The sequence below is a fragment of the Kineosporia babensis genome, from assembly GCF_021129305.1.
Lineage (GTDB): Bacteria > Actinomycetota > Actinomycetes > Actinomycetales > Kineosporiaceae > Kineosporia > Kineosporia babensis.
On sequence record NZ_JAJOMB010000025.1, the window covers coordinates 57672 to 156056 of the forward strand.

Consider the following 98385-nt stretch of genomic DNA (forward strand, 5'->3'; position numbering starts at 1 on the left):
GAACCACCGATGAACCGAGTGATTGGAGAGCGGTCATGTCCGCAACCGAAGTCAACCTGCTGAGCAACGACGAGTCCCTGGAATGGCGCAAGAGCTCCTTCAGCGCCGTCAACGGCAACTGCGTCGAGATCGCCTTCCGCACCGACGGCCAGGTCGCCGTCCGCGACACCAAGGCCAAGGGCCAGGGCCCCGTGCTCAGCTTCGGCAACGACGAATGGACCGCCTTCCTCGACGGCATCGCCGCCGGGGAAATGCACGGCGCCTGATCCTCACACCCGGTCAGGCAACCCCTGACCACACAACCCCATAGGTGACGAGTACCTGGTCTGCCCGCACGCCACGGATCCAACCGAGAACCAGCGGCCTGCGGAGGAGGCGAGACGGCCCGACCGACGCCCAGCATCGGCAGCCGTCCAGACCACGTACTCAACACCACACAGCCGATGAGCACAGGCGGGGGCGGCCCGCCGGCTCATCATCTCGCGCTGCCTGCACCTGCAGCGCTCGCCGTCGGGTGGGCCACCACGACCATAAGCAGGGACCCACCCGGCTGTCCGGCGAATGACCAAACCGTGACCTGACAGCTGAGGCTAAAGTTGCGAGCTGTGCTCGAACTCCGCCCAGCCACGGCCGCCGACCTCCCCGCCGTCCTCGACTTCTGGCAGGACGCCGCCGAGAACAACAGCCGCCCAGCAGACTCCACCACCGCCCTGCAGGCACTCCTCGAGCGCGACCCGCACGCCCTGGTCCTGGCCCTCGTCGACGAACAGATCGCCGGCACCCTGATCGCCGGCTTCGACGGCTGGCGCTACCACCTCTACCGCCTGGCCGTAGCCCCCGACCGACGCCGGCAGGGCATCGCCACCGCCCTCGTCGAACACGCCGAGGAACGCTTCAAGGCCCTCGGTGCCACCCGCGCCGACGCCATGGTCCTGGACGAGAACACCACCGCCCACAGCGCCTGGCAGGCCCGCGGCTACCGCCTCCAGGAAAACTGGTCCCGCTGGGTTAAACCCCTCTGACCCCACGATGGCCGCACCACATCAGCGCACTCGCGGCCACGACCAGCCCGGCCATCAGCCCGGCCACCCCGCTCCAGCCCCAGCCGGCGAAGAACATCCCGCCGACCCAGCCCAGCACGCTGGAGCCCAGGTAGTAGAACAAGTTGTACAGCGACGCCGCCTGGGCCCGGCCGGTACCGGCCCGGGCCCCGACCCACCCCGAGGCGATCGCGTGCGCACCGAAGAAACCACCGGTGAGCACCACCAGCCCGACCGCGATCGCCACCAGGTTGTCCACCAGCGTCAGGGCAACTCCGGCGAGCATCGTGGACCAGGACAGCGCCAGCACCCTGATCCGGCCCAGCCGCCCGGCCAGCCGACCCGCGTGCCGCGAGGAGAACGTCCCGGACAGGTACGCCAGGAACAACAGCGACGTCACCGCCGCGCTCAACCCGAAAGGCTGCGCCTCCAGCCGGAATCCCAGGTAGTTGTACACCGCGACGAACCCGCCCATCAGCAGGAACGCCTGCGCGTACAGCACCAGCATCCCCGGATCCCGCAGATGCGTCCCCACATTGCGCACCACATCGGCCGCCCGCACACCCCGGTCCCGCACGAACCCCCGCGCCGGGGGAGCGAGCACCACGAACGCCACCGACCCCAGGGCCGCCACCACCCAGGTCAGGGCCACACCCCAGCGCCAGCCCCACAACTCAGCCACCGGCCCGGCAATCATCCGCCCACTGATCCCGCCCAACGTGGTCCCCGAGACATAGGTAGCCGCCGCCACCGTCGCCTGCGCCGGGCTGACCTCGTCGTGCAGGTACGTGATCGCCAGACCCGGAATCCCACCCAACGCCAGACCCTGCAGCACCCGCAGCACCACCATGCCCTCGAACCCGGGAAACACGATCCACGCCAGACCCAGCACCGCCGAAGCCACCATCGCCGCCCGCATCGCCGTCAGACGCCCGATCCGGTCCGCCACCCATGACCACGGCAGCACCCCCAACGCCAGCCCCACCGTCCCGGCCGAGACCAGCAACGCCGACTGCGCCTCCGACACCCGCATCGACTGCGCCACCAGCGGCAACACACCCTGCGGCGCATACAAGGCCGCGAAACAGGCAACCCCCGCGCACAACAACGCCCCAACCAGCCGCCGGTACTCGCGCGAACCCACCTCGTACCCCGCCCCGGCACCACCCAGATCCCGCCCAGCCGCCCGGTCCACAGTCGTCATACCAGCAACGCTAAGTCCCGCCCGACATCAAGCACCAATGCATGAAACGAGGCAACGCATAGCATCAACGCATGGACCTGCGACCCATCCTCCCCACCCTCCCGCTCCTGACCGCCATCGCCGACACCGGCGGCATCTCAGCCGCCGCCGACGAACTCGGCGTACCCCAATCCACCGTCAGCCGCGGCATCGCCCGCCTTGAACACCACCTCGGCACCCCCCTCCTCGACCGTGACGGCAGGGGAGTACGCCTCAACCCCGCCGGCCAAGAACTCACCACCGCCACCCGCCGCGCCCTCGACCTCATCACCGAAGCCACCACCCACATCCGCGCCGACGCCACCCGCCGCGACAACACCGTCTCCATCGTCTTCCAGAACTCACTCGGACGAACCCTCATCCCCGCCCTCGTCAAAACCCTCGTCACCCAACGCCCCGGCACCCACGTCAACCTCCGCCAAGGAAGCCGCACCTACTGCATCGCCGAATTCACCTCCGGCGCCGCCGACGCCCTCCTCATCAGCCCACCCCTGGACCCCACCCCCAACACCCAAACAGCCAGCCTCTACACCGAACACCTCGTCCTCGCCGTACCCCACACCCACCACCTCGCCACCCACCCCACCGTCCACCTCCACGAACTCGAAGGAGAACCCCCCCTCGGCCTCGCCCCCGCCTACGGCCTCCGCAACATCACCGACACCCTCCTCAACCACGCCGGCGTCCGCGTCACCTACGCCTTCGAAGGAGAAGACGTCCAAACCGTCCGCGGACTCGTCGCCGCCGGCCTCGGCATCGCCATCCTCCCCCCAGAAGGCACCACCCCCGACCTCACCGAAATCCCCATCGACAACCCCCACGCCATCCGCGAACTCGCCGCCACCTGGCGCCCCCACCACACCCCCCGACGCCCCGCCCTCACCGCACTCGCCAACATCCTCCAGGCCGAACCCACCTGGCTCGGCCGCACCAACTTGCAGCCCCCACCCACTGGATGAACACTCCGAAGAGTCCGATACGCCCCAAAACGAGGAGCTGACCATGTACGTCGGCGGAGGCATCGCACTACTCGTGATCGGCGGAATCCTGGCCTTCGGAGTCCGCGACAGCATCGACGACCTCGACCTCACCATGATCGGCTACGTCTGCATGGCCGGCGGCGTCCTCGCCATCGTCCTGTCCCTCATCCTCAACAAACAACGCGCCAACACCTCCCACACCGAAGTCGTCGAACGCCGCAACAGCGGCGGCTCAGTGCCCCCACCCAGCGTCTGACCCATCACAACGACCTTCAGAACGCCGAGATCTCCCGCCGGCGCTCGCGGCGGGTCAGGGTGCTGATCACGGACGACTGGCCGTGGCGACGCACCGCGAGCCGCAGAATCAGTTCACTGACCGGGGTGAAGACCGCTTCCGGGAACTGCGGGGTGTCCAGGCCGAGACTGACGGCCAGGTCGTCGGAGTGCACGACGATCTCGAGCATGCGGGTCAGCAGGAACGCGTCCCGCCGCAAAGACCAGCCCTGCCAGGGCAATCCGACCAGATCGGTGGCGCTGCCGGTGGTGAGAATTTCTCTGACCACGGCTGCGTCCTGCTCGAGCCGCTCCAAGAGCTTATGGACGCCCGCCAGCGCCAGTTGGTCATCGGTGGTGCGCTCGTTCTCGGGGTCGTCCGGAGATGTCGAGGTGACCCAGGCCGCCCTGGCGTAGTGCTCGTCCGCGCCGCCTTCCAGAGCGGTCAGGTCGGTCGGCTGGGGGAGGAGCTTGTTCGCGAGCGTCACCTGCCGGCTCAGGTGGCAGGCGAGGGCTCCGACCGACATCTTCGGCAGCTTGCTGGGGGAGTGCCAGCGCTCGGCGCAGGCCGGGTCGGACAGGAGGGCAGTGGCGGGGCCCAGGGCCTCAAGGAACGCGCTGTCGTAACGATTCACGGTGTCCGTCATGGAGTTCGATCCTGCCGTTGGGTTCTTGGGCATCGCAATCAGGTCGTCTTCAGCCTGCGGGGCAAGGTAGTCACGCGTCTCTCCAGTCACTTTGATAACAGGCTTTTGCAAATTCCTTCTCTTGAAACTAAGAAATCGCAGCGACAGCCAACCCGAAAAGCAGACCGGGGCAGCAAAAGTTTGTCCAGAGCACACTTTGCTGCCCCGGTACCGCGCAGGATCCTGGGTGTCCCGACGTTTTTGGGGGAGCGTTGCACGGCTGAGGGCGGAGCTCAGACCAGCTCGGACTCTTCGAGGGTCTCCAGCGAACGGCGTAGGTGGTCGAACGACAGCGGAAGATGGCTCACCGGAACGCCGTCCCGTCCCAGGGGGAGCGAGGTGCGTGATCCGGCCGCCAGCTCGGCATTGAAGTTCTTGGCCTGACCCACGTAGCTGCGTTCCAAACCGCGAGGATGCAGTGGCAGTCCCGCCGGCCGGATCACGCCCTCGTCCGTCGGGGAAGCCCGCACCGAGACCCAAAGACTGTCCGGGGGAGTGCCCTCGAGGCGTGACACCAGTACCTGCCGCGTCTCGAGCCACTTCTCCAGAAGTCGTCCCAGCGCGGAGTCCATCGTCTCGCGCCCGGTGTACCCCGGGGGCGTCGGTAGGTCCGGCGGCAAGGGCAGCGCCGGGATGGTCACCTTGCTGTCCGCTCCGACCGTGACGTCGGCCAGCGTCATCTGGCACAGGTCCACCGGACGCAGCGGCGTCGTGATCATGACTCCGAGCATCGCCGCCATCCGTACGGCAGCCTTCGACGGCGGATCAACGGCGACCAGGTCGAACGCCACGTGCCGCAAGGCTCGAGCGTTCATCGGCGTGGGTGTGCGCAGCTGGACGGCCGGCTCGGTGTGGGTGATCGGGGTACTGCCGTTGGCCAAGGCCAGCGCTCGAAGGGCCGCAGCCCGGGCCCGCGATGCCGCCTGGCTCTTGGCCCCACCATCGGTCTTGGCGAGGACTCCGGTCGCAGCCCAGGGGAGGAACCAGGCCGCGAACTCCTCGCTGATGATCTCGGTGACATCGATGCGCTGACCTGTGGCGTCGATCTGGTCGGGGGAGGTCTCGCGGACCTGCTCCTCGGTCGGCACATCACCGTGGATACGCTGCAGGGCAGCAGCTGTGAGAGCCTGGCTGAGCGCCCACTCCCGTTGCCGGCGAGTGGACCGCGAAGCCCCGGCGCGCTCAAGGACGCCGAGATATGACTGAATAGCCGTCCGGGCCTGCATGCTTCGAATGATAACAGGCCTTGAGCTCAATCTATTGAATTCAGACTTCCTTTCTTGCTCTATAGGCCACGGGCCTGTCCGAGCTTTGTCCAACTCAGGGGAGCGGGTTGCCTGACCTGGGTGTTCAGCTCGATGGCGTTCCCTTCCGTGGGTGCTGCTGCATGAATGGTTCCGGTGTTGCTGCGCGTCAATGCTGCCCCCGGCGTACGCCCTGCTGTGAAAGTGTTGCCTGCTGAAGGTAGGCTCTCGGTCTCGCACGAGTCGGCTGGTTCGAGACCCTGTCGCTGAATTGTCCCGAGAGCCAGCTTGTTTCGATAACAGGCTTTGAGCGAACATTTTTCTCCTGCCCTTCAGCACAACCATCACGGACGTAGAGCCAGGACATCGAGGGCGCGGCCCAGATGTGGATCGAAACTGTGCGGATCGGCGGTCCTGATCTCGGTTTCTGGCCACCAGCGGACCTGGACGAATTCGCGTTCGTCGGGCTGCAGGTGCTGGCCTTCCTGGCCACGCAGGGCGAACCAGAGGCTGACATCGGTGTGCCGGCGTTCGGGTGCGTCCTTGGTCTCGGTCACTGTGACCAGGAACGGCTTGTCTCCCAGAACGGGATCCGGCTCGGCCGAAACGCCCAGTTCCTCGACGATCTCGCGGCGGACCGTGTCGTAGGGGTGCTCGTCGGGTTCGACGTGCCCGCCGGTCGGTAGCCAGAGCCCGGCCAGGCGGTGATCACACAGGAGCACGCTGCCGGCTGACCGGTCGACGAGCAGGAAGTAGGCGACCAGGTGCGGGGATGGGGTGCGGGGTTTGGCGCGGCGGAAGATGTCGGGCGTTGAGGCGAGCCAGGCCAATGCGGTGGCTCGGTGGGCGCGGCCGAGTTCGTCGAGCGGGGCCAAGGCTGCGACGAGGCTGATGATGGCGGAGTGCACGGCGGTCCGAGGCATGGGGAAAGCGTGCCAGGGGCCACCGACAGTCTTGCGAAAACGCCCTATCCTCAACGGGTGACGAGGGGATTTGAGCAGCTCAGTGAGCGGCAGCAGGTGTTGCTGGGGGAGCGGTGGGCCGGTGCCGAAGTGGTGCAGGATCACAGTTGGGGGCAGGTCGACACGACGGTTCTGGAGGTGCTGCACGCCGGCGAGCGGCTGGTGGTGAAGGCGGCTGCCAGGGCGGCGGGTCATCATTTGCTGCGCGAGATCCACGCGCATCGGCACTGGGTGGGGGTGTGGCGGGATCGAGGCAGGGCGCCGGAGTTGCTCTGGGCCGATGCGGATGCCCGGGTGCTGGTGACGCGTTACCTGCCGGGGCATCTGGTGCAGGGGACGGACAGCGAGTTTCAGCCCGAGACGCACCGGCAGGCGGGGGAGTTGCTGGCTGCCTTCCATGCCCAGTTCAGCGTTCCGGAACGGGATTTTGAGGTTCGGGCGCAGGCCAAGACGTTGTGGTGGCTGGATCAGCCGCACCGCATCGACCCAACGGTGGTGCAGCGTTTACGTGAGGTGGTCGCCTCCTGGCCCACACCGTCCGTTGCTTGTGTACCGACGCACGGGGACTGGCAGCCGCGCAACTGGCTGGTGCACGACGGTGAGGTGCGCGTGATCGATTTCGGGCGGGCCGAGCTGCGGCCGGCGTTCACCGATGTGACGCGGTTGATGGTGCAGCAGTGGCGCGGGCGTCCGGATCTGGAGGCGGCGTTCTACGAGGGGTACGGCGCCCCGCCTGCTGATCCGGATGTCCTGCAGCGTGATTTGGTGCGTGGGGCGATCTCGACGGCGGTGTGGGCGTATCGGGTGGGGGACGAGGGGTTCGAGGCTCAGGGGCTGCGGATGATTGCGGATGTTCTGGCGGTGGAGGAACGAATGTCGTAGGGCGCGTCTGGTCTTCGAGATGCGGTTGGTTATCTCTGGAGGAGGGCCCCCAGCACTCGAAATGTCATAATGTTCATTATCGGCGTTCGGCTGAGGGTGCTGAGAAGGGGTTCGTCAGTGGGCCCATGGGTGGTCCGGGTTGATGCGGTGCATGGTGTCGCGGAGCCAGGTGCGGGCCCGCTCGTCGAGCAGCGGCAGCGTGGTGTGGGCGTCCTGGCGGTCTTTCTCGCGGGCCTGGGCGGCCTTGAACATGAGGGTGACTTCGGGTTTTGCGTAGCGCAGGCCGTCGGGTGCGATCCAGGTGACGTCTTCGAGGTTCTCGGTGTGGGCCGGGTTGCGTTTGTTGGTCCAGCGGCGAGTGCCGGCGTCGGGTGTGAAGGGTACGTCGAGGATCCAGGGTGATTGGGCGTTGCGGCGGATCCAGAGTTGGCTGTCGGGTCTGACCTGGGTGAATCGCTGGTCGAAGGGTCGTAGCCAGCCTTCGTCGGCGTTCCAGGCGGTCCAGCGGTCGCCGAGGAAGTCCCGGAAGGCTGGGATGTCGCTGGCCAGGATGGAGATGTCCATGTCGTCGTGGGGTCGGCTGATGCCGGTGAACGCTTGGATGCTCCAGCCGCCGACGATCCACCAGGGCTGGTCGAATCCGTGCATGAACGCGCTGATCGTGCCTGGGTTGAGGGGTTCCCAGGTGCCGTACCAGCGCTGGAAATCGTCGGGTGGCAGCGGTTGGGCGTCGGTGGGTTGGGGTGCTGGGGGTCCGGTGGGGGTGTTGGTGGGCATAGCTGGGGAATGTACTCGCAGGGCTACTCCCCCAGGCAGTTTCGGTCACACTGCGTGGCGGGAGGTGTGTCGAAAAGCGTTGCGGCACAACATGTTTGGCCTAGATAACTGTGATTATCTGTTCGGGCCGGTGGAGCAGAGCGGCGTCGCGTTCTCCGCTGGATCTGGCATGTGCCCGGCGGGCCTGGGGCGAAGGACCCTGCGCTGATCACCAAAGCCCGGTGCCGCTGGGTGGCCTTCGTGTAGCGCCGGCCGCCCGCACCGCTGATCTACGTGGTGGCGGCAGCAGAGTCGCAGGGGTGACCAGCTCTCCCCCTCGTGATCCTCTGGCCATCGAGCAGCCCGGCGAAGAGCCCTCGGCTACCTCCTCACCATCGCAACCGCTCCCCCGCCGGCTGCGATGGTGAGGCGCGGGTGGCGAGCGCTGGGAGGGCGCTGCTCCCCTGCCCGTCCGTGGGTTCGCCTTGAGGTAGATCGGTTCGTGCCTCCTGGTGTTGATCTGGATCGGGGTCCGGGTGAAAAGCCCTGTGCTGCAGTCCTGGACTACGTGTAGGGCGGCTGTGTGGGGGTATCTGCAAGAATGGACAGGTGTTCGATTCCCAGCTGGAGCGCGTCGAGGCCGTACCGCAGACCCCTGATGCTTTCGAGGTCGGGAACGGTGATGCGTGGCCGCATTTTGTGCGGGCGTGGCTGATTGCTCAGCGGGCCCAGAACACTGTGCGTACCTACACCACGGCTGAGGTGCAGTGGCGTCAGTTCTGCGCCGGCCGGTCCCTGCATCCGCTGAATGCCCGTCGCGGTGACGTGGATGACTGGCGGGGGCAGATCAGTGCTACCGGTGGCTTTCACGGCCGTCCGGCCTCGGCCAACACTGTGCGCCTGAAGCTTGCGGCTGTGTCCTCGCTGTATGCCTACCTGGTCGGTGAGGACATCCTGGCTGCCTCGCCTGCCGCCCATATCAAGCGGCCTCGCGGTGGGGACTTCTCGGCCACTGCCGCGCTGGACACTGTTCAGGCGGCCCGTTTCCTGAGTGCGGCCGAGGGTCAGGGCGAGACCACGTACGTGGCCATGCGGGTCCTGCTGGGGCGTGGGCTGCGGGCCACTGAGCTGGTCAGTCTTGATATTGAGGACGTCCGTCAGCACTTTGGTCACGTGACCGTGACGGTCACGCACAAGGGCGGTAAGCGCCAGGAGTTGCCGCTCTCCCCCGGCACCGGGCATCTGCTTTCGCAGTACATCGGCGAGCGCGTGTCCGGGCCGCTGTTCGTCAATCCTCAGGGTGGGCGCATGACGTACTGGGAGTTGTACAACCTGACGGTGCGGGTTTCGCGGCGGGCGCGGGTGGGTCTGGATGTGACCCCGCATGTGTTGCGTGCCTCGCATGCCACGATCTATCTGGACCAGGCCGGCGCGCAGATCGATCGGCTGCAGGACGGCTTGGGTCACGCCAGCCTGAACAACACGAAGGCCTATGACCGGGGCGCGGGATCGCTGGGGCGTCTGGCGAGTGTGGCGACGGCGGTTGAGGATGCTTTCCTGCCCGGTTAGCCGTTAGAGGGTGCGTTCGCTGATGGCGGGCAGGGCGTAGGTGGCGACGGCGTTGGCGACTTCCTCGGCTACGGGGTCGGTGGGGCGGCGGGCGGAGATGTACCACCATTTGTCTGCCACGCCCATGAGCGGGCCCAGGCGTTGGGTCCAGGGGCCGTCCGGGCCGTAGTGGGTGCTGGTGTCGGGTTCGGCGGGCCAGGGGTTGCCCATGAAGTCCTTGCCGTTCTCGCGGAAGGCTTGCCACTGGGGGTGGGAGGTGACGAGGACGTTGATGGTGAACTGGAAGCTGGCGGAGTTGTTGCCCCAGTACTCCTGGGGTGCCAGGAGGGCGTAGTAGCCGGGGATCTCGAGGCGGAAGTCGCTGGCGCCGGTTCCGGGGGCGTAGTTCTCCTGCCCGATGGTCTGGAAGGCGGGGCGCTCGTGCCGGGTGTCGGTCTCGAGGGCGGGGGCGATGAACCCGAGGGCTTGCAGGCGGGGTCTGAGTTCGTCCCTGAGCATGCGCCGGTAGGCGTCGTGCGCTGTCTCCACGGGGCCATAGTTGCAGGTGGTGCGCGGGCGGTGATCAGCCGGTCATCGGTTGGGGGTTGCGGCGGTGTCCGGGCCGGGTGGGAGCAGGCGGTAGCCGGTGCCGCGGACGGTCTCGATCCGGGGTCCGCCGGTGGCGTGGAGTTTGGTGCGCAGGGTGGCGATGTGGACGTCCAGGGTGCGGGAGGCGCCGCCGCGGGTGACGTCCCACAGGGCCTGCAGCAGGTCGTGGCGGGCGACGACCTGGCCCCGGCCGTGCAGCAGTGCGGTCAGCAGGTGCTGTTCCTTGGCGGTCAGGGCGGTGGTGCCGGCCGGTCCGTGCAGCAGGCCGGTGGCGGGGTCAAGGCGCATCCGGTCCTCGTCCGCGTCGTGCGCGCTCATGGAGGTTCGGTCTTCTCCCTGGTCAGCCGGATGGGGTGGGGTCAACGTTGTCGGCTGGAAGGGGCGGGTGGGGCGCCTTCGACGCAAAAAGTCTGTAAAGGTTCCGGCGCGAGGCTTTTCCGGTGAGGGCTGTCCTACGTAGCGTGAGCGGTTGGCACCGGCGCCGGGCGTCCGCCGTGTGCCCGGTTGGTGGCCGGGACGCCGGGATCGGGGTGAACCGCCATGACCGGTACGTCCAGCGCACCGCCACCGGAGCAGGTGGTCAGTCACCGGCGGGCGGTGCTCAACACCGTCCGTGGTTCTCTCGGCAACCTGGTCGAGTGGTACGACGTGTACGTCTACACGGTGTTCGCGTCCTACTTCGAGGACAAGTTCTTCGGCGGGGACGAGCCGAACGCGGGCATCTACACGATGGCGATCTTCGCCGTCACGTTCCTGATGCGCCCGCTGGGGTCGGTGTTCTTCGGCCGCTACGCCGACCGGCACGGCCGCCGGCCTGCCCTGGTCTTCAGTGTCAGCCTGATGGCCGCCGCCTCGGCCGTCATCGCCGTGACCCCGGGCCGTGAGCAGATCGGTGCCGCCGCGGTGGTGGTCCTGGTGCTGTGCCGGCTGGTGCAGGGCTTCGCCACCGGCGGCGAGTACGGCACCTCCGCCACGTACATGTCCGAGGCGGCCACCCGCGAGCGCCGGGGGTTCTTCTCCAGTTTCCAGTATCTGACGCTGGTCGGCGGGCATCTGCTGGCTCAGAGTGTGCTGCTGGTCCTGCAGGTGCTGCTTTCGGAGGAGCAGATCGCGCAGTTCGGGTGGCGGATCGCGTTCGGGATCGGGGCGGCCGGGGCTGTGGTGGTGCTGTATCTGCGCCGGCAGATGGACGAGTCGCTGCCGGCTGCGGAGGCTGGTGCCCGGCGTTCGGGGTCGCTGGTGGAGCTGTTCACTGCCTATCCGCGGCAGTTGGCGGTGTGTTTCCTGGTGACGCTGGGCGGGACGGTGGCGTTCTACACGTACAGCGTGAACGGGCCTTCCACGGTCAAGGCCGCGTACGAGGGTCAGGGGATGACGGCGACGTGGATCAATTTCACGTCGCTGGCGGTGCTGATGCTGCTGCAGCCGGTCGGTGGGCTGATCAGTGATCATGTGGGCCGCAAGCCGTTGCTGGTGTTCTTCGGTGTGGGTGGCCTGGTCTGGACCTGGTTCGTGGTGCAGGTTCTGGGTGAGGTGCGCTCGCCGCTGGCCTCGTGGGGGATGCTGGTTCTCGGGTACGTGATCCTCACCGGGTACACGTCGATCAACGCGGTCGTGAAGGCCGAGCTGTTTCCTGCGCATGTGCGGGCGCTGGGTGTGGGCTTCGGGTATGCGCTGGCCAACTCCGGTTTCGGGGGGACCGCGCCGCTGTTGTTCGAGGCGGCGAAGAAGAACGACCTGGTGCCCCAGTTCGCGTTCTACGTGATGGCGTGTATCGCCGTGTCCCTGGTGGTGTACGTGTTCGTGCTGAAGAACCGGGCGCCGAACTTCCTGGACGAGGAGTCCCGGGGCGCCCCGAGCGGTTCGCGCTGAACGCGGCTGTGGGGCCGATCCGTCCCTGACACGGATCAGCCCCACAGCCTGCACAAACTTCTACCGCCCGGGAGGGGGTGGGCGCTGGCGAATCGGTGGAAAAGTACCCGTCCGCGGCAGTTTGACCCTCCGAAGAGGTGTCTCAGGCCGTGATCCGCCCGGCGTTCTCCTGGGCGAGGGCATCGGGGTCCAGCTGCCCGGCGGCCATCAGTTCGGCGTGGCGGGCGTCTGTGCACACCTGCTGCAGGCCGGCGGTGGGCTCGGGGCGCTCCGGGTCCTCGGTGCCGGCCTGCTGCTCGAAGGAGCTGTCGATCAGGTCGAGGGTCTCGGGTGCGGCGACCCTGAGGATCTTGCGCAGCGAGCGGCGCAGCTGGTCGAACTCTTCCTCGGTCAGGACGTCGGCGACCAGGCGGCGGGCCTCGCGGGCGTGGGCGGGGGCGGCCTGCACGACCTTGGCGTAGCCGGCGTCGGTCAGGACCGCCTCGACCGCGCGGGTGCTGTGGGTGCAGTTACGCCGCTCGACCCACCCGGCCCGTTCGAGCCGGGTGACCGCGTGCGACAGGCGTGAGGGGGAGCCGAGGGCGCAGGTGGCCAGGGACGACATCTTCATTGCCCGGCCCGGTGCGCCGGACAGGCCCGAGAGCACCGAGTACTCGAAGAAGTTCAGGCCCGAGTCCCGCTTGAGCTGGGTCTCGATGGCGCTGGGCAGGGCGGTGAGGGCACCGGTCAGGTGCATCCAGTTGTACAGCTGGGCCTGCGACAGCCACGGGGTGTCCTCACTCACACGCCCAGGATAGTGGATTGAACATTCAACTGCGACATGGCAGCATCGTCGTGGCAGTTGAACATTCAACTCCGCGGCTGATGGCCGTCCCCGACCCATGGGAGTACCACGATGACCCTGCTGCGTATCGACGCCAGCATCCTCGGCCCGAACTCCGCCAGCAGCGAACTGGCCGACCTGGTGCTGGCCGCCTGGAGCGCCGAGCGCCCCCAGGAGCAGGTCGTGACCCGTCACCTGGGCTCCGACCCGCTGCCCGCCGAGGCCTGGGCGAGCGCGATCGGCGCCGGTTACACGCCTGAGGACCAGCGCACCGACGCGCAGAAGAGCGCCGTGGCCCTGGCCCAGGAGCTGCGCTCGGAACTGCAGGCCGCCGACCACGTCGTGCTGGCCTTCCCCCTGTACAACTGGGGCGTCTCGCACCACGTCAAGAACTGGATCGACCTGGTCCAGGCCGGCGGCGACCCCAGCGAGCGCCTTCTGGAGGGCAAGCCCGTCGTGCTGCTGACCACCCGCGGCGGCAACTACTCCCCCGGCACCCCCAAGGAGGGCTGGGACCACTCCACGCCGTTCCTGCGCCGGGTCATCGCCGACGTGTGGGGCGCGAACCTGACCGTCGTGGAGCGCGAGTTCACCCTGGTCGGCGTGAACCCCGCCCTGGACCAGTTCCTCGAGCTCGGCGCCCAGCTGAAGAACGCGGCTCACGAGGCCGCCAGCGCCGCCGGCAAGAACCTCGCCACCGCCTGAACCTGCCGGACCCGAATTGCTCAATGGGGGACGATCGCCCTGGCGAGCGTCGAAGCGTCGCCAGGGCGATCGTCCCCCATTGGTGTCAAAGGCCCTGTGCTACGCCTTACCGCCCGCCAGGGCGTGGATGAGCCGGGGTATGCGCACGATGCCCACGTACCGGCCGGCGTTGTCCGTGCAGATCAGCGGAGCGGGCCAGTCGCCGGCGGGACGGGTGATGGCCCGCAGGGCGGCCTGCGACCAGTCCGTGTCCACGTTGATCAGCAACCCCGCGATGGGCACCGGCCCGGCCGAGCTGTCCAGCAGGCCCACGGGCCGTGAGTCCTGGTCGCACAGCACCACGACGTCCTCCTCGCTCAACGCCGGGCTGTCCGGGCGGGTCACGGGCGGGTGCTCCAGAAGACGGCGCAGCGTGCGCGGACCAGAACGCGCCGGCTGCTCGACCAGCGTGCGCCCGGCAGGCTCGCTGATGCCCTGCCAGGCCGGATTCGGGCGGCCCAGGTAGAAGCCCTGCGCCAGCGGGACCCCCAGCGAGGACAGCGCCCGCAGTTCCCCCTCACGCTCGATACCCTCGGCCAGCAGCCAGGCGTCCATCCGCCCGGCGAACGTGCCGACCATCTCCACCAGCGCACGCTTGGCCTCGGAATGATCCAGGTCGCTGACCAGCTCCCGGTCCAGCTTGATCATGGAGGGGCGCAGCATCAGCATCCGGCTCAGCCCGGCATACCCCGACCCGGCATCGTCCACGGCGATCAGCGCGCCACCCTCCCGCAGCCGCTGCAGCTCGGCCTGGATGCCGTCCAGGTCGTCGACGTCGTAGTGCTCGGTCAGCTCCACGACCACGCCCTCGAGCCGGCCCGCCTCGGCGAACACCCGGCGTACGGCCGCATCGGTCAGGACCTCAGGGCCCACGTTCACCGACAGGAACGTGTTCCGGGGAAGCTGCGCACGCGCCTGCAGCCCCAGCCGTAGTGCCGTGGCCTGCAGATCGGCGCCGACGCCCGCCTCGTGCGCGGCCGCGAACCAGGTCTCCGGGTTACGCACCTCATAGCCCGGGAAACGGATCAGCGACTCGTACCCGGCGACCGTTCCCCGCGCCACATCGACGATCGGCTGGAAGACCACCTGCACGCCCACCGCGTCGATCGCCCCGGACAGCATCGCCTCCCAGTCCAGCTTCTTGCGGTGCATCGCGTCAGGGGCCGTACCTGCCGACGCGGAGATCCCCGTGCCCGTCATGGCGCAGCGCGCTCAGAGGGTGACGATGGCGGAGCGCACCGCACGGGCCAGCTCCGGCGGGATCGTCCTGAGGCCGTGCGCGCTCGCCGCGTGCGCGGCGACCGAGGCCAGGATGTCGTCCTCGGTGTCGCAGACGAACGTGGCATCACAGTCGGGCACCACGTCACCACAAGCGAACGACTTCACCGCACAGACTCCTCACCCTTGCACGTACCGGACCCGTCCCTGGTCGTCACGGAACACCCAAAGTTAACCCCAGGCCCCAGCCGTTCCCCCGCCCGGACCGCCGCCGGAAAACGGCTGGGCCTGACCACCCGGGTCTTCCTACACTCGGGCGGCATGACGCCACCGCACGAGCCCGCCGACGTCGTCGAGGACATCAACGGGGTGCAGGTGCTGGTCTGCGACCCGCAGGGGCCGGTAATCGCGAGTGAGGCCGACGCCCTGGACCTGGTCGGCACCGCCGCCTGGCAGGGCATGAATCTCGTGGTCGTGCCCGTCGCCCGGCTCAGCGAGGACTTCTTCCGGCTGCGCACCGGGCTGGCCGGCGCGATCGTCCAGAAGTTCGTCAACTACCAGTTGCGCCTGGCCGTGACCGGCGACATCAGCGCCCACCTGGAAGCCAGCAGCGCCCTGCGCGACTTCGTCCGCGAAAGCAACCACGGCCCGCACCTGTGGTTCCTGCCCGACCTTGACGCCGTCCGCGAGCGCCTCAGACCCGCGGCGACGGGCAAGGCCTAGAGGCCGAGGCTGGAGGAGGCAGCGCCGTCCCACAGCGCACCGCGGCGCAGGTACCGGTCCACCGCGGCCGAACGCCAGTCCCCGTCGGCCATGATCACGTGCCGGGCCACCCCGTTCTTGGCCGACTGGGTGGCGAAACCGGCCCGCAGCGAGTGCGCGCCCCAGGTGCCGGGCAGACCGGCTGCCTCGGCCCGCTGCTGCACGATCGTGCGGATCACCTGCGGGGTGAACGCCTTCGCCCCGACCGTGCCCCAGCGGGTGACCGGCCGGAACACCGGCCCCTGGGTGATCCCGGCCAGCGCCAGCCAGCCCTGCAGCGCGATCACCGGGCAGGTGGCGCGGGCCGAGCCCCGGGGCACGGCCCGCGGGTGGCGCTCGGTCCCGGCCTGGTCGCGTTTGGTCCAGCGCGGCGTGATCACCAGGCCCTCGACCTCCTCGCTCAGGTCCGCGACCTCGATCCGGGCCAGTTCCGAGCGGCGCAGCGCGGTGGCCAGACCGACCAGGATCACCGCCTTGTCCCGCCGGGCCAGCAGTTCGGCCTTGCGCAGGTCCCGCTCCTCGCCCAGGTCGCGGCGGGCCCGGTTGAGTTCGTCGTCCATCACCGTGACGATCCGCTGCACGTCCCGCACCATCAGCGCGGACATCTGCCGGACCAGCCGCTCCTGATCCTGGCGGGCGTACCCCTGCAGGCGCAGCCGCAACTGCCCGTCCTGGCGCGCCGAGGGCGCACCCAGCTCGGCATGCCGCGCCCAGATCGCCGACAGATGCTGATGGATCGTCGGCAGGCTCGCCGGCACCGCACGATCACGCAGATGCGCCACGAACGCCCGCACCGTCGAGGCCGAGGCCGGCAGCGCGATCAGCGCGTTGTGCGCCGTCCACTGCTCGAACACCTCCCACGCCCGCCGGTACGCCTCCCGGGTGGCCGGGGCCAGCGAATCCTGCGCCGCCTGCGCATCGATCGCCGCCAGCCGCGCCACATACGCGTACGCCGGATCCAGGCCGCTCTCGCGCTCGCCGTCAACGGCCGCGAGTTCCGATCCCCCGTGCCACGTTTCGGGTTCCGGTTCGGGCGCAGCAGGGATGAGCATGCTCTGCATTCTGCCCGATCCGACCGGATCCGGCCTCTCCCGGGCAGGTCCGGCCCAAGCTTGTCGGCGCCGGCTGATAGACCTGGCAACTCCACACACCCTGGAGGGTCAGATGGCACGCACCACGCTGTATCTCGTCCGCCACGGCGAGCAGGAACCCGACGGTGAGAACCTCTCACCCCGCGGTCGTGAGCAGGCCCGCCAACTCGGGCACCGCCTGGCCGGCATCCCGTTCGACGCCATCCACTGCAGCAGCCTGCCGCGCGCCGCCCAGAGCGCCGCGATCGTCGCCGAGCACCTGCCGGGCGTGCCGGCCCACCCCTGTGAGTGGGCGAAGGACCGCACCCCGATCATCGAGACCTACCCTGAGCGCTACCAGGCGTTCTTCGAGCAGGTGCCACCCGAGGAACGTGATCCCGGCGCAGTCCGCCTCCGGGAAGCGGTGACCGCGCTGAGCCGGACCGCAGACCACGCCCGGCATCCGGCCGCTGATGAGCGCACCGACCTGGTCGTCACCCACAACTTCGTGATCGGGTGGTTCGTGCGCCATGTCCTCGAGGCGCCCGACTGGCGCTGGCTGGGCCTGAACCAGGCCAACGGCGGCCTGACCGTGCTGCAGTGGGAAACCGGCCGTCCCGCAGCCCTGCTCAGCTTCAACGACGTCGGCCACCTCTGAGACTGCTACGGGGTTTACGGGGCTGAGGTCAGGCGCGCCCGCACCCACTCCGGATCGGGGTTCACGTGCACGTCGGAGCCCCAGACGACCGTCGGCACCGTCTCGTTGCCGTCCGCCACCGCCCGCACCGCGGCCGCGCCTTCCGGGTCGTCCCAGATGTTCACCCACAACGCCTTCGACGCCTCAGCCCGCACCGTGGCGCGCAGCCGCAGGCAGAACGGGCAGCCCGGGCGCCAGTAGATGATCGGCCGCCCGTCCTGCTGCGACGCCTGGACCGCCTGCGCCGACGTCACCGACCGGGGAAACAGCAGCGCACCGGTCAGGGGCGCGATCACCAGCGCGAGCGCCACCAGGAACACGCCCACGACCAGGTTGACCACACTGGGATTGGCCACCGTGCTCACCACCGCGACCACGAGCAGGAACAACGACGCAGCCCAGTGAGTCCTCATGCCGCAAGCATCCCAGCCCGCCCAGGCCCAGGCGCAGTGAGGTCTAGGTGCGCGGCCGGTAGGAGCGCCACCAGGAGTCCACGAGCACGTCATGGACCAGGCCGTTGGACAGCACACACCCCTGCACCGGCCGGTCGTACCGCTGCTCGCGCCCCCGCCGGTCACTGACCCGGCCACCCGCCTCGATCACCAGCAGCGCCACGGCCGCGCAGTCCCAGGGAGCCTGCCCGCTGTACAGATCGGCATCCCAGAACCCCTCGGCCACCTTGCAGCCCGAGAACACCGACGGCCACGGAAACCGATGAACCTCCGCCGTGACCCGCCCGCTCCCCGAAGCGTCCACCAGGCTGCTGGCGCCGGTCCTGACCTGCAGCAGACCGTCCGCGTTCAGGTCACCCGGCGCAGGCACGCTCCCGCCGCCCTTCACCGTGAGCGCCTCGTCCACCGCACTGCGCCCGGACACCGAAAGCCGGGACACCACCCGCGGCCCCTCGCCGCCGGCCATGTCCCTGGCGCCACCCCGAAAGGCCCCGCCACCGGCCGTGGCCCAGTACATCTCGCCCGTGGACGGATTGTGCGCCACCGCCACCACCGGCTGCCCGTGCACGACCAGGGCGATCGAGACCATGAACACGGGAATGCCCAGGATCAGCTGCTGCGTGCCGTCCACCGGGTCGATCACCCACACCCGCCCGTCCACCCCGTCCACCCTGTCCAACGGAGTACCGGAGGGCGCAGAGCTCGCCTCCTCACCCAGCACCCCGTCACCCGGGCGGCGAGCGCGCACCTGCTCGATGAACGTCTCGTTCAGCTCCTGATCGGCCGCCGTCACCGGTGAGGCGTCGGCCTTGGCCGCCACCTCCAGCCCGGCCGCGACCAGCTCACGCACGCGCCGCCCGGCCTGCCCGGCGAAGTCCAGCGCGAACGCCAGATCCGCAGCCCACTCGCCCATCCGTCCCCCTGAAACAACCTGAACAACTGCTGCCTTGTCGGCGCGATGCCGTCCGCAGGCTCGCCCGAAATGTCCCACCGAAATTATGCTCAAGACGTGAACAAAAACAACAGCCTCACGGTCGGCCTGTTCACCCGCGAATACCCGCCCCACGTCTACGGCGGAGGCGGCGTCCACGTCGAGCACCTGGTCCGCCATCTGCGCCACCATCACACCGACGTCGACGTGCACTGCCTCGGCCAGCCCCGCCCCGACGCCACCGCCCACCCGATCAACGTAGCCACCGGGCAGCCGGTCCTGGACGTCCTCACCGCCAACGCCGGCATGGCCGCCGCCGTCAGCCACGTCGACCTGGTGCACTCCCACACCTGGTACACCAACCTCGCCGGCCACTGGGCCTCCCTGCTGCACGACGTCCCCCACGTCATGACCGCGCACTCCCTGGAACCGCTACGCCCCTGGAAGGCCGAACAGCTCGGCGGCGGCTACGAGCTCTCCCGCTGGGCCGAGCACACCGCCATCACCAGCGCCGACGCCGTGATCGCGGTCAGCCTCGCCATGCGCGACGACATCCTGAAGCACTACCCCAGCGTGCAGCCCGAGCGCATCCACGTGATCAGCAATGGCGTCGACACCACCCAGTACTACCCCGACCCCGCCACCGACGCCCTGACCCGCCACGGCATCGACCCCGAGCAGCCCTACGTCCTGTTCGTCGGCCGCATCACCCGCCAGAAAGGCCTACCCCACCTCCTGCGCGCAGCCCGCCGCACCCGCAGCGGCGCCCACTTCGTCATCGTCGCCGACGCCCCCGACACACCCCAGGCCGCCACCGAAATCGAGACCCTCGCCGCCGGCCAGCCCCATGTGCACCTGATCCGGGCGACCCTCCCGGTCCACGAGCTACGTCAGCTCCTGACCCACGCCACCGTCTTCTGCTGCCCCTCCGTCTACGAACCCCTGGGCATCGTCAACCTCGAAGCCATGGCCTGCGCCACTGCAGTCGTCGCCACCGCGGTCGGCGGCATCCCCGAAGCCGTCCACGACGGCGTCACCGGCACCCTCGTCCCGTCCACCGGCCCCGCCACGGACACCGAACACCACCTCGCCGAAGCCATCGACCAGCTCATCACCAACCCCGCCCTCGCGAGTGCCCTGGGCCACGCCGGCCGCGACCGCGTCACCCAGCACTTCACCTGGGACACCGTCGCCACCCAGACCGCCGACCTCTACGCCGCTCTTGCACCACCCGGCCACGGGGTAGGCGAGACTGGGAGCTCATCGGAAGAGGCCGAACGTGGAGCATGGGAGGAACGTCGTGGCAGCACGTGACCAGGTGAGCGGCGCCGGGCTACCGGACCCCGATTTCATCCACCGTCTTGAGTTCGCTGCCGAAGGGGACCTGGACGGCTGGGACCTCTCGGATCTCCCGCCTCTGGGTACCCCCGTGGTGCACCGGCACGTCGTCGAGGTGGACACCGGCACGGAGCAGGCCCTTCAGCGGCAGGCCGCCGCCCTGGGCATGACGATCGACGAGCTCATCCTGTCGCGGATCCGCAACAACGCCGCCTAGGCGCCCACGACCGCTGACCTCTGCGCTGAAGCGCCCAGCGCCAACCGTGTCCCCCGGAAGCCATGATGGACGGCGTGAGCATGCGGCCGGTCCTGGGCACCGCCATGTACCTGCACGAGGTCGGCAATGGCCGGCCGGTGCTGTTCCTGCACGGCAACCCGACCAGTTCCTACCTGTGGCGCCACGTGATCGCCGGGCGCCGTCCGGGCTGGCGCTGCCTGGCACCCGACCTGATCGGCATGGGCCGTTCCGCCCGGCCCGCGGGGCTCGGCTACACCTTCACCGAGCACGCTGAGCACCTGGACGCCCTGCTGGAGGACATCTCTCAAGAGCACGAACCAGAGGACGGGGTGGGCACCCGGGACACCGACCTCACCGAGGACGCGCTCGCGGGTGTGGTCGTGGTGGGCCACGACTGGGGTGTGGCGCTCGCGCTGGAACTTCTGCGGCGACGGCCCGAACAGATCAGCGCCGTCGCTGTCATGGAGGGCCACATCCAGCCGCTGCCGGGCTGGGAGGCCTTCGACCCCGGCGGTCGCGAGCTGTTCCAGCAGCTGCGCACACCGGGGGTGGGTGAGCGGATGGTGCTGGAGGAGAACATCTTCCTGGAGAGGCTGCTCCCGGCGGCCCTCCAGCGTTCCCCGGGCACCGACGTCCTCAAGCAGTACGCAAGCCCCTACCCCGATGCGGCCTCACGGCGTGCCCTGCTGAGCTGGCCCCGCCAGATCCCGATCGCCGGTCAGCCCGCCGAGACCCACGCCGCCCTGAACGCGGCCGCCCAGCACGCGAGCGTCTCACCGGTACCGAAGCTGCTGATCACCGCGCCGGGCACACCGATCGTCACCCCGCAGGTCATCGACTGGTGCACCAGGCATCTGCCCCACCTCACCGTCGCCGCCGTCCCCGGGCCGGCCGGGCACTTCCTGCCCGAGGACCAGCCAGACGCGGTCACCGACGTCCTGTGGCAGTGGCTCGAAACCCTGACCTAGGCCTTCGGGACCGGGTCCTGGTAGGCGCCGGCCGGGCCCGTGTACAGCTTGCCCTTGACCTTCGGCCACGCGTTGGCCTTGCAGCCGTGCAGGCCCAGCGTCTGCTGCTGCATCACCGGCGCCGTGCGGCCCTTACCGGGACACTTCACGTGACCGTGGCCCAGCCGGTGACCGGTCTCATGATTGATGACGTAGGCGCGGTAGCGCTCCAGGGAGGCGCCGTAGTGGGGTACGCCGTTCACCCAGCGGGCCACGTTCACCACGACCCGGTCACCGTTACGGCAGGAGGTGTACCGGTCGGGGTTGGCCCGGGTCGCGTCCCCGCACAACGTGTCCCGGGTCTGCGGGGTGGCCAGGTAGATCGTGAAGTCGTACCGAGCGGAGTTCGGCACTCGCTGCAGCCGCACCGTGCCCGTACCGGTCCAGCTGCGCTTGTCCGACAGCGTCGTCACGACCTGCTCGGCGAACTGGTTGGCGGTGATCCCGGTGATGCCTTTCTCCACCACCACCCGGTACTTCAGCAGCGGCCCCTTCTTCCCGGCGACCTTGCTGCGGCCCGTGGCCACCTTGAACGTGTTCTTCCCGGCCTTCGGGTACGTGATCTTCCTCGGCTTGGCCGCCGCCGAGGCCGACACCAGCTCCACAGTTCCCACGGCTGCCGTTCCGTCAGCATCAGACGAGCTCATCAGCCCATCGTCCACCGAAGAGCCGACTTCACCAGCCGGCATCAGCACCACGGCCCCGGCGAGCGCAGCACCCACCACCGCCGCACCGACAGAACGCGCAGAGATCTTCAGACGAGACACACCAGTGAGGCTAGGGGGCCCCATGATGTGCAGCTGCCGGTACCACCTGATGTGACCAAGATCTGCTCCGGCCCACAGCAATCCCCTGAGAGCTCCTACTTCAGCAGGCCGGCCTGATGCAGATGCTCGAAGACCAGCTGGTCCACCGGGGAGGAACGCCAGCGGTCGGCGTAGGTGAACCAGACCAGCTCCGCGATCTCGTTGTCGGGCTTCAGATCACCGGTGTAATCGGAGGTGTAGCAGGCCATCTGCACGATGCTGCCCGGCGCCATCCCGTGCGCCTGCGCCTGGAACGTGCCCAGGTGCTCGGCCGTGTCCAGGACGACGTCCACACTGAGCTCCTCGCGGACCTCCCGCACCAGCGTCTGCAGGTCGCTCTCACCAGGATCACGCTTGCCGCCGGGCAGGTAGTAGACGTCCTTACCGGCCGACAGGGTACTGAGGATCAGCCCGTTCTCGATCCGGATCCAGGCAATCTTGTCGACCACGATCACCATGCGGCGCTCCCACCATCTCGTCCAGCCAGCTCAGCGAGCTTTACCGGACAAAACGACCAGCACGCCCAGCCCAAAGATTACCCGCCCGATCTTGAACCGTCCCGAAACAGCACACATGAAGAGCAAGAAGCCCAGCGGGCACCGGTTACCGCGGTGACCGCTGTCCCGTCCGGCGCTCGCTGGTCAGAAGGGACAGGTCCTCGAGCAGGACATCGAACACCGCCTCCGCCGCACCGATCAGGCCGCCGTCCTCGCCCAGCGTCGTCACCTCGATCGGCGCCAGCTCCGGGAAGCTCGCCGGCGTGCTGCGAGCGGCCGCGGCCTCCCGCACCACATCGCCCGCCGCGTCGTACAGATCGGCCGCATGCTCGCTCAGCAGCACCAGGTCCGGATCGTGAATGCCCACCAGCACCCCGATCCCACGCCCCAGCGACACCGCCGCCCGCCGCACCGCTGCATCCCCTGCCGCAGTCCTCGCCTCCCGGAACACACTGTCGGCCACGGCGCTCGCGGTCGCCACCGACGCCTCGATCCCCGCCATCCGGGCCACCGCCAGCCGGTCCATCTCCGTCTCCCAGCATCCGCGAGCGCCACACCGGCAGGGAAGATCGTCCACGCCCAAAGGGGCGTGCCCGTACTCGCCGGCCAGCCCCCGACGTCCGGTGACCGGGCGCCCGTCGACCAGGAGAGCGCCCCCGACACCGACATCGGCGTGCAGCACCAGCACGACCTGCCCCGGTTCGGCCGCCACACGGCCGCGCGTCGCCTCGGCCACAGCCATCAGCGTGGCCACATTGCCCACCCGCACCCGCCGATCCGGCTGCAACCCCAGCCCGGCCAGCACATCCACCGGCTCACCGGCCCACCCGAGCCCCGGCGCCGACAGCACCTGCCCGCTCGTCCGCTCGACCAGCCCGTGAATCGCGACCCCGACCCCGGCCACCCGCGTGCCCAGCCGGACCAGCCGTTCTGTCAGCAGATCCCGGGCGCTCGCCAGCACCACATCGACGTCCTGCGACTCCAGGGCCCGCGTGTGCACCTCGTTCAGGCCGCCGGTGATCGGCGAGTGCGCCACGCGCACCGCATCCGTCGCGATCCCGAGCGTCACCACCACCGGCCCGTCCGCCGCCGGCCCCAGCAGTGCGCTCGGCCGGCCTCGCCCGCCCGTGACCAGCGTGGCTTTCTCCTGCACCAGGCCCAGCCGTTCCAGATCCGCGATCAGCGTGCCGGCCGTGGCCCGGGTGCAGCCCAGGTGCCGGGACAGATCGGCCCGGCTGAGTGCGGTCGGTGACAGGTGAACAGCTCTCAGTGTGCGCGAGAGATGCATCAGACGTAGATCGGCGGTGGAGGAAACAGTCGAAGGGCCCACGCCGGAAATTATGCTCAAGACGTGAACAAAAGCCCAGGCGTCCCGGGCAGCAGGCTCAGCTGAGTCCCGAGGTCGCGGAATCCCAGACGCTGAGCCACCCGCCGGGACGCTGCGGGACGAGCCCGCCATTGAGGAAGCAGCCGATGCTGCAGCGCATCCCGGGTCGCAGCCGACGCCACCGCCCGGGCCAGATGCCGGCCCCGGTACTCTGGCACCGTCAGCACGCATAAATGCGCCACCGCACCAGGCCAATGGCCATACCCCGCAGCAGCAATCACCCTCGAGGCATCCCGGACGACGAAGACGTCCGAGGTGACGTCCTCGAGCCCGGACTCCTCGGCGTCCTCGGTGCCCACCGACGTCAGCAGTTCGGCCAGCCCAGCATCCTGCACCGGCAGACTCTCGACACGGACCGGCCCTGCCATCGGGCGAAACTCCGTCTCGTCGAGGTAGGCCAGGGCCGCCGGGCCCAGCACCTGCCGGACCGCCAGCCTGCTGCGCAGCAGGCCCGGATCCACCGCGCCCGCGACGGACAGCCCAGCGAACGCACCGATCAGGTCCTCACCCGGGACCGTCACGATGCCTGCGCCGCCCAGCACGACAACGCCGACCCACCCCGGCGGACACAAACCCGAGTCTGCTCGCACACCCACACTGAGCCCGCCGTCCTGGGGAAACACGACCGGAACGCCAGCCAGGCCGACCCACGCCCGCCGAGCCCGGTCCATCAGCGCTGGAGAGGCCATGACAGCAGGATGACAACCGACCGGCCCACGAGGCGAACCCTTTGACGGACGCAGAGCCAGGGCTTCTACCTAGGGACGCTGTGGGGCACCTGGGCAGGCCGGCCCACCAGGGGCGGTAACCGGCTCAATAACGCGTCAGCGCTCGCCGGGGCCCTCCCCGGCCCCTTCGGCTCCATCCGGGCCTTCCTCCCAGTCAACTAGCTAGAAGTTTCCTTCTGGATAGCCAGCATGGCCTGTTCTGTTAAACGTAACGCGCAGCGCGTTTCAATAAATCGCCGCGCGCACGCGAAATCAAGCGAACGTGAAGAGGTGTAGTCCAAGGACGCCACGACCTGGCTCAACGCTGAGCTTTCCCCGCTGGGCCCCCAGCGGCTACCGGTAGCGCGAGACGTCGTTGATCGCGGTGATGATGAGATGAACGGGCCGCCCTGCAGAAGCGAGCGCGGTCGCGCGAAGGCCTTACACCGTGCGTCCGGGCAGAACGGTGATCCAGGCACCGGCCCCAGCGACGAGGGTCTGGCTGTTGGCCTTCAGGACCTCGACCAGATGATCCTCGCGCCAGTCGTCGGGGACGGTGATCGTGAAGCGCGCCCGTCCGTCGGCATCGGTGCGGAAGGTGCGCAGCTCGCTCGGCTCCCGCATTTCTTCGCCGTCCGCGGCATACCCGCTGGAACGGATCTTGATGCTGAACGCCTCATACCGGGCGCGGGCCCGCAACCCGCTGACGACGACCCGCACGCGTGAACCGTTGTGGGCCGTGGCGGTGTTCACGGCCAGGGCCGGCCGCGGCGGGGTGACCGTGAGCCAGTCGCGAGCGCCCTTGACCAGGTCGGCGCCCTTGGCCTTACGTACCTCGATCAGGTGATCGTGCCGCCAGTTCAGCGGCACGACGAACCGCGTCGAGAACTGGCCGTTCGTGTTCGTCCTGACCCGGGACAGCACGGTCCACGCCGGTGAGCGAGTCACCGTCGTCGACGACGGGCCGGTGCGGGTCCTGCGGCTGACCAGCTCATAGACCGCGCTCGAGCGCAGCTGTACGGCGTGCACCCCGATCGTGCGGCTGGCCGCAGCGGAATCTGCGCTCAGCCAGATCGCCGCAGGCGCGGCCATCGACGTCCCCTTGAGCCTCGGCGCCGCAGGTACAGCCTGGGCGGTTCCGAGACCAGACATGAGCACCGCCGAAAGCCCCGCCACCGCCACGCCCATACGGAGACCCATCGGCCCGCCCCTCCCCGGAAGAACCCCAGCACTGTGACGGCAGTCACAAGCCCTGAGGCATCTTCGCAGCGTCAGCAGTCGAGCACAATCGGCGAGCACGCCGATGGCTCAACGCGGTCAGTCGGGCATGGTGCCGCTGGTCCGCAGGGCGATCAGGTTCGCGTTCGTGGGTGGAGAAGTCCTGGACCCGGGTGAGGTCCTCGGGGCTGAATCCGCCGTTGTGCTCGGCGCGGGTCATGGCTCCGTAGAAACCGGCGACGACGTCGCGGTCACGGGCGGCGAGTTCGGCGACAGTGGGCACAGCAGTTGCCTTTCGGGCCGGGACGCTCGCGGCAGGTTCGGTCGGGGGCAGCCGGTCGTGCAGTGCGGTGACGGCCGTCCGGCCGAGCTGGGCCTGTCCGGCCTCGGAAGGGTGCAGGTGATCGCCGCTGTCGTAGCGGCCGTCGAGGGCGAGGCCCGCGGCCGGGTCACGCAGGGCCGCGTCGAACCTGCCGGGGCCCGATCGTCGCGATGATCGCGGTCGCGCCGGAGGTGTCGAGGACATCGTCGGCGAACCTGTTCAGCCCGGCGCGGCCGTTGGCGAGATTCGCGGGCCCGGCGTCGAGGCGTAGCCGCTTGCTGGCGATGCCACGATTAACGATCGAGATTAGGTACGGGCGCTCGCCCAGCTCGTTGCTGCCTGGGCCAGTTCGCGCAGGTGGACGGCGGGAGACGTCTGGGCTCGGTTGTTGAGGCGGCGAGCGCTCTGCTCGACGAACGCGGTCACGGCGTGCCGGGGCGCGGATGACCAGGCTGGGACGAGGCCGGCCCATTGCTCTGCCCGGTCTGGGGTGTGGCCTGCCCGGATGAGCCGGATCACCATGAGCGCGGTGTCGATCCATGCTGCGCCTCGGCACGGCGCTGACCAGTCGACCACACTGATCGAGTTGCCTTCGATCACATAGTTTTTCGGCGTCGCGTCCGTGTGGATCAAGATGTCGCCGTCGACCAGGTCGGGCGCGATGGCTGCAGCCCATCGGGCGGTTGCTGGCTGAATCATCGCGGCAGGTGCCCGGACGGTCGACATCATGGTGAGAGTTGAGGCCAGAACTGGCAGATCAGGCGATCCGGGGGTGACGTCGACGTGCCGCCCCAGGGCCCGGTCGAATCCGTTCACCACCCACCCGCCTGTAGCGATGTGCCAGCGGATCCGGGGCGCGATCGGGGGCACGAACTGGTTCAGTTGCGCCTCGCGCCGATGTGTCCACGCCGTCGGGGCGTCGACGCTTGCACCCTTGCAGAAGACGTCGCCGGATGCGGTGTGCAGGACCGCGGCCACGTCGGACGCGGACCCGTGATCGACAGGGGTGACATCCACGACCGGTCCGGTGCGCTGTTCGACGGCCGTACGAACGGCTGCCGGCACGTCGTTCCACTGTCGGCGGGGCAGGGTGGCCTCCTTGGGATCGCGGCGCTCGGCGACTCTGTGCGCCGCGATTTCACCGGTTACTGCTCGTGGCACCCAGCCTGGCAGACCGTCTCTCTGCACAGGACAGCAGCAAGTTTCTGCTGGGTAGGAGCTGTCCAACGGGACCCCAGTGACTACTCTGAGCAAGAAGTATCACTGTACGTTATGGGCCTTTCGGGGGTTCGCTCCTGATCGGATCCGACAAGGGGGAGCACATGTCGGGTGGGGTACGAATGCGCGGGGTGGCGGCGATCGTCGCGGTGGGGCTGCTGCCGGTGGTGATGGTGGCCTCGCCCGCGGCCGCGGCGCCGGTCGGTGATGCGCAGCTCGTCACGGGCGAGGTGTTCCTGACGAACGGATATGTGGAGGTCGGCTCTCGCGCCAACGGTTCGCTCGGTTCCACCGTCTCCGCCCCGGCTGGGTATCACCCACGGAACGACTCCGGCACCATTCTCGGGTTCCGGTCGGACCGGGACAAGGACGGCTGGGGTGTCGGGACGGATGACGGAGACTTCTTCACCCCCGGAAACCCCTACGAAGGATGGGGGTTCCAGGTCGGCGACAGCGGGACCCCTCAGTGGAACGACAACTCCACCGACAGCGTCGCTGGTTCGTATGCGACGCCCACGTTGACCGGCACCACCGCCGCCGCCACCTGGAGTTCGACAGCGCCGGTGGACGGGATCAGCGTCTCCCAGGTGATCACGGCGGCAGCGGACAAGCAGGCCCTCGACATCGACGTGACGCTCACGAACACCACCGGCTCTGCGATGACCAACGTGTACTACGCGCGGGGCGTGGACCCGGACAACTGTGCGACGGTCACCACGCCGTCATGCGACGGTGACGGTGACGGTGTCGCCGACACCCCCGGCAGCTACTACACCCGGAACACGATCGTCGCGCAGGTCGGTGCCGGAGACCCGGCATCGGTGGCCTCGGCCACCCAGACCGACGGTTCGTACCTCGACCTGCGCAGCGTCGACACCGATTCCCTGGCCGCCATCGAGAGCTCCGGCTGCACCAATACCTCGAACCTGGCTCAGTTCTATCCTGGCCCGGGCGGATCCGCGTGCACCACGGTCGGATCCACCAACTTCCGGGACGGTCTGATCTACCAGGTGATCAAGACCCCGACGCTGGCCGCCGGTGCCTCCCGCACGCTGCATCTGCAGTACACCCTCAGCGCCGCCGCGGCCACCGGCAGCACTCCACAGGCCATCACGTTCCCGCAGCCGGCGGACACCCCACTGTCCTCGGGCAGCGCGACCCTGACCGCGAGCGCCGACTCGTCCCTGGCGGTGACGTACACCAGCTCTACCCCCGCGATCTGCACGGTGTCCGGATCCACGCTCACCCTGGTCGCCCTGGGGACCTGCACGATCACCGCGAAACAGCCCGGCAACCTCACCTACGCGGCGGCCACCGACGTGACCAGGTCGTTCGCCGTCGTCGCGGATTCGTCCCCCGTGCGGCCCACTCCCCCGGACCTGTCCAGTACCGGGGTCGCGACCGCCGTGCAGCAGGCGAAGGTCACGATCCCGGAGGGCGGCAACGTGACTCTCCTGGACGCGGCGGGCGAGCCCACCACCACGGTCACCGTGAGCGGGGTCGGGGTCTACACCCTCAACCCCAGCACGGGAGTCATTACTTTCGCTCCGGAGCGTGGGTACAGCGGCACCACCGCCGGGGTCCGCTACCAGGTCGCCTCCGCGGGGAACTTGAAGGCCACGGCGCTCTACACCGCAACCGTGCGCAAGCCCGCTGCCCCGGCGCCGAAGGCGCTGACCAGTACCGGCCCGGCTGCCCAGCGTGCCACGATCGCCCACCGCGAGGGCGACGTCCTGGCCCTGCTGGACTCCGCCGGTACCCCGAGCGCCGGTCCCGTCACGATCGCCGGGGAAGGCACCTACGAGCTCGACCCGGCCACCGGCGTCATCACGTTCACCCCGGAGCGCGGGTTCACCGGCAAGGGGGTCGGGATCGGGTTCCAGGTCACCGATGCTTATGAGCAGACCGGGATGGCCGCCTACGTCCCCAGCGTCGGCGCCACCCCGACACCGCCGCCGACTCCCACCAAGCCGGGCCCGGGCACGAAGCCGTTGCCGAAGATCGACCGCAGTCACCTGGTCAAGATCCCCGCCGATCCGACGAAGGTCCGTGGGAAGCATCGCCGCACGAAGGCGTTCAACTCGGCCTCCACCGGGGCGGACGCCCATCCGATCACCAAGCTCGGTTCCCGGCAGCTGGCCAAGGGCCAGGGCGCCAGCCTCTCGGGCGACGGCCTGTTCAACTTCAACAGTGCCCGGCTGACGAAGAAGGGCCGGGCCCAGGTGAAGTCGGTGGTCAAGAACCTCAGGGGCGCCGAAGCGGTGAGGTGTGAGGGGTACACCGACTACGCGGGGCTGCGCAGTCACGAACTGCGGCTGTCCGCCAAGCGTGCCAAGGCGGTGTGCACGGCCCTGAAGATGTACGGGGCCGAGGTGCGCACGAAGATCAAGGGCTTCGGTCCCGAGCGGCCCGCCGTCATCGGCGGCACCCCCGAGGGGCGCCGGGCGAACCGCCGGGTCGTCATCCTCGTCACCCGCTGAGGGCGACAGCCAACTGAAAAACAGGGGGTGCCCACGAAAGTCGTGGGCACCCCCTGTTTTGTGGCCCTCAACGGCAGGCCTCGCCCTGAGGCCGGTACGCTGCCCAGCTCGGAGGCCGGGCTGGGCAGGGGGTTAGCTCAGGCCGGGGTGCGGGCGTCCTGCCAGGTGTGCTCGGAGCTGAGGTTCTGCTCGTGCAGCCAGGAGGCCAGATGCTCGACGTGGTGCTCGCCGAAGCGCTCGGGGTCACGAGTGGTGCGCAACTGGTGGGGCAGGCCACTGCTGCGCAGCAGGTGCAGGCTGCGCAGGGCGGGTGCTGCGCTGCGGGGTGCGGCGGTGATGGTGTCGTACTCCTCTGGGTGGGCTTTGATGTCGAAGCCCACCCAGTCGATCAGGCTCTCGGCCAGCAGTTGCCCGAACCGGCGAGGGTACGCGCCGCCCGTGTGGAGCCCGACTGCGAAACCCAGCTCCCGCACGTCTTTCATTGCCGCAGCCAGCCCCCTCTGGAGGAGGGGTTCCCCGCCGGAGAACACCACCCCGTCCACCAGTTTCTGTCGTTGACGCAAGTGCGCGCGCACCTCGGGCCAGGTGACGGCGGCGGGGGTTCGTGGGTTCAGGAGGGTGGGGTTGTGGCAGTAGCCGCAGCGCCACGGGCAGCCCTGGCAGAAGAGCGTGGTGACCAGCCGGCCGGGCCAGTCACAGGTGGACAGCCGTGACCATCCCCCGATCCGGATCACGCCCCTACCCCTGACCCTGTCGTCCCGGTCAGGGTGGGGATCTTGTTCTCCTGGAAGTGGACGCGCTCGCTGTGCTCGCCCTGCTTGCCGATGTTGAACGAGGTGACCGGACGGTGGTAGCCCATCACCCGCGTCCACACTTCGCAGTCACCGCCGCACGCCGGGCAGGTGGTGTGTTCCCCGGCGAGGTAGCCGTGGCCGGGGCAGATCGAGAACGTGGGGGTCACGGTCAGGTACGGCAGGGAGAAGGTCTCCAGGCTGCGGCGTACGAGGTTCTTGCAGGCCTGGGCGGTGGTGATCTGCTCGGACATGTACAGGTGCAGGACGGTGCCGCCGGTGTAGCGGGTCTGCAGCTCGTCCTGGCGGTGCAGGGCCTCGAAGGCGTCGTCGGTGAAGCCGGCGGGCAGCTGGGTGGAGTTCGTGTAGTACGGGTTGGTGTCCGTGCCGGCCTGCAGGATGGACGGGAAGCGGCGGCGGTCCTCCTTGGCGAAACGGTACGTGGTTCCCTCGGCGGGGGTGGCCTCCAGGTTGTACAGGTGGCCGGTGCGTTCCTGGAAGTCGATCATGCGCTCGCGGACGTGATCGAGGAGCCGTAGGGCGAGTGCGTGCCCGGCGGGGTGGGTGATGTCGTGCTCATCGCCGGTGAAGTTACGGATCATTTCGTTGACGCCGTTGACCCCGATGGTGGAGAAGTGGTTGTCCAGGGTGGCCAGGTAGCGCCGGGTGTAGGGGAACAGGCCGGCGTCGATGAGGTCCTGCACGGTGCGGCGTTTGATCTCCAGGCTCTCGCAGGCCACCTCGAGCAGGTCGTCGAGGGCGGACAGCAGGGCCGGTTCGTCGCCGGGATGGCGGTGGCCCAGGCGGGCGCAGTTGATGGTGACCACGCCGAGGGAACCGGTTTGTTCTGCGCTGCCGAACAGTCCGTTGCCGCGTTTGAGCAGTTCGGTGAGGTCGAGTTGCAGGCGGCAGCACATCGAGCGGATCATGCCGGGCTCGAGGTCGGAGTTGACGAAGTTCTGGAAGTACGGGAGCCCGTACCTGGCGGTCATCGCGAACAGGCGCCCGGCATTGGGACTGTCCCAGTCGAAGTCGTCGGTGATGTTGTAGGTGGGGATCGGGAAGGTGAACACCCGTCCGCTCGCGTCGCCGGTGGCCATCACCTCGATGAAGGCCTGGTTGACGAGGTCCATCTCGGTCTGCAGGTCCCCGTACGTGAAGGTGCAGGGGTGCCCGCCGATGCGGGGTGTGTCGTCCTTCAGGTCGGGTGGGCAGACCCAGTCGAAGGTCAGGTTGGTGAACGGGGTCTGGGTGCCCCAGCGGGAGGGCACGTTCAGGTTGTGGACCATTTCCTGGATGCACTGGCGCACCTGCGGGTAGGTCATGGCGTCCTGGCGGACGAACGGTGCCAGGTAGGTGTCGAAGGAGCTGAAGGCCTGGGCGCCGGCCCATTCGTTCTGCAGGGTGCCCAGGAAGTTCACGATCTGCCCGGTGGCGGCGGAGAAGTGCCGGGGCGGGCCGGAGTCGATCTGCCCGGCCACCCCGGCGAACCCTTCCTCCAGGAGGGTGCGCAGGGACCAGCCGGCGCAGTAGCCGGCCAGCATGTCGAGGTCGTGGATGTGCAGGTCACCGTCGCGGTGAGCGTGGGCGACGGCCGGCGGGTACACCTCCTGAAGCCAGTAGTTCGCGATGACCTTGCCGGCGGTGTTCAGGATCAGCCCGCCCAGTGAGTAGCCCTGGTTGGCGTTCGCGTTGACCCGCCAGTCGCTGCGGTTCAGGTACTCGCTCACGGTGTCCACGGCATGGATGTGTGTCATGTCGGCCCTCCCACGGGGCGTCCGTACAGCACGTGCGGCAGGGGTCGGACTCGCGCTCGTGCTGGTGCGTGATGTGGCACGGCGCTCACCGTTGCGGGGCAGTTCCGGGCTCGCACCGGATTCCCTGGCCGGTCGCGAGGCACGACACGGCCCGCCAACGCTACATCTGGGATTCGGCGCTTAACGCTGGCACAACATGTTGAAGGATGTTGGTCCTGGACGGTGGGGGCGGAAGTCGGGCCCGTTTCGGGACGGTTCGTGATCAGCGGTCCGGGTCGGGCCGCCCGGCACCCGTCCGCTCGGGTGACGTCAGAAGGGGCGCTTCACGGTTTTCCGTGAAGCGCCCCTTCTTTTTTGGTACCGGCGAGCGGTCAGTACCGCACAGCCCGCAGCGGCGGGATCTGGCGGGCTTCACCGAGGATCCGGGCGGCGGTGCGGTCGCTGACCACCCAGCCTTCCTTCTCCAGCTCGGCGCGCAGTTCGGCGCCGGTGATGTCGGGGTTGCGGTTGAGGATGCGCACCGCGATGTCGAGGCGCTCTTCCTTCTGCTTGGCCGTGGGACGGCCGCTGATCAGGATCGAGCCGGTCTCGGTGGCGTTCTCGGAAGAGCGCTGACGGTGGGCGTTCGGGTCCGGGAACGGCTGGTCGGCGTCGAGCAGGTGCGTGTCCGTGCTCTGGGGCAGCGGCGCAGTGGGCTGCCATCCGTGGGTGGCCGGGTTTCCAGCAGAGGACGGGGTGCCCGCCGCGGGCGCATAACTCGCCTGGGGCGCGGGGGCGGTGGGGATGCCGGCGGTGTCGGGGCCGTTCGTCCGGGCCTGGGCTGCGGCCCACAGGCTGGCGCCGGCGGGCTGGGGCTGGACCGGGCGGGTGGGCTCGGGTTCGGGCTGGCGCTCGCTGAAGGACGAGTCGGGCTCGGCGCTCATGGGGGCGGTGAACTGCTCGGTTGCCGCGGCGGGGACCGGGTTCGCACCGTTCTGGACGTGAGCGTCGAAGCTCTCCGCCGCGGGGACAGCAGGGGCAGCAGGCTGGATGCTCGGGTTGACCGGGACAGCGGAGCCGTTGGTGGCAACCGGAGGCAGCGAACCGTCCACGCCAGCCGCACCATGGGTTGCGGCGACCGTGTGGGCGGGGACAGGCACGCCGTTGGGGGTAGGCGAACCGTTCGACGCGGCAGCGGCATCAGCGAGCGCGACAGCGGCCGGAGCAACCGGGGCAGGCCCGTGCTCGCGGGGCTCCGCCACCTGCGGGACATGCGGGGCGCCGTTGTGCGGTGTGGGTACGTCGTCGGGCAGCACGATGACCTGGCGCTCGCCGCCGAAGGCCTCAGGGACGGCCGGGGTCTGGACGGGGACGGGGGGCTGGGCAGCTACGACGGTGTCGGTTTCTTCGGGGCGCAGGATCTCGTGGACGACCGAGCGCAGGATCTTCTCGGGGCTGCGTTCGGACTGCTGGTGGGGGTCGGTCCAGCCGACAGCGCCGAGAACAGCTTGCGGGGGAAGGCTTCCGGCGCGCATCTGACGGTTCACGACACGGCGCACGCGCTTGGCGTCGCGGCGGTCGTTGACGCGCCGGGGCAGGGCCAGGTTCAGGGCTTCACGAGCGGCCGCGGTGGTGCCCAGGCCGATGCGGGCCTGGTGGGCGTCGGCCACACCGGTACGGGCCATCAGCAGGCGGGTGCGGAAGGACTCGATCGGGGCGGAGATCCACAGCGACGGGGGGATGGAGGCGCTGGGGCCGAAGTTCGCGGCCTTCCACTGGCCCAGGACCTGCTTGCCGGTCAGCTCGACCAGCACGGCCCACACCGCGGGGGCGGTCACGTGCCAGGGCACCTCCCCCAGGTTGCGGGAGGCCAGGGCGTTCAGGAACAGCGTTGCCACGACCCCGCAGTGCGCGGTCAGCCGCCAGCCCGTCATCGGCCGGCCCACCTTGGCGCCGGCCACGTACTGCAGCGAGGCGCCCAGGATCAGCAGGTCGACCAGCAGCGGGAAACCGGCTGCCAGATACGGGCCGAACGTTGGCTCGGCGGCCTTGTACAGGCTCTGGTAGGAAAGAACGGCGCCGATGATGGCGACAGGGACCAGGACGACACGTGCCCAAGCGCTCAGTCGGCGTGCCTGCCGGGCCAGGACCGCGGGATCAGGAGCATCCGCAGGTCGCTGAGCCGGGTCCAGGTCGGGGCTGGAGGGGGTGACCACGGCGCCCATGCTGTCGTCCGGATATGTCCGCTGTCATCTTCCGAGGCCCGGCCGCTACCAGATGACGCCAGACATTGACGCACGGTTCACGAAGACGCCCCTCGCCACCCCACGTGACAGGACGTGCCAGGTTTTTCTGTCACCCGCCCCTCACGCAAGGTCCGCGCCGAAGCCGCCGCCATCGTCCTCTGCTACTGCTTTCTGGCACTCCTGACCGGTGTCGAAGTGCCGGTCCAGGTACTGCTCCGCCGCCAGATCGCTCAAGCGCACCAGGGAGAAGATCTCGGCGCCGTCCGCGGGCTCGTCGAACAGCCGGTACGACTGGGCCAGGCCGAGGTAGGTGTCGGGATGCTCGGTGATCGTGGCCGCGTACTCACGGGCCTCGGCCTGCGCCCGTTCGATCGCGTCGTCCGCCGAGAGTGCCCGCCACAAAGTGATCCGCTCCTCGTACGCCCGGGCATCGCAAGAAGCCTCGGAAGCGGGCGGCCAGCCGGACTGAAAGACACACCGGACCGCGTACCAGGCCCGCTCCCGCGGTGCATCGTCCGTCACCGGCCCAGCATCACACCTTCGAACCAGGGACGGTGCCCGCACCTGCGCTTCAAAGGTCGCCCTGGGCACCGGGCCGGGTCAGGACAGACAGGGGTGGGCGGCACGCCTGGCCGGATACGCCAGACTGCCGGGGTGAGCACGAAAAGCCCTGAACCCGACGCCGCTGAGTCCACGATCGACCTCACCGCCACCAGCACTGACAACGCTGAGGCGGCCGAGCCGCTGCGGGCCGCCAAGAAAGACGCAGAACCCACGTGCGGCCTGGACGGTTGTGACGAGCCGCTGCCGCCACGCCCACGCGACGAACTCGGCCGGCCCAAGGGCGGACGCCGGGCCCGGTACTGCTCAAAAGCACACGCGGACGCAGCGTCCCGTCAGCGCCGGGCCAACGACCTGGCCGCCGTCGCCGACCCCCTGGCCCTGGCCCGGGAGGCCACCGCTGGCGTCCTGCCCGTGGCCCGCCAGCTCAGCGACCAGCTGAACGCGCTGATGACCCGCTTCGAGCAGGCCGAGACCGGAGCCCTGGCCCGGGTCCAGGCCGCCGAGGCCGAGGCCGGCGAAGCCCACGCCGAAGCAGCCCGGGCAGCCGAGGGAGAACAGCAGGCCGAGCAGGCCCGCCGCGAAGCACTCGCCGAGGCCCGCAAGAACAAAGAAGCCAAGGACCAGGCCCTCAAACGTGCCGAGCAGGCCCACACCGAGACCGAGCGCATCCGCGACGAGGCCTGGAAACAGGTCGCTGACCACGAACGCGCCCGCGGCCAGGCCGAAGCCGAACTCGGCACGCTCCGCGAAGCCCTGGAACGACTGCGCCGCGAACACGCCGAACTCCTCGACACCGCCCAGGACCAGCGCACCCGGATCACCCAGCTCGACCTGCAACTGGCCACCACCACCCTTGAGCTGCGCCAGGCCGGCGAGCGCACCGCCGACCTGAATACCCGCCTGGCCCACGACGAGCAACGTCACCACGACACCGTGACCCAGCTGCAGGCCCGCCACGACGAACAGATCCAGCAACTACAGCAGGCCCGGGAAACAGCACTCGCCGAAGTGCGCGCCCTCAAGCTGAACACCCAGGACAAGCCACCCGCACCCCTGGCACCCCGTACCCCCAAACCCGCGCGCCGACGTCCCCGGGTAGCCGGCAACCGTCAGCCCGACCGGACACGTCCGCAATCACCGGAGTCCTGAAGCTGCCGGCGCAGGCCAGGAAATCCAGGTGCCCGGAATGAGCGATCTGCACTAGCGTCACCAGGTGCGCCGAACCGCTGAAGCAGAAGACCTTTCCGCCATCGTCCAGCAAGCTCTCGGCGCGGAGGTCACCATCACCTCCGTGGACCGATTGCGCGGCGGCACCAAGAAGGGCGTCTACCGGGTCCACCTCCAAGCGCCGGCGGCCCCAAACAGACAAGCCCCCGCGTCCGTCATCGTGTACAGCTGGGCAGCCGACGAGAACTACTGGGAAGACCCCACCGCCCACACCCCAGCACACGACCCCCACGACGTCTTCGCCCCCGCCACCGGCATGCAGCGCTACCTCGACGCCCAGCACACCCTGGAGCAGATCGGAGCCCGCGCCGCCCACATCTACCTGACCGACGCCACCCAGAACGTGGCCGTGGTCGAGGACCTGACCGGCGGGACACTCGAAACCCTCTACGCCACAGACCCCGCCACCGCAGACACAGCCACCCGCGACCTGGCCAAGATCCTGCAGCGTCTGCGCAAGCACCACTCACCGACGTACGGAACCCTGGAACAGTTCCGCTCCGGCATCACCCCACACGGCACGTCCTGCGAACAACTCGTCCTGGACCGCGCGCTCGCCGACCTGGACGAATCCGCCCGACGGGAGCCCCGCATCGCCGCCGTCCGCGAAGAACTCGCCGGGAAACTGAAAGAGCTCAGGGCCGCGGTCAGCCCCCGCGCCGAGTACTGCCTGATCCACGGCGAACTCGGCCCCGACCACGTCCTGGTCAGCGCCAACGCCGAGGCGGTCCTGATCGACGTGGAAGGCATGCTGTTCTTCGACGTGGAATGGGAGCACGTGTTCCTGGAGATCCGCTTCAACGAGCGCTACCCCCTCCTGCGCGAACTCGCCGGCGCGAACGACCTGGACGAGAACCGCCTGCGCCTGTACCGGCTGGCCATGCGCCTGTCCCTGGTCGCCGGACCCCTGCGCCTGCTGGACGGCGACTTCCCCCACCGCGAAGGCATGCAGAACATCGCCGAATGGAACACCCAAGCCGCCCTCGCCCTCCTGAACGCCTGAGCATGCGTACCTACGACGACCTGGTCACCGAAGCCGGCCAAGCCGACGTCACTGGCTGGGACTTCTCCTGGCTGAACGGCCGCGCCACCGAAGAACGCCCGCCCTGGGGGTACACCCGCCAACTCGCCCAGCGGCTGCCCCAAGCCGAGCACGCCGTCGACCTGGACACCGGCGGCGGGGAAGTCCTCGCCGGGATGCCGCGCCTGGCCCAGCAGATGAGCGCCACCGAAGCCTGGCCGCCCAACGCCGCCAAAGCCCGCACCCTGCTGCAACCCCGCGGCGTGAACCTCGTCGAATGCACCACCGACCGCATGCCCTTCGCCGACGCCACCTTCGACCTCGTCACCAGCCGCCACCCGATCACCCCGCACTGGCACGAGATCGCCCGTATCCTGCGCGACGGCGGCACCTACTTCGCCCAGCACGTCGGCCCCGCCTCAGCTTTCGAACTCATCGAGCACTTCCTCGGCCCCCTCTCCAGCGCCCGGCACGCCAGAGACCCAGAACAAGAAGCAAAGGACGCTCAAAAGGCCGGCTTCGAGATCACCGAAGTACGCACCGCCCGCTGCCGGATGGAATTTCACGACATCGGCGCCGTGGTCTGGACCCTACGACGCTGCCCATGGTGGGTCCCCGACTTCGACGTCGAACGCTACGACCAGCACTTGCGCACCCTCGACGAAAAACTCCGCACCGGCGAACCGTTCGTGGCCCACTCCACCCGTACCCTGATCGAAGCCCGCCGCCGCGCTCGCTGAACCAGCGCCTCAGACCGGGGGACCTTCGAACAGCGGCATAAGCAGCGGCTGCCACAGCACACTCAGCACGACGGTAGCCCCCGCCCAGACGATGGCAGGAGTGAGCGCCCGCACCCGCCAGGACAGTCGCCGGCAGGCCAGACCCATCACCACCATCGTGAGGCCGAGCAACCCGACCGGAACGAACACCGCCCAGACCTGAGTATCCTCCGGCCAGCACCCCTCGTACCGGCAGTCAGCAACCCGGGTGATCAACGAGGAGATCCGCGAACCCAGGTACCCGCTGACCGCCCCGGCAATCCCGCCGAAGACCTGCCCGACACCACCTCACACCGCGCGCGACTGCGCACGCTCCACAGGCAGACCCGCGCACAGCACCACCGCCGCGAAGATGACCACCGCATGCAGGGCAATACCCAGCGGCGAACCGGACACCGCAGCAGCGGAGACCTCCCCGCCGGTGTCGAAGGGCAGAACCACCGGATCCACGAACGCCAGATACCCCTGCGACCCACCCCACACCAGCATCGCCAGCGTCAGAACACCCCAGCCCAGAACCATGGCAAGACCGGTACCGCGCAACATGTGCTGCTCGCGGCGTTCGTCAGGGGACAGCTGCACTCGGAACACAGCGGAAAACTACAGCCCCTGACGAACAGGTCAGTGACCGACCGCAAGGTCGAACTCGTTGCCCTCCGGATCCTGCAGGCACACCCAGTGAATGCCGTACTCCCGGTGCTCAGACACCTGCGTGGCCCCGAGCGCCAGGATCCGCTCCAGCTCCTTCTGCCAGTCCGAACCCTCGGACAGACCCAGATCCAGGTGCAGACGATTCTTGGACTGCTTACCCTCCGGAACCGCGAGCAACATCAACGACGTCTCACCCGGACCACCCGGCAAGGTGGCGACGAACTGGTTGGCGCCGTCCCCGACCGGACGATCCAGCACCGCCGACCAGAACCCGGCCAGCTTCTGCGCATCCGAACAGTCGATGACCACCTGAGCAATGTTGACCGACATGACGAAACTCCCTCAGTAGAAACCGAACCCACCCGCAGAAAGCGGAACGGGGCAGACCTGCACTACTCAGCCCGGAACATGGGTGATGGGCCAGCAGACCTCGGTCCGCAACGCCGACGGATCCTGCGTGTCCGCCGGACTGATCAGATAGTTCTCCCGGATCGGCCCCTCGGCCGCGATCCCTAGATCATGCACGTGCTCACCCAGGGCTCCGTACGTCCGGTCGATATCGGCATACGGCCCGTGATGCACCGCAATCGCATACGGCTGCGCATCCAGCACCTGGGTGCGCACATCCCCAAGCCCAGCCCCCTGCGCCCGATCAGCAGAATCAACCGGCAGCAACGCCGTCACCGAACGCCCCTGCCCACTGAACCACGCACCCGAGTACAACGCGCCACCCGCACCCGAGGGCCACGTCTCCCATTGCCGGGCCGCCACGAACAACCGCGGAAACACCCCCTGACACCACCGCGCAATCTCCTCCTGCGAGACCTCATCGGTGAACGACAGCACGCTCTCACTCTCACCCGGCCGATACGACACACTCAGCCCCGCACCGTCGTCCGCCAGCATCGAACGCAATGACCCCACCGCCGTCGCCGTCTCGATCAGCTCCTGCTGCAACCGCTCCAGATGCAACCCGATCACCGCGTTGCGCTCGCTGCCCTCGGGCGCGGCCAGCACCTCGCGGATCTGCGGCACCGGCATCCGCACGTCCCGCAGCCGCCGGATCAGCTGGGCCTGCGGTACCTGCCCGGGCGTGTAGTAGCGGTACCCGGTGGCAGCATCGATCACGGCCGGAACCAGCAGATCCACATCGTGGTAGTGACGCAGCGTCTTGGCCGTCAGGTGCGTCAGCCGGGAGAACTCCCCGACCAGGAACAAGGTCTCGGACACGGATCCAGAATGAGGCTTCCCCTAGGGGGAAGGTCCAGCCGACACCACACCCGCCCCTCAGCTCAGTGCTGCCGGACCGCCAGATCCACCCCGAACCCGATCAGCACCACACCCGTCACCCCGTCCAGCGAGCGCTGCGCCGTACGCCGCCGGACCCGCAAACGCCGCAGCACCGCACCGATCCGCTCCACCCCCAGAATCAGCGCGGTGAACCACACCATGCCCTCGATGTCGTGCACCAGGGCCAGCAGCACACCCATCAGCAGGTGACTCGTGCCCTCGGGGATGAACTGCGGAATCATCGCCATGTAGAAAACCCCGATCTTCGGGTTCAGCAGGTTCGTCGTCATCCCGCGCCGGTACGACACCAGCAACCGCGGCCGCCCCTCAACCGCCGCACCGAGCTCGACCGACGCGCTCCGGCGCCACAGCGAGCGCAACAACCCGAACCCCATCCACACCAAGTAGCCCGCGCCGGCGAACCGCAGCACGGTGTACGCCGTCTCCGAGGCCGTCAGCAGCGCAGTAGCCCCCGCAGCAGCGGCAACACCCCAGATCAGCGCGCCGGTGTTGATCCCCAGGGCAGTAGCGAACGCGTGCGCCCGACCGTGGGCGGCGGCACTGCGCAGCACCAGAGCGGTATCCAGGCCAGGCATGATCGTCAGGAGCCCGGCGACCAGCGCGAACGAGGCCAGAGCCGAGAGTATGTCCACAGTCCAGGATCCTCCCCGGATCGGAGTCAGGCGGTGACCAGCCCCAGCACCATGCCCAGAATGGCAGTGTTGTAGACGAACGCCAGCAGGGTGTGGCAGAGCACGACACCCCGCATACGGGTGGTCTGGACGCTGACGTCGGACGTGGAGAAGGCAATGCCGACGGTGAACGCGAAATAGGCGTAGTCCAGGAGCGTCACCGGCCCCCGACCAGGGAAGTCCAGGTGCCGCTCGTCCTGCACCGTCTCCAGATTCATCCGGGCGTAGCGCTCGGTGTACACCAGCTGCAGCATCAGCCAGGCCACGACGACCATGATCATGCTCATCCAGCGCAACGCGGAGCCGTCCTCGTCGGCGCTGTGGCGCGACACCAGGATGTTCATCCCGCTGTCCAGCACGATGATGGACGTACCCACCAGGATCAGCCGGTTGAGCCGGCGCCCGGCGAACCGGGTGTGCCAGCGTGAGTCACCCTTGTACGACTTACGGATACGCCAGACCCGCAGGAGCGACCACAGCAGACCTACCACGACCCAGACACCACCGAAGACAATGGTGAAGGCCGTGCTGGCGGTCAGCTCGCCGTCCCGCGAGCCCTCACCGCTCAGGGCGACCGAGATCAGGGCCGGCCCGGTCGCCAGAAGGAAGAGGTAGTCCAGAATCCGGCTGTACCAAGGAGCCCGGGCGGGAGTCAGCCGCCCACCCTCTTCATCTCCGACTTCGCCGACCGCAGAACCCACAGATCCCTGAACCACGCCGTTTCCCAACCTTTTGCACCGCTGATGGGGTTGAGAATATCCGTTGATCGCCAACCGAAACCTAAGGCCTGTTATCAAACAAAGGACGTGGGGCGTCCGTTGGTAGGCACTGTTGCCTTAGCCGGTGTAGACGCCCGTCGGCTCCGAATGATAACCCTTCCAGCCGACATTCAGGGCCAGCTCGCTGCGCCATTCACCGGTAGCCAGGGCCCGGTCCGCAACCGCGGCGAACGTGTGAGCCGGCTTCCAGCCCAGGTCAGCCTGCGCCTTGGCACTGTCGTAGACCCGGTCCAGAACCGGAAACATGATCCAGCCCGCTTCGTCGTAGCGCGCCATCAGTTCAGGAAAGAGCGTACGGACGACGGTGGGCGCGTCGAGCGCGAGCTGTGCAGCTTGGTCACGGGTGAACGGGGTGGGCGCGCTGATCACGTAACGCCCGAAGCCCAGCGCCGGCGCCTTCTCCGCCGCCAGGAGGTGGGCCTCCACGACGTCCATCAATTCCACTCGGCGGTAGAGGAATTCGTTCACCTTGAGATTCGTGTCCGCGAACGACGTCCGGATGTCATCCCGATCGTCCGCCTCCGGGAAGAACCGCGACGTCTTCAGCACCACCACAGGCAGCCCACGATCTCGCGCCGCCAGCTCACACAGGTCCTCCGCCGCGACTTTCGTGGCACCGTAGATGTTGCGCACCTGGGGTACGACGCCCTCATCGATCCAGGCCACCGGCTCACCGACGGCCGGAGTCATCGCTCGCCCGAAGGTACTGGTGCTACTGGTGAAGACCACACTGCGGACCCCCGCCGCAGCCGCCGCTTCCAGAACATTCAGCGTCCCGGACACATTCACGTCGATGAAATCCTGCTGACTGTGCGAACCGACGTGCGGCTTGTGCAAAGTCGCTGCGTGCAGCACAAACTCCACGCCGGACACCGCCGAGCGCACCACCTCAGCGTCAGCGACCGAGCCGACCACCGTGGTGAACGGCCCCGGCAGCACATCAAACCCGACAACCTCATGCCCCCGAGCCCGCAGAGTGCGCACCTGCGCTTCCCCCAGATGCCCCGACGATCCAGTGACCAGATACCGGCTCATGCAACCCTCTCCAGAAGCGAACCCAACCCCCGGCCCAGAAAGTAGCCTTCCCTGTCCTGTGAATGCTTGAGAATATTGCGTTCAAGAAAATGTAAAGGCCTGTTATCAAGGCACTTGAAGTTCCCTCAGGGGGTCAGCAGCACGCGGCCGCGCAGGCCTCCGCTCTCGAAGGCGCGGTGGGCGGCGGTGGCCTGCTCGAAGGGGTAGACCGAGTCGATCACCGGGCGGATAAACTTCTCCTCCACGTGCCGGGCGGCCTCGGCGATGCAATGGTTGGGCGGCTGGGCGATGAACGTGCTCATCCGGGGGCCGCCGGCCAGGCTGATCACCCGGCCTGCGGCGACCGAGGCCAGGGCCCCAGGGGTGGCGGCCAGGGTGACCATGCGCCCGCCGGGGGCCAGACGTCGACGCCAGTTCATCAGGCCGGTACCGACGGTGTCGACGATGACGTCGACCAGCCGGATGTCTGCGGGCCTGGTGGTGGCGTAGTCGAAAACTTCGGAGGCGCCGAGCGACTGGGCCAGGTCGGTGTTGGCGGCGTTGGTGAGGGCGATCACGTGAGCGCCGAGCGCGTTGGCCAGCTGGACCACGGCCGAGCCGACCGCGCCGGTCGCCCCGCGCACCAGGACCCGCTCCCCCGCCAGGAGGCGAGCGGCCTCACGGAGGGTGCGCACGGCCATGGTGGCGGGCATGACGGTGGCGGCGGCGCCCAGGTCGGTCACGTCAGCAGGGGCGGCGGTGACGTGGGCTTGCTCGAAGAGGGCCGACTCGGCTGCCGAGCCCAGCCGGGCGCCGAACGCACGCCCGTCCCCCGTCACCGCCCAGACCCGCTGCCCGACGCTCACCGAACTGACGTCGGCACCGGTCGCCTCGACCTCGCCGACGGCGTCGATTCCGGTGCCCTTGGGGAACTTCCGGCCGGTCAGCAACCGCATCGAGCCGCTGCGCACGTGGACGTCGGCGGCGTTGACGCTGGTCGCGGCCACCCGGATGCGGACCTGGGTGGGGCCGGGCAGCGGGATCGGGACCTGCTCGACGGACAGCACTTCCGGCCCGCCGTACTGCGCGTACCGCACCGCGCGCATCGCCCATCCCCAGAGGTCGGCTCCTCGGACAAACCGAAGCCTAGTCCGATTCGCGAAATTCGCGGGTCGTGAGGCGCTCCTGATCCGCGAGGAGGGGTTCAGACCGTTCGCAGGGCCTCGCTCCAGCCGATGGTGGAGAAGCTCTCGCCCTGCACCCACAGGCGCACGATCTCCTGCGTGTAGCTCATCACCGGCGCCGTCGCGGCCAGTGCGGCCACCTCTTCCGGGCCCACCCAGCGCAGTTCGGAGCACAGGTGCGGCTCCATGATCTGCGGGTGGCCGGACCAGCGCCGGACCAGGAAGCCGAACCCGACCCGGGCCGGGCCCAGCGGCGGCCGGGCGTGGACCACCGCCACACAGGTGATGTCGTCACGGGCGACGAGGAGGCCGAGTTCCTCGCGCAGTTCCCGCTGAACCGTCGCGACGACGTCCTCTCCCTCCTCCACTCCCCCGCTGGGTAAGGCCCACATGCCGCTGGCCGGGGCCCGGCCCGAACGCTTGGTGAGCAGAATGTCGCCGTCGTCGTCCTCCAGCAGGACCAGGACGTCGAGAGGGCTGCGCAGTTGACCACTCATGCTGGTGTGACTAGGCCTCGTCGCCGGCCGGGGCGGCGGGCAGTTCGCAGGTCCAGTCGCCGTCCTCGTCCTTCTCCACGTCAACGAAACCGGCCGAGGCGTAGAGCTTGCGGGCGCCGGTGTTCTCCTCGTGCACCGACAGGCGCACGGCCGGGGCGTCGGGCAGTTCCTGCAGGTAGCCGATCAGGGTGAGCAGGGCAGCGCGGCCGACCCCGGTGTTCTGCTCGGTGGCGTCGATCAGCATGCCGCCGATCCAGTTGCAGCCGTCGTCCTCGTCGTAGGCATGCATGATGTGCCCCACCACGCCGTCGCCGGCGTACACGGCCAGCGAGTGCCACAGGCCCTCGCGCAGGCTGAGCAGGAGGTAGCGGGCGGCGGACTCGGCCACCCAGTCGCGCTGGTCGTCGCGGGGGACGATGTCGGCCACGGAGCGCCAGTTCTCGTCGTCCACGCCACGCAGGGTCACCTTGCGGCCGCTCTTGTCGGTCAGACCGGCGTCAATCGCTGCAATCACCCGCGTAACCCTCTCACGGCGCAACCCCGCACCTGTTCGTGGCCAGAAAGGGGCCGGGCAGGCCAGGGTGAAGCATGGACGGCGGGGACCGGTTCGAGGGGCATCGCGGGCATCTGCGGGCGGTTGCGTACCGGATGCTGGGCTCGCTGGACGAGGCCGACGACGTGGTGCAGGAGGCCTGGCTGCGGTACCGGCGCAGCGATCCGGCCGAGATCGAGAACCTGCGCGGCTGGCTGGTGACCGTGACCAGCCGGATCTGCCTGGATCAGCTGCGGGCCCGCAGCACCCGGCGGGAGGACTCCCTCGAGGACGAGCCGGGACGGCTGCCGGATCCGGTGATCACCGCGGCCGGCACCGATCCGGAGCACGAGGCGGTGCTGGCCGATGCGGTGGGCCTGGCCCTGCAGGTGGTGATCTCGGAACTGGCGCCGCCGGAGCGGGTGGCGTTCGTCCTGCACGACCTGTTCGCGGTGCCGTTCGCGGACATCGGCGATCTGCTCGGTCGTTCGCCCTCGGCGACCAAGCAACTGGCTCACCGCGCTCGACGGCGGGTGAGTGGAGCCGTCCCCAATTTCGCCGACCAGACCCCCTCCCGCCCGCCCGGCCGCTCCGCGCGGGAGGTGGTCGACGCGTTCTTTGCGGCTGCTCGTTCGGGGGACCTGGACCGGCTGGTGTCCGTGCTGGATCCGGACGTGGTGGTGCGGACCGACGGCGGCCTGGCCAACGCAGCGCTGACCAACGTGACCCGGGGCGCGCGGGCGGTGGCGATGCGGGCCCGCAGCTTCGCCAGTCCCCGGGCGGTGCTGCATCCGGTGCTGGTCAACGGCGATCCGGGGGTGATCGTCACGATGGCCGGGGTACCGGTGTCGGTGCTGGGCTTCACCGTGCGGGACGGCCAGGTGGTGGTGCTGCACGCCCTGGCCGATCCCGAACGTCTGGGCCGGCTGGATCTGGAGCAGTTCCTCTAAAGGACATCCTTGACCGTGCGCGGCTCGCGGCCCAGAAGAGACTTCAGCAGCGGGTCGGTACCGGCGAAGAAGCCCTGCTCAGCGGCCTGGTACATGCCGAGGGTGAAGCGCGCCACGAATTCCGGCTGCCCGGAGGCGATCTGGCGGGCTACCCACTGCTGCGGGTCGAGGACCTCGATGGTGATCGGCCGGCCGGCCACTTCCGAGGCAATGAGCGCGACCTCGGCGAAGGTCGGCGCTGCACCGGCCGTGAGGGTGACCGGCCCGTCGTAGGCACTCTCGGAGGTCAGGATGACCGCGGCGGCCTCGGCCGCGTCTTCACGGGCGGTCCACGACACCGGCCCGTCGGCGGGAACCGTGATCCGTCCGGTCTCCTTCCACGGGCCCGCCAGCCAGGTCAGGCTGTGCGCGTAGAAGCCGTTGCGCAGCGACGTCCACGGCAGCCCGGAGGCGGCCAGGATCTGCTCGGTGGCGTAGTGGTCACGCGCCGGCTTGAACAACGAGCCCGGCGCGGCGCCCTGGTGGCTGGTGTAGAGGATGCGCCCAACTCCTGCTCGCGCGGCCGCCTCGATGGCGTTGCGGTGCAGGGAGACCGCCTCGGCCGCCGGGTCGTTCGAGGAGACCAGGAGCAGCTGGTCGGCCCCCGCGAACGCGGCCGGCAGGGAGTCCACGGCGGCGTAGTCGCCGAAGCGGACCTCGACCCCGCGCTCGGCGAAACGCTCGGCCTTGGACACGTCACGGGTGACCACCGCGAGCTCCTGGGCGGGCACTCGCTGGAGCAGGTGGCCGACGGTCGCGCCGTTGAGGGCACCCGTGGCGCCGGTGACGATGATCATGACTGACTCCTTGTCGATAACGTTGATAGCGCAATAACGTTAACGTCGGAATCTCGGCGATAGCAAGTAGTCGTTAGCGTTGATATCGTGGCGCGGTGAGCGAAGCACCCGACCGGCGGACGGCGATCGTCGAGGTCGCCGCGCGCCTCCTGCGCGAGCACGGCCCCGCCGCCGTGACCACCCGCGCCGTCGCCCAGGAGGCCGGGGTTCAGGCCCCGGCGATCTACCGGCTCTTCGGCGACAAGGACGGCCTGCTGGAAGCGGTGGCCGAACACGTCATGGCCACCTTCGTGGCGCAGAAGGCCGCAACCGCGCTCGCGGCCGACCCGCTGGAGGATCTGCGGTCCGGCTGGCAGACCCAGATCGACTTCGGCCTGGCCAACCCGGCCGTCTTCCGCCTGCTCAGCGATCCCGGGCGGATCGTGCGCTCGCCCGCGGCCCGCCGGGGTCGCGAGGTCCTGCAGGCGCGCGTGCACCGGGTGGCCCTGATCGGGCGCCTGAGCGTGAGCGAGACCCGGGCCGTGGCCGTCATCCAGGCCTCAGGTGTCGGCACCATCCAGCTGCTGCTGGGCACCCCGCCCGGCGAACGCGATCCGGGCCTGGCCGACAGCATGTTCCAGGGCGTGCTCCAGCAGATCCTCACCGATGCTCCGGCCCCCACCGGCGATGCCACGACCGCCACACTGGTCGCCTTCCGGGCCCTCGCCCCCCGTCTGGACGCGTTGAGCCCGGCCGAGCAACGTCTCCTGGGCGAATGGCTGGACCGGGCTCTCGGTACCTGACGATCAGGACCATCCGGCCACCGGCGACTGAGTCACGGTGGCTTCGACGAAGCCGCCTCCGCAGGGCTGAGCCGCACCTCCTGACCTGCGAGATAGCTGCGGTTGCGCCCGCCCGCCTTGGCCCGGTACAGCTCCTCGTCCGCCACCTGCACGACACTCGCGGCGTCCAGCGAGCGGTCCCAGATCGCGATCCCGATCGAGCAGGTCTGGCCGAACGGGACCAAGGCGCGCAACCCGTCCACGATCGGCAGGCCGTCCTCGAGGTCGTCGCAGTGCAGGGCGACCGCGAACTCCTCACCGCCCCAGCGGGCGATCCGCCCGCCCGGGCCGAGGCCCAGGCTCCAGGCCCGGGCCGCCTCCTTCAGCAGGTCGTCGCCGGCCTGGTGGCCCTGGGTGTCGTTGTACTTCTTGAAGTGGTCGAGGTCGAGCAGGGCGATCAGCAGGACGCTCTGGTTCTGCTGGGCGGCGGCCATGCTGCGGGCCAGTTCGAAGTCCCAGGAACGTCGGTTGGCGACGCCGGTCAGCGCGTCGGAGCGGGCCATCAGGGCCAGGCGCTCGGACTGGCGGCGTACTTGCTGCAGCAGGTCCCAGATCCGGGCGACCACCATGACCAGCAGGACCAGGGAGCCGCCGGCCAGGAGCATGGCCGCCTGGTCCTGGCCCTGGACGGCCCGGATGACGAGCAGGGTCGCGGGCAGGCCGGCGGCCAGTGCCAGGATTCCTAGACGGGTCGTGGTGAGACCTGCCTCGTCCGGGGGCGGACCGCTGGTGTCCTCGTGGGCCGAGCTGGCGGCGCCGCAGGCCACCAGGAGGTAGAAGCAGGCCCAGAGCATGTTCATCCAGCGGGGGAAGTCCTGGGTGCCGCCGCTGAGCAGGATCACGTTCATGGCGAAGTCGGCGGTCAGGGAGCAGCTGCAGGCGGCGATCACCCAGAGGGCGGCTCGGCTGCGGGGTTTGGCGGCGATCAGCAGGCGGGCGACCAGGAAGACCAGGAGGACGTCCATCAGGGGGTAGAGGCTGCCGAACACCCGGTCGCTGACGGTCATGGTGGCGTCGGTGAGCAGGGGTAGAACGAGGAAGACCAGGGCCAGGACGGCTGCGGCGGTGGTGACGATGCCGGCGTCGAGCATGCCGCCCAGGGCAGGGCGGCGGTGGCGCTGACGGTCCAGGGCCAGTACCCCGCGGGCGCAGAAGAGGTAGGACGTGATGTAGAGGATGTCCACGGGCATGGCCCAGGCGTCGCTGTTGCGGAACTGCAGGAGCATCGACCAGATCTCGCCGCCGAACGCACTGGCCTGCATGGCGAGGAGCCAGAACCATGGACGTCGGGCGGCCGGGGGTAGCCGCCAGACGCTCAGCGCCAGGAATCCGGCCGAGGCGGCCACCGAGAGCGTGTAGACGATGACGGCCAGGTTGGTGGTCGGGTCCAGGAACGCCAGGAGGGCGATCAAGGTGAATGCGGGCAGGACCGGCAGGTAGCTGCGGGCCACGGGCTCAGACGCTCACGTTGCTGCCGGCCGAGTCGCCGGCCTTGCGCTGGGCCGGGATCCTGGGGACGGCCGCTGGTGGGGCGAGGACGGTGCGGTTACGGCCTTCGGACTTGGCCCGGTAGAGCGCTTCGTCGGCGCGCTGCAGCAGGCGCGGCGCTGATTCGCTGCCGTCCCAGCGGGCTGCGCCGACCGAGCAGGTCTGGCCCCGGGGAACGGCCTGTCTCAGCCGGTCCATCAGGTCCAGCGCGCCGGCCTCGTCGGGGCAGAGCATGAGCACGGCGAACTCCTCGCCGCCCCAGCGGGCCAGGACCCCGGCGCCGTCCACTTCCTTGAGCCAGGCCTGGGCCGCCTCGCGCAGCAGGTCGTCTCCCGCCTGGTGGCCCTGGGTGTCGTTGTACTTCTTGAAGTGGTCCAGGTCGAGCAGTCCGGCCATCAGCACCTTGGTCCTGCAGGCCCGGGCCGCGATCAGGTAGCGGTCCAGTTCCAGGTCCCAGGTGCGGCGGTTGGCCAGGCCGGTGAGGGGATCGGTGCGGGCCAGCACGGCCATCTGCTCGGAGGTGGCGTTCAGTTCGCGCAGCAGGTCCCAGATCCGGGCCACCAGCAGGGCGAGCATCAGGAGTGAGCCCAGGCCCAGGTGCAGGCCGTAGCCCGAGCGGTTGTCGGCGGCCAGGCTGACCTCGAGCACGGCCGGCAGACCGGCGGCGAAGGCGAGGAACGACAGCCGCCCGAGCGTCAGGCCGGAGGCCTGCGGGGGTGGGGGCGGAGCCTCGATGTCGCGCTGCGCATGGTAGGCCGCCAGAGCGTAGAACACGTAGGAGATCAGCCAGAACAGGTTCATCCAGCCCCGGGCCACGTCCGTGCCGGTCACCGCCTCGATGTTCTGCAGCGTGTCGGCCAGCACCACGCAGCTCAGACCGGCCGACAGGCACCAGATCGACAGCGTGCGGGTGCCGGTGGTGAACAGCAGCCGCACCACCAGCGACAACAGCACCACATCGGCCAGCGGGTAGGCCGAGCCCACCAGCTTACCCATCGCCGTCATGTCCGGGCTGGTCAGCACCGGAATCACCAGGAACACCAAGGACAGCACCAGAGCACTGGCCGAGACCACGATGGCATCCAGCAGACCACCGAACTGGGTCCGCGCCCCACGCTGACGGTCCACCAGCAACGTCCCCAAAGCCAACGGCACGTACCCGATCAGGTAGAACGCATCAGCCGGACTGGGCCAGACATCCGGCGCCGTCACCTGAAGGGTCTTCAGCCACACCTCGCCACAGGCCACCAACCCCAGCGCCGGCACGAACCACCGCCACGGACCCCGCCGGTACGACGGCAACGCCCGCATGGACAGCACCAGAAAGATGCCGGACATCAGCACCGAACCGAGGTAGGCGACCGAGGCACCCTGAGTATTGGGCTCGGGCAGCAAAGTCACCGCGATCGAGACGACCGCGAGCACAGCACAGGCACGCAGCACAAAGATCTGCGACACCCGCGCATGAGGCCGTTGACTCGACACGTAAATCCATCGACTCCCCGGCGCCGGACTGCATGCCGCACCGCCCGACCACCCTCCCGGACGATCTGACGTGACGGAAAGCGACAACGGGCATAACGTGCCATCTTGATCCGAACTTTTCCGGCCCTTGCGGCATCGAACCTCCACATCACCGGTTCGTTCACCAGGAGCGCCATGATGGCCACACAACCCAGCACCCTCGGCCGCCGTACCTTCATCGGCCTGGCCGCCGCCTTGGCGTACGGCTCGACTCAGACGCCGAAGGCCCAGGCCGCTGCCGCCCCCGACTGGGCCGGGCTACGCAAGAGCCTGGACGGCATCCTGCTCCTGCCCGGCGACAACGGCTACACCGAGGCCGCGCTCCCCTACAACATCGCCCTCGGCACCCGCACCCCCGCCGCGATCGCCCAGATCACCGGCCGCAACGACGTCAAACGCTGCATCACCCGGATCGCCGGGCAAGGCATCCCGATCGCCGCCCGCTCCGGCGGCCACAGCTACGCCGGCTACTCCACCCCCAACGGCGGACTGGTCATCGACGTCACCCGGGCCAACAAGATCACCATCAGCAACGACGGCACCGCCCAGATCGGCGCCGGCGCCCGCCTGGCCGACGTGTACAAGGCGCTCGCCGCCCGGGGCCGGGTTCTGCCGGGTGGTTCCTGCCCGACCGTCGGGATCGCCGGGCTCACCCTGGGCGGGGGCATCGGTGTGCTCTCGCGCCCCTACGGCCTGACCTGTGACCACCTGAAGTCGGCCCACGTCGTGACCGGCACCGGGGAACTGCTGAAGGTCGACGCCCAGCGCAACTCCGACCTGTTCTGGGCACTGCGCGGCGGCGGTGGCGGCCAGGGCGTCGTGGTGACCGACCTGACCTTCACCACCAGCGCCGCACCCACCGTCACCGTCTTCTCCCTGACCTTCCCCACCGCAGCCACCACCCGGGCGCTGAGTGCCTGGAGCCAGTGGATCGAGACTGCGCCCAAGGCGATCACCTCGGTATGCCACATCAACACCGGCACAGCCACCGACCCGGCCCCGCGCAACCGGATCGTGGGCACCTTCGTGGGCACCCCGTCCAAGCTTCCGCCCCACCTGAGCACCCTGATCGCCGCCGTCGGTACCGATCCCAGCGCCCGCAGCACCCAGAGCTACACCTACCTCGACGCCATGAAGTACTTCGCCGGCGGCAGGACCGGCCGGGAGAAGTTCCGCGCGGCCTCCCGCATCCTGAACGCCCCCCTGAGCACCGCCCAGGCTCAGCGGATCACCGACCTCATGGCCAGCCGGCGCGGCCTGGTGCTGCTGTTCGACTCCCTGGGCGGTGAGGTGGCCGACTTCGCCCCGGCCGACACCGCTTTCGTGCATCGCAAGGCCCTGGCCTCGGTGCAGATCTACACCTCCGACGCAGCCGGCGACCCGGCGGTGCTGGACCTGCAGACGGCGCTGGCCCCGGTAGCCGGCAAGGGCTCGTACGTGAACTACCTCAACGCCGGGCAGCAGGACTGGGCCAGCGCGTACTGGGGCAAGAACCGCACCCGGCTGACGAAGGTGGTCAAGAAGTACGACCCCAAGGGCGTGCTGGACTTCGCCCAGAGCGCCCGCCGGGCCTGACTACTGGGCCTACTCGGCGCCGACCTGAACCAGCACCTTGCCCACGGCAGCATGCTCGACCGCGTCATGGGCGGCGGCGATCTCGTCCAGCCCGAACCGCAGCAACGGCAGACCGTGCTCCTCACCGATCGGCAGCGCACCGTCCGCCACCGCCGCGGCCACGTCCTCAGCGGCCGCCAGCAACGCCGCATCGCCCACGGTGTAGAGCAGAACGAACTGCAGGCGCACGTTCGGCCCCATGCCCGCACCGATGTTCAGCGTGATGTCCTGCCCGCCGTCGTTCGCGTACAGCGCCACCACACCCCGCGGCTTCACCACGGCCAGGTCGATGCCCAGGTTCTGCGCCGGCGAGACCTCGACCACCACGTCCACGCCCTCGGGACAGACCTCACGAACCCGCGCCGCCACGTCCTCTGCCCGATAGTTGATGACGTGCTCGGCACCCGCGGCCCCCGCCAGCGCCGCCTTCTCCGGCCCGCTCACCGTGGTCAGCACCGTGGCTCCGGCCCAGCGCGCCAGCTGAATCGCCGCATGCCCGACCGCCCCGGCCCCACCCGCGACCAGCACCGCCTTGCCTTTCAGCGCGCCGGGCGCCAGCCGCGAAGGCCCGTCCTCGGCCACCGTCAGCGCCCGGTGCGCCGTCATCGCCGGTACCCCCAGCGACGCGCCCACCTCCAGCGAAACCTCGTCCGGGAGCTTCACCAGCCGACGCTCAGGCTGAACCGTGTACTCCTGCGCGGTGCCTGTCGCACCGTAGTCCGGCGCGGCCAGATAGATCCACACCCGGTCACCCGGAACCAGGCTGGTCACGCCCGGGCCCACCGCGTCCACGACGCCGGCGCCGTCCTGGTTCGGCACCGACTCACCGGCCCCACGTTCGCGGGTGCTGGCGCCCTTACGGCTTTTCCAGTCGGTCGGGTTGACCCCGGAGACGACCACGCGCACCCGTACCTCGCCCGGCCCGGGCCGCGGGATCTCGCGCTCGGTCAGGGACAGCACCCCGGCGTCGCCGGTCTCGGTGTAGACGATCGCGCGCACTGAACTTCCTCTCGTCGGTTCACGGACGCCGTTGCCAACCCGGCTACCTGGCCGTCTCTTCCCGACGCTGATACCGGAATCCCGCCAGCAACAAGGCACCCGCGACCAGGCCGAACAAGCCGTACCCCAGGAGCGAGACGCCGTCGGTGAAACCGGTGAAGTCACCGACGACGAACGAGAACGGCGCCCCCACAGTGATGGCGGCGGCCGCCAGCGCGAGCCGGTGCTGCTCACTCCAGCCTGGTTTTCGGCTCAGCCAGACGCCGACGAGGAAAGACCCAACGGCCAGGACGATCCCCGTTGTGGCGCCCAGCCAGGTCGGGGGCAGCACGTTGAAGAGCAGCAGAACCAGGGACGCGGTCAGCCAGGTGAGAACGGGCGAGGGCAGTTTGGTCGGTCGATCAGCACTGCCGGTGGTGTGGTCTGCCTGGCGTGACCCAGGCGACTGGCCCGTTTCAACGCCTCGCTCGGCTTTGCCGAGTTCACCCCCGCCTTCTTCGCCGGCAGTTCCAAATTTTCTGTCAGAAAATCGCGAAAGCCTGTTATCACCGGGATAGGCAAGGGCCACGAAGGCGAGAGCAAGCATCACCGTGAAACCCTGCTGCGGCAGCGTCGGCCAGTAGTCCTCGGTGGTGCGCGAGTCCGCCCCGATCAGCGCGAACCCACCGCCCAGCCAGGCCACCGTGCTCCAGTACCCGACCTGCCCCATCCACGGCGCATGGTCTCCCCCGCGCTCGGACAGGGCCTCCACGATCGCGATCGGCAGCGCGATGCTGTAGATGGCGTGGGTGACGATGAAGGCCATCCCCCAGTAGATGTTCCAGTCGATCCCCGGCACCACCGGCCCGCTCAGGTCGTACCCCGCGTAGTCCGGATCGAACATCGACGCATCGACCGCCCCGGCCAGGACCGCGCCGAAAGCCGCACCCAGCAACAGGATGCTCGGCCACCCCCGCCCGGACCCGCGGACGAACTCGCGCACCAGCAGCGCGGCCGCCCCGTACAGCGGCATCAGCCACGGAAGATTGACCAGGTCGTGCAGGGTGATACTGCCCAGCAGGTACTCGCCGCAGAACGGCGCCAGCAGAGCGAGACCGAAAACCGGCACAGCCCTGAACTTTTGCTCTCCCATGAGCAGCAACGCTAGAAGATCACCACCGCGGCCGGCATCGCTCCTGAGCATGAGATCCCGGGCGGCGCGAGGGAGCCTGCGACAATGGCCGGATGGATACCGGTTGGCTGACCTGGCTGCGTCGCGCTCCCGTGAGCGATCAGCTCCGGGCCGCCCAGATGCGCGAAGACCTGGTCGAGGCCGCCGACCGGGCCGCCTTCGGGCGCCCGTGCGAGGGTGAACTGGCCACTCTGGCAACGCTGCTGAGCGAGAACGAGGTGGTTCAGCAGCTCATCGAAGGCCGCCGCGGGAAGCAGGCCGGGCTGCTGGCCCTGACCACCCGGCGAGTGCTGTTCACCGCCGAGGGCACCGGCCCCCAGCAGGCACTGGTGATCGACCGGGCCGAGGTCCGGGCCGCTTCCGGTCAGGTGCACCGGGGCCTGGGCACTCTCACGCTGACCACCTCGGCGGGCGAACTGGTCGTGGATCAGATCCTGGGCACCCAGGCCGAGACCTTCGCCGAGAACACGCTGCGCTCCCCCGACACCGCACCGCCGACCGATCCCCTGGCCGAGCTCGCTCTGCTGAAGGCCCGGCACCAGGCCGGAACGATCGGCGACGCCGAGTTCGAGGCGCGCAAGCGTCAGCTGTTCGACGCCATCTGATCAACGGCGGGGCAGCACCAGCCCGGCGTCGTAGGCGGCGACCACGGCGTGCACCCGGTCCCGCAGCCCCAGCTTGCGCAGCACCGCCGACACGTGCGTCTTCACCGTGGCCTCGGTAATCCACAGCCGCGCCGCGATTTCGGCGTTGGACAGCGCGAGCGCCACCAGGCGCAGGATCTCCACCTCGCGTTCGGTGAGGGTGGCCAGGTCGGGCGGCGGACCGTCCGGGGACAGCGCGTTGAACCGCATGATCAGGCGGCGGGTGACCGAGGGGGCGAGCAGGGCGTCCCCGCGCACGACCACGCGGATGGCCTCGGCGAGGTCGGCCGGGCGCACGTCCTTCAGCAGGAAGCCACTGGCCCCGGCGCGCAGCGCGGCGTGCACCGCATCGTCCACGTCGTACGTGGTCAGCACCAGCACTCGCGTGCCTACCCCGGAGGCGACGATGCGGCGGGTGGCCTCCAGGCCGTCCATCACCGGCATCCGTACGTCCATCAGAACGATGTCGGGGGTGAGTTCCTGCGTCAGGCGCACGGCTTCGGCGCCGTCGGCGGCCTCCCCCACCACCTCCAGGTCCTCGCGCGCGTCCAGGATCATCCCGAACCCGCTGCGGACCAGCTCTTGGTCGTCGGCCACCAGCACCCGGATGCTGCTCACAGCCGCACCGCCGATTTCACCGGCAGCCGGGCAACCACCCGGAATCCGTCGTCCGGGGTTGGTCCTGCCTCCAACACTCCCCCGACCAAAGTTGCCCGCTCCCGCATACCCACGATCCCGCGTCCTACCCCACCAATTCCTTGTGGCCGAGGCTTTTCATCGCCCCGGCACATATTCTCCACCACGACCTGCAGCTCCCTTTCCCCCTGCAGCAGCCGCACCTGAGCCCCGGCCCCGCGGCCGTGCCGCAGAACATTCGTCAGCGACTCCTGCACGATCCGGAACGCGGTCAGCTGTACGCCCAACGGCAGCCCGGACATGTCCCCGTCGACCACCAGATCAACGTCAAGGCCCGCGGCTTCGATCGGTGCAACGATGTCCGGGCGCAGCCGGGCCAACGTGGGCTGAGGCGTAGTAACGGGGGACGGGGGTGTCGCCTTCACGGTCAGCTCCGGGTTCACGGCCGGGTCGGCCGCCAAGAGCCGGCGCAGTTCGCTCAGCGCATCCCGGCCGGTCGCCTCGATCGAGCGCAGGGCCTCGCGAGCGCGGTCGGGCCGGGCCTCGAACACGTCGTCGGCGGCCGCGGCCTGCACCACGATCACCGAGACGCTGTGCGCGATCACGTCGTGGATGTCACGGGCCAGGCGGGCCTGGTCCTCCACCGCGACCCGGGCAGCGGCCTGCTCGATCATCAGCCGGTGGCTGCGCAGCGCGAACGAGAACGCCCAGACGGCCACCACGACCACCATGGCGAACTCGATGTCCCCGGCCGGGTGCAGGTCCTGGCGTTTGGCCAGCCAGGTCAGGCCCAGCACACCGGCGAGCGCAGGCAGCGACCAGAACACCCGGCGGCGGGCGGTGATCGCCCACAACGCGATCAGCGCGGCGTAGGGGAACAGGCCGTGCGAGGCGTAGAACTGCGTGACGGCACCGGTCGCCAGGCTGACCGCCATCACGTGGACCGGGAACCGGCGGCGCCAGTACAGCACAATGCCCGAGGCCAGCGCCGCCGCGACGGTCGTCCAGCGCACGGCCGGGGACTCAGGCTGGGTGGCCCACTGCGCCACCGACCACATGAACAGCGCCATCCCCACCGCGAGGACGACGTCGAAGCAGCGCAGGAGCCGCCGCGGAACCCGTTTCAGCACAGATCTACGGTAGGCACGCCGACGGCCGGGGACATCCGTCGTGAGACGGAGATCCCCGGCCGTCGAAAACCAGTGCTCTACCTGCGGCGGGACCGGTTTCGCAGCCGGTCGACGCTGACCAGTCCGGAGCCGACCAGGATCAGGCCGAAGCCCAGCCCGATCAGCGGGACCAGGAAGTACGGCGTTCCGGTGAAGGCCAGGCCGTCGTTGCCGCCGCCGGAACCCGTCCCCGAACCGCTGCCGGATCCGTCGCCTTCGCCGGAGGAGTTGCCTCCCTCACCGCCGGTGCCAGTTCCGTTGTCGCCACCGGTGTCGTTGCCGCCCTCGCCGCCGGTCCCCGTGCCATCACCGTCGCCGCCGTTGTTGTTACCCCCCTCGCCGCCGGTGCCGGTGCCGTCGCCCGGCACGACGGTGACTTCCACGGTCTGGGTGGTGGACTGCCCGATCACGTCGGTGATGTCCATGGTGAACTCGTCCGAGCCCACCTCGTCCGGCGCGGTGTACAGGCAGGCCTGGCCCTTCGGCCCGACCACGACCGTGCCGCGACTGGGCGCGCTGCAGGCATCCACCACCAGGTCGGTGTAGTCCGGTCCCCGTGGCGCGATCACCGACGTGGTACCGGCCGGAACCTCGACCGGGAAAGCGACCGCCGAGGGCAGCGGGATGAACGTGAACGACTGCACGAAGGTCGTCGTGCCTGCCGCGTTCGTCACCGCGATGGTCACCAGACCGGCCGCGTGAGCCGGCGAGGTCACGGTCAGCGTCTCCGAGTAGGCAGCCCGGATCGTCGACGGCACCGCCTGCTGCAGCACAGATCCGCCGACATCCGGTCCCAGGGTCAGGTTCGTCCCCGGTATCCCGTCGAACGTCACCGTGGTCTGCTCGTCGAACCGGGCCCCGGTGATGGTCAGCGGTGTACCCCCGGCGACCGGCCCCACGTTCGGGCTCAGCGAGTCCACCCGCGGCAGCTCCGACAACGGCACGTAGGTGTAGGTGAGTTCGTCCGTGCTGGTGCCGTTCGCCGTGGTGACCCGGATGGTGACGGTGCCGTCCCCGTTCTCCGGCACTGTCACCGTGATCTCGGTGTCGCTGACAACCGTGTACAAGGCCGACTGTCCGCCGAAGGTCACTGCGCTGGCGCCGGTGAAGCCCAGGCCGTTCAGCGTCACCGTGTTGCCGCCCGCCGCCGGTCCGCGCCGGGGGTTGACCGAACTCAGCGCCGGTGCCGCGCCCGGTTCGACATACCGGAAACGGGTACTGGTGGTCGCAGCGCTGGTCCCAAGAGGGCCGGTCACCGTGACGTCTACCGTCCCGGCGGCGTGCGCCGGGCTGGTCACCGTCAGGGAGGTGTCGCTGTTGACCGTCGGGGTCGCAGTCGTACCCCCGAAGGAGACCGAGGTGGCGCCGGTCAGCCCGGTACCGGTGATGGTCACCTGAGTGCCACCGGCTATCGGGCCAACGGACGGGTCGATAGCGCTTACGTCCGGAGCCGCCAGGTACGTGAAGGTGGACGCCGGGGAGAGCCCGCCCGGTGTGGTCACCCGCACCGGCCGGTCACCGATCAGGCCCGCCGGGGTGACCGCCCGGATCGACGTGTCGCTGTCCACCGTGAACGAGGCCATGTCGTTCCCACCCACGGTGACCCGCGTAGCCCCGGTGAATCCGGTACCCGTGATCACGATCGCCGTACCGCCGGTGACAGCCCCCTGAGCCGGGCTGATCCCGCTGATCGCCGGGACCACCTGATAGCGGAAACGCGTGTTCGGTGTGACCGCCGAGGTTCCGCCCGGTCCGGTAACCGTGATGTCGACCAGACCCGCAGAGCCCGCCGGCACCGTGAGAGTGATCGTCCCGTCCGTGTTCACCACGAACGGCACCGACACCGTCCCGAAGCGAACGGTCGTAGCGTCCGCGAAGCCCGTACCGCTGATCGTCATGACGGTCCCGCCGGCGACCGGACCCGCCGTCGGGCTGATCCCACCTACCGAAGGCGCTGCCACGTAGGCGAAGTCGTTCGCCGTCCCGGCCCCCGAGGAGGTGCCGTTGGCCGTGGTCACCAGCACATTCACCACCTGGGCCGTGGCCGACGACGGCGAGATGACCGTCAGCCGGGTCGGGCTGATCACATTGACGCTGGTCCCCGGGGCGGAACCGAAGTCCACGGTGGTCGCTCCGGCCACGAAACCGGTGCCGTTCACCGTCACCGTCGTGGTCCCGCTCAGCGGCCCGGAGGCCGGAGTCACCCCGGTCACCGTCGGCGCCGGCAGGTACTGGAACGCGTTCGCCGACACCGCCTGAGACGTCCCGATGTCGTTGGTGACCCGGACGTTCACGGAACCCGTGCCACCAGGCGAGGTGGTCGTGATCTCGGTGTCACTGACGATCGAGAACGACGCTGTGTCCGGGCCGAACTTCACCCCGGTCGCGGTGGAGAACCCGGAACCCCGCACCACCACAGCCGTTCCACCGCTTTCTCGTCCCTGCGGCGGAGTGACGGACGTGACCGCCGGAAGGTCGGCGTAGGTGAAATTCACCCCCGGCGCGCTGCCCGAGCCATTGTTCAGCACCATCGCCACCGTGCCCGCGTTTCCGGCCGGGGTGGTGGCCACGACCTGTGTCGCACTGACGAACCGCACCGTCGCTGCCACGCCGTCGAACGTCACCGTCGTACCAGCAGTGAACCCGGTACCCGTAATCGTCACCTCGGTACCGCCGGCGAGCGCACCCCGGGTCGGGCTGATCCCTGTCACGGTCGGCGGACCGGCGTAGGTGAACTGCGCGTTCGTGTTGGTGGCCGAGGTGCCGTACGGGCCCTCGACGGTCACGTCGAACGTGCCCGGCATGCTCATACCAGGACTGGTCGCCGTTATCTGGGTGGCCGAGTCCACGGTGAAGCTCGTCGCGGGCACGGTGCCGAAGTTGACCTGCGTCGCCCCGGTGAATCCGCTACCCGTCAGCGTCACGCTGGTACCCCCACCCAGAACTCCGTCGTCCGGGGTAACTCCCCCGACAGACGGTGCCGCGACGTAGGTGAACGTGGCCGGGGCCGAGACCCCGCCCGCCGTGGTGTTCACCAGGACGCTCACGGGCCCGGCCGCGTGCGGCGGAGTCCGAACGGTGATCGAGGTCGGGCTACCCGTCGTGTTCAGGGCGGTCCCCGCCACGCCGTCGAACGTCACGCTGGTCACGTCGTAGAACTGCCCACCGGTGATGGTGACCAGGTCGCCGCCGGCGGTCTTCCCCGTGGTGGGAGCCAACGCGCTGATGGTCGGTGTTCCCACGTACCGGAAGTCGTCTCGCGTACCGGTCGTGGAGGAGACTCCCCCGTCGGTCGTCACCGAGACGTTGACGACGCCCGCAGCACCAGCCGGAGACGTCACCCGCACCTCAGTCGGGCTGATGAACTGGAAGCCGGTGGTGGCGGTGGTAGCACCGAACTTGACGACAGAGCCCGAGGTGAACCCGGTACCGCTGATCGTCACGGCGGTGCCCCCGGCGCTGGAACCCGAGTCGGGTGACACACCGGTCACCTCGGGCAGGTCCAGGTAGGTGAACTCAGCAGAGGACGATGCGGCTGAGTTCGCGTACACGCCCACCACGGTCACGGGGACGGTTCCGGCGCTCCCGGCCGGGGACGTCACCGTCATGGTGGTCGCGTTGACCACCTGCGGGTTGGCGCCCAGCACGTTGCCGAAGCGAACGCCTGTTGCATTAGTGAAATTCGTCCCGGTGATGGTGACGGGCGTACCCCCGGCGACCGGCCCGTCATCGGGAGAGACATTGCTGACGGTCGGCGCTCCGACGTACGTGTACTGGTTGGCCGCCGCGGCCGCAGATGTGCCCCCTACCAGGGTGGTCACCCGCACGTTCACCACGCCGCTGCCCGCCGGAACGGTGGCGGTGATCAGGGTGTCGCTCTGCCGCGTGAACGAAGTAGCTGCTGTGGCACCGAAATTGACGTTGAGGACGCCGATGAATCCGGTACCGGTAATGCTCACGGTCTGCCCGCCGGCCGCGTCACCGGCGGTCGGCGAGAGACCGGAGACCACCGGCGTGCCCACGTAGGTGAAGTCGTCCGCCGCTGTGTTCGGTGACGTACCCCCGGCTGTGGTGACCCGGACATCCACCGTGCCCAGTCCGGCCGGGGACGAGGTGACCGTGATGCTGGTCGGGCTGTTGTACGTCACGTCGGCCTGGCTGACCTGGGTAAGTCCGAAGGCCACTGTGCTGGTGGGGGTGAAACCCGCGCCGGTGATAGCCACCGTGGTCCCGCCAGTAGGCAGACCCGCGGCCGGGCTGATCCCCGTAACGGCCGGAGCCCCCAGGTAGGTGAAGACCGTTCCACTAGCGCTGGTTCCGCCGAGCGCCGTGGTCACGGTGACCGCCGCTGCCCCGGCACTGTTGGCCGGAGTGATGGCGGTGATCGTCGTGTCATTGACCACTACGTAACTCGTAGCGTTGGTGCCGCCGAACTTGACCGCAGACGCCCCGGTCGCGGTATTGAAGCCGCTGCCGGTGATCGTCACCGCGGTACCGCCCCCGAGCGGGCCGGTATTCGGCGTCACAGACGAGACCACCGGCTGCCCGATGAAGGTGAAGTCGTTGATCACCGGGACCGGAGTCGACGTTCCTCCCGGGGCGACCACGGTGACCGCCACGGTCCCCGGGGTACCGGTCGGCGCGAGCACGGTGAGGCTGCCGTCGTTGCTCACCGCCAGCGAAGTCCCGGACACCGAACCGAATTTCACGTCGGTCGCTCCGGTGAAACCGGTTCCGGTGAGAGTGACCGTGCGAGTGCCTCCCGTTGTCGCCAGCTGGTTCGGGTTCACGGTCAGGACGGTGGGAGCAGCCGCGTAGGTGTAGTTCTCGCTGTTGGAGATGTTCACGCCACCGGCCGAGACCGTCACCGGGACAGTGCCGATCACGCCAGGCGGCGCATTCAGCGTGATCTGGGTGTCCGAGTTCTTGGTGAACGAGGTGGTGCTGGTCAGCCCGAAGCTCACCGAGACGGCCTGGTTGAAGCCGGTGCCGGTCAGGACGACCTGATTGCCCCCGCCGGCCGGACCGCGGTTCGGGGACACAGCGGTCAGGGTCGGCGCTCCCAGATAGGTGAACTTCGTCGCAGCTGTTACCGCGCTCGATCCGCCGTTCGCGGTGGTGACGACGACATTCACGTCACCGGTGTCATGCAGCGGCACCACGGGGATCGTGATCGTGGTATCGGTCAACTGCGAGAACACCGCCGGAGTACCACCGAACGAGACGCCGGTGGTCCCACTGAACCCGGTCCCGGTGATGGTCACACTCGTAGCCGACGCCGCTGACCCGCTGGTCGGACTCAGCGACGTGATGGCCGGAGCCGCGACATACGTGAAGTCGTTCAGCGTGCCTAGGGCAGAGCTGGTTCCACCGATACCCACAACCGTGACGTCGGCCGCGCCGACCGTGCCGGCCGGGGACCGCACGGTCAGGGTCGAGTCGGTACTGATCGCGATGTTCGTGCCGGGCACCCCGTCGAAGAGCACCTGGGTTGCACCGGTGAAGCCGCTACCCGCCACTGTCACCGTGGTTCCGCCCGCCACCGGCCCCGTGCTGGGTGTCAGCAAGGTGACCGTGGGGGCATCCACGTATTGGTAGGGCTGGGTGCCCGAGGTTCCGTAGGCCACGCTGTTGACGCTCACCAGACGGAGCTGGGCACCCACGACAGCCGGTGCCGTCGCACGGATCTCGGTGTCCGAGACGACCGTGAACGTGGCCGGAGTGAGCAACCCGAAGTTGACGACGTTGACGTTCGTGAAGCCGGTACCGGTCAGCGTCACGGTGTTCCCGCCCGCAGTAGGACCGGAAGCCGGGGAGATCGACGTCAGAGTGGGCTGACCGACGTAGGTGTAGGTCGAGGCGGCCGTCGCCGCGCTGGTACCGCCGTTGGGCGTGGTGACGCTGACGTTGACCGGGCCGACCGCGTGCGCCGGCACTCCGACAATGGTGATCGTCGTGTCCGAGAGCACCAGCGGGATCACGCTGGTCTGGTCGAACTTGACCGACGTGGCGCCGGTGAAACCGGTACCGGTGATCGTTGCCCCCAGCCCGCCTGCGGCAGCGCCCTGGCTCGGGCTGATCCCGGTGATCACCGGGGCCGCGGTGTAGGTGAAGCGGTTGGCCCCGGAGGTGTTGACGGTCCCGCCCGGCGTCACCACGGTCACTACCGCTGGCCCAGCCGAACCGGCCGGGGTAACCGCCGTAATGCTCGTGCCCGGCCCGTTAACCGTGTAGCTCGCGGCGTCGGTACCGCCGAAACGCACCGCGGTGGCGCCGGTCAGATTGGTACCGGTGATGACGACGCTCGTACCCCCGGCGACCGGCCCCGCTGTCGGCGAAATACCGCTGACGGTGGGTGCAGCCGCGTACACGAAGTCGTCAGCCGAAGTGTTGGCAGACGTACCGGCGGGCGTCACTACCCTCACGTCCGCTGTTCCCGCAGTACCAGCCGGGGAAGTGGCCGTGATCTGGGTCGGGCTCACCACCGTCACGAAGCTGGCGCTGTTCGCCCCGAAGTTCACGGCCGTGGCTCCGGTGAAACCGGTACCGGTGATGGTCACGCTCGTCCCACCGCCGAGCGGCCCAGTAGCCGGGCTGACGCTGGACACGGTCGGCAGAGCGATGTACGTGAACTGGTCGGCCGCGCTGGCAGGACTGGTGCCGGCGGGGTTGGTGACGGTGACGTCGATCGTTCCCGCGCTGCCGGCCGGTGAGACCGCGGTGATGCTCGTGGTCGAGTTGACCGTGTAGCTCGTCGCGTTAGTGCCGCCGAACTTCACCGCGGCAGCACCGGACAGCCCGGCGAAACCGGTACCAGTGATGGTGACCGACGTACCCCCGGACACCGACCCGCTGGACGGGTTGACGTTCGTGACGGTGGGCGTACTGACGTAGGTGAAGTCGTCTGCTGTCGTGTTGGCCGACGTCCCACCGGGTGTGGTGACCGTGACGTCCACCGTGCCCGCGCTACCCGCAGGAGCAACCACCGTCAGGCTGGTCGCGGTATTCGCAGTGATAGAGGTGCCGTTGGTGTTGCCGAACTTGACCACCGACGCGTTGCTCAGCGCCGTACCGGTGATGGTGACGGTGGTACCCCCGCCGATCTGCCCTACCGAAGGGCTGATCGCCGTCACGGTCGGCACGGCCACGTAGGTGTACTGGTCCGCGCTGACCACATCGGACTGACCGCCGGTGGTCGTGACCCGAACGTCCACCTGGCCGGCCGTCTTCGCCGGGGCTACTGCGGTGATCTGGGTGGCGCTGTCGACGGAGAAACTGGTGGCCGCCGTGCCGCCGAACGTAACCGCGCTGGCGCCGCTCAGATTCGTCCCGGTGATCGTCACCGTCGTACCACCTGCGGTCGGCCCGCGGATCGGCGTGACCGCAGTGATCACCGGCTTGGGGACGTACTTGTAGTCGTCGCTGGCGGTGTTGGCCGAGGTGCCGGTCGGGTTGACCACCCGCACGTCGACCGTGCCGGTGCCCGCCGGAGCGACCGCCGTGATCTTGTTCAGGGCGTCGATCGTGTAGCTGGTGGCCGGGGTCGAGCCGAAGTTGACCGCGGTGGTGCCGAGGAACCCGGAGCCGTTGATCGTGACGCTGGTCGCGCCCGCCTCAGACCCCTGAGTCGGCGAAATGCTGGTGATCGCGGGCGTGGGCGGGACGCTCGTGCCGCACTCGCTGGTACCGATGTCCAGGTTGACCGCGGCCAGACCAGCCACGTTGATGACCACCCGGACCGCGATCACCTTCATCGAGTACTGCCCGGCACCCTGGTTGGCGGTGCTCTGGTAGTTGAGGATGATCGAGCCGGCCGTCACCGGAGCGCCGAGCACGTTGAGGGTGAGTGGGATGGTGTAGTTCGGCGTGATGGTGCCGCTGGGGATCGCTGCCCCCAGGTTCAGCCCACCGCCGAGCTGCAGACCGGTGACCGTGGACGTACCGGTGACACCGCTGCCGGTGGCCACACATTCCGAGTGCGTCGGGCCCAGCCTCACCAGGCCGCTCGCGACATTCAGGTTGGCCAGGTCGGCCGTGGCATTGGCCTTGTCATACAACGGATCGGCGGTGGCCGTGGTCTGGACCAGACCGGCCGAGGCCACACTGTTGACGGCCGCCCCCAGGCCGGTCAGGTCAGCCAGTTGAGCGCTCGGCGTGCCCGGGTACTGCGACTGGGCCACGCTCGCGATGTTGACGGTCGCGGCAGCCAGCAATGTCACGCTGCCGTTCAGCACGTTGGCGTTGGAGATCACCGTGCTACTGCTGGGGAAGGCCTCACCGGGCTGCGCACCCAGCGGCACCACAGCACCGGCGATCAGCAGGCCGGCCAGCCCGCGCGCCGTAGCACCGCGGAAAACCCGCTTCAGGCAAGGAGTTCGCGTAGCGACCGGGACGATCAGCCCACCGCAGAGAGCGTCATGGACATTCGTGCTGCCCTCGGCAGCGAGGTAGCCACCTCTGGTGCGCCCCTCGTCCTGCATCTGCGCACCGGCCGGGACAGCAACTTGCTCGGCGGCCGACGGAAGGGGAGCGTCTGAGGCGCCCACACCGTCCTGTGATTTTCTCGAAAGCGACCCCCGCAAGCTCTTCCAAGCTGCGACCAACTTCGCCGAAGGCCTGTTATCGCCGAGCCCCTGACCCCACACGCGCATGCGCCGAACTCCCCCAGAATCTCCACGTCGCCCGACGTGGCAGGGGTGACTCTAGGTAGATTCGTAATTACAGAGAGGTAATTAGGGTCGGTGTGTCGCGGGCCGGACGGATAGCCCTGGGACAGAAGGGGCGAAGTCCGACGCCCACTACCGCCGAGGGAACGGCTGGAGCATGTCGAAGCGGGCGAGGTCGCCGCCGCAGCGCTGCACCAGCGCAACCAGCCGGTCCCACTCCCCGGCCTCGAGCGTCCCGCCTGCCTCGGACAGCTCGTCCGCCATCACCTCGAGCGCCAGCAGCCATTCGTTGTGGTCGAGCCAGTCGAGGACGTCGGCCCGGGCTTCGGCGGGCAACCTCTCCCCCAGATCCTGTACGTAACTGCGGATCTCCGGGGCCGGGCTCTGACGCCTCATGGGACCAGTGGCCCCGTCGCCGGGCCGTTGTCGGGAAACGCGGTGCGCACCTTGCCGGTGTACGGCTCGTAGGCGATCCGCAGCCGCACGCCGTCCCGGACCTCCCAGGCCCGCCACACCGCTGGTTTACCCTTGCTGGTCAGTACCCCGCCGTTACCTTTCTCCACATGCCAGACAGTAGAGGGAGACGTGACGATGTCGCCTACGTTGTGCATGATCTGATCATCGCTCCAGGACAGGGGGTAGGACGTCTTGCCCGGCGCAGCCGGCCACCGGTGACTGCCGCCGCCGGCGTCGCCACCCAGAATGTGCTGGCGCGATTCACTGCTCAGCACATCGGAGTAGCAGCTCTGCAGCCCGAGCGGATCGGCCCAGAGATACGGATTGGGGACGTAGGCCCGGGCGTTCGGGGCAGCGGCCAGTCCCAGTGGGTCGGCTGAGAGGTACGCCCCGATCTGCGGGTCGTAGTAGCGATGGACGTTGTAGTCCAGTCCGGTCTCTTCGTCATGTTCCTGCCCAGGGAACTGCAGGGGGCAGTCTGCCGCTATGCCCTCGGGCCGGGCTCCCCAGACGCCGGCCTCCCGGCGCCAGCTGATCACGCCGTCCTCGTCCAGCAGTTCGGCCGGCGCCCCGGACAGATCCGTCACGATGGACCGGAAGCGCGCGTCGTACCAAGCCTGCTCGTCGATCGGACCGTGCGGCCCGGAGCGCTCCAGTTGGCTGAGGGGGCGCATCGTTCCCGGTTCCCAGTCCCACGTTCTGGTGGTTCTCACCCGTCCGTCGGTCTGGTCCTGCTCCCCCAGCAGAAAACCGTCCCAGCTGTACCGGACGGCCTGCAGCAACGTTTCGCCCCGGAACTGCTCCTTGCCCACCCGCCGGCCCAGCGCGTCGTACCGGTAACGCCACACGTCTCCGTCCGGGACCGACACCGCGACCAAACGGTCCAGCGCATCCCAGCGGTAGCGCCAGACCCGCGTCCCTCCGGACAACAACCTCTGCTGCCGGGAGATCACCCGTCCCTGACGGTCGTACTCATACCGCCAGGGGCCGGCCCGCCGGACCCGGCTGCCTTCGCGTTCCCAGGGGCCACCTGCCTCAGGGGTACTGACCAGCGCGCCGTCTGCGCTGTACGCAAACGCCCGCGAACCGCCGACACCACAGATCCGCTGCAGCGCGTCCAGATCGAAACTCGTTCTACCCCGCAGGAAGTCGTCGATCCGGGACAGACCGTTCGAGGACGTCCATCCGTAGCGACGCTCCTGCACCACCCGCTGCCCACCGACGATCCGCTGTCCGAACAACCGTCCTTCGGCGTCCCAGGCCTGATCGACCTGGGCCCCTGGCACGAGCCGGCTGACCTCCCGCCCCAGAGCGTCGTGGGCGAAGCGCTGCGTTCGTCCGGCACTGGTCAGAAGGCTGACTCGACCCGCCTGGTCGTACTCCCACGTGCTCACCGCACCGCTCGGGCTCCGGCGGCGCAGCAACTGCCCGGCCGCATCGTAGGTATAGCCGACCGCCCACCCGTCGATGCTTTCGGACGTCACCCGTCCGTTCGCGTCCCGGGTGTACTCCACGGCAGTAAAGGGGTCGGCGGCCCGCATCAGCCGGTTGAGGCGGTCGAACTCGAACACGGTGGTGACGTCGTCGCTCGAGCGCGAGGCCAGGTTGCCGAGCTCGTCGTAGCCGAACCCGGTGACCTGACCGGCGCCGTTCACCCGTTCCGTCAGCTGCCCGGCCGCGTCGTACCGGTAGCTCAGTACGCGCCCGTCGTAATCACGTTCGCGCACCAGACGCCCAGCCGGGTCGTACTCGTAGGTCCAGGTCAGCCCCTGAGCGTCGGTAACCGAGGTCAGCCGCAGTTCGGTGTCGTAGGTAAAGGCGACCTGCGCACCGAGAGCGTCGGTGCGCAGGGAGGGCAGATCGAAGGACGTGTACTCGATGCGGGTGCGTTGCCCGTCGGCCCCGGTGTACTCGGCGAAGTTGCCCTCCGCGTCGTACAGCCACTGCTCCCGATGTCCGTCTGCGGACGTCCGGCTCGCCAGCCGTCCCTCGATCGTCCAGGTGAACGCTGTGGCGCGGCCCAGGGCATCGGCGACCGTGACCGGTCGCCCACCGGCGTCCCGTTCGATCGTCGTGGTACTGCCCGCCGGATCGATCGCCGAGATCAGCAGGCCCGCCGCATCCGTCTCGAACGTGGTCACCCGGCCCACCGCGTCGGTGTTGCTGAGCATCGCTCCGCGCGAGTCGTACGTGAACCGCCGGACGGCGCCGGACGGATCCGCCGCAGCAACCAGATTGCCGGAGCTGTCGTACTGCCGACGCCAGCTCAGGCCGTCGGGCTGCAGCATCGCGAGCGGGCGGTGATCGGCGTCGTAGGTGAAGACGGTCTGCGCGCCGTCGGGCCGGGTGATCACCGTGAGGTCGTCGTTCTCGTCATGCCGGTACTGCGTGGTTCGGCCCAGCGGGTCGGTCTCGCTGGTCTTACGGTGGTAGCGGTCCCAGGTGTAGCCGGTGGCCTGCCCGAGCGGGTCGAGAACCCGTTCCACCTGGCCGTTCTCGTTGTAGTGGTACGCGGTTGCGGCGCCCAGCGAGTTGATCTCGACGGTGACCTGGTTGTCCGGGTCGTAGCGGATCTCGCCGTCCAGGCAGTGCGCCGATCCGGCGGTGCGCACGACTCGTCCCTTGGCGTCGTAGGTGTAGCGGTACCAGGTGCCGTTGCGGTCGGTCCAGCTGGTGATCCGATGCCCTTGGTCGTAGCCGAACTTCAGGGGCAGGCCGGAGGAATTGTAGACGTCGGTGAGTCGCCCCTGGTCGTCGTAGCGGTACCGGACCAGGGTGGCGTTCTCCAGTGCCGGGAGGCGGAACGCGGTGATCCGGCCCGCTTCGCAGTCGATCTCGACCCGGTAGCCGCCGGTGTGGGCCAGCTCTGCGAGCCAGCCGGTCTCGGGGTCGTAGCCGATGTCGATCCGGTTGCCGTTGCGATCGCTCACCGCGGCCAGGGGCAGGACCGCGGCGCCACTGTCCCCGGGTGGCGCGAACCAGAACGTGCGTCCGGTCTGCGGCTCGCGCACCAGGTAGTGCCCGTCGGCCCGGCGTTCCAGGCGCAGCCGGGGTCCTTCGTCCGGCAGCGCGCTCTCACCCGGGGCGATGGCCGGGTAGGAGAGCAGGACGGCCTCGGTGTAGGCGAAGCAGACGCCCCGCTCGTCGACCTCCAGTCGCTGATCCAGGAAGCTGCTCCAGGACGGGCCGAACCAGCGCCCGGCCCCGTAGGCCGAGGAGTAGGTGCGCTGCAGCACCAGGGGCAGCAGCGCCGGGAGCTCGAAATCGGTCGCCTGCATCACCATCTCGCCGGTGACCAGGTCGATCGGGTCGCGGCCGGTGAACCGGTCGGCGAACGCCTTGCTGAAGGCCTTCGGGTTGGACAGAGCACCCCGGATGCCACCGGCCTTGTTCAGCCCGTGCGGCACCGCGCTCACCACGTTGCGCAGCCCGGTCGCCGCGGTCCGGGCCATCGCTGCGCGCGCCCCGGCGGCCAGCACCTTGAACCCGCCCGGGGTGGTCAGGGCCTTGGCCATCGGCCCCAGGGCCCGGCCGACCTTGGTCAGGCTGACCACGCCGCGCCCGCCGGGGATCAGGCCCACCGCGTCCAGGGCCAATTGCCCCAGGCCGACCTCCCCTTTCGCGTACTTGACCGCACTGTCGGCGAACGCCACCGCTCCGGCCACCAGTGCGGCCGCCATCAGAGCCCAGCCGATCGGGCCCGAGATGAACAGGGCCACCACACCCGCGACCAGGGCGACCGCTCGGCACAGCGACACGAAGTCGTCCCACGAGCGGAACGGTGCCGAGACCGTGTCCCAGGCCTTCTCCAGCCAGGAGCGGTTCTTGATGCCGCTGTCGTCCAGAGCCGCGTCGATGCCTCGCACGCAGCGGTCCTCGGCGTCCGAGCGCAGGGCGGCGGCCTGGTCGGCGAGCGCCCGGGCGCGGTCGAGATCGTCGTCGGCCTGGCGGGCGCGGCGAGCGGTGAGGCGGATCTGCTCGCGGACCGACTCGTCGAGGTCGGTGGTGGAGGCCTCGATCGCCGACGGGCTCAGGGACAGGCCGCTGGCGGCCAGGTTCTGGTGTGACGGGGGCAGCAGAAGCCGTAGATCCCGCAGCGCCGAGCGGTAGCGGGCGTCGGCGTCCGTGCCGTCGGCCAGGGCGCGTCCGGCCTGCGTCTTCGCCCCGGCCAGGTCGTCGGCGAAGGTGTTCAGGGCCTGGCCGCAGCTTCGGTAGGCGATGGCCAGCTTGGACAGGTCCTCGGGCAGCTCGGACAGTGCCTCGATGTAGCCGGGGGCGTAGTCCCCTTCCATCTGAAGCTCGCTGCTGGAGGACGAGACCGATCGCAGTGTGCCGGTCTGCACGTCGATGCTCTCGGCCTGCCCGAGCAGCCGGCGGCCCAGCGAACGCGTGCGCTCGACGTCTCCCGGGGCTGGATCGCTGCGGTCCAGGACAGCCCAGTTACTCACGTGTTTCCCCCCACAGGAAAGGCTGCAGTCAGGTGGCGTCGTTCCAGGCCAGGGTCGAGCTGATCGCGTCGAACAGGTCCAGCCAGGACTCCTGCAGTTCGGTCTGGTGGCTGCTGAGCGTCAGGTTCAGGACGCCTCCGGCCGGGGCCGGGATCAGGGTCTGCATGAGCACGCAGTCGGCCTGGCGCTCGCCGAACGGGATGCTCTCCACCCCGCTGACCCGGGCAGCGGGTCCCGCCGCGAGTTCGACCGTTTCCACCCGCCGCCACTGCGAGCCGTCTTCCCGGGCGGTGATCTGCGCAGCGATGGCGGGCACCGTGTTGGCGGCCGGGTCGGGCGAGCCCTCGGTGTGAAAGACGGTCAGCATCGCGGTGAGCACGTCCTGTCCCCGTGGCTCGGTCATCGCCGCGCAGAGCACCGCCCCGTGCCGTTCGGCCTGTTCCGCCGCTTCCCGCAGGGCCTTGAGCAGGGCGGGCCGGTACCTCGCCAGCCGCTGGTCCTCGGCGATCCGCCGGTCGACCAGGCGGGCCAGGTCGCCGGTCCGGGTGGCCCGCCAGACGTCGAACTCGTACCAGCTCGGCGGCACTCGCACGGTGAAGGCCGGTGTGGTGCTCACGAGGTGGCCGGCGCTTCGACCTCGATGGCCTCGGCCAGGCCGCGGTCCAGTCCGCCGGCCCCTTCGGCCAGGCCGGTCAGCAGCCCGGCGGCGCGCTCCAGGGACTCGTCGAGCCGCTTACGCAGGTCGGACGAGGAGTCCACGAAGTTGCCGAGCGCCTGCTGGATCCGTGGTGATCCGGTCGCGGCCCCCTCACCGGCGAAGATGGCGTCCAGGCCGTTGAAGGTGGAGCGCACATCCGCCACCCGTCGGGCCGTGTCACCGGCCGCCTGCACGTTCGCACGGAACATCTCAGCCATACGGCAGATCCCCCTCCCCTGGGTCCGGCGCAGACCGCTCATGCTGGCACCGATCGGGAGGCTGGTCGGGGTGTTACCGGCAAAGAGAGACTTTCGGGCAATCGGCGATGCCCGTCCCAGCGCTCACTCGGTGCGTGAGCCGTTGCGCACCTGACGAGCGGCTGCGGCCAGGCCACGCAGCGGGCGCAGCAGCGCCCCGGCGTTCAGCCGCGCAGCTGTGGCCGGTTTCTCCAGGGCAGGGCCGGCGGGTTGCGGGTAGGGCTCGTAGTCCACGGCGTCGAACCCGATGATCCACCCCACCAGCGAGCGCCCGTCCGAGGCCAGCGGATAGGCCGCTGCCACGTCCGGCACGCTGCAGACCAGTCCACTGCCCGGCACCCGCACCCGCGCGATGTCGTCCATCAGTTCCATCGAGCACGTCACCCCGTCGATGCTCGCGACCGTCCCGGCCAGCACCCCGGAGGCGCACACCTCGTGGTGGTCCTCGCGGTAGCGCACCCGCCGGGCCCAGCCGAGGTCGAGCACCTCGAGCAGTTCCTCCGAACCGCTCTCTTCCTCCAGCCCGACCGGCCAGCGCACCTGCGCCCCGACACCGAAAGAATCGCCGCAGCACTCCAGCTGCCAACGGCTCATCCACACATACGCCCGCATCAGGCCATCTTTGCCGACGAACGGGGGCCGATCCCAACCGGGTGGGTCGAGCACCCCACTTACCGAACGGCGCTCAGGAAACATTCGGCCCAGGCTTCCCTTTGGGGCGGCTACTCACCGTGGCGGCGTTGACACGGCCGAAGCGGCGGACCTACTTTCCTTTCGCAGGAGTGCACCGCCCGTTCCGGGCCGGGCGCACCAGGTCATGGTCGATCAGCAGCCGGGGGCGGCCGATGTCGGACTCGTACTCCGCAGCAGGGCTTCTCACGGCTGCCGGCGACACGCTGCCGGTCTTCGAGCGCCTGGATCTGCTGCTGGCCCAGTCGGTCGAGCAGGCCCGCAACCGTTTTGGGGCGGAGGTGGCCCGCGACGCGTTTCGTGGGCTCTACCTGAACGGCGAGGAGATGGCCGCGGCCCTGGAACGGCCGGCCGGCACCCCTCTGCGCCCTTCGCATGCCTTTCCGCTGCCGACCTGGGACCAGCTGGCCCGCAACGGTTCTGGGTGGGCCTGGCTGCGCGGGAGGCAAGGGCTGAGCGAGGCCGAGCTGGATGTCGTGCTGATCGCCCTGGCCCCTGAGGTGGATCTGCGGTACGAGCGGCTGTACGGGTACCTGCAGGACGATGTGAATCGCCGTCGGCCCAGCGTGGACCTGGCCCTCGACCTGATCTGCCGGACGCCGGCGGAGAAGCTGCAGGCCCGCGACATCTTCAGCAGCGCGGCGCCGTTGCGCGAACGGCTGCTGCTGCGCCTGGAAGCCGGCGACGCGCCGCTGCTGGCCCGTCCCCTGCGGCTGGACCCCCAGGTGGTGCACCTGCTCCTGAACGGCCGCCCCGGCCTGGACGAGGAACTGGCCCCTTACTGCCGGTACACCCTTCCCGATCGGCTGCCCGAAGAGGCGCTGAAAGTCCTGGATTCCCGGACCGCTCAGCGACGGCACCTGGTGGTCCGCTGCACCGATGCGGCAGCGGTGGCCGGCCACCTGGGCAAGACCCTACTGACCCTGGAGGCCGACCGCCTTCCCACCGATGACGACATCGCCGTAGCCCGGGCCTTCCGGGAGGCGGAACTGGGCGCAAGCGTCCTGCACATCGAGTCTCCGGCCGCGCTCGGTGCTGGTTCACGCGGCGAGGCGGCACTGGTCCGTGGGTTGTCCGAGCGCTCGGGCGTCACGGTCCTCACCGGTTCCCCGGGCTGGTCTCCTCCCGGGCCGCTCGGTGTGCTCGAGGTGGCCGGCCCCGGTCCCGATCGGGCCGCCCGGCGCGCGGCCTGGGCCGGCGGACTGGAACAGGCCGGGCATCCCCAGGCGGCGCGACTGAGCCGGGAACTGGCCGACCGCTTCTCCTTCGGCCCGGACCGGATCGCCGCCGCCGTGGCCGATGCGGTGATCGCGGCCGGGCCCGAGGCCGTTCCCGACGACCGCCTGGTGTTCGCCCGGGCCCGGCGGCAGACCGGTCAGCGTCTGGCCGGTCTGGCCCGGCACATCGAACCCGGCCGCACCCGGACCGATCTCGTGCTGCCGGCCAGCACCACGCAGCAGCTGGAACAGCTCACCTCGTGGGTCCGGCTGCGGGTGGACGTGTTCGAGAGCTGGGGGTACGGCCGTCGTCTCGGGCGCGGGCGCGGGGTGAGTGCGCTGTTCACCGGCCCGCCGGGCACCGGCAAGACCACCGCGGCCGAGGTACTGGCCGCCGAACTCGGCGTCGACCTGTACGCGGTGGACCTGTCGGCGGTGGTCAGCAAGTACATCGGGGAGACCGAGAAGAACCTGGAGCAAATCTTCACGGCCGCCGCCGAGGCCGATGCCGTGCTGCTGTTCGACGAGGCCGACGCCCTCTTCGGCAAGCGCGCCCAGGTGCAGGACGCGCACGACCGGTACGCCAACATCGAGACGTCGTACCTGCTGCAGCGGATGGAGCACTACGACGGCATCGCGATCCTGGCCACCAACCTGCGCGAGCACCTGGACGAGGCGTTCACCCGGCGGCTGCGGTTCGTGATCGACTTCCCGTTCCCGGACGAGCACCTGCGGGCCGGGATCTGGAAGGTCAGCTTCCCGGACGAGGTCCCGATCGACCCGGCCCTCGACCTGCCGGCCCTGGGCATCTACCGGCTGTCCGGGGCCGAGATCGCCTCGGCCGCCCTGCACGCCTCCTTCCTGGCCGCCGCCCGCGGTACCCCGGTGGACACCGCGGCCGTGTCGTCGGCGATCTGGTACGAGTTCCACAAGGCCGGGCGGATCGGCCCGGCCAACCTGCCCGCGGCGGAAGGCCGGTGACGGCATGTTCGACGACCTGGACGCCTCCCTGGCCGCCCTGCTGTCCGACCCGGCCGCCCCGCCCGAATTGCGTTCTGCCAGCTTGGCCTTCGAGACGCCCGGCCGCGACTACCGCCCGGGCCAGCCCACCCTGAACCTGTTCCTGCACGACGTCAGCGAGAACCGGGCGCTGCGGGATCCGGCCCGCCTGCCGGCCGGCGCCGGCGAAGCCTGGAGTCTGCGGATGCCGGACCTGCGGATGGAGTGCACCTACCTGCTCACCGCCTGGTCACCCGGCAACGGCGCCCAGCAGGCGGCCCAGGAACACCGGCTGATCGGCCTGGCCCTGCGGTGGCTGGGCCGGTTCGCGGTGCTGGAGGAGAAGTTCCTGCGCGGATCCCTGGCCGAGCCGGCCCAGCCCTACCCGCTGCCGATCGTGCTGGCCGGGGCCCAGGAAGGCCGCTCCAACGCCGAGTTCTGGAACGCGCTGGGCATCGCCCCGCGCGTAGCACTCTCCCTGAGCGTGACCGTCGGGGTCAGCCCGTTCGACGAGATCGAGGTGCTGCCCGCGGTGCAGCACGTGCACCTGCGCCCGACTTCCCTGACGCATCCGGAACTTTCCGGGCAGGTGCTCGACGCCGACCTGACCCCCGTAGCAGATGCGGCGGTGACCCTGACGCCGGGCGGCGAGACTGCATCAACGGGCAAGGACGGTGGATTCACCCTGCCGGGAGTGGCTTTCGGCGAGTACACACTGAAGGTGCAGGCTGGCACCGCACCGGCCGCGCAGTTCACGATCTCGTACCGGCGCCGGCACCAGACCGTCACCGCCGTGCTCAGCCCCACCTGATCAACCCCGTCCGAAACAGCCGAGGGAGGACGCATGGTCGACTACGCAACCGTCGCGCCGGGCATTCACCTGGAAGAGATCACCCCGGCCGGGCCGATCGCCGGGGCGGGCACCGGCGCCGCCGCGCTGATCGGGGTCCCGGCCCGGCCGCCGACCGGTACCAGCACCGATCCGGTGCCGCTGACCAGCTGGAACGCCTACAAGGACCAGTTCGGCGAGTACAGCTCGGGGGCGCTGCTGCCCTACGCGGTCCGCGGATTCTTCGACAACGGCGGGGCCCTGGCCTACGTCGTGCCGGTCAAGAAGCTGGACGCGGAAGGCATGGACGCGGCGGTGGACGCGCTGAGCCGGGTACCGGAGGTGAGCATCGTCTGCGCGCCCGGCCTGACCGACCCGGCCCTGGCCAAGGACCGGGTGATCGCGCACTGCGAGAAGATGGGCGACCGGTTCGCCGTCCTCGACGCCGCCCAGGACAGCAACCCGCTCAAGGCCGACGGCCCCCTGCAGACCCAGCGGTCAGGCCTGGTCTCGGCCAGCGGTTTCGCCGCCCTGTACTACCCCTGGATCCGGGTCACGGACCCGTCCGCCGCCGGGGCCAAGCCCCTGCCGGTCCCGCCCTCGGGGCACATCGCGGGCATCATGGCCCGCTGCGACGCGACGGTCGGGGTGCATCGCGCCCCGGCGAACGAGTACCTGCGCGGCGCGATCGGCCTGGACCACGTGCTCAACGACGTGGAGCAGGGCGCCCTGAACGCCAAGAACATCAACGCCCTGCGGATCTTCCCGGGCAACAGCGTCCCGGTGGTCTGGGGTGCCCGCACCCTCTCCGAGCAGACGCCGTGGCGCTACGTCAACGTCCGCCGCCTGGTCTCCTACGTCGAGGACTCGCTGCGACAAGGCCTGCGCTGGGCCGTTTTCCAGCCCAACACCCCCGGCCTGTGGAAGAGCCTGGAACGTTCGGTGGCCGAGTTCCTCACCCGGGTGTGGGAGTCCGGTGGGCTGTTCGGGCGTACCGCCGCCGAGGCCTTCTACGTAACCGTGGACGAGAGCGTCAACCCGCCCGGCGCCCGCGAGCGCGGTGAGGTGTACATCGAGATCGGCCTGGCCGTCACCCGCCCGGCCGAGCACGTGGTGCTGCGCATCGGCCTGTGGGACGGCGGCCAGAACCAGTAGATCCGGGTCAGGACTGGAGGTCAGGATGGCTCAGACCGGAGTACGGGTCGACCCGTACCGTAGTTTCAACTTCCTCGTCGAGCTGGACGGGATCGCGCATGCCTCGTTCAGCGAGTGCTCCGGGCTGGGCTCGAGCACCGAGGTGATCGAGAGCCGGGAGGGTGGGGACAACACCGTCACCCGCAAACTGCCGGGCAAGACGTCGTTCACCGACATCTCGCTGAAGTGGGGATCCACCAGTTCCACCGAGCTGTGGCAGTGGCGGCAGGCGATCGTGGACGGTGACGTACAGCGCAAGAACGGCTCGATCGTGGTGTACGACCTGAGCAACCGGGCCGAGGTGGCGCGGTGGAACTTCCACCGGGCCTGGCCGACCCGCTGGGAGGGCTCGGCGCTGAACGCGCGGGGCGCCGATCTCCTGGTGGAGACGCTGGTGCTGGCGCACGAGGGCCTGGTCCGGGCATGAGTGCCCAGCCGCTGGTCACCGAGGTTCCGTTCGAGCTGCCCAAGGGGTACGTGGACGGCACCGGGACGCTGCACCGGTCGGGGACGATGCGGCTGGCCACGGCGGCCGACGAGATCTACCCGCTGCGCGATCCGCGGGTGCAGAACTGGCCGGCCTACCTGGTGGTGCTGCTGCTGGCCCGGGTGGTGACCCGGCTGGGCACGCTGTCCGAGGTGAATCCGGGGGTGGTGGAGGGGTTGTTCTCGGCGGACCTGGCGCATCTGCAGGACCTGTACAACCGGATCAACGGCCTGAGCCCGCGGTCGGTGAGCACCTCCTGCCCCGGGTGCGGGTGTGTGCACGAGGTGGAGGTGCCGCTGCTGGGGGGATGACCGGCTACCCCCTGGAACGGGTCCACCAGGAGGCAGCCTTTCTCGGACGGCACGTCCACTGGACCCTCACCGAGGTGCTGATGCTCGACCACGCCGAACGAGCCCGGTGGGTGCGGGAGGTCGCTGAACAGATGGAGCGGGGAGGGGAGGGTCCGTGAATACCGATGAGGGACGTCCGCCGACCCTGGGCGAGCAGCTCACCTCCGAGGGGGAGCGGCTTCGGTCCCGGCACCTGCCCGCGTTCGCCTGGGCCACCGCGTTCGCTCCGGTCCACGAGCGGATGGCCGGGCTGAGTGTCTCCTGGGCGGAGCGCTTCGCGCGGACCGAGAGCGGCGCCGCTCCCCCACCGGTGCCCCATCGGCCCGGACGGCTCCCCGATCAGGTGAGCACCCCGTCCGTTGCTCTTACCCCCGCCCCTGACGCGCACCTAGCCCCAGAAGTACGGCCCTTACCCACGGACGTCCGCCATCGTTTGCGTGAGGTGGCCGGACCAGGGGCCGAGAAGATGGAGGTGCGCACCGGCCCGTCCGCCGATGCCCTGACCCGCACCCACCACGCGGACGCGGTCACCGTCGGCACCACCGTGCATGTGCGCGACGGGCAGTTCCGGCCCACCACCCGCAGCGGATTTGCCCTGCTCGCCCACGAAGCCCACCACGTCACCGCGCTCCTGCAGCCCCACCGGACCAGCGCCCACGCGGAAGAGACCCAGGCCCGGCGCATCGAGCATCAGGCGGCCACCCATCCTCTGGGACCCAGCGCCATCGTCCCCACCCGCCGGCAGCCGCAGCCCCGGCCGAATCGTTCTACCCCCACGACAACAGCCCTCACGAGAACAGCCCCCGCGACAACCGGCCCCACGACGGCGGCCCCCGAGCCCAGGACCCAGCAAATCAAAGCCGCCGACGTGGACCGCGAACTGCCTACCCCGGCGGCCGGCCCGGACCTGGAGGCCCTGCGCCGGGGTCTGGTCGAGGACGTGATGCGGCGTCTGCGCACCGATTTCGAACGGGGGGCCTGAGCCATGGCCCGTTCGAACACCGGGGAACTGGTCAAGGCCGTGCTGATCGACACCACCACCGGCAGCGCGCACCCGGTCGCCTACAACCCCGAGGAACTGCGCCTGGACCAGGGCAATCAGTTCGCCGAGATCGCCATCCCGGGTCTGGACGCCTCTCCCCTGCAGTACGTCCGCGGCCGTAACCGCACGCTCAGCATGGACCTGCTGTTCGACACCTACGAGAGCGGCACCGACGTCCGCACCCGCACCGGCCCGATCGTGCGCCTGCTGAACAAGAACCCCGCCACCCTGGCCCCGCCGGTGCTGCTGTTCTCGTTCGGCCGCCTGCAGCTGCGCTGCGTCCTGACCGACGCGGCCGAACGGTTCACCATGTTCGACCGGGACGGCACTCCGGTGCGCTGCTCGATGTCGGTGAAACTGCAGGAGTACGTGGACCTTCCGATCACCGTGGAGCAAGGGCTCACCGGCCTGGCCGGACTGGCCGGGGGTGTGGTCTCGGCGATCGGCCGGGCCACGGTGCGGCCGGGCACCGCGGCCGTGCACGTGGTGGCCGCCGGCGACACCCTCAGCGCCATCGCCGGCGCGTACCTGGGTGATCCGGGCCGCTGGCGGGAGATCGCCCGGGCCAACGACATCGTCGACCCGTTGGGCCTGGTGCCCGGCGCGCACCTGGCGATTCCGGAGGCCGGCTCGTGATCGCGCCGCGTTTCGAGGTGCGGTTCTCCGGGGTCACCCTGGCGGCCGATCTGAGCGAGCAGGTCGAGAGCCTGGTGGTGGAGACCGATCTGGACCTGGCCGGTTCCTTCCACCTGAACCTGCGGCTGCCCTCGCCGGCCCTGCTCGACTCGGCGCTGCTGGACCTGGGCCAGAGCGTCGAGATCCACCTGGGTTACGGCCCGGACCTGGTGCCGGCCTTCCTGGGCGAGATCACCTCGATCGAGCCGTCCTTCCCCGCCGACGGCGCCCCGACGGTCGCGGTCAGCGGCTACGACCGGTCCTACCGGCTGCGCGCCACCGAGCCCGAACCCCGCTCGTACACGGCCACCAACGACAGCGTGATCGCGGCCCGGATCGCCGCCGAGCACGGCCTGGTCCCGGTCGTCGACCCGGCGCCCTTCGTGGCCGAGCGACTGCAGGTCGAGAGCGACATGGCGTTCCTGAAGAGCTGCGCGGCGCAGTACTTCTTCGACGTCTACGTGGAGTGGGACCGGCTGCACTTCCACTTCCCCCGCCCGCCGGGCGCGGCGCACGTCCTGGAGTGGGGCCGCAACCTCTCCAGTTTCAGCCCGCGGATCTCGGCCGCCGGCCTGGCCGGGGTCCAGCAGGTGCGGGCCTACAACCAGGAACTGGCCCAGGCCCTCACGGTGACGGTGCTGGCGCTGGACCTGAACCCGGAGAACCTGCTGGAGCGGCTCGGCGGGCAGGCCCGGCAGCTGCTGATGGGCCTGGTCCGCAAGGGCATCCGCCAGGAACCGGTGAGCAATCCGGTGCAGGCCCTGGCGGTGGCCCGGGCCATGCTGTCGAACCTGCTGGAGGGCATGTACGAGGGCAGCGGCACCTGCATCGGCACCCCGGGCCTGCGCGCCGGGCAGTACGTGCGGATCACCGGGATCGGCGAGCGGTTCGGCGGGACGTACCGGCTGCGCAAGGTCACCCACCGGATCGACGCCGGGGGCTTCCACACCGACTTCTCGATCACCGCCCGCGGCCACTCCAGCCTGCTCGGCCTGCTGCGCCGCACCATGCACCAGGCCCCGGCCCCCGATCAGGAGGAACGCTTCTACGGGGTGCTGCTGGCCGAGGTCACCTCGAACACCGAGACGCAGGCGCTGCCCCCGGCCGCCCACACCGGCCGGATCCAGGTGCGCTTCCCGGGCCTGACCGGGGACTCGATCACCCGCTGGGCCCGGTGCGCCCGCCCGATGGCCGGTTCCGGGGCCGGGTTCTTCGCCCTGCCCCAGCCGGGTGAGCAGGTCCTGGTCGCTTTCGAGCACGGCCGGCTCACCGAGCCCTACGTTCTGGGCGCGCTGTGGAACGCCCAGAGCCGGCCTCCGGCCACGAACGCCGACGGCACCAACGCCACCACCGTGCTGCGCAGCCGCACCGGCCACGCCCTGACCTTCGACGACGGCCCGCAGGGACTGCTGTCCCTGAACGCGGCCGGTGACCTGCAGATCACGGCGAGCGGCTCGATCACCATCGGGACCGGCCAGACCAGCATCACACTCACCGAGCAGGGGGTTGACGTCCAATGAGCTCCGGCCCCACCGTTCTGACCACCGAAAGCACCGTGGAATGCGCCCATTCCGGCCAGCTGCAGCTTCCCCGCGGCACCCGGCTCACCGTCCAGGGCGAACCGGTCCTGCTGGCCCCGGCCGCACCGGTCCCGGTCACCGGCTGCACGACGGTCGAGAACAGCGTCCCGACCACCAAGTGCCTGAACGTGCTGAGCTTCACCACCGGCACCTCGGCCCGCCTCACGGTGCGCGGTGTCTCGGTGCTGCTGGACACGCTGGCCGGGAACACCGACGGCCAGCCACCCGCCAACGGCCCACTCCCTGCTCCCGAAGCCGGGCAGGACCGGCTGAGGGCCGCGGTGAAGCCGTGAACGGGCCGGAGGCCCTGGGCCGCGGGCTGGCCCAGCCGCTGCACGTGGGGGTGGCCGGGCTGGCCGAGGCCACGGGGGTGGCCAAGGTCGAGGAGTCGATCCGGGTCATCCTCGGCACCCAGCCCGGAGAACGCCTGATGCGCCCGCAGTTCGGCGCCAACCTGCGCTCGCTGGTGTTCGCGCCGAACAACTCCGCCACCGCCGGGCTGGCCGCCCACTACGTCCGCGAGGCGCTGAACCGGTGGGAGCCGCGGATCGAGGTCCTCGACGTGGTGGCCGAGAACGACCAGACCGCAGCCGCTCTGGTGATCAACGTGCACTACCGGCTGCGGGCCACCGCCCAGGAACAGGTGCTGACGTACCCGCTGGCGCTGGATGATCCCCGATGACGCCGGAGTCCGAACGGGGGCGCCTGGTCCCGCCCGATCTCGACGACCGCACCTGGCAGGACCTGGTCGACCAGATGCGGGCCCTGATCCCGAAGTACGCGCCGCAGTGGACCGACCACAACCCCAGCGATCTGGGGATCACCCTGATCGAGCTGTTCGCCTGGCTCGGTGAGGGCATCATCTACCGGCTGAACCAGACCCCGGAGAAGAACTACCTGGCCTTCCTGAACCTGCTCGGGATCACCCGCGACCCGCCCAGCCCGGCCCGCACCTACCTGACGTTCACCGGTTCCACCTCCGGCGTCGTCACCGTCCCGGCCGGCACCCAGGCCCAGACCACCGATCCGGCCGGCGGGCGGCCGATCGTCTTCGAGACCGACGAGGACCTCACGGTCGTGCCGACCAGCCTGGTCAGCGCCCTGCTGGCCGCAGGATCGGCGACCGGGACGTACCAGGACGTCAGCGCCGACCTGGTCGGGCCACCGGCCGGTGGACTGCGTGTGGACGTCCCCGCTGGGCAGGGCGTCTCGCTCCTGCTGGGTTTCGATCGGGCCACCGGCGAAGAACTCGGGCTGGACCTGCTGCTGTACCAGAACGCCCGCACCACCGGCGGGAAGATCACCTGCGCGTTCTCGCACGCCGACGACGAACCTGGACGCTGGCCCGCCGGCGAAGTGGCCGACGGCACCGAAGGGTTGACGCACGACGGCACCCTGCGACTGCGGCCACCGGCAGCATGGGCCCAGCAACGCGCCGGCGGCCCTCAGACCTCCCGCCCGTGGACCACGCTGACCCCGGCGCCCGGGCAGACCGGTTCCGCAACTCCCCTGTTCTGGGTGCGTCTGACGGTGGAGGCACCGGACGCAGTGATCGGCATCGACCGCCTGCTGTTCAACGCCGTCTCGGCCCGCACCGCGCTGAGCGTGCGCGACCCGGAAGTGCTCGGCGTCAGCGACGGCACCGGTTTCCAGGTGTTCTCCCTGGCCGGACGCCCGGTCTACCGCCGCCCCGGACTCGGCCGGCCTTACCGCGATCTTCTCGTGCAGGTGGAAGGTGAGGCCGAGGACGACTGGCAGGACTGGGAACTGGTGGAGGATCTGGCCGCGGGCCCGGCCCGGGCCTACCGCCTGGACCCGGTCACCGGGGAGATCCGGTTCGGCAACCACGACGAGCAGAAGCAGCAGGGCAACGGCTCGGTCCCGGCCGCAGGCCGGCGGATCAGGGCCCGGCACTACCGCCACGTGGACAGCGGCGCAGGCGGGAACGTCGGGCCCGGGCAGGTCGTGGTGCTGCGAGACACCCCGGCGAAGGTGCTGCCTGCGGGCATCGCCACCGTCACCAACCTCGCCGCCGCCCGGGACGGCACCGACGAGGAGCCGATCGCCGAGACCATGCGCCGGGCCCCCGAGGAACTGCGCATCCGCGACCGGGCCGTCACGGTGGACGACTACGAGTTCTTGGCCCGGGAAGCAGCCGGCGACCTCCGCGTCGTCCGTTGCCTGGGACCCCGCGCCCACACCGTCGCCGATGCCGCCCCCGGAACCCAGCCCGGCACCCCCTGGCAGTTCGGCGGCCTGAACCGCGCCCCGGGCGCGGTCACGGTGATCATCGCGCCCGACCGCGACCTGTCGGTGACCCGGCCCGAGCCGACCCCCGACCAGATCCGGGTCGTCCAGGGCTATCTCGACGCCCGCCGCGACCTGACCGCCGCGCTGTCGGTCACCGCGCCGCGCTACCTGCCGATCATCGTCAAGGTCGAGATCCAGGTCTGGAAGCAGGCCCTGGACGCCGGCGCCTCCCTCGAGCGGGTGGAGGCCGAGACCCGTTCCCGTCTGCAGGCTTTTCTGCACCCCACCCGAGGTGGACGCGAGGGCACCGGCTGGGCGGTCGGCGAGCCGGTGTTCACCTCGGACGTGTTCCAGGCCCTGATGCCCGCCCGCGACCTCGGCTACATCAGCACCCTGCAGGTCCGGCCCGCCCTGCCGCTCTACCACGAGGGCCCGCCCGACACCCTGCGCCGGCCCTTCCCGCTCTCGGACTTCGCCGCCTCGGTCCGCCTGACCGACTACGAACTGGTCTGCGCCGCCCTCGACAGCGAGCAAGCAGTGCGCGTGAGCCCGGTGCCGCGATGAACCACCCCGAGGTCAGCAGCTACCTGGCCCATCTGCCACCGGCCCTGTGGCGCGAGGAGCAGGCCGGGGCCCTGGGGCTGGGCTCGATGCTGCGGATCTTCGAGAAGATCGCCACCGGCATCGACGACGACGTGCCGCTGCCCGCGCTCACCGACCAGATCGCCGGCCTGCACCGGATCTTCGACCCATGGACGACGCCGCCGCAGTTCCTGCCCTGGCTCGCCTCCTGGGTCGCCCTCACCTTCCCGACCCTGCAGAACGAACCAGTATGGGACGAGTACCAGCGCCGCAAGGTCACCGCCGGCATCGCGCAGGTGTACCGACTGCGCGGACGCAAGGCCGGGCTCAACCGCTACCTGGACCTGTACGCCGTCGGCACCACCCGCCCCCGCATCTGCGTCGACGACGGCGCCCGCCTGTTCGCTGTCACCCCGCGCCCGCAGGCCCTGGCCACGGTCGAGGCCCTGGGCGTGCAGCCGCCCCTGGTCGGCACGGGAAAGATCCAGCGCAACGGGATCACCCGCCCCTGGTGCGTCACCGCCGACAGCAGCGGCCACCTGTTCGTCGGCGACGCCGGGGTACCCAGCATCCAGGTCGCGCCGGCCCCGGACATCCCCACGCCCAGCAGTTGGTGGCGCCTCGACCCGTCCGGACGCTACCCGCTCACCGGTACGCCGCCCCTGCCCGCGCCGCTCAACACCGGCAACCTGCTCACCGACATCGACCCGATCGCCGCCGTCACTGTTCTGGAGACGGCGTACGCCATCACCCGCAGCGGCCGATTGCTGGCGCTACCTGAGCCTTTCACCGGGACGGCCACCGTCCTGACCACGCTGACCAACCCCACCGCGCCGGTCTGGATCGTCGCCATGACCCTCGACCCGGCCACCGGCCAGCTCCTGGTCCTCGACCGCGGCGGACGTCACCCCCAGATGGCCCGCCCCAGCCTGATCACGGTCACCCCCGAGCCACTGACCAGCACCCGCACCGCTCTGCCGGGCCTGACCGAACCGCTCTCACTGATCGCCCGCCCCGACGGCACCCTGCTGATCGGTGACGGCGGCCCGCAGGAACCGGACCCGGGCGTGCCCAGCCAGCTCACCGGGAACCTGTTCACCGTCCAGCGCCGCACCACCCCCTGGACCGTGACCGCGCAACTGCCGGCCGACCCCGCGACCAACCCCCTCGTCTCCCCCACCGGCCTGGCCGAACTGGACGGTCAGCTCTACGTTCTCGACGCGGGCCTGAAACCCTTCGAGCCCTCCCCCTCCGACCCGTTCGTCTGCCCGGTCGCCGAGCACGCCGCGATCTACCACTACTCCGAGGGCACGCTGACCCGGATCACCGAGCCGGGGCAGTTCGTCTTCCCCACCGGCTTGGGCGTCGGCCAGAACCGTCTGCTGGTTGCCGATCCCGGACGTCTGGCGGTCAACTTCCAGCCGTATCTGGCCCGGGTGCTGCCCTCCCGCTTCGACGTCGGCGTGCACTTCACCGCAGCCCGGGTCCCGCAAGACCCGGTGGCCCGCAAGCACACCCTGCAGCAGGCGGTCGGGGCGATCAGCACGATCGTCAACGACCAGAAACCCGCCCACACCATGTGGAGCCTGACCACCTCGAGCGAGTGACGGTACGACGGAGGAAATGATGAGCAGCGGCCTGACCCGGACCCAGTACTGGAACGTCGGCCAGAGCACCCCGACGCCTCGGCCGGGCTCGACCGCGCGCGCCGAGTCCCAGCTCGACCTCGAGGAATACCTGCTGGCCGCCGACCGGGCCCGCAACACCGGCCTGGTCACCCCCGGCGTCGTCAGCGGGCTCGAGGTCACGGCCACCGTCGGTAGCAGCGGGCTGACCGTCAACCCCGGCACCGCAGTGGACGCCGCCGGCCGGGTTGTCGTGCTGGCGGCCGGTGGGCGGGCGATCGTAGACCCCAATGCCGGGCCCGGCGTCCAGCTGATCCCGACGGTGCCCGTGCCGGAAGGCGGGCTGACCTTCGACACCACAGCTCTGACCGGCGACTGGAACCTCACCCTGACCTGGCGCGAGGTGGAGGACGTGCTGGCCGGCATCCTGGTGCTGCGCCACGCCCCCTGGCTGCGCCTACGTGACCCCAGCGCCTTCGTCGACAACACGCAGGAAATCGTTCTGGCCTCCGTCACTTTCAACTCCGGAACGGTCGAAACCCTCACCGTCGGACTTCGACGCACCGCCGGTGCCCGCGCCGGGAGGCTCGAGCTGACCCGGCCCGCGGAGCTGGGTTCCAGCGTGCAGGACGTCCTGGCCGCCGAGCTCACCGCGAGCGAGGACGGCGGCGTCGACCTCCGTCTGCTGACCGGTTCCGGCACGCTGCGCACCGCCCTGTCCATCGCGGGCGAGACCGCAGACATCCGGCTGGAGGGGTTCCTCCAGGCCGCCGGCGGGCTCGCGGTGAGCGGTGACCTCAGTTCGTCCGAGAACCTGCTGGTGGCCGGGCGTACCGAGCTGGCCGGGCCGGTGGTGATGAACCAGACCGTGGATCTGGGCGGCGCGCTGACCGGGGTGGACGCGGCGTTCGACGCCATCCAGGCCCGCAAGGGGGTGATCGTCGGGGCCGGTGGGGACGCGGTGCTGCAGACCCGTCACGTGTTCGGCAAGCACTTCACCAACGACGACCCGGACGACCTGTACCTGAACTGGAGCACCGGCCGCACGGTGCACGTCGGCGGGGGCGCCGCGGCCGACCTCAACGTCACCGGCAACTCCTTCGTCGGCGGCCGGGTCGGCGTGCACACCAGCAGCCCGGCCTTCGACATGCAGGTCGTCGGCACGATCTGCGCCAACACCTTCTGCAACCCCTCCGACGCCCGGCTGAAGACCGACGTGGTGGAGATGTCCGGCGTCGCCGACCGGCTCAGCCAGGTGCGCCCGGTGACGTTCACACCCACCACGGCACCACCCGAGTCCGATCCACGCCGCCAGGCCGGGGTTCTGGCGCAGGAACTGGCCGGGCCCTTTCCGGAACTGGTCCTGCCGATGGGGGACGATGCCGGTCACCTTGCAGTCGACTACGCCGGGCTCGCGGGGGTGCTGGTCGGGGCGGTGAACGAACTGCGCGCCGCCAACCAGGCCCTGGAACAGCGCCTGGCCGAACTGGAACAGCGCACCCCCGAGAGCGAGCCCGCCGATGGCGCCCGCTGACGGCGTCGAGCCGGATCTGCTGGACGAGTTCGACCTGGACCTGGTCTGGGGCGAACTGACCCCAGCCGCCGCCCCCGACCTGCATCTGCCCACCACCCGGCAGGTCCCCGGCGAGACCTGCGACACCCACCAGGCCACCTGCCCACAGACCGGATGCCCCGCCACCTGCGCCAACACGTGCGCCAACACCTGTGCGAACACCTGCGGCGCGACCTGCCCGAACACCTGCCGGGCCACCTGCCGCGAGTCCTGCCGCCGCACCTGCCACGAACTGTGCGGGCCGACGAACGCCCAGACCCACTGCTTCACCTGCCGCTCCGGCTGTCAGGAGCCGTGATGAACCCAGCCCTGGAGATCGCCCGGCGCTGCGCCGACCGCACCACCCTGGACCAGGCCGTCAAGTCCGCCGCCCAGCAGTCCCAGTACGCCGAGTACCAGCAGTGGCAGCCGATCTCCCTGGCCCAGGGCCACACCGGCATCGCCCTGCTGTGCGCCGAGATGGACCAGCAGCGCCCCGACGAAGGCTGGGACCGGGCGGGCCACGAGCACCTTCAGACCGCGCTCGCCGGCGCCGCACCCCACGACGTCTCGCTGATCTCCGGCCTGGCCGGAGCCGGGCTAGCGGCCATCCGGCTCTCGGGTGGACGCGAGCGCTACCGAAGACTGCTGGCCCAGATCGACTCGACGCTGACCGCACCGGTGCGCGCCACCGTCCATCGTTTGCAGGCAGGCCCCGGCACTGCGGCTCATGACCTGGATCTCGTCTCCGGACTGACCGGGCTGGCCGCCTACCTGCTCACCCGGGCGCAGACCGAACCGAACTGCCCAGACGCACGGGCGAGCCTGGATCTGGCGCTGGGCACCCTGGCTCGTCTGCTCGCCGACCGCAGCGATCCCCGGGCCTGGCACACTCCCGCGCAGCGTTCGGCCGGGCCGCTGCTGGAGAGCTACCCGAACGGTCATCACAACTGCGGCCTGGCGCACGGAGTCCCCGGACCGCTGGCGATCCTGTCGCTGGCCTGGACCGCCGGGATTCAGGTGCCTCGGGCCCGGGAAGCGCTTCAGGCCGCTGCTTCTTGGCTCGTGGCCCACCACAGCGGCACTCCGGAAGCGCCCGACTGGCCTGATGCCGTGCCCTTGGGTTCGTCAACGGCAACTCAGCGTTGTGGTCCTGGCCGGGCCGCCTGGTGTTACGGCGCACCCGGGGTGGCCCGCAGCCTCTACTTGGCTTCTGTGGCCTGCGACGAGACGTTGTGGCGGGAAACTGCTTTGAGGACGATTCGGGCCGTCGCCAACCGTCCGGTCGCCGACTGGCAGCTGATCACCCCGGGCTTCTGTCACGGCACCGCCGGGCTGGCGCAGATCCTGGCCCGATTCGCCGCCGACACCGCAAACCCGCAGATCACCGCCGCGGCCCGGGTTGCTCGCGAGGAACTCACGCTGGGCTTTGAGGCGGATTCAGTGCTGGGAGTGCGAGCCGTCGAGCCCGGGCAGGTGCGGGTGGATCATCCCGGGCTGCTGGACGGTGCACCCGGAGTCGCCCTGGCCCTGCTTGGCGTCCCCGCTACTGCTGATCCGGCCTGGGACCGGGCTTTTCTGCTGGCATGAGGGTCAGATACCGGCCGCTGTCCCGGGTGATGGTCCGGGCTCCGCTGCTGCCCGCCACCGTGTTCCCGGCCACCGGTGGGTCAGCTCGCCGCTGGCTGCGCGAGAGCACTTTCCGCTTCGCCGTAGCGGCTGCCTCCCCGGACCTGTCGGCCGTGGAGAACCCCGATGCCCGGGCCCGGGCTGCGCTCCAGCGCTACCTGATCCGAGCGTCCACCCGGCCCACCCCGTTCGGAACGTTCGCGGCGATCGGTCTGGCCCCGTGGTCGTCCCGCACCGACCTGCAGGTGACCCAGCGGGAACGACCCAGCCGTACGCGTCCCGACTTGGCCTGGCTCACCGGCCTCGCCCAGAAACTGGCCGACGAACCGTTGCTGCAGAACGAATTACGGTTGTACGCCAACACCTGCGTGCTGCAGCGGGCCGATCGCTGCTACCTGAGCGACCCGGGAACCGGGGGTGCCGCCGGCCGGCCTGATGTCTCGGTCCGTGCCACCGCCGCGGTTCGGCAGGCCCTGACCCTGGCGCGCACGCCGATCCGCCGGGCCGACCTGATTCGCCTGCTGTCCGAGTCCTTTACGCAAGTCACCGCCGACCGGGTCGAGCGTCTGGTCCAGGATCTCGTCGAGCAACGTTTCCTCCTGCCCGAGATCGTGCCCGGGCTGGCCGGCGACCCGCTGGACGCGATCCGCGCCGCCCTGCGGTCTCTTTCCCCGGACTGGGAAGCCCGGCTTTCTGGCCTGGCCACTGCCTGTCGCGCGGTCGATCCAGCTATCCCTGCTTCCTTGGCCGATCTGCGCCGGCTCCTGCCCACCCTGCAGGCCGGTCCGGCCGACGTCCAGGTCGACTCGGCCCTGCCCTTGAGCGGAGGCATCACCCGTCGCCTGGCCGACGACGCCACCCAGGCCGCCGAACTGCTCCTACGGCTTGACCCCGACCAGCACGACGACCCCCTGTCCGGCTACCGCAGCGCCTTCCACACCCGCTACGGCAGGCGCTGCGTGCCCCTTCTGGAACTCCTCGATCCCCGGACCGGGCTGGGTGCTCCCGGCGGCAGCCACAACCATCGCAGCACGCACACCCAGGTCCTGACCGATCTGGCCGCCGCCGCGATCCGCACCGGCCGCACCGAGGTCGAACTGACCGACGACCTGCTGGACCAACTCGCGCCCGAACCTGCGAGCGAGCGTCTTCCGGTCTCTCTGGAACTCAGCTTGTTCGTAGCGGCGGCGGATCGGGAGGCGCTCGACCGCGGCGACTATCTGCTGAGCATCGGCCCGAATCTCGGTGGGCAGGCGGCCGGGCGGGGGCTCGGCCGGTTCGCCGACCTGCTCGGTTCTGAGGCGGTGGATCTCCTGACCGAGGCTGCCTGCGCCGAGCAGGCTCTTCAGCCCGACGCGGTCGTGGCCGAGCTGGTCTACCGGCCGGTGAGGGAGCGCTCCGCCAACGTCGCGGTACGTCCGGTGGTGCGGGAGTACGAGATCCCGGTGGGAGTGCCTGCCTCCCTGCCGCCCGAGCGGGTGCTGCACGTTGACGAGTTGTCGGTCGCCCTGGTCGGCGGACGTTTTCAGCTGTGGTCGCAACGGCTGCAGCGGCCGGTGGTGCCGGCCTGGAATCACATGCTCAACCCGTCGGCCGCTTCACCGCTCGGCCGGGCCCTGATGGACCTGGCCGAGGACAGCGCTGCTCCGCTCAACCCGTTCAGCTGGGGTGCGGCCTCCGCGCTGCCCTTCCTGCCCCGGGTGCGGCGTGGGCGGATCGTGCTTGCCCCGGCTCGATGGCGGCTGGATGCCAGCGTTGCTCGCTCCCCACAACGGTTTGCGGCCTGGCGTCGTGAGTGGCAGGTACCCCGGCTGGTGCAACTCAGCAGCGGCGACAACCGGCTCCTGCTCGACCTGGACGAACCCGAACACCTCCAACACCTCTCCGGCACATCTCTTTATCTGCAGGAAGCCCTTCCGTCTCCGGACCAGGCCTGGCTGCCCGGCCCGGACGGCCCTCACCTGGTCGAACTCGTCGTGCCCATGGTCCGCACCACTGCGGTTGCCCGCCCTGGACTGCCGGTACGTCCTTCCTGGAACGAGGAAGACCGCCGGCGGCCACCCGGTTCGGACTGGCTGTACCTGACCCTGTCCGGCCCTGGGCACACCGAGAACGATGTGCTCACCGGCCCGCTGCTCGACCTGCTGCAGCAACTGCCCACCGACGGCTGGTTCTTCGTCCGCTACAGCGACCCCGACCGCCATCTACGCCTGCGCCTGCACGGAAACCCTCAGCTGTTGATGAATCTGGCGCTACCCCAGCTGACTACCTGTGCCGCCAGCCTGATCGCCTCGGGTCGGCGCACCCGTTTCGGCTTGGAGACGTACGAACGCGAACTCGAGCGCTACGGCGGACCCGACACCACCACCTTGTGCGAGCGCATCGCCTGTGCCGACAGCCTCGCCGTTACCGCGTTACTCCCCCACACCGGGCCCCGGTCGGAACACTTGACCGAGATCGCGCTGCTCAGTTGCGCCGATCTGCTGGGATCCCTGCTGGACGACGAACTTCCGGCGGTGCCCTCGGCCGGCCCTGCCGGTGGCGACGAGTTCCGAAAGCGCAAGGGCGAATTGAGGACGCTCGTGGCTTGCTTGCGCTCCGGCGCCTGGGATCCGATCGGTGCGGCATGGGAGACGCTGGGGCCGTCCGTAGCTGAGGTTCTCGCACAACGGCGCTCGGCCATTGCCTCATGGACGGCACAGCTACGAGCGCATTGCGCGGACGGCACCAGCAGCACTGGTCTGAACGATCTCGCTGACAGCATTCTTCATCTGCACGCCAACCGGCTGGGCCTGGACCGGGCCGGGGAGCAACGGGTGCGCGGCCTGCTGGACCGAACCCTGCGTTCTCTCAGGGCCTTTCCGGCCCAAGTTCATAGTGCCGCAGGAGGTCCCGGATGACCAAGTTCCGCGCAGGTCCGGTCCACGCGCCCACTGCCGACAAGCGTCCGCCTGGCCCCGCACCGTCACCGTCTCGCCGTCCGCCCGGTCTGCTGGGGTTGCAGGCGAGCGTGGGTAATCAGGCCGTGGCGCAGCAGATCCCCGCTTGGTCGCAGAACCCACCGGTTGATCCGCTCGATCTGGTCCGGCGGGCCGGCTCAGGTATCGGATCATCTGGGGACGAGGCCGAGCACGAGGCCGAGACCATGGCCGGGCTGGCGGCCGAGCACAACGTCCCCGGTCCTTCGGCGGGCTCCGCCAAATCGGGACAAGCGCTGCCGGCCGGGGTTCGTCGTTCACTGGAACCGCTCTTCGGACGATCCCTCCCACCGGTCAGGGTCCATCACGACCAGCGGGCAGCCCAGGCCGCGGCCTCGATCGGGGCACGGGCCTTCACCATCGGCCGGGACATGGTCTTCGCGGCCGGCCAGTACTCCCCGGGCACCCGCTCCGGCCGGGCCCTCCTGGCCCACGAACTCACCCACGTGATGCAGCAGTCGCGGGGTGCGGCGTCGGGTGTCGTGCGGCGGGCTCCCTGGGGGCCGCACCTGATTCCGCCGAGTCCGCCGATGCATCGCCTGACCGGGCTCAAGCCGTTCCGGTGGATGGGGGCCGAGGCCCGGGCGCGGTTCTGGTACCAGGCGCACGGAGGGAGCTCCAAGTTCTCCAGCGGCTGGTCGGCCTTCACCGAACTTCGGGCCCGCGGGGAGATGGGACGTCAGATCCAGCAGTTCATCACGCATTTCCGCACCGGCAAAGGACGCACCCGGCGCCGGATCAGCGCGGACCCGCACGGCGTGCCCGCCGTTCCCGGGCAAGGACTACTGCCTGAAGTCCGTTCCAGTGTGCTGGATCTGGTCGAGGCCGGGGCAGCTGCCGGGGTCGACGTGGCCGCCCATCTGGAGCCCGACATCGTCGACTTCGCCAACCGGGAGATCTACGACGTCACCACGGTCAAGCAGGCGCCGATGAAACGGCACAAGGTGGCCGGGTACGTGAAACTCGCGCAGCTGATCACCGAGGACTACGGGTGGCGGGCCGGTACCCGGATCGCGGCCCTGGCCCCACCGATCAACACCCCGGTGGGGTCCGGGGAGATCGTCACCTTCGGCGAGAGCGATTTCTCCCGGTGGCCGGGCGTGATCGCCTACCAGGCCTACGGCAAGAAGCCGGACGAGAAGTCCAAGAAGAAGAAAAAGAAGGAGCCGAAGAAGAAGGCCGCGAGGAAACAGCCGGCCAAGAAGGCCCCCGGTAAGAAAGCGCCCGTCAAGAAGTCACCGGTCAAGAAGCAGCCGGCGAAGAAGTCACCCGCCAAGAAAACGCCCGAGAAGCGGCCTGGCACGACGTCTGCCGCTGCGGGTGGTGCGGGCAACTACGGGCTCTCGATCGGCCTGTTCAGTTCGGGCAGCGGATCGGGCAACGCCGGGCTGGGGATCTCGATCAACTCGCACGGCACAACTTACGGGACGGTCAGCGCGGGTGTGGTTTACAACTCCACCGGGCAGGCAGTCGGGTCAGTGGGCGCGGGGGCCGCGGCCAACAGTGCCGGGATGGGCGCTGGAACGGCTGGGGCTGGGCTCTCTCAGGACAGCAGTTCGGCCTCCGCGCTCAGCGCCGGGGTAGGAATGTCCAAGGGCAGTACCGGTGGCGGGGTGCTGACCGCAGGGGCTGGGGAGAGCAAGGACGACACCGGAGCCGGAGCCCTGACGGCTGGAAAGGGCAGCAGCGAGGGCAACCTGGCGGCCGGGGCGCTGTCTGCGGGGTCCGGCCATTCCAAGGACAACATGACGGCTGGGGTACACGGTAAAGGGGCGCAGTCCGGCCAAGTCGGGGTCCAAAGCGGAGGCGGGCAGGGCGGAAAGGGCCAAGGCGGAGGGAGCCAGGGCGGAGCCCAAGGCGGCGGTCAGGTGGGCGGCCAGGGTGGAGGTGGCCAGGGCGGCGTCCTGGGAGACCGGGCTGGCGGCGAAGGCGGTCAGGGCGGAGCCCAAATCGGCGGTCAGGCAGGCGACCAAGGTGGAGGGAGCCAGACCGGCGTCCAGGGCGGTGACGGGCTGGCGGGCATCCAGAAGGACGGCGGTCGGTCGGACGGTGCCAGTGACGGGGCGCAGCCCGGCGTCCAGGGCCAGGGTGGGCAAACTGGAGGAGCCCAGGGGGACCGAGCCAATGCTGGGGCCCCGGGCCAGCACGGGTTGGGTGTCCCCGGCCTGACCCCGGCCGAAGCCGACCGCGCCATCGAGAAGGCCGGCGAACTGGACCGGTTGCTCGCCCAGGCCACCCCTGCGCAGCGCAAGCTGTTCGCCGCTGTCGTCCAGCCCGCGAACGGTGGCGACCTGCAGATCTCCGGCGCCGCCTGGGTCCGCCTGATGCTGACCGCCACCCAGGGCGTCACCGACCAAGACCTCGATTACCTGGCCACGTTGCACTGGCGCCCCGGACAGGTCACGGCGGAACAACTGCGCGCCCAGGTTCAGGCGGTCCTGAAGAAGCGCCAGGCGCCCACCGACGCAACTGGCGCCCAAAAGCAGCCGGTGCGCACACCGTCCGTACCTGAAGCGAAAGACCCCGAAGGCAAGACCGAAACCGAAGCCGAGCGCAACCAGCGTCTCGAAGCTCTCTACCAGCGCGCTCGTAAGGCGGCGGGCAAAGGGGGACCCAGCCACGTCCGCTACGAAGCTCCTAAGGAGGGCACCACGATCAGCGGCACGGTCTACTTCACTACCCCGGGAAAGCGCCGGGGTAGCACGATCTGCTGGACCGCCGACGTCACCGGCGAACTGATCAGCGAACCCGGCCGCCGGGGCCTGACCATCACCAATGCCAGCGAACTGGTCAGCTCCGAGGGGCAAGTGGTGTACGAGGCATGGTGGACGAAGCCCGATCTCGGGACGGTGTACTTCGAGAACTAGTAACGGCGACCGGCCTACGGACGATGGGTGAATGGTCCGTCTTGTCGCTTTACGGAGGATTCAAGGATGTCGTTCCACCGTTCCACCCGAGTGGCTTCTGCGGCCGTTCTGGGTCTGGCGCTCCTGTCGGTCCCGGTCACGGCGTACGCCGCCCCCTCCGTTGCCCAGCAGTGCCCACCGACTTGGCTCGGCACCACCAACAACGTGGACCCGCAGATCAGCGCGAACGGGCGCTACGTCGTCTTCACCGGCTACGGCCCGGACGGCGAGATCGGTGACCGCACCATCTTCCTGCGCGACCGCAAGACCGGCACCACCACCGTCGCCTCCGACCCGGACCAGGTACGCAACAACATCCTGCCCAGCATCAGCGCCGACGGTACCCGGATCAGCTATCTCTCCAAGGACACCGAGGACTTCGACAACGAGGCGGAGATCTGGGTCTACGACCGCACCACCGGCGAGCGCACCTTCGAGGGTCCGTCCTTCACCCAGGACCCGGCCGTGCTGGACGCCGACGGCAGCACGCTGTCGTTCGTCCAGCTCGAGAACGGCAGCACCAACCGCCAGCTGGTGTACGCGCGCGACGTTGATGCGGACGTCGATCAGCTGGTCAGCGCCACCGCCGACGGCAGCGCCGCGAACGGCACCTCCTACGGGCCGGACATCAGCGCAGACGGCAAGCACGTGCTGTTCTCGTCCACGGCCGACGACCTGGAGGCAGAGGCCGGCGGCACCGGGTTCTACGTGCGCAACCTCGAGACCGGCGAGGTCACGGCCGTTCCGCGGCGCAGTGCCGACAGCCCCTACCAGAACCGGCCGCAGTTCAGCCCCGACGGGCGCTTCGTGCTGTACGACGACCCGGCCGGCGCCTGGCGCTACGACCTGCGCACCGGCCGCACCGTCTCCGCACAGAAGCGCGGCCCGGCCCACACCGCTTCGGACATCTCCAAGGCCGGCCGCCAGGTGCTGCTGCGCGACGACGCCGGTCTGCTGGTCCGCACGGTCGCGACCGGGGCGCAGCACCGGGTGGACACCCTGCCCGACGGTTCGCCGAACCCCGACGGTGGCGCCTTCAACGGCGCCATCACCCCCAACGGCCGCTACGTGACCTTCATGTCCGGCGCGACCGGCCTCGACGCCGGTGAGACGGCCGAGTCCAACCTCAACATCTACGTCCGCGACACCCTCACCGGCCGCACCGACCTGGTCAGCACCACCGACGCCGGAGGCACCTGCTAGGGGCTGGTCGCCCGGCGTTGCCGAGCCGTTCTCGGCAACGCCGGTCAGGCCGCCCGGTCCAGGAGCGCCGGGCCGAACCAGCGCTCCAGAGCCTGCGTCAGCCCGTCTTCCTGATCGTCCCCGGCCCAGGCCACGTAGCCGTCGGGCCGGATCAGGAGCCCTTCCATGCCTTCGCCGCCTCTGGCCCAGGTGCCGGCCGGCAGATCCACGCGGTCGCTCCACGGTTGTGCGGCGGCCGGGTCTGCGCTCACCAGCAGTCCCCGGCCCGAGCGCAGGAGTTCGGTCAGTCGCACCCGCTGCCCTTGGTGAACCAGTTCCCACTGCGGCGGTACTCGCCGGCCCAGCAACGGATGCTGCCCGGGCCCCATGTCGTACCGCACGCCGAGGCCGCTGAGCATCTGGGCCAGGTGTTCGGTGGCCTCCGGCAGCGCAGCCAGCGTGGTCATCACCTCGCGCAGGGGCTGCATCTGCGGGCCGGACAGGCGTAACTCGATCGCGGCCGTGGCGTTGCGGGCCAACTGCCGGCCAACGGGAAGACGCTCGCTCTCGTAGGTTTCGAGCAGGGCGGCCGGTGCCTCCCGCCTCACCACCGCACCGATCTTCCAGCCCAGGTTGACCGCGTCCTGGATCCCGACGCTCAAACCCTGCGCCATGGCCGGAGGCTGCACGTGGGCGGCGTCACCGGCCAGGAACACCCGGCCCTGGGCATAGTGCTCCGCCACCCGGGAGGCGTCGCTGAAACACCCCAACCAGCGGCAGTTCCCGTGGTGGATCGATTCCCCGGTGAGCCGTTGCCAGGCATCCGCCAGGTCGGGGAAGGCAATGGTGTCGCGATCCTGCGGACCCATCCCGTGTTCGTGCACCACCACCCGGGTGACGTCGTTCTCCAGGTCCATCGCCATGATCATGCTGCCGTCGGGCAGGTTCTCACCGATGCGCCGGCGCCGCGTGCTGATGCCGGTGACATCGGCGGTGAGGAACCCCCGGGACGGGGTGCGCCCCGCAAATCCCACTCCCGCACGGCGCCGCACGATGCTGCGCGCCCCATCGCAGCCGACCAGGTAGGCGGTCTGCACCTCCTGCGGGCCGGCCGGGCTCTGGAACCGCACCAGCACATCATTCTCGCGCTGCTCGAAGTCGGTGACCTCGCAGCCCCGGCGCAGCTCGGCCCCCAGTTCCGTGGCCCACTCCTGCAGCATGCGCTCGGTGCGGTACTGCGGTACCCCGCGTGCCGCGTAGTGATCCTCAGGCAGGTCTTCCAGGTTCAGCGGGACGCCCCCGAAATGCGCATCCGCCCTCTCCGACGTACCCAGGCGCTCCAAGAGCCCCCGCTGGTCGAAGGTCTCGGCCGTGCGGCGGGTGAAACTGGCGCCGCGCGACTGGCGGGCCGGAGCCGCGAGCCGGTCCAGCACGAGCACGCTCACCCCCTGCAGGCGCAACTCCCCGGCCAGCATGAGCCCGACCGGGCCGGCCCCCACGACGATCACATCAGTGGCCATGCGCGCTGTCCCCGTTCATCTCGCCAGAACTGCCTTCCCCCGCCATAACCGGGGCGTTCGCGGGACCGAACCAGCGCCGCAGCGCCTGGGTCAGGTCGAAGCCGCTGCCCGGGTCGGTCCAGGCCACGTACCCGTCGGGCCGCAGCAGCACCGCAGTCAGCCCGGCGCCGCCCTTGCTCCAGCGGCCCCTCACCACGTCCACCCGGTCCGCCCATCCCGGCAGCCCGGCGTCCTGCTCCGACGTGGTCACCAGAACCCCCCGGCCGGGGTGCAGCAGGTAAGCCGCCGGAACCGGCCCCTGGTCGCCGACGACCTCCCACTCCGGTGACAGCCGCGCCCCCAGCAACGCGTGCGAGCCGGGCCCCACCTCGTACCGCACCCCCAGCCCACTGACGATCTTGGACAGGTGCTCGGCCGCCTCGCCGTGCTGAGCAACTTCGGCCAGGACCGTCCGCGCCGGATCCAGACTCTCGTCGCTGAGGTACACCAGCGACGCCGCCCGGGCGTTGCGCACCAGCTGCGCGCCGATCGGCTGCCGCTCGCTGTCGTACGACTGCAGGAGCTCGTCCGGAGCCCGGTCTTCGGCCACGGCCGCCAGTTTCCAGCCCAGGTTGACCGCGTCCTGGATCCCCGCGCTCAGACCCCAGGCGGCCAGCGGCGGCATCTCGTGCGCGGCATCCCCGGCCAGCAGCACCCGGCCGCGCCGATAGCTCCGCGCCAGTTCGTAGCGGTTGGTGCTCTGCCACGTCCAGCTCACCTCAGCGCCGTGCAGCGACTCACCGGTGAGGCGTTCCCACCGCTCGCCGATCTGCTCGAACGTCAGGTCCGGGCCCTCGATCGGCAGGCTCTGATCGTGCAGGACGATCCGGTACCGGCCCCGCCCGATCGGAGTGCAGACCACCATGTTGCCGCCGGGCAGCCGCTCGCCGACCGGCCGGGGGCGCAACTGCACACCGGCCAGTTCGACGGTGCACATGGCTCGGGTGGGCGGCACGATGAGCGTCTCGAACCCGCCCAGGGCCCGCACCGTGCTGCCCGCTCCGTCGCAGCCGACGAGGTAGTCGCCGCTCACCCGGATCATGCCCTGCTCTGTGGCGAATCCGGCGACCACCTGAGCGCCCTCGTCCTCCAGGGCCACCAGCTCGTGGCCGCGCAGCACCGGCACGCCCAGCCGGTCCAGCCACTCGCGCAGCATCTGCTCGGTGCGCGCCTGCGAGAGCCCCAGCACCCCACTCTGGTCCTCCTCCAGCGCCCCGAGATCGAACCGGACCCCGCCGAAGTGCCCGATCGCCCCCTGCCGGAACTCCCCGAGGCCCTCCAGAAGGCCACGCTGAGCGAAGGATTCGAGCGTCCGGCGGTTGAAGCCCAGGGCCCGCGACTCACCGCTCGCCTGCGGCAGCCGATCGTGGACGACCACATCGGCCCCGCCCAGCTTCAGCTCCCCGGCCAGCATGAGCCCGACCGGTCCCGCACCGACCACCATCAGACGCGATGGCATCGCACCTCCCAGATCTCCCGGTGAACCGAACGATCCGCCTGCGATGCACCCGTTCTCGCGACGGACCCGGCCAGAGTAGTCCGGACCGGGCCGCGATCAGACCGGTTCGAGTGCGGACACGTTCAAGTGCGAACGATCCAAACAGTCCCCGGAAACGCAATTTCGAAGATGACCGGACGACGGTCGGGACCACAAGGTGGGGGTGGCCACG

At 69.6% G+C, this 98385-nt stretch carries 89 protein-coding genes and 1 riboswitch; of the genes, 40 read left to right on the forward strand and 49 right to left on the reverse strand.

Going from position 1 to position 98385, the window contains the following annotated elements; all coding sequences use genetic code 11:
- The first annotated feature begins 35 nt into the window (after positions 1–35).
- On the forward strand, positions 36–266 hold the full coding sequence (locus tag LR394_RS33735) for a DUF397 domain-containing protein (RefSeq protein ID WP_231448688.1): 231 nt from the start codon (positions 36–38) through the stop codon (positions 264–266).
- Between the two features lie 339 nt (positions 267–605).
- The gene (locus tag LR394_RS33740) at positions 606–1022 is read left to right on the forward strand and encodes a GNAT family N-acetyltransferase (RefSeq protein WP_231448689.1); all 417 of its coding nucleotides are present in this window, start codon (positions 606–608) and stop codon (positions 1020–1022) included.
- Here the strand turns inward: LR394_RS33740 and LR394_RS33745 are convergent.
- Positions 1009–2244, reverse strand: coding sequence for an MFS transporter (locus LR394_RS33745; protein ID WP_231448690.1), 1236 nt, complete (start codon positions 2242–2244; stop codon positions 1009–1011). The genes LR394_RS33740 and LR394_RS33745 overlap by 14 nt on opposite strands.
- Before the next feature lie 71 nt (positions 2245–2315).
- On the opposite strand from LR394_RS33745, the gene LR394_RS33750 reads away from it, so the two are divergent.
- Positions 2316–3242 carry a LysR family transcriptional regulator gene (locus LR394_RS33750; protein ID WP_231448691.1) on the forward strand — a complete coding sequence of 309 codons (927 nt, stop codon included), beginning with the start codon at positions 2316–2318 and terminating at the stop codon, positions 3240–3242.
- Between the two features lie 43 nt (positions 3243–3285).
- Complete coding sequence (locus LR394_RS33755) at positions 3286–3519, forward strand: DUF6458 family protein (protein ID WP_231448692.1); 234 nt, start codon at positions 3286–3288, stop codon at positions 3517–3519.
- Positions 3520–3535: 16 nt separating this feature from the next.
- On the opposite strand, the gene LR394_RS33760 is transcribed toward LR394_RS33755, so the two are convergent.
- From LR394_RS33760 to LR394_RS33770, 3 genes are all read right to left on the reverse strand, one after another.
- Positions 3536–4183 (reverse strand): maleylpyruvate isomerase N-terminal domain-containing protein, encoded by a 648-nt coding sequence (locus LR394_RS33760; protein ID WP_231448693.1) that lies wholly within the window; start codon positions 4181–4183, stop codon positions 3536–3538.
- Between the two features lie 272 nt (positions 4184–4455).
- Positions 4456–5448: a site-specific integrase gene (locus LR394_RS33765; protein WP_231448694.1), complete on the reverse strand. Its 993-nt coding sequence runs from the start codon at positions 5446–5448 to the stop codon at positions 4456–4458.
- A gap of 362 nt (positions 5449–5810) precedes the next feature.
- The gene (locus LR394_RS33770) at positions 5811–6389 is read right to left on the reverse strand and encodes an NUDIX hydrolase (protein ID WP_231448695.1); all 579 of its coding nucleotides are present in this window, start codon (positions 6387–6389) and stop codon (positions 5811–5813) included.
- Between the two features lie 57 nt (positions 6390–6446).
- Here LR394_RS33770 and LR394_RS33775 point away from each other — a divergent pair, with 57 nt between their 5' ends.
- Positions 6447–7310: an aminoglycoside phosphotransferase family protein gene (locus LR394_RS33775; protein ID WP_231448696.1), complete on the forward strand. Its 864-nt coding sequence runs from the start codon at positions 6447–6449 to the stop codon at positions 7308–7310.
- A gap of 114 nt (positions 7311–7424) precedes the next feature.
- Here LR394_RS33775 and LR394_RS33780 read toward each other — a convergent pair whose 3' ends face one another.
- Positions 7425–8087 (reverse strand): nucleotidyltransferase domain-containing protein, encoded by a 663-nt coding sequence (locus tag LR394_RS33780; protein WP_231448697.1) that lies wholly within the window; start codon positions 8085–8087, stop codon positions 7425–7427.
- Between the two features lie 588 nt (positions 8088–8675).
- Here LR394_RS33780 and LR394_RS43385 point away from each other — a divergent pair.
- Positions 8676–9635 (forward strand): tyrosine-type recombinase/integrase, encoded by a 960-nt coding sequence (locus LR394_RS43385; RefSeq protein ID WP_231448698.1) that lies wholly within the window; start codon positions 8676–8678, stop codon positions 9633–9635.
- 3 nt (positions 9636–9638) lie between these two features.
- Here LR394_RS43385 and LR394_RS33790 read toward each other — a convergent pair whose 3' ends face one another.
- The gene (locus LR394_RS33790; RefSeq protein ID WP_231448699.1) at positions 9639–10163 is read right to left on the reverse strand and encodes a DUF4304 domain-containing protein; all 525 of its coding nucleotides are present in this window, start codon (positions 10161–10163) and stop codon (positions 9639–9641) included.
- 42 nt (positions 10164–10205) lie between these two features.
- Positions 10206–10541 carry a winged helix-turn-helix domain-containing protein gene (locus LR394_RS33795; protein WP_231448700.1) on the reverse strand — a complete coding sequence of 112 codons (336 nt, stop codon included), beginning with the start codon at positions 10539–10541 and terminating at the stop codon, positions 10206–10208.
- A 222-nt stretch (positions 10542–10763) separates the two neighbouring features.
- Between LR394_RS33795 and LR394_RS33800 the strand changes: the two genes are divergently transcribed.
- Positions 10764–12095, forward strand: coding sequence for an MFS transporter (locus tag LR394_RS33800; protein WP_231448701.1), 1332 nt, complete (start codon positions 10764–10766; stop codon positions 12093–12095).
- 142 nt (positions 12096–12237) lie between these two features.
- On the opposite strand, the gene LR394_RS33805 is transcribed toward LR394_RS33800, so the two are convergent.
- On the reverse strand, positions 12238–12879 hold the full coding sequence (locus tag LR394_RS33805; RefSeq protein WP_231448702.1) for a MarR family winged helix-turn-helix transcriptional regulator: 642 nt from the start codon (positions 12877–12879) through the stop codon (positions 12238–12240).
- 111 nt (positions 12880–12990) lie between these two features.
- Between LR394_RS33805 and LR394_RS33810 the strand changes: the two genes are divergently transcribed.
- Positions 12991–13623 (forward strand): FMN-dependent NADH-azoreductase, encoded by a 633-nt coding sequence (locus LR394_RS33810; RefSeq protein WP_231448703.1) that lies wholly within the window; start codon positions 12991–12993, stop codon positions 13621–13623.
- 99 nt (positions 13624–13722) lie between these two features.
- On the opposite strand, the gene LR394_RS33815 is transcribed toward LR394_RS33810, so the two are convergent.
- Together LR394_RS33815 and LR394_RS33820 are read right to left on the reverse strand one after the other, a co-directional pair.
- A complete protein-coding gene (locus tag LR394_RS33815; RefSeq protein WP_231448704.1) occupies positions 13723–14814 on the reverse strand; it encodes an EAL domain-containing protein in 1092 nt (363 codons plus the stop codon).
- Between the two features lie 60 nt (positions 14815–14874).
- Positions 14875–15048 (reverse strand): DUF1059 domain-containing protein, encoded by a 174-nt coding sequence (locus LR394_RS33820; RefSeq protein WP_231448705.1) that lies wholly within the window; start codon positions 15046–15048, stop codon positions 14875–14877.
- Positions 15049–15201: 153 nt separating this feature from the next.
- Between LR394_RS33820 and LR394_RS33825 the strand changes: the two genes are divergently transcribed.
- On the forward strand, positions 15202–15603 hold the full coding sequence (locus LR394_RS33825; RefSeq protein ID WP_231448706.1) for a DUF4180 domain-containing protein: 402 nt from the start codon (positions 15202–15204) through the stop codon (positions 15601–15603).
- Here the strand turns inward: LR394_RS33825 and LR394_RS33830 are convergent.
- Positions 15600–16694: a site-specific integrase gene (locus tag LR394_RS33830; RefSeq protein WP_231448707.1), complete on the reverse strand. Its 1095-nt coding sequence runs from the start codon at positions 16692–16694 to the stop codon at positions 15600–15602. The two genes, LR394_RS33825 and LR394_RS33830, sit on opposite strands and share 4 nt — an antisense overlap.
- A 112-nt stretch (positions 16695–16806) precedes the next feature.
- On the opposite strand from LR394_RS33830, the gene LR394_RS33835 reads away from it, so the two are divergent.
- Positions 16807–17370 (forward strand): histidine phosphatase family protein, encoded by a 564-nt coding sequence (locus tag LR394_RS33835; RefSeq protein ID WP_231448708.1) that lies wholly within the window; start codon positions 16807–16809, stop codon positions 17368–17370.
- 14 nt (positions 17371–17384) lie between these two features.
- Here LR394_RS33835 and LR394_RS33840 read toward each other — a convergent pair whose 3' ends face one another.
- On the reverse strand, positions 17385–17822 hold the full coding sequence (locus LR394_RS33840) for a glutaredoxin family protein (protein ID WP_231448709.1): 438 nt from the start codon (positions 17820–17822) through the stop codon (positions 17385–17387).
- A gap of 43 nt (positions 17823–17865) precedes the next feature.
- Positions 17866–18774: an inositol monophosphatase family protein gene (locus LR394_RS33845; protein WP_231448710.1), complete on the reverse strand. Its 909-nt coding sequence runs from the start codon at positions 18772–18774 to the stop codon at positions 17866–17868.
- A gap of 96 nt (positions 18775–18870) precedes the next feature.
- Here LR394_RS33845 and glgA point away from each other — a divergent pair, with 96 nt between their 5' ends.
- The 3 genes from glgA to LR394_RS33860 all read left to right on the forward strand — a co-directional run bounded on the left by glgA (position 18871) and on the right by LR394_RS33860 (position 21336).
- On the forward strand, positions 18871–20106 hold the full coding sequence (glgA, locus tag LR394_RS33850; RefSeq protein WP_231448711.1) for a glycogen synthase: 1236 nt from the start codon (positions 18871–18873) through the stop codon (positions 20104–20106).
- A complete protein-coding gene (locus tag LR394_RS33855; protein ID WP_231448712.1) occupies positions 20093–20347 on the forward strand; it encodes a hypothetical protein in 255 nt (84 codons plus the stop codon). Before glgA ends, LR394_RS33855 begins: the two co-directional genes overlap by 14 nt.
- A gap of 80 nt (positions 20348–20427) precedes the next feature.
- Positions 20428–21336, forward strand: coding sequence for an alpha/beta fold hydrolase (locus LR394_RS33860; RefSeq protein ID WP_231448775.1), 909 nt, complete (start codon positions 20428–20430; stop codon positions 21334–21336).
- Here LR394_RS33860 and LR394_RS33865 read toward each other — a convergent pair.
- From LR394_RS33865 to LR394_RS33895, 7 genes are all read right to left on the reverse strand, one after another.
- Positions 21333–22142, reverse strand: coding sequence for a DUF3152 domain-containing protein (locus tag LR394_RS33865; protein ID WP_231448713.1), 810 nt, complete (start codon positions 22140–22142; stop codon positions 21333–21335). The genes LR394_RS33860 and LR394_RS33865 overlap by 4 nt on opposite strands.
- 95 nt (positions 22143–22237) lie before the next feature.
- On the reverse strand, positions 22238–22636 hold the full coding sequence (locus tag LR394_RS33870) for an NUDIX hydrolase (RefSeq protein WP_407937183.1): 399 nt from the start codon (positions 22634–22636) through the stop codon (positions 22238–22240).
- 148 nt (positions 22637–22784) lie between these two features.
- Positions 22785–24008, reverse strand: a complete 1224-nt coding sequence (locus LR394_RS33875) for an ROK family transcriptional regulator (protein ID WP_231448715.1) — start codon at positions 24006–24008, stop codon at positions 22785–22787.
- Between the two features lie 14 nt (positions 24009–24022).
- On the reverse strand, positions 24023–24754 hold the full coding sequence (locus LR394_RS33880) for a GNAT family N-acetyltransferase (RefSeq protein WP_231448716.1): 732 nt from the start codon (positions 24752–24754) through the stop codon (positions 24023–24025).
- Between the two features lie 459 nt (positions 24755–25213).
- Positions 25214–25864 (reverse strand): hypothetical protein, encoded by a 651-nt coding sequence (locus LR394_RS33885; RefSeq protein ID WP_231448717.1) that lies wholly within the window; start codon positions 25862–25864, stop codon positions 25214–25216.
- Positions 25865–26015: 151 nt separating this feature from the next.
- Positions 26016–26516 (reverse strand): hypothetical protein, encoded by a 501-nt coding sequence (locus LR394_RS33890; protein WP_231448718.1) that lies wholly within the window; start codon positions 26514–26516, stop codon positions 26016–26018.
- Positions 26517–26618: 102 nt separating this feature from the next.
- Positions 26619–27290, reverse strand: a complete 672-nt coding sequence (locus LR394_RS33895) for a hypothetical protein (protein ID WP_231448719.1) — start codon at positions 27288–27290, stop codon at positions 26619–26621.
- 344 nt (positions 27291–27634) lie between these two features.
- On the opposite strand from LR394_RS33895, the gene LR394_RS33900 reads away from it, so the two are divergent.
- Positions 27635–30010: an OmpA family protein gene (locus LR394_RS33900; protein WP_231448720.1), complete on the forward strand. Its 2376-nt coding sequence runs from the start codon at positions 27635–27637 to the stop codon at positions 30008–30010.
- A 137-nt stretch (positions 30011–30147) separates the two neighbouring features.
- On the opposite strand, the gene LR394_RS33905 is transcribed toward LR394_RS33900, so the two are convergent.
- The 4 genes from LR394_RS33905 to LR394_RS33920 form a co-directional block, all read right to left on the reverse strand.
- Complete coding sequence (locus tag LR394_RS33905) at positions 30148–30744, reverse strand: anaerobic ribonucleoside-triphosphate reductase activating protein (protein ID WP_231448721.1); 597 nt, start codon at positions 30742–30744, stop codon at positions 30148–30150.
- Entirely contained in the window at positions 30741–32558 is a 1818-nt protein-coding gene (locus tag LR394_RS33910; RefSeq protein ID WP_231448722.1) for a ribonucleoside triphosphate reductase, read from the reverse strand. The genes LR394_RS33905 and LR394_RS33910 overlap by 4 nt, the downstream gene beginning before the upstream one ends.
- Before the next feature lie 19 nt (positions 32559–32577).
- A riboswitch (cobalamin riboswitch) is annotated at positions 32578–32729 on the reverse strand.
- Positions 32730–32929: 200 nt separating this feature from the next.
- On the reverse strand, positions 32930–34762 hold the full coding sequence (locus tag LR394_RS33915) for a DUF2637 domain-containing protein (protein ID WP_231448723.1): 1833 nt from the start codon (positions 34760–34762) through the stop codon (positions 32930–32932).
- Positions 34763–34903: 141 nt separating this feature from the next.
- Complete coding sequence (locus LR394_RS33920; protein ID WP_231448724.1) at positions 34904–35305, reverse strand: DUF4288 domain-containing protein; 402 nt, start codon at positions 35303–35305, stop codon at positions 34904–34906.
- A 132-nt stretch (positions 35306–35437) separates the two neighbouring features.
- Here LR394_RS33920 and LR394_RS33925 point away from each other — a divergent pair, with 132 nt between their 5' ends.
- From LR394_RS33925 to LR394_RS33935, 3 genes are all read left to right on the forward strand, one after another.
- A complete protein-coding gene (locus tag LR394_RS33925; RefSeq protein WP_231448725.1) occupies positions 35438–36496 on the forward strand; it encodes a coiled-coil domain-containing protein in 1059 nt (352 codons plus the stop codon).
- Positions 36497–36560: 64 nt separating this feature from the next.
- The gene (locus LR394_RS33930) at positions 36561–37577 is read left to right on the forward strand and encodes a phosphotransferase (protein ID WP_231448726.1); all 1017 of its coding nucleotides are present in this window, start codon (positions 36561–36563) and stop codon (positions 37575–37577) included.
- Between the two features lie 2 nt (positions 37578–37579).
- Positions 37580–38335 (forward strand): class I SAM-dependent methyltransferase, encoded by a 756-nt coding sequence (locus tag LR394_RS33935; protein WP_231448727.1) that lies wholly within the window; start codon positions 37580–37582, stop codon positions 38333–38335.
- 9 nt (positions 38336–38344) lie between these two features.
- Here the strand turns inward: LR394_RS33935 and LR394_RS33940 are convergent, their stop codons facing one another.
- From LR394_RS33940 to LR394_RS33985, 10 genes are all read right to left on the reverse strand, one after another.
- On the reverse strand, positions 38345–38524 hold the full coding sequence (locus LR394_RS33940) for a hypothetical protein (RefSeq protein WP_231448728.1): 180 nt from the start codon (positions 38522–38524) through the stop codon (positions 38345–38347).
- A gap of 138 nt (positions 38525–38662) precedes the next feature.
- A complete protein-coding gene (locus tag LR394_RS33945) occupies positions 38663–38965 on the reverse strand; it encodes a G protein-coupled receptor family protein (RefSeq protein ID WP_231448729.1) in 303 nt (100 codons plus the stop codon).
- Positions 38966–38995: 30 nt separating this feature from the next.
- The gene (locus LR394_RS33950; protein ID WP_231448730.1) at positions 38996–39355 is read right to left on the reverse strand and encodes a VOC family protein; all 360 of its coding nucleotides are present in this window, start codon (positions 39353–39355) and stop codon (positions 38996–38998) included.
- 66 nt (positions 39356–39421) lie between these two features.
- Positions 39422–40255 (reverse strand): MerR family transcriptional regulator, encoded by an 834-nt coding sequence (locus LR394_RS33955; RefSeq protein WP_231448731.1) that lies wholly within the window; start codon positions 40253–40255, stop codon positions 39422–39424.
- 62 nt (positions 40256–40317) lie between these two features.
- Positions 40318–40968, reverse strand: a complete 651-nt coding sequence (locus LR394_RS33960; RefSeq protein ID WP_231448732.1) for a LysE family translocator — start codon at positions 40966–40968, stop codon at positions 40318–40320.
- 26 nt (positions 40969–40994) lie between these two features.
- Positions 40995–41723: a DUF1345 domain-containing protein gene (locus LR394_RS33965; RefSeq protein WP_231448733.1), complete on the reverse strand. Its 729-nt coding sequence runs from the start codon at positions 41721–41723 to the stop codon at positions 40995–40997.
- Positions 41724–41843: 120 nt separating this feature from the next.
- Positions 41844–42821 carry an NAD-dependent epimerase/dehydratase family protein gene (locus LR394_RS33970; protein ID WP_231448734.1) on the reverse strand — a complete coding sequence of 326 codons (978 nt, stop codon included), beginning with the start codon at positions 42819–42821 and terminating at the stop codon, positions 41844–41846.
- A gap of 125 nt (positions 42822–42946) precedes the next feature.
- Positions 42947–43906: an NAD(P)-dependent alcohol dehydrogenase gene (locus tag LR394_RS33975; RefSeq protein WP_231448735.1), complete on the reverse strand. Its 960-nt coding sequence runs from the start codon at positions 43904–43906 to the stop codon at positions 42947–42949.
- Between the two features lie 98 nt (positions 43907–44004).
- Positions 44005–44481: an NUDIX domain-containing protein gene (locus LR394_RS33980; protein WP_231448736.1), complete on the reverse strand. Its 477-nt coding sequence runs from the start codon at positions 44479–44481 to the stop codon at positions 44005–44007.
- Between the two features lie 10 nt (positions 44482–44491).
- Entirely contained in the window at positions 44492–44992 is a 501-nt protein-coding gene (locus tag LR394_RS33985; RefSeq protein ID WP_407937184.1) for a GNAT family N-acetyltransferase, read from the reverse strand.
- Between the two features lie 77 nt (positions 44993–45069).
- Here LR394_RS33985 and LR394_RS33990 point away from each other — a divergent pair, with 77 nt between their 5' ends.
- Positions 45070–45963, forward strand: a complete 894-nt coding sequence (locus LR394_RS33990) for a sigma-70 family RNA polymerase sigma factor (RefSeq protein WP_231448738.1) — start codon at positions 45070–45072, stop codon at positions 45961–45963.
- Here LR394_RS33990 and LR394_RS33995 read toward each other — a convergent pair.
- Complete coding sequence (locus tag LR394_RS33995; RefSeq protein ID WP_231448739.1) at positions 45960–46799, reverse strand: NmrA family NAD(P)-binding protein; 840 nt, start codon at positions 46797–46799, stop codon at positions 45960–45962. The two genes, LR394_RS33990 and LR394_RS33995, sit on opposite strands and share 4 nt — an antisense overlap.
- A gap of 95 nt (positions 46800–46894) precedes the next feature.
- On the opposite strand from LR394_RS33995, the gene LR394_RS34000 reads away from it, so the two are divergent.
- A complete protein-coding gene (locus LR394_RS34000; protein WP_231448740.1) occupies positions 46895–47581 on the forward strand; it encodes a TetR/AcrR family transcriptional regulator in 687 nt (228 codons plus the stop codon).
- A 32-nt stretch (positions 47582–47613) separates the two neighbouring features.
- Here LR394_RS34000 and LR394_RS43390 read toward each other — a convergent pair whose 3' ends face one another.
- Together LR394_RS43390 and LR394_RS43395 are read right to left on the reverse strand one after the other, a co-directional pair.
- Positions 47614–49071 (reverse strand): GGDEF domain-containing protein, encoded by a 1458-nt coding sequence (locus tag LR394_RS43390; RefSeq protein ID WP_231448741.1) that lies wholly within the window; start codon positions 49069–49071, stop codon positions 47614–47616.
- A 4-nt stretch (positions 49072–49075) separates the two neighbouring features.
- The gene (locus LR394_RS43395; RefSeq protein WP_231448742.1) at positions 49076–50566 is read right to left on the reverse strand and encodes a GGDEF domain-containing protein; all 1491 of its coding nucleotides are present in this window, start codon (positions 50564–50566) and stop codon (positions 49076–49078) included.
- A gap of 204 nt (positions 50567–50770) precedes the next feature.
- On the opposite strand from LR394_RS43395, the gene LR394_RS34015 reads away from it, so the two are divergent.
- A complete protein-coding gene (locus LR394_RS34015) occupies positions 50771–52207 on the forward strand; it encodes an FAD-binding oxidoreductase (RefSeq protein ID WP_231448743.1) in 1437 nt (478 codons plus the stop codon).
- 9 nt (positions 52208–52216) lie between these two features.
- On the opposite strand, the gene LR394_RS34020 is transcribed toward LR394_RS34015, so the two are convergent.
- Together LR394_RS34020 and LR394_RS34025 are read right to left on the reverse strand one after the other, a co-directional pair.
- A complete protein-coding gene (locus tag LR394_RS34020; RefSeq protein WP_231448744.1) occupies positions 52217–53245 on the reverse strand; it encodes an NADPH:quinone reductase in 1029 nt (342 codons plus the stop codon).
- 43 nt (positions 53246–53288) lie between these two features.
- Positions 53289–54377 (reverse strand): hypothetical protein, encoded by a 1089-nt coding sequence (locus tag LR394_RS34025; RefSeq protein ID WP_231448745.1) that lies wholly within the window; start codon positions 54375–54377, stop codon positions 53289–53291.
- Positions 54378–54469: 92 nt separating this feature from the next.
- On the opposite strand from LR394_RS34025, the gene LR394_RS34030 reads away from it, so the two are divergent.
- The gene (locus LR394_RS34030) at positions 54470–55021 is read left to right on the forward strand and encodes an SHOCT domain-containing protein (RefSeq protein WP_231448746.1); all 552 of its coding nucleotides are present in this window, start codon (positions 54470–54472) and stop codon (positions 55019–55021) included.
- Here LR394_RS34030 and LR394_RS34035 read toward each other — a convergent pair whose 3' ends face one another.
- The 8 genes from LR394_RS34035 to LR394_RS34070 form a co-directional block, all read right to left on the reverse strand.
- The gene (locus LR394_RS34035; RefSeq protein WP_231448747.1) at positions 55022–55678 is read right to left on the reverse strand and encodes a response regulator; all 657 of its coding nucleotides are present in this window, start codon (positions 55676–55678) and stop codon (positions 55022–55024) included.
- A complete protein-coding gene (locus tag LR394_RS34040; protein WP_231448748.1) occupies positions 55675–56826 on the reverse strand; it encodes a sensor histidine kinase in 1152 nt (383 codons plus the stop codon). The genes LR394_RS34035 and LR394_RS34040 overlap by 4 nt, the downstream gene beginning before the upstream one ends.
- A gap of 77 nt (positions 56827–56903) precedes the next feature.
- Positions 56904–65411 carry an IPT/TIG domain-containing protein gene (locus tag LR394_RS34045; RefSeq protein WP_231448749.1) on the reverse strand — a complete coding sequence of 2836 codons (8508 nt, stop codon included), beginning with the start codon at positions 65409–65411 and terminating at the stop codon, positions 56904–56906.
- A 252-nt stretch (positions 65412–65663) separates the two neighbouring features.
- Positions 65664–65927 (reverse strand): MafI family immunity protein, encoded by a 264-nt coding sequence (locus tag LR394_RS34050; RefSeq protein ID WP_231448750.1) that lies wholly within the window; start codon positions 65925–65927, stop codon positions 65664–65666.
- Positions 65924–70435, reverse strand: a complete 4512-nt coding sequence (locus LR394_RS34055; RefSeq protein WP_231448751.1) for a DUF6531 domain-containing protein — start codon at positions 70433–70435, stop codon at positions 65924–65926. The genes LR394_RS34050 and LR394_RS34055 overlap by 4 nt, the downstream gene beginning before the upstream one ends.
- Positions 70436–70463: 28 nt before the next feature.
- Positions 70464–71051 carry a hypothetical protein gene (locus tag LR394_RS34060; protein WP_231448752.1) on the reverse strand — a complete coding sequence of 196 codons (588 nt, stop codon included), beginning with the start codon at positions 71049–71051 and terminating at the stop codon, positions 70464–70466.
- Positions 71048–71350: a hypothetical protein gene (locus LR394_RS34065; RefSeq protein ID WP_231448753.1), complete on the reverse strand. Its 303-nt coding sequence runs from the start codon at positions 71348–71350 to the stop codon at positions 71048–71050. The genes LR394_RS34060 and LR394_RS34065 overlap by 4 nt, the downstream gene beginning before the upstream one ends.
- Before the next feature lie 123 nt (positions 71351–71473).
- A complete protein-coding gene (locus LR394_RS34070) occupies positions 71474–72085 on the reverse strand; it encodes a DUF6578 domain-containing protein (RefSeq protein ID WP_331283124.1) in 612 nt (203 codons plus the stop codon).
- Between the two features lie 149 nt (positions 72086–72234).
- Here LR394_RS34070 and LR394_RS34075 point away from each other — a divergent pair, with 149 nt between their 5' ends.
- From LR394_RS34075 to LR394_RS34170, 19 genes are all read left to right on the forward strand, one after another.
- Positions 72235–74277: an ATP-binding protein gene (locus LR394_RS34075; RefSeq protein ID WP_231448755.1), complete on the forward strand. Its 2043-nt coding sequence runs from the start codon at positions 72235–72237 to the stop codon at positions 74275–74277.
- A gap of 4 nt (positions 74278–74281) precedes the next feature.
- Complete coding sequence (locus tag LR394_RS34080; protein WP_231448756.1) at positions 74282–75106, forward strand: Pvc16 family protein; 825 nt, start codon at positions 74282–74284, stop codon at positions 75104–75106.
- Positions 75107–75139: 33 nt separating this feature from the next.
- Positions 75140–76279 (forward strand): phage tail sheath family protein, encoded by a 1140-nt coding sequence (locus tag LR394_RS34085; RefSeq protein WP_231448757.1) that lies wholly within the window; start codon positions 75140–75142, stop codon positions 76277–76279.
- A gap of 25 nt (positions 76280–76304) precedes the next feature.
- The gene (locus LR394_RS34090; RefSeq protein ID WP_231448758.1) at positions 76305–76745 is read left to right on the forward strand and encodes a phage tail protein; all 441 of its coding nucleotides are present in this window, start codon (positions 76305–76307) and stop codon (positions 76743–76745) included.
- Positions 76742–77116: a hypothetical protein gene (locus LR394_RS34095; RefSeq protein WP_231448759.1), complete on the forward strand. Its 375-nt coding sequence runs from the start codon at positions 76742–76744 to the stop codon at positions 77114–77116. Before LR394_RS34090 ends, LR394_RS34095 begins: the two co-directional genes overlap by 4 nt.
- Positions 77113–77274 (forward strand): DUF6760 family protein, encoded by a 162-nt coding sequence (locus tag LR394_RS34100; RefSeq protein ID WP_231448760.1) that lies wholly within the window; start codon positions 77113–77115, stop codon positions 77272–77274. Before LR394_RS34095 ends, LR394_RS34100 begins: the two co-directional genes overlap by 4 nt.
- Positions 77271–78137 carry an eCIS core domain-containing protein gene (locus LR394_RS34105; RefSeq protein WP_231448761.1) on the forward strand — a complete coding sequence of 289 codons (867 nt, stop codon included), beginning with the start codon at positions 77271–77273 and terminating at the stop codon, positions 78135–78137. The genes LR394_RS34100 and LR394_RS34105 overlap by 4 nt, the downstream gene beginning before the upstream one ends.
- 3 nt (positions 78138–78140) lie before the next feature.
- Positions 78141–78833 (forward strand): CIS tube protein, encoded by a 693-nt coding sequence (locus LR394_RS34110; protein WP_231448762.1) that lies wholly within the window; start codon positions 78141–78143, stop codon positions 78831–78833.
- On the forward strand, positions 78830–80392 hold the full coding sequence (locus LR394_RS43400; protein ID WP_231448763.1) for a phage baseplate assembly protein V: 1563 nt from the start codon (positions 78830–78832) through the stop codon (positions 80390–80392). Before LR394_RS34110 ends, LR394_RS43400 begins: the two co-directional genes overlap by 4 nt.
- On the forward strand, positions 80389–80745 hold the full coding sequence (locus tag LR394_RS34120) for a hypothetical protein (RefSeq protein ID WP_231448764.1): 357 nt from the start codon (positions 80389–80391) through the stop codon (positions 80743–80745). Before LR394_RS43400 ends, LR394_RS34120 begins: the two co-directional genes overlap by 4 nt.
- The gene (locus LR394_RS34125) at positions 80742–81134 is read left to right on the forward strand and encodes a GPW/gp25 family protein (RefSeq protein ID WP_231448765.1); all 393 of its coding nucleotides are present in this window, start codon (positions 80742–80744) and stop codon (positions 81132–81134) included. The genes LR394_RS34120 and LR394_RS34125 overlap by 4 nt, the downstream gene beginning before the upstream one ends.
- On the forward strand, positions 81131–83266 hold the full coding sequence (locus tag LR394_RS34130) for a putative baseplate assembly protein (RefSeq protein ID WP_231448766.1): 2136 nt from the start codon (positions 81131–81133) through the stop codon (positions 83264–83266). Before LR394_RS34125 ends, LR394_RS34130 begins: the two co-directional genes overlap by 4 nt.
- On the forward strand, positions 83263–84891 hold the full coding sequence (locus tag LR394_RS34135; RefSeq protein WP_231448767.1) for a phage tail protein: 1629 nt from the start codon (positions 83263–83265) through the stop codon (positions 84889–84891). Before LR394_RS34130 ends, LR394_RS34135 begins: the two co-directional genes overlap by 4 nt.
- Before the next feature lie 19 nt (positions 84892–84910).
- Positions 84911–86443 (forward strand): tail fiber domain-containing protein, encoded by a 1533-nt coding sequence (locus tag LR394_RS34140; RefSeq protein ID WP_231448768.1) that lies wholly within the window; start codon positions 84911–84913, stop codon positions 86441–86443.
- Positions 86430–86780, forward strand: coding sequence for a hypothetical protein (locus tag LR394_RS34145; protein ID WP_231448769.1), 351 nt, complete (start codon positions 86430–86432; stop codon positions 86778–86780). The genes LR394_RS34140 and LR394_RS34145 overlap by 14 nt, the downstream gene beginning before the upstream one ends.
- Positions 86780–88051, forward strand: a complete 1272-nt coding sequence (locus tag LR394_RS34150; RefSeq protein ID WP_231448770.1) for a lanthionine synthetase C family protein — start codon at positions 86780–86782, stop codon at positions 88049–88051. Before LR394_RS34145 ends, LR394_RS34150 begins: the two co-directional genes overlap by 1 nt.
- Positions 88048–90990: a lantibiotic dehydratase gene (locus LR394_RS34155; protein ID WP_231448771.1), complete on the forward strand. Its 2943-nt coding sequence runs from the start codon at positions 88048–88050 to the stop codon at positions 90988–90990. Before LR394_RS34150 ends, LR394_RS34155 begins: the two co-directional genes overlap by 4 nt.
- The gene (locus tag LR394_RS42370; protein ID WP_269330228.1) at positions 90987–93935 is read left to right on the forward strand and encodes an eCIS core domain-containing protein; all 2949 of its coding nucleotides are present in this window, start codon (positions 90987–90989) and stop codon (positions 93933–93935) included. Before LR394_RS34155 ends, LR394_RS42370 begins: the two co-directional genes overlap by 4 nt.
- A gap of 66 nt (positions 93936–94001) precedes the next feature.
- A complete protein-coding gene (locus tag LR394_RS34170; protein ID WP_231448772.1) occupies positions 94002–95177 on the forward strand; it encodes a TolB family protein in 1176 nt (391 codons plus the stop codon).
- A 44-nt stretch (positions 95178–95221) separates the two neighbouring features.
- On the opposite strand, the gene LR394_RS34175 is transcribed toward LR394_RS34170, so the two are convergent.
- Both LR394_RS34175 and LR394_RS34180 read right to left on the reverse strand, forming a co-directional pair.
- Complete coding sequence (locus tag LR394_RS34175; RefSeq protein WP_231448773.1) at positions 95222–96676, reverse strand: FAD-dependent monooxygenase; 1455 nt, start codon at positions 96674–96676, stop codon at positions 95222–95224.
- Entirely contained in the window at positions 96666–98174 is a 1509-nt protein-coding gene (locus LR394_RS34180) for an FAD-dependent monooxygenase (protein ID WP_231448774.1), read from the reverse strand. The genes LR394_RS34175 and LR394_RS34180 overlap by 11 nt, the downstream gene beginning before the upstream one ends.
- Positions 98175–98385: the final 211 nt, after the last annotated feature.

Excerpts from the sequence above, each read along its gene's own strand:
- LR394_RS33935 (WP_231448727.1), top strand. The coding sequence starts at position 37,580 with ATGCGTACCTACGACGACCTGGTCACCGAAGCCGGCCAAGCCGACGTC.
- LR394_RS34080 (WP_231448756.1), top strand. The coding sequence starts at position 74,282 with ATGTTCGACGACCTGGACGCCTCCCTGGCCGCCCTGCTGTCCGACCCG.
- LR394_RS33840 (WP_231448709.1), bottom strand. The coding sequence starts at position 17,822 with ATGAGGACTCACTGGGCTGCGTCGTTGTTCCTGCTCGTGGTCGCGGTG.
- LR394_RS34120 (WP_231448764.1), top strand. The coding sequence starts at position 80,389 with ATGAGCTCCGGCCCCACCGTTCTGACCACCGAAAGCACCGTGGAATGC.
- LR394_RS34070 (WP_331283124.1), bottom strand. The coding sequence starts at position 72,085 with ATGTTTCCTGAGCGCCGTTCGGTAAGTGGGGTGCTCGACCCACCCGGT.
- LR394_RS34140 (WP_231448768.1), top strand. The coding sequence starts at position 84,911 with ATGAGCAGCGGCCTGACCCGGACCCAGTACTGGAACGTCGGCCAGAGC.
- LR394_RS34155 (WP_231448771.1), top strand. The coding sequence starts at position 88,048 with ATGAGGGTCAGATACCGGCCGCTGTCCCGGGTGATGGTCCGGGCTCCG.
- LR394_RS34135 (WP_231448767.1), top strand. The coding sequence starts at position 83,263 with ATGAACCACCCCGAGGTCAGCAGCTACCTGGCCCATCTGCCACCGGCC.
- LR394_RS33780 (WP_231448697.1), bottom strand. The coding sequence starts at position 8,087 with ATGCCCACCAACACCCCCACCGGACCCCCAGCACCCCAACCCACCGAC.
- LR394_RS34090 (WP_231448758.1), top strand. The coding sequence starts at position 76,305 with ATGGCTCAGACCGGAGTACGGGTCGACCCGTACCGTAGTTTCAACTTC.
- LR394_RS33995 (WP_231448739.1), bottom strand. The coding sequence starts at position 46,799 with ATGATCATCGTCACCGGCGCCACGGGTGCCCTCAACGGCGCGACCGTC.
- LR394_RS33800 (WP_231448701.1), top strand. The coding sequence starts at position 10,764 with ATGACCGGTACGTCCAGCGCACCGCCACCGGAGCAGGTGGTCAGTCAC.
- LR394_RS34130 (WP_231448766.1), top strand. The coding sequence starts at position 81,131 with ATGACGCCGGAGTCCGAACGGGGGCGCCTGGTCCCGCCCGATCTCGAC.
- LR394_RS33880 (WP_231448716.1), bottom strand. The coding sequence starts at position 24,754 with ATGGCCTCTCCAGCGCTGATGGACCGGGCTCGGCGGGCGTGGGTCGGC.
- LR394_RS34050 (WP_231448750.1), bottom strand. The coding sequence starts at position 65,927 with ATGAGGCGTCAGAGCCCGGCCCCGGAGATCCGCAGTTACGTACAGGAT.
- LR394_RS33890 (WP_231448718.1), bottom strand. The coding sequence starts at position 26,516 with ATGTCCTCGACACCTCCGGCGCGACCGCGATCATCGCGACGATCGGGC.
- LR394_RS33980 (WP_231448736.1), bottom strand. The coding sequence starts at position 44,481 with ATGAGTGGTCAACTGCGCAGCCCTCTCGACGTCCTGGTCCTGCTGGAG.
- LR394_RS42370 (WP_269330228.1), top strand. The coding sequence starts at position 90,987 with ATGACCAAGTTCCGCGCAGGTCCGGTCCACGCGCCCACTGCCGACAAG.
- LR394_RS34015 (WP_231448743.1), top strand. The coding sequence starts at position 50,771 with ATGGCCACACAACCCAGCACCCTCGGCCGCCGTACCTTCATCGGCCTG.
- LR394_RS33950 (WP_231448730.1), bottom strand. The coding sequence starts at position 39,355 with ATGTCGGTCAACATTGCTCAGGTGGTCATCGACTGTTCGGATGCGCAG.
- LR394_RS33910 (WP_231448722.1), bottom strand. The coding sequence starts at position 32,558 with ATGACACACATCCATGCCGTGGACACCGTGAGCGAGTACCTGAACCGC.
- LR394_RS33830 (WP_231448707.1), bottom strand. The coding sequence starts at position 16,694 with ATGCTCATCCCTGCTGCGCCCGAACCGGAACCCGAAACGTGGCACGGG.
- LR394_RS33815 (WP_231448704.1), bottom strand. The coding sequence starts at position 14,814 with ATGCACCGCAAGAAGCTGGACTGGGAGGCGATGCTGTCCGGGGCGATC.
- LR394_RS33885 (WP_231448717.1), bottom strand. The coding sequence starts at position 25,864 with ATGGCCGCGCCTGCGGCGATCTGGCTGAGCGCAGATTCCGCTGCGGCC.
- LR394_RS34180 (WP_231448774.1), bottom strand. The coding sequence starts at position 98,174 with ATGCCATCGCGTCTGATGGTGGTCGGTGCGGGACCGGTCGGGCTCATG.
- LR394_RS33755 (WP_231448692.1), top strand. The coding sequence starts at position 3,286 with ATGTACGTCGGCGGAGGCATCGCACTACTCGTGATCGGCGGAATCCTG.
- LR394_RS33760 (WP_231448693.1), bottom strand. The coding sequence starts at position 4,183 with ATGACGGACACCGTGAATCGTTACGACAGCGCGTTCCTTGAGGCCCTG.
- LR394_RS34065 (WP_231448753.1), bottom strand. The coding sequence starts at position 71,350 with ATGGCTGAGATGTTCCGTGCGAACGTGCAGGCGGCCGGTGACACGGCC.
- LR394_RS34085 (WP_231448757.1), top strand. The coding sequence starts at position 75,140 with ATGGTCGACTACGCAACCGTCGCGCCGGGCATTCACCTGGAAGAGATC.
- LR394_RS33970 (WP_231448734.1), bottom strand. The coding sequence starts at position 42,821 with ATGAGCCGGTATCTGGTCACTGGATCGTCGGGGCATCTGGGGGAAGCG.
- LR394_RS34095 (WP_231448759.1), top strand. The coding sequence starts at position 76,742 with ATGAGTGCCCAGCCGCTGGTCACCGAGGTTCCGTTCGAGCTGCCCAAG.
- LR394_RS33990 (WP_231448738.1), top strand. The coding sequence starts at position 45,070 with ATGGACGGCGGGGACCGGTTCGAGGGGCATCGCGGGCATCTGCGGGCG.
- LR394_RS33810 (WP_231448703.1), top strand. The coding sequence starts at position 12,991 with ATGACCCTGCTGCGTATCGACGCCAGCATCCTCGGCCCGAACTCCGCC.
- LR394_RS34175 (WP_231448773.1), bottom strand. The coding sequence starts at position 96,676 with ATGGCCACTGATGTGATCGTCGTGGGGGCCGGCCCGGTCGGGCTCATG.
- LR394_RS33825 (WP_231448706.1), top strand. The coding sequence starts at position 15,202 with ATGACGCCACCGCACGAGCCCGCCGACGTCGTCGAGGACATCAACGGG.
- LR394_RS33845 (WP_231448710.1), bottom strand. The coding sequence starts at position 18,774 with ATGGGCGAGTGGGCTGCGGATCTGGCGTTCGCGCTGGACTTCGCCGGG.
- LR394_RS33975 (WP_231448735.1), bottom strand. The coding sequence starts at position 43,906 with ATGCGCGCGGTGCGGTACGCGCAGTACGGCGGGCCGGAAGTGCTGTCC.
- LR394_RS34075 (WP_231448755.1), top strand. The coding sequence starts at position 72,235 with ATGTCGGACTCGTACTCCGCAGCAGGGCTTCTCACGGCTGCCGGCGAC.
- LR394_RS33765 (WP_231448694.1), bottom strand. The coding sequence starts at position 5,448 with ATGCAGGCCCGGACGGCTATTCAGTCATATCTCGGCGTCCTTGAGCGC.
- LR394_RS33795 (WP_231448700.1), bottom strand. The coding sequence starts at position 10,541 with ATGAGCGCGCACGACGCGGACGAGGACCGGATGCGCCTTGACCCCGCC.
- LR394_RS33750 (WP_231448691.1), top strand. The coding sequence starts at position 2,316 with ATGGACCTGCGACCCATCCTCCCCACCCTCCCGCTCCTGACCGCCATC.
- LR394_RS34030 (WP_231448746.1), top strand. The coding sequence starts at position 54,470 with ATGGATACCGGTTGGCTGACCTGGCTGCGTCGCGCTCCCGTGAGCGAT.
- LR394_RS34025 (WP_231448745.1), bottom strand. The coding sequence starts at position 54,377 with ATGGGAGAGCAAAAGTTCAGGGCTGTGCCGGTTTTCGGTCTCGCTCTG.
- LR394_RS34100 (WP_231448760.1), top strand. The coding sequence starts at position 77,113 with ATGACCGGCTACCCCCTGGAACGGGTCCACCAGGAGGCAGCCTTTCTC.
- LR394_RS34145 (WP_231448769.1), top strand. The coding sequence starts at position 86,430 with ATGGCGCCCGCTGACGGCGTCGAGCCGGATCTGCTGGACGAGTTCGAC.
- LR394_RS33915 (WP_231448723.1), bottom strand. The coding sequence starts at position 34,762 with ATGGGCGCCGTGGTCACCCCCTCCAGCCCCGACCTGGACCCGGCTCAG.
- LR394_RS33835 (WP_231448708.1), top strand. The coding sequence starts at position 16,807 with ATGGCACGCACCACGCTGTATCTCGTCCGCCACGGCGAGCAGGAACCC.
- LR394_RS33745 (WP_231448690.1), bottom strand. The coding sequence starts at position 2,244 with ATGACGACTGTGGACCGGGCGGCTGGGCGGGATCTGGGTGGTGCCGGG.
- LR394_RS33770 (WP_231448695.1), bottom strand. The coding sequence starts at position 6,389 with ATGCCTCGGACCGCCGTGCACTCCGCCATCATCAGCCTCGTCGCAGCC.
- LR394_RS33900 (WP_231448720.1), top strand. The coding sequence starts at position 27,635 with ATGTCGGGTGGGGTACGAATGCGCGGGGTGGCGGCGATCGTCGCGGTG.
- LR394_RS33735 (WP_231448688.1), top strand. The coding sequence starts at position 36 with ATGTCCGCAACCGAAGTCAACCTGCTGAGCAACGACGAGTCCCTGGAA.
- LR394_RS34110 (WP_231448762.1), top strand. The coding sequence starts at position 78,141 with ATGGCCCGTTCGAACACCGGGGAACTGGTCAAGGCCGTGCTGATCGAC.
- LR394_RS33860 (WP_231448775.1), top strand. The coding sequence starts at position 20,428 with ATGCGGCCGGTCCTGGGCACCGCCATGTACCTGCACGAGGTCGGCAAT.
- LR394_RS34170 (WP_231448772.1), top strand. The coding sequence starts at position 94,002 with ATGTCGTTCCACCGTTCCACCCGAGTGGCTTCTGCGGCCGTTCTGGGT.
- LR394_RS34150 (WP_231448770.1), top strand. The coding sequence starts at position 86,780 with ATGAACCCAGCCCTGGAGATCGCCCGGCGCTGCGCCGACCGCACCACC.